Below are 115343 nucleotides of genomic sequence, written 5' to 3'. Positions count from 1 at the left end.
GAAATCCCTCGCAATGTCGGACAACCGCCGAGATGTGTCGGAGAACTCACAAGCAGACGAATTTAATTGATTACTCAAAAAATCTACAAACTAGTTAAGGAAAACCATTGCCCCAACCAAACCTACTATGCTATTCTATAAATGTGTAATCGGTTACACATGGAAATGAAATTCCTGTCTACTACTACTTGAAAACAGGTGATGAATTGAAGAAACGTATTGTCGTTGTCGGCAGTTTAAATATGGATATTATTATTTCAACAGATCGTTTACCCAAAATTGGAGAAACAATTTTAGGCAATGAAGTTAACTACCTACCCGGTGGCAAAGGCGCCAATCAAGCCGTTAGCATTGCACGCCTAGGTGGCGATGTGACGATGATTGGGGCAGTTGGCCAAGACGAATTCGGCAAAAGCCTATTAGAACAAATGGATCAAAACCAAGTGAACACCGCGTTCATCGACCAAGTCGAAGACGTCAAAACTGGTATCGCGGACATTTTTCACGTCAATCATGATAACTGTATCGTTGTTGTCCCTGGTGCCAACTTCACATTGACTCCAGAGAAAATCACTCCAGAAATGGAGCAACTAATCGCTCAATCGGACGTGTTGTTAACGCAACTCGAAATCCCTCTTGAAACGGTTCAGAAAGTTTTAGAAATCGCCAACAAACATAATGTCAAAACAATTCTGAACCCAGCACCTGCACAAACACTACCTGCAGAATTGCTGCACCTCGTCGATTATTTGACACCGAATGAAACGGAATTTGCGTTACTTGCTGAGCATACGTTCACAACAAATGACGAACTCGCAAAACTCATGGAAGAGTGGGAAGCTACGTATAACCAAACTCTAATCGTCACACTCGGCGAGCAGGGAAGTGCGTATCTAAAAGAAAGCAAACTTGTCATCACGCCCGCTGAAAAAGTGGAAGTCGTCGATACGACAGGCGCTGGAGATTCATTTAACGGAGCTCTTGCAGTCGGTATTGCGGAAGAAAAATCGCTTCCTGAAATGATCGCATTTGCAACAAAAGTCGCTGCTCGCGCCGTAACAAAATTCGGTGCGCAAGACGGTATGCCACACGTCGCTGACTTGGATTAATTCACACTAAAAGGAGACGATACGATGGAAACGATTTCTGTCCAATGGATCGAAGAACGCCTCGACGGGTATCTCCGAGACACTTATAAACACCTACACATGCACCCTGAATTGAGTAAAGAAGAAACGAATACTCAAATCTTCATTCAACAAGAATTAGATCGCATCGGCATCACACACAGAGCGATGGCGAAAACAGGAGTATGCGCGGAAATTACTGGAGCGCAGCCTGGAAAGACAATTTTAATGCGGTGTGATATCGATGCATTACCAATTGAAGAAGATACAGCACTTGACTATAGCTCGAAAAATAAAGGCGTGATGCATGCGTGTGGACACGATGCCCACACAACAATCGGTCTTGCCATTTTAACAATCCTCAAAGAGCGCAAAGACGAGTGGAACGGAACGGTTAAAATCATGTTCCAACCAACGGAAGAAGCGCAACCGGGTGGGGCGCAACCGATGATCGATGAGGGAATTCTCGAGAATCCTAAAGTCGACGCGGCGATTTGTTTACATACGAATCCATTCCTTGAGCCGGGCGTCTTCGAGATGAAACCTGGATACATGCTTGCGAACACGGATCGCGTGTACATTACGCTAATTGGTAAAGGCGGGCACGCTGCAGCACCACAACAAGGAATTGACGCAATTGCGATGGCAGGTCAATTTGTTACAGGTGTGCAAAATATCGTGTCACGTCAAACATCTCCGCTCGATAACGGGGTCATCACGTTCGGAACAATTAACGGGGGTACGACTTCAAATGTACTTTGCGGTCGCGTAGAAATCTCGGGAACAGTTCGTACCATTAAAACCGAAACTCAAGATAAAATCGCATCCCAACTTGAGGTGTTGCTCCGTTCGATCACGGAATTCTGGGGTGGATCGTATGAATACAACTACAGCAAAGGCTATCCAGCGAGCTGGAATGATCCTGAACTGACGGGTGTATTAACGAAATCGGTCACTTCAACATTTGGAGAACAGTCTGTCGTTGTTAACGAACACCCATATATGAGTGGCGACGATTTCTCGGTTGTAGCAAGTGAAGTACCGTCCGTCTTCATGTATTGGGGAACGGGTTCATCTGAAAAAGAGAACTTCCCTTGGCATAACGCAAAGTATCATGTGAATTTAGATGCGTTGAAGTATGGCGTGGCGACAGGCTTACACTGCATTACAGAATTACTAGAATCGGAAAAGGTGGGACAAGCATGAAAAAAGTGATCATTGACGTAGATACTGGAATTGACGATGCAATCGGGATTTTGCTTGCAGAAAAAAGTGGAATGGCGGACATCCTCGGCATTACGACGGTGAACGGGAATACCTCTCTTCAGCAAGCGACTATCAACACACGTAAAGTTACGACACTCCTAGGCCGCGATGACTTGAAAGTGGTCCAAGGTGCAAATCGTCCACTATTGCGCGAACCGTTCTTTGAAGTGAGTGTACACGGAAACGACGGAATCGGTGGCGCGTTAAAAGACATGGAAGTGGAAATCCGCGATGAAGGTTTTGCACCGGATTTCATCATCGAACAAGCCAAGAAATATCCAGGTGAAATCACTGTGATTTTGCTTGCACCACTGACAAACATGGCCCTTGCACTTCGTAAAGAGCCACGTCTAAAAGAATGGTTGAAAGAACTTGTCATCATGGGCGGAGCTGTCGACCATCCAGGTAATATCACAGCAACTGCAGAGTACAACATTTACATCGATCCAGAAGCTGCGAAAATCGTCTTCCACTCTGGAATTCCGATTACGTTAGTTGGACTTGATGTGACAGCGGGGACATTGCTGACGAAAAAAGACGTCGAAGCGATTCAACCAGGGCCTGCACGTGACTTCGTTGAGGAGTCTACAGTTCATTACATGAATCACTACCTTAAGAGAAACGGTAAGGAAGCGTGCTCGATGCATGACCCATTAGCGGTTGGCGTTGCGCTTGATCGTACATTAGTGAAAACTGAGAAATACTTCGTGGATGTTGAAACGAAGAGTGAACTATGTGATGGACAAACGGTTTGTGACTTCAAAAATTATTACAAAAAGGAACCGAATGTGGACGTTTGTTTAGAAGTGGATGAAGCGCGATTCATCCAAACACTTGTCGATACATTGAGTAAGTAACAGCTTATTGGAGTCTGACATTGGTTTGTCAGACTTTTTTCATTCAATTTTTCAACAGAAAGCAGGAGGTTCTATGTCGCGTTTATCCGCACCCGCCTTTTCAGTTGCTGGTGTGCAGTGGCTCTTTTTTATGGTTGTCAATACAGTGGTCGTCCCGCTTTCAATCGGTACCGCATTTGGTCTGACAGAAGCGGAAACAGCTGGACTAATCCGTACCTCATTCGTCACGATAGGTGTGATGAGTCTATTACAAGCGATGATTGGTCACCGTTATCCGCTACTCGAAGGTCATGGTGGAATTTGGTGGGGACTTGTCTTAAGCTTGTGTGCGTCTGCTCCTGCAATGGGACTCAGCTACGTAGAACTAGGCGGAAGTTTGGCAGTCGGGATGCTACTTGCAGGCGTAGTGACAATCCTTCTTGGAGCAATTGGATTTATAGAAATATTACAGAAAATATTTAATCCCGTAGTTCTAGTGATTTACTTGTTCCTGCTGTCTGTCCAGCTCATCTTGTACTTCTTTAAAGGGATGATGGGAATTGGAGAGGGTGGCGCCATCAATTTACCTGTCGCCGCTCTGTCGGTTGTAATCGTCATGGTGGTGCTTGTCATGTCGCTGAAAGGAAAGGGAAGCATCGCCAATTTTTCGATACTTTTCGGAATGCTAGGCGGATGGATCGCGTACGTGTTGCTCTTTGGGAGTGAATCCCCATCGACTAGTGGCGGTGTGATTTTTCAACTGCTACCACTTGGTGGATTAAAACTGCATGTCGGAATTGTCGTCACTGCTTTCATCGCAGGGCTCATTAACATGGCAAACTCCCTTGTCGCGATTTCGACAGTGGAGGAACTGTATGACAACAAAACGTCAACTGGTCGTTACAAAGCTTCTTATTATGTGACAGGAGCGGGTACGATTGTTGCTGGTTTGTTTGGATTAATTCCACTAGGTCCTTATTCGTCCTCTATCGGATTTTTGCAAAGTACAAAGATTCTGCAGAAAGGGCCATTCATCCTCGGAAGTATCCTGTTTGTCGTTCTCGGACTCGTGCCTGCACTCGGTGGCTTTTTCTCTACGATGCCTGCACCAATAGGGGACGCGGTATTGTTTGTCGCATACCTACAGCTATTCAGTACGGCAATAAGGAATATCCGTAAGCTCCAGATCGAAACGGTCTCGCTATATAGGCTTACAATTCCAATGTTAGTTGGCCTTAGTCTATTAAATGCGCCGCCTGAAACGTTCAGTTCGTTTCCGGTCATGCTGCAACCGCTGATCAGTAACGGCTTGCTAGTCGGTGTACTACTGTCCGTCATCATGGAATTCATAGCCCGGAACAAGAAAAAGGAGCTCTCCGTTTAATGGGGAGCTCCTTTTTCTTGTCAGTTCATTGTCGATTGTTTGGCATGGAGAGTAACTGGAAAAACCTGATCGGTCATGATGTCACTTTCTTTTCTGATCAATCCGATCAAGGAGTCCATGGCTGTTTTACCTAGTTTGTAAATAGGCTGTGCAATTGTCGAAAGCTCTGGATTCAACATCTCCAGTCCAATTCCGTCAAATCCGATCACTTTCACGTCTTGAGGTACCTTATGGTCAGTTTCTTGCAACGCTTTCAGCGCTCCAGCCGCCATTAAATCATTACTGGCAAACACTCCATCTAAATTCGGATGCAGCGCAAGTAAGTCCATCATGGCAGTGTAGCCGCCTTTTACCGTGAAATCGCTATAGCCGATTAAGCTTGGTGTGAACCAATCTGTTCCTCTGCAAGCATGCTCAAAGCCTGCGGTCCGATCACGCGAAGAAGTGATCGATAATGGGCCGCAAATGTGGGCGATCTTTGAGCATCCCTGTTCCAATAAATGCTGGACTGCCAGTTCGCCACCTTGTCGATTTTCAACGGTGAGCGAGACGATGGAATCGCTGGAGAAAACGTTATCCATGAGGACTACAGGGATGGATTGTTTCTGCAAGCCTGTTAAGTGCTCGGGCTTGATCGTATAGGAAGAAATGATGATCCCATCGACTTGCTTCTGGATGAGTGTATCAATGTATTTTTGTTCTTTAGCGGAGTCGTTATCCGTATTACATAACATGACGGTGTAACCATATTCGTTTGCCGCATCTTCAATTGAACGGGCAAGTTCAGGGAAGAAAGGATTTAGAATATCAGGAACCATCAACCCAATCGTAGCGGTTTTCATGCCTGCGAGACTTCTCGCGATATTATTCGGACGGTAGTTAAGCTTTTCAATAACTTCAGCGATAGTCTCTGCTGCTTCTTTGCTGACATAGCCATTCTTGTTTAAATAGCGAGAAACGGTTGCTACAGAAACACCTGCTAATTTGCTGACATCTTTAATTGTGGGCATCTGATTCTCTCCTATTATGTGAACGTTTACATAAATATACCAATAATTGCGAAACAGTTCAAGGTGCGTTAAATAGTATGTCACAATTTGTTATTGACGCTCCTAATGAACCTGTGGTAAATTATATGAAACCGATTACACACCGTATCACAATCCATTTATAAGAGGAGACACTAATGAATATCCTAACTGGCTTACTTGGATGCCTCGTCATCCTTTTCGTTGCTTTTTTGCTCTCAGACAACAAACGCAAAATCAATTACCGCGTTGTAGTAATTGGGGTTGCCATGCAAATCTTCTTTGGTTATCTCGTTCTGAAATCTTCCGGAGGACGAGCAGTAATTGAAAAGTTTTCTGGCGGTATCCAAAATGTTATCCATTATGGAAACGAAGGACTCGCTTTCGTATTTGGAAGTCTAGCGGATTCATCAGCGCCTACGGGGTTCATTTTCGGGATCCGAGTTGCAGCTATGGCGATTTTCGTCACTGCGCTTATCTCTCTTTTGTACCATTTTGGCATTATGCAATTCTTCGTCCGAATCGTAGGTGGAGGATTGGCGAAAATTCTAGGCACAAGTAAGCCGGAATCGCTTACCGCAGCCTCTAATATCTTCTTGGGACTTCAAGAAGCTCCGGTTATTATTAAGCCGTACATTAAAACACTAACACGTTCAGAATTGTTCGCAGTTATGGTTGGGGGACTAGCTTCGGTTGCGGGAGGAACGATGCTTGCATATGCAGCACTTGGAATCCCAATTAACTACTTGCTATCTGCAAGTTTCATGGCAGCTCCAGCAGGACTCGTGTTCGCAAAAATTTTAATACCTGAAACAGAAGTTCCTAAAAACGTAGTTGACGACGAGCCGAAAGAATTGATCGGCGAAGGCGGAGTGAAGCCGGGCGCAATCGACGCAGTCACTAAGGGTGCAGCTGAAGGTTTGAAAATGGCGGGACTTATTATCGCTATGCTCATCGCGTTCATCTCACTTCTTGCAATGGCTAACGGAATTCTTGGAGGCATCGGTGGCTGGTTCGGATATCCGAACATTTCACTTCAGCAAATCTTCGGTTACATATTCTCACCACTTGCGTTCGCAATGGGTGTTCCTTGGTCAGAAGCGTTGACTGCAGGTAACTTGCTTGGTCAAAAAGTAATTTTGAACGAGATGGTTGCGTTCACATCATTCCAACCAATGATTGAAGCGTTGTCGGATAAAACCGTCGCAATTCTCACGTTCTCTTTATGTGGTTTTGCCAACATCGGATCGCTTGGAATTCTGATCGCCAGCATGACAGCATTCGCTGAAAACCAACGTGCAGTTGTTGCGAAACTCGGCTTCAAAGCAGTAATCGCAGGTACGCTCGCAAACCTTATGAGCGGTACAATCGCTGGTATGTTTATGTAAATGAATTATGAAAAAGCACTCGCAACCGCGGGTGCTTTTTTGTGTTGAATTGTGCCTCGATGCCGATTAATTCACCCATCTTGCCGATTCAAGCAATGAACTTGCCGATACTTCGCTCGATAATGCCGATAATCCACTCCATATTGCCGATTCCGTAAAGTCGGCGTGCATAGCCCTACTAAAAGAAGCGAAGCACTACCAATTAGTTCCTTAAAGCAGTTGAATTGTTCCGCGATGCCGATTAATTCACCCATCTTTCCGATTCTTTGATCGTAAGTGCCGATTCAAGCCGTGAACTTGCCGATACTTCGCTCGATAATGCCGATAATCCACTCCATATTGCCGATTCCTAAAGCCAGCGTGCATAGCCCTACTAAAAGAAGCGAAGCACTACCAAATAGTCCCTTAAAGCAGTTGAATTGTGCCTCGATGCCGATTAATTCATCCATCTTGCCGATTCTTTCCTCGTAAGTGCCGATTCAAGCCATGACTCTGCCGATACTTCGCTCGATAATGCCGGTAATCCACTCCATATTGCCGATTCTGTAAAGCCAGCGTGCATAGCCTTACTAAAAGAAGCGAAGCGCTACCAATTAGTTCCTTAAAGCAGTTGAATTGTTCCGCGATGCCGATTAATTCACCCATCTTTCCGATTCTTTGATCGTAAGTGCCGATTCAAGCCATGACTCTGCTGATACTTGGCTCGATAATGCCGATAATCCACTCCATATTGCCGATTCCGTAAAGTCAGCGTGCACGAGCTCATCCCTCAACGCGCGAAGCGGCACCAATCAATTACTTAACTCACTTGAACTATGCCTTATGATCAAAAATGTAACTACTCTGCATAAATGAATATCAGCCTGTTGACGCAAGTGACTAAAAGGTGTAATAATACACTTAATGATTCAATTCGGAAGGAGAGCATTCAATGAATTTGGTGAGATCGTTAATTATATTGGTCCCATTGGGGATTTTAACTTTTTTTGCCGTAGGAATTGCTATGCTGCAAGGAGATTTTCATTATATCCCACTGATCATCGTCATACCGACAATATTGTTTTTGTTAGCGACGCTACTAATTTACAATTTTTTTAAAACAAAACGGAGAATTGTCCTATTTAGTATTTTGACAGGTGTGTCCCTCATTGTGTCCGCGATTTTTCCAATATTTAAAGCGTTCAATTAATCCATTCCAATAGTGGAAAAGTAATGATGCAATAATAAACTCCAACAACGATAAAAATTTCATTTTAAAGGAGGGGATTTCAGTGGCGGCTTTATTATCAGCAATGCTTCTTGTTGTACTCTTAGTTCTAACTTTTATTGCCTTCATCATTGCGATGATGAATGGAACGGCTTATCACATTCCTTTTATTATTGTATTTCCAACAGTTTTATATTTGGCCTTCTCCTTATCCTTATATAGATTCTTCAATACGCGAAAGAGGATCTTGACCTTCATCGGAATTGCCAGTATTGCGCTGGCGATTACAGGATACGTTCCACTTCGGGAAGCATACACTGAAAGCATTCCGACAGTGAACGAAGAAGTAAATCCAACGTTTTACCAGCCATTTAGAGAGGATTCTAAACTTGCTCAACTTGGAACACCTGCATCGTTGAAACTTCAAGAGTCTTTGCCGAAACTGGATGGGGAGACTTGGCTATATCCCATGTATGCAGCTTTTGTCGAAGCTGTTTATCCTGAAGGGGACTATCCTTCGTATATGAAAGATGGTCTCGTAATGGGGGATGGTGGAGGCTATTCATTTACGCATTTGATCGAAGGTAAGGCGGATATGATTTTTACTACTGCACCTATGAAATGGCACTATAACAAAGCAAAAAAAGCAGGGCTTGAACTGACAGTGACACCTATTGGCAAAGAAGCATTCGTATTTTTTGTAAATGAGAAAAATCCGGTGCAGAACATGACGACTCAGCAAATCCGAGAAATCTATGCTGGGACTACCGAAAACTGGGATGAAGTAGGTGGAAAGGACATGCCGATCATCGCATATCAGCGGAAAGAGAGCAGTAGGGGACAGAAGGCGTTAGAACAATTTATGGAAGACACACCGCTGACGAAGCCCGCGACCGAGGCCGAGTTTAGAGAGGGGTACGGAAACGTTAAGCAGCGTGCAGAGTATCGGAATTATAAAAATGCAATTGGATTTTCACACCGATTCACAACGTTAGAATTAATGGAAAAGCATAAAATCAAGCTGCTGAATATAGATGGTGTGGCACCCACAAACGACTCGATCCGCTCAGGTGAATATCCACTAGTACGTGAGTTTTATATCGTTACAGCAGGCACGGATAATCCAAAAGTACAGCAGTTCATCGACTGGATTGTATCAGAAGAAGGGCAACAGTTAATGGAGAAATCTGGCTATGTTTCGCTACAAAAAGGGAACTAAGGAACGAAACCCCATGACCCGCACAATGTCAATGTGCCTTTTGAGTATCTAGGGAAACGATTATGAACCTGTCAAAAAAGGAGTTGCTATCCAATGAAAAAGTCAACGCTCATACTCTCCCTTCTATTATTTGCAAGCACCGTATCTGTCTTGTATTTGGCCGTCGACCGCTATAGCACCCGGGCGCAATCGCCTAACTTTGAGGACCAAGTGATTTTAGGGGAAATGACCATGATGGTGCTGGGGAATAAACAGTATCAGGACATCGCATCCAAAGAAACTGTCTACGCCATCAAACAGGGAGTAAACCGATTTAATGGAGTGGACCCGACATCCATGGATAACTATGAAGTGATTGTCGTAACCAAAAAGCAATCCTATATATTTACATGTGTGGATCGAGCTTGTACGGATGTATCCAATAAAAGTTGGAATTATTCCAGATACATAGAGAATGATTCAGTATTGCCGTTAGACATAGCTGAATGAACCGTGCATCAAATTGGAAAAACGAAACTAGTAATTTTACTGATACGACTGCACAAACACCAAGTGCTTTTACAATCGGCTCGTTACATATTGTACAAACGTCAATAACAGACCGTCTTTCCCTAATAAGGAGAAAGGCGGTCTATTTCTATTTTATAAGATTCCTCTCCCTATCAGGGAGAAGGTATAATTTTCAAATTTTTTAATCATTTTGCAATGTCTTGCCACTTTTTTAAAGGGTTTGGCAATTGTCTGCATGCTATATTTGCATTGGAAAGAGAATCCAATTCTCAACCAAAATTGGGATGCGCACCCCCATGAAAAGTTCTTTCTGCAAGTAGGATTTGCCGGTTCATATTACTGATGAAGTTGCAAGCAAGCTATGTAGAGTACGGATCATATTGCAGGTGAAACCTGCGGTAAAGGAGTGATTTCAATGGATGAAACTATCGAACAAAGAAATCAGCTTGTCGTGGACAAAATTAGAGAAGGCGCACCTTTTCTAATTGATGTTGTACCCGCCAAAGAAAAAATAAAAGAGTTTAATGGAAGAAAACTATTGTTGCATGCAGGACCACCGATTGAATTTCAAGACATGACAGGTCCAATGCAAGGTGCTTGCATTGGAGCTTCTCTGTTCGAAGGCTGGGCAGAAACGGAAGCGGATGCGTTAGCGATTCTCCAAAATGGTGAAGTGGAGTTCATGCCTTGCCATCATGTGAACGCAGTCGGGCCGATGGGGGGAATCACATCAGGCAACATGCCGGTCTTTGTTGTAGAAAATCGGTCAGAATGCAATGAAGCCTACTGTACGATGAATGAAGGAATTGGAAATGTCCTACGATTTGGAGCGTATTCAAAAGAGGTCATTGATCGTCTGGAGTGGATGCGGGATGTGTTGGGTCCAACGTTAGCAAAAGCGCTACGTTCTATGGAAGGTGGCATGAATCTGAACGTATTGATTGCTAAGGCCATTACGATGGGTGACGAATTCCATATGCGGAATATGGCATCCACTCTCGTGTTCCTGAAGGAAATCAGTCCATATTTGATGGCTGTCCCAATGGATAAGGACGATCGGAAAGATGTCATTCAATTCATCGCGGATGCTGAGCAGTTCTTCTTGAATATCGTAATGGCTTCAGGAAAATCGGTCCTCGACGGTGCCCGTAAAATCGAAGAAGGAACTATTGTTACGGCAATGTGCCGGAATGGTAAAGAGTTCGGCATTCGAATTAGCGGAATGGGAGACCAATGGTTTACGGCTCCTGTCAATGTTCCAAAAGGGTTGTATTTCACTGGCTATAGCCAAGAAGATGCGAATGGCGATATTGGAGACAGCGCGATTATGGAAGCGTATGGACTTGGAGGCATGGCCATGGTGGCTTCACCAGGACTTGCACGTTTTGTCGGAGCTGGAGGGTATAAAGAAGCCCGCGAAATCAGTGATGAAATGAGTCAAATCGTTACGAGTCATAATGCAAACTTTCCAATTCCAACATGGGATTTCCAAGGAACTTGTCTAGGTGTAGACGCAAGAAAGATTGTTGAAACTGGCATTGAACCTTTGATAAACACAGGTATTGCTCACAAAAAAGCGGGTCTTCCTCAAATTGGTGCAGGTCAGGCACGTGCGCCACTCGCTTGTTTTGAAAAAGCAATCGAAGCGTATGCTGAAAAACTGAATGTCCATAGCTAAAAGAGGAGGTAGGTTAAAATGGCACAGCACTCTATGCGTGAACAGGAAGGAGTCGGTCTCAAACGTGAACCGCTCATTCCGTATTGGGTTAAATTAGTTACCGTTTTCTTTCTTGGATGGGTTGCACTCTATGCGACACGAACTGTCTTGAACCCAGTGATGGGGGATATGCAAAGTGAATTCGGCTTAACACAAGCACAACTTGGATTGATTGTCAGCGTGAACTTTATCGGTAACGTAGCTTTGCAGGTTCCTTCAGGATTAATGGGAGATAAAATCGGAAGAAAGCGTGTGCTCGTACCAGGCTTTCTGATTGGGGGCTTGTTCGCAGCAGTAGCCGGCGGAATGCCGACGTTCTTCTTATTCATGGCAGCGTGGTTCATTGTTGGAGCTGGTCAAGGTACTTATTATGGACCACAGTACGGGATTTCTTCATCAGCAATTCCGGCAAAACGAATTACACTTGGAAGTGCGATCATTAACAGTGGTATGGCATTTGGTACATCGATTGGATATTATCTTTCCAGTTATTCGGTAAGTGAATTTGGATTGAATTGGCGAGTCCCATTTTTCATCATCGCGGGGTTATCGATTGTTGTTGCAATCATGATGTACGTCGTAGTTAAACGGGATCCAAGCAGGAAAGAGCGCCAAGCTGCGGCTGCAGCTTCAGAAAATCCTGAAGACATAGGCGAGAAGATAAAGTTAAGTGTTCTGTTCAAAAACAAGAACTTACTCGTTTCCTACATTATCATTTTTGCTTCCATCTACGGATTCTTCATGCTACTAACGTGGCTCCCTTATTACTTGGAAGCGGATAGAGGTATTGTCGGAGGGAGAGTGGCGTTTGTATCTTCTATCGTTCCATGGGCAGCGATTCCAGGTTCCCTACTCCTCAGTATGTGGAGTGACAAAATCGGAAAACGTAAACCAGTTCTTCAGCTCATGCTCCCGATTGCTTTTCTGTCGGTTGCGTCCATTGTATTCTTTGAAAGTATGACAATGGTGTACATCGCACTGATTCTTTACGGTATTTTCGGTAAGATTAGTACGAATCCTATATTAGTGGCAGTCGTAGCGGACAATGCTCCGAAGCAAGCATACAGTACAGCATTCAGTGTCTATAATTTCCTAGGGATGTCTGCCTCCATTTTGGCACCCTATATCACAGGTTTTCTTGCAGACAAAACAGGCAGTCTCGCGTCTGGATTCTATCTTGCTGCGATTCTGCTAGTCGTCGGATTCATAGCTAGTTTCTTCTTGGATGAAAGCAACCGTCCGAACGTGGCGGATGAAGAGCCAGTAAAAGCTTAATCTAAAAACCCTGTCTACGCCTTCTATGAGGGGTAGACAGGGTTTCTACTTTTTGATAATTTATCTTCAAAAAGTAATTCACTAGATTATGAAATCACTGGTTCCATTTCTGCTACTTCTGAACACATACTCTTCACCAAAACCTCCAGCATTACAGGCAAGCGCACAAACGCGCTCTCAATATGAAGTCGCTCTGTTCGTTGATGGGCATCTTTACCGAATGGTCCTACATTCAATACAGGTGCATCCAACTCCGTCATTGCTTCAAATGGAATACTATAGGTCTTGCCCCATACAGGCGTGTTGTGCTCGTAAGCAGTCCACCCTGTCGCAGTCCCCGTATAGTGGACATAGCTCAAATCGCAAATCCCATTGAAGTAATGGACTTGATCGACATGAGTCCCTAACTCCGTGGCCGTCTTCTTCATGAGGTCAATGGACTTGATCACCAGAGGATCTTCTGAAGTGTTCACAGCTGGGTAATAGGGAGGTGCAAACAATAGGACAGTTGCAGGCGTTAGTTCCTGACATTCAATGAGTAGCGCATCTGTAATTTTAAAGCATTTATCCCGATCATCCAGCTCCTGATCCAGAATCGCCTTTCCGATTATCACCTCAACAGCCTCTGAACCGATCTTCGATTGCGCATACTCTAGTAATTCCTCATAACGCATCACACGAATTTCACCGACTGGCTCCGTTCCTTCACGTTCGCAAATCTTTTTATATGAATCATTACAAGCGCTCATCGCTTGATGGGCGACATCTGAAAACAGCTCCATGATTTCTGAAGCGTCGCGATCCATTAGAAATACGTTATATAGCGAAGCAGCACGATATGGTGTTTGCGTCGAATACGAAGTCTTCAAATCCTTCAATTGAAGCGAGACGGGGACGGGTGTTGTTTCTCCGTAATTCGTCTCTTTAAACAACGGATTGAATTCCATCTCCTGAGCTAAAAAAGAGGAGATATACGTTGCAGTTAATCCTTTTAAAGGCTCACCGACATGCGTTTCTTTCCCATAAAACAAGGCGGCAGGCATGATTTTACCGATAGTCCCTGAATAGATATATTCTTTAGGATCTCCGGGTTCTTGTGAAAACGTTGGCTCGCTGTTCAAGAAGAGTTTGTAGGAAAGACCATACACATCACGCATTCGGACGAGTTCTTCGACAGCTGTACGCATCCCTGCTGAATTCACTTCTTCATCAGGAACCGTCAGTAGTACTAGATTGATGGGCCACTGTTCAAGGGACGCCTTTTCAATAAGCGCCATGTGAAGGGCTAAGCCCATCTTCATGTCCATTGTACCGCGCCCGAACAAGTAGTCTCCAGATAACAAATCCTTCCGAGCATCTTCAGGAAGTTCATCTGTCAGTTGATGAAGTGTAGCCGTCAACTCTTCAGGTTGGAAGGCAAGAGGCTCCAATGCACCATATTCTTCTGTCCAAACGGTATCGAAATGACTGATCAGGACAATGGTATCTGTTGCGGTAGGATTCTTGTAAAGTGCGAGCACGGAATTTCTTCCGAGACCTGCATCGTGTAGCTTCAGATGCTCGGGATGGTGCGTGAAATATGCCAATGTCTTCAGTTTTTCTGCAACACGTGTAGAAAACGTACATTCACCAGCTGTCAGTGTGCGACTGTCCCTGCTTACGAGTTCGTTCAGTAAACTTCTCAGTGAAGCGGGTGTATTCCATTGTGAATTGCTCATTCTATAGCCTCCTGAATTATGATGTTAGTTATTCACTTCTGCAGGTTCGGGATTTAACGTGCCATCTGCGAGGTGCTTTTTCTCGAGTTTGACCTTATAGAAAATCATACAAGCAGCAAAGAATCCGATGCCGTATACCAACCCAATACGTTGTGTTGGGTCAAATGCAAGGAAAATAAGGATGATCAAACAGAACGAGATACAAGTAAGTGGAACTAATGGATAGAACTTCACTCGATACTGGAGATCTTCCAGTTTTCCACCTTGTTTCAGATAGCGTTTTCTGAATAGTAATTGGGACGTTGCAATGCCCATCCACGAAATCGTGACGGCAATTGCAGCGATAGACATTAACAAGACAAACACTGCATCCGCTTCCATAACACTTGTTAGAAGGGAGAGTAGAGAAAATGCCATCGTGAAAATCAATGCATTCAAAGGAACTCGTCGTTTAGTCAAACGCCCGAAGAGTGCAGGGGCCATTCCGTCGTTCGCCATGGACCAAAGTAAACGAGTCGATGCGTATAAACAGGAATTCCCGACAGATAAAATCGCTGTCAAAATGACAAAGTTCATAATTCCCGCTGCATAAGGTACTCCGGCAAGTTCCATCAATGTAACGAATGGACTTTGCATCAACCCGAGTTCAGCAGAAGGGAAGATTGCCGACAAGACGACAATCGATGCGATATAGAACACGACAATTCTGAACAAAATCGTCCGAATCGCTTTCGGAATATTCTTCTCGGGGTTTTCAGTTTCACCAGCAGCAATCCCGACTAATTCAGAACCCTGATAGGAGAAGATGACATTCATCATTGTAATGAAGACAATCGCAATTCCTGCAGGGAATAATCCAGATGGTGCTAGATTCGTTAAGTGTGGCGTTGGTATGCCATCCAAGGGAATCCATCCAATGATAGCGGCACCACCGATAACGATAAATGCTAATACAGCCACGACTTTGATACTTGCAAACCAAAATTCCGCTTCCGCAAAGCCTTTTGTTGTAAGTGCATTTAGTGAGAACAGTAAAACCATGAACACAGCACACCAAATCCATATTGGCGTATGTGGGAACCAGTGTTGCATCAAGATTCCTGCAGCTGTAAATTCAACACCCGCTGTTGCGGCAGACCCGACAAAGTACATCCAACCGAGTGAAAACCCGGCAGATGGACTGATGTATCGGGAAGCATATTTTTGGAAGGATCCTGTTACTGGCATATAGACAGCGAGTTCACCGAGACAGGTCATGACCATGTACAAGATCAGGCCGCCAATCAGATAACCGACAAGTGCGCCTCCTGGTCCTGCTTGGTTGATCGTATAACCCACATTTAGAAATAAACCTGTTCCGATCACGCCGCCAAGTGACAGCATCATCAAGTGGCGGCTTTTCATGGAACGATTTAGTTGAGGTTCTTCCAGGGTTTTCATTGTTCATCCTTCCTCTCGATCGAATCTCGTGTTGTGTTATTTAGAAGCGAAGTGATAGACAGCTAAGCCCGCCATCATGCTTTTGAACTTCAGACATGTCCAATTCAATCGTTTGATAGCCAGCTTCGGTAAACTTGCGATTTGTTTCCGGAAAGCCGCTTGGAATGATCACATAATCGTTCATGCGGATACAGTTCGCTGAGTACTCATCTTCTTTTCCAATGACAATCTTTTCATATGAGTCAAATGCAGGATGGTCTACGAACTCTCCAGCGACAACTAATTGGTTGTTTCCTAAGTAAGCGATTCCTGTCTTCAAATGGAAGAACTCTTTCAAAGGAATAATCGTCGCTTTGTATCCTTCAGACTCCAGGATTTCCTTAAGCTGTTTCGCACCTTCTTCGTTCGTACGTTCAGAGATTCCGATGTAAAAATGATCTTCTGCCTGTAAAACATCCCCGCCATCAAGCGTTCCAGGGGATTGGATAAAGTAAAACTTCTTGTAGAACTTTTTAGTGACAGCTTCGATTTCAACTGTTTCCGCGTTTCGAGATTCCGCACCAGGGTTTGTGATCACTGCAAAGTTTGGTGTCAATACAGCAGCATCTTCCACAAATGTTGAGTCCGGAAATTCTTCACTTTCTTCGAGCTTCGTTACAGCAACTCCACATTTCTCGAGTGCTTCCAAATATGCATCATGCTGTTTTAGTAAAAGTTCATAATCCGGCTTTCCTAAATCAGAAGTAGTGAGACCCTCCAAATAACTTTTTCCTGGCTTCTTGACGATTACATTTGTGAACATTGTATTCTCTCCTTTTCAATTACGATTATTTTTTATCCTCTAACGACTGGGCATGTCAAACAAGTGGGACCGCCAGTACCTAGTAAACTAATTTCTTGTCCTTTATAAACGTGTACAGTTGCACCGGCATCTTTCAATTGCTGAATAGTGGAAGCGTTCTCATTCGTCAGCACACAAACACGAGGAGCGATTGCCAACACATTACAGCCTAACGTGTCATATTCTTTTTTCGGTACTTCGATTAGCTGGAATCCTTTTTGGAGTAACAGCTGACGGAGGAAAACAGGCATTAAAGGTGAATGCACCACAGCTAGATCTTTGTCCACAACACTCAGGAATGACATCAGATGCAGGCATTCTTCCTCGCCTTGGTCATGTGGGAGCTGGACGACGATGAATTCATCAACCAAATCAGCTGTCATTTCTTTCAATTGGCGGATAGCCTCGTCATTAGTCCGATAGCCTCTTCCCACGAGTAAAGTTCGGTCATCAAGCCATACGATATCCCCAGCGTCCGAAACAGCGTCTCCAACAAGTTCTCCAATAATAGGAATTCCTCTTTCAGTTAGAAACTCTTTAAATACAGAAGCTTCGGGTTGACGAAGTTTTTTACCGGATTTTAAGATGAGTGCCCCAGCTGGAGTGAACTTCACTGGATCGTGTGCGTAAATTGAATCCAAGCCGACTTTGTCGCTTGAAGGAAGGTAGTCAATTTGAGTACCTTGTTGTTCTATTATATTTGTCAATTCTGAAAATTCTTTGAGTGCTTCGTCAAAGTTTGGTTCTCGTAGATAGTTGAACGTCTTCCAGTTTTCTGATAGATGTTCTTGAGACTTAAATGCATCTTTTGGATGTTTCATAATCACGTGCTTTAGTGGACTGTACATGGAACTGCTGTATCTCATCATTCCGCCTCCTGTTTTCCGTCTGATGGAAAGTGTTTCCGTTGAAAGGAAACCTTATCTGTTAATATATTCTGAGTATGGTATAATGTCAATGTATTTAGAAAATAAATTCGGATTTCAACTTACAACTAGGAAGTGAACTTATGCAGACAATCAATCGGGTCATGCAGCTTGCCAAAATTTTAGCATCTGAAAATACATCTACTGGAATTTCTATCTCGGACCTTGCTAAGGAATGTGACTTAGCATTGAGTACGCTCCATCGAATTTTGAAGTCAATGGTGAAGCAAGGGTTAGCTGAACAGGTCGCTGATACGAAACTCTATAAATTGGGACCAGTGTGGATGGAATATGGTCTGCGAGCCTACGATACGATGGATTATGTATCATCCATCCGACCAGAGTTAGATCGACTTAGTAGGGAAGTGGAAGAGAGTATCTACTTGAGTAAATGTACGGGGTTGGAAGCAATTATTATTGAGAGAATCGATAATGAAAATAACCAAATCAGAATGTATGACAAGCTTGGTCTGCGGATTCCTATGAATATAGGAGCGGCTAATAAAATCATGCTGGCGTGTATGCCGACTGCAGAATCTGAGAAAATCATTCAGCAACTTGTGCCGGAACACGAACAGGAAGCGTTCAAGGAAATGTTGCAAGGGATTAAGAAACAAGGCTATGCAATCAGTCACGGAGAGCGAACTGAAGGCACTTCGTCAATAGGAGTGGCGGTGTGTAATATTACAGGAGAAGTTGTAGGCGCTATTAGTATTGGGTGTGTGACTTTTAATCTTACGGAAGATAGGTTGCAGATGATGATCAAGGCAATTTTAGCTACGAAGGAACGAGTGGCTGAGAAGATTGGGCGGAGCAACTAACGAAATCGATCCCACAAAAAAGCAGAGAGGAAGTTGTTAAATTTCCTCTCTGCTTTTTCGGTTACACTTCTAACTATTTAGTTACTAAGGCAAGGGGAACGTCATAATAATCCTGTCGCTCTTGCTGCACAAATCCAATCCGTTCATACAACTTCAATGCGTTGTCATTCTGTGTTTCTACGTCTAACTTTATAATGTTTCCAGTAGGAAGTTCCTGTTTCACAATCCATTGCAGCGCTTTACCTCCATAGCCTTTACCTCTACATTCAGATATCACTGCGAAGCCGGAAAGATAGGATTCGTCCAGATTCCGCATGACCCTGATCTTACCAATTGGAGTTTCATCGACTTCAATAATGTATCTACATTCTCTTTCGCGGGACAATCTTTCGTTATAGTAGGATTCTGCGTCTTCTAATGAAAGGAAAAAGGCATCCGCGTCCAATGTTGTTTCAAACGCTTTATCTTCTGGTGTAGCCTCCCGCAATACGATGTTCTCAGTTTCTGCAAGCTCCTTCTGATGCCAGTGCATATGGAACTCTGAAAACGAATAGTCGCATGGTTGGTCTGACATCCATCCTTTGGCGGATTCAGAGGTTCCTGGTGCATTAAATAGCACTTTCTGGAATCCTTTATCTACAATTACTTGTTGTGCCTGGATCCAAAGATTAGAAAAATGTCCATTCCTACGTTCTTCCGGTTTCACCATGCCGCATACTTCGACTGTGGAACCGAATCCGTAAAGCGCTAAATAACCAATCAGTTCATCTTCATTCCATATAAAGAAATCTAGTGAATCTTCTTTTCTTTCCCGAAGCATTTCCCAATTCAATTTCAATTCAATTGTTTCGTACTGCTCGCATTGCTGTTGTAACTGTTGAATCCCTTTAATTTGCTTTGCTGTTAACATTTCGTACCTCCAATGATGAGTATAATTAAACCGTTTAAGTTTTCACTTTCTATGTTCTACCAAAAGTTGAGTTTTGTTGCTATGCTATATGGATTCAAAAGTATTTTATAATGAGAGAAGGAATTATCATGAAAAAAGATATGCGGTATATTTGTTACCCGTTCATGCGAGAATCCGCGTCTACGGTAGACTTTGAAATTCGAACAGACTCGCTAACCACGAGGATCGGAGAAGCGTTATCCCTGACGGAGAAGGTAGAGAAAGTTCACACGGATCTTCGCTGGTTACAACCACTCGCGTACCATTTAAATGGGTCTGTTAGAGGGAAACTAGCCATCTCCCCAGAAGACTTACAGCGTCTAAGTGACATATATGATGAGTATGTCGAAGAGCTTGAGGAATTGATCGAACAATTCGTGCTCCCGCAAGGTACCCATGCAGCTACTGTCCTTCACGTATGTCGAAGTGAAGCTAAGAAATCCGTCCGCGCTCTTCACAAAGTATCTCTAGAACGCGAAGTACCTGAAATACTATTCGATTTCGCCCAACTGATGGCAAATGTGCTATTCGTGATGGCTGTCTATACGAACAAAGCTCAAGGGTGCGATGAAATCCCGTTCGTCAGTAAATCGTATCCCAAATGGAAAAAGAAAAAGAAGCAAGCCGACACTGTGGAATCTTCTTCTGAATCTTGAGAGCAATCATGAAGTAAACATGTTATAAGAGAGGCTTATGTTATTCCATCTAAACTATCGAATTACCTTATCTGTTGCAGAGGGGTATACTACAACAGACAAGGAGGCGGGTGAAAATGGATTACATATTACTCTTTTTCACAGGTCTTATTGCAATGATGCTTGGAACTCTTGCTGGCGGAGGTGGGCTCATTTCGATGCCCGCGATGCTGTTGATGGGAATTCCGATCCATTCTGTAATCGGGGCAAATAAGATTTCCACAACGTTCAGTTCCTTAACTACATTCCTTACCGTTCTATTGAAAAAGCAGATAACTCTCCGTGAGTCGTGGTGGATTCTTCCGATTTCACTTACAGCAGGCACGTTAGGCGGTCTAACCGCGACCCATATTGCAGAAGCTACTCTTTACAAACTCGCAATCGTGTTGCTGATTGGAGCCTTTTTTACATCATTTCTTTCTAAAGCGGATTTTGCAGGAGAAGCTACTCTACAACCATCGAAAACGGGTGTGGCAGGACTTATCGGAATCGGACTATATGACGGGTTGTTCGGTCCAGGTCAAGGAACACTGCTCCTTTATTTGTTCAATCAGTTGCGAATTTCTTACATGCGATCGATTGGATTTGTGAGACTCGCTTCATTTTCAAGCGGGTTAGGTGCCGCCATTAGTTTTATCGTGATGGGGAAAATCATTTGGCCACTCGCGATAGCTCTTGTACTGGGATCCCTGTCCGGTGCTCAAATTGGTGTACGAATTGCAGAGAAGTTGAACCCGAAGTACGTTAAAATTCTGTTGCGAGTAGTAATTGTTGGATTGATCGTCCAACTAATCGTGAAAGCCATTTTAAAATGAAGATAAACGAAAGTAGCCGACTCTATTGCCGCTTTCGTTTTTTATTGTCCTAACATCATTTCCGTTGAGATTTTGTAAGTGCCTTCCAACGTTTTCTTTCAGCAACTTGTGCTTGGGCATCCGTTTTTCTATCCAAATATGCGATCTCCCGTTGCAATTTGAGATAGCTCGCGAAACGGTCTTCAGCGAGAGAGCCGTCTACTAAGGCTTGTTGAATGGCACATCCTGGCTCAGTTTTATGGCTACAATCATTGAACTTGCATGACTCTGAGAGTGCTTCAATATCTGAAAAACTACCTTCGACGCTTTCGCTATCGTTCCATAACTGGAATTCCCGCATTCCAGGTGTATCGATTAATACACCTCCAGCAGGCAACGCAATAAGTTCTCGATGTGTCGTTGTATGACGGCCTTTCGCATCGTCTTCACGGATCGTTTGGACGGTCATCGTTTGGTCTCCACAGATTGCATTGACTAACGAAGACTTCCCGACACCTGACGAGCCTAATAGTGCAGCGGTTTTACCGTCTTTAAGCAAAGCGATGACCTGATCGATTCCGTCGCCAGTTTTACTACTGACAGCGAATACTTCCGTACCGAATGCGATGTCGCGTGCTTGGTCGATAAAATCTTGTGGTTCATCACAAAGATCGGCTTTTGTTAACACGATTACAGGTGTAGCGCCCGAGTCATAGGCCGCGACTAAGTACCGTTCCAATCTTCGTATGTTGAAATCATCGTTCATGGAAGTGACGAGAAAGACGATGTCGACGTTGACCGCAATCAGTTGCTCAGTCATGGAGTCCCCCGCAGTTTTCCGTGAAAAAACAGAAGTTCTCGGGAGAATTGAATGAATGATGCCACGCTCTTCACCAGGCATATGCTCTATCGCGACCCAGTCTCCAACAGCGGGGTAATCCCGCCGGTCGATTGCATGATGAAGTAGAGATCCGGAGCAAACAGCGAGCCACTCGCCTTGTTCAGTAACAACTCGATACATATGCTTGTGTTCTAAAGTCACGCGTCCAATCGTGCAGTCGCTTGCTTTAAAGTCTTGCTGTTGTTCCTTCCAATGTGTTTGATGAAGTTCGTTCCAACCGTAATTTTGTAGTGTGTTCAAGTGAATTCCTCCTAAATGTGGGCATATAAAAAAGCATGGGGTCCGTGGATCGGACTCCATGCTTTCACGCGCATACAAGAAGAAACATGCCTATACTTAAGGCATGGCAGGTGAAAGTATGGGTCCGATCCAATTTGCAATTGTCAAGTTGAAGTTTGCCATAGTAATCACCTGCTTTCTGAAAGTTACATTTATCATAAAGGAGAAACGTTTTGAAGTCAATGAATTTTTAGAAAAATATCAAAGAGTATATGTTGCATGTTGGTAATTTTTAACTAATATCGATTCTCAACCCCTACAACCGCAATGCGTCAGCGAATTATGATACACTTAATCTCACTAGCAAACTAATAACAGTATTAGATGAGGTGACTCTATGAAGTCTTATATAGTAAACATAACAATGGTTCACGTAGAACCAGCAGTAAGGCGAAGAGTGATTATGCCTGCAGGCGCAACGTTTAATCGTCTCCATGAGATGATTCAGCAAATGACGAATTTTGAAAGTTACTTTACAGATCAACCGTATCACTTTTTTGAAGTTGAAGTGGATGGCTTGTGCATCACAGACAATCCTGTTCAACGAGAGGAACTTAAAGGCTCCAAGAGGCTTACTCCAAAACTGCCGACTCGAGTCAAAATCGATAAATACTTAGAAGAGCACAAGCAATTAATGTATACGTACGACTTTGGTGATGACTGGCGCTTTTCGATTGAGCTAGAAGAAGTTGTAGAAGATTATCACTTCGGTTTTCCGACGCTGTTGGATGGAGAAGGAACAGCACCACCTGAAGATGTCGGTGGACCTCCAGGATATGAATCATTCTTGGCAATCATGGAAGATCCGGCACATCCTGAACACGATCATATGAAACAATGGGTTTCCAATGCGAGATATGAACCTTACGATAAAGACAGGATTAATCAATCATTAAAATTCGTTAAATATAAAAAGACGGAATGGGATTGTATTAACCATCAAAATTACGCGATCATTAGTGATCCGTACCGCGAATCAGAACTTTCGGAGGAGCAAGTAGTTGCGAAACCTGAGAAATCAGTTCCGAAGAAGTCGGCAAAACATGAACTAACTACAGAGCAGCAAGAAGTTGGACAGTACATCAAAGCGATGACCCGGTTATATGGCATGGTGCAGTTTGAGCAAGTGGTCACGTTGTACAATCTACAAAATGACCATAAGATCACTGTTGGAAACTTGCAGGAACTCCTTGCTTCAAGTGAGTTGGAAACAAGCTTGCAAAAAGAAGATATTCTCTATAAAGATACGGTTTTCCTAGGTCCGAAACTTGTCGGTATCGTCCCAGAACAATTTGTAAGGGAAACAATCGAGAAACCGTATTATCAGCCGGCAAAAGAACAGTTGCTGCGTTATGCAGATCCTAGCTATTTCGATCAGACTCCGGAATTACACCATCTTGAGAAACTATTCCAGAAGGAGAACATTCCGCAAATCCAGATTGACCGGATGCTTCATACGTTCATGGTCGGATTGTCTATGTGGCATGCGAACTTCATGGAAGTTATCGGCAGGCTGATGGCGCAAGCAGGTCCGTTACCGGAAGAACAGGTGAAAAAGATTGTCCCTGTTGCCATCAATGTCTCCAATGCAGTTCGTCTTATTGAAAACAGAGGACATACCCCTCAAGAGATGTTTGAATTGGAAAGAACGGATGTAAAACCGCTTACTGAGCAAGCTGCTTCCACTGAAGTGAAGGTTGGACGCAATGAACCATGCCCATGTGGTAGCGGGAAGAAGTATAAAAAATGCTGTGGTAGATAAGCGTTCATAAAATGCCCGTGCCTCTGTTATAAAAACAGGCACGGGCATTTTACTCGTCCGCTTATTGATGGACGTAGGTATTCAATTCCTTAAGGACTTTCTCTAAAATATTGAAAAACCTATCAATTTCCCCGACTGTGTTGTAATGGACAAGGCTGATACGAAGAGCATTTCCACCAAATGGGACTGCCAAACGTTTCATGAGATTAATGGCTAAATAGTTCCCCGTCCGTGCTTCGATACCTGCATCATTCAATGCGCAACCAAGTGTGTCCGTTTCAATTCCCGCAATATTGAACGAGAACACAGGCAGTCGTTCATCAGACTGTTCAGCAGTTTTTCCGTATAAGACAACACCCTCCACTTCTGCAAGTTTAGCGAGGAAGTGATCCGTGAGTTGCTGCTCGTACAAATGAGCGAAATGCATAGCACCTGCAATTTCCTTACGTGTTGAACATGAATTCGCAAGTGGCGTTCCGTCCAATGTCAGCCCGTTGCCTTCAGCATCTTTCGTCAACTGTGTTAAGTATTCCATGGAACCGATAAATCCTTCGATGCCTTCATGGTTCTGCGATCCTACCTCAAAGAAATACGAGTCTTTCTCCAATTCTTTCTGAATACACCAACCCTCTAACCGCTCGAGTCGATCCCGATTTACATACCCGAATCCCATATGGGGACCGAAGATTTTATACGTTGAAAACGCTGCGAAATCGACGCCTGCCGCGTTTACATCCATCGTGAGGTGACTTGCAGCTTGAACGCCGTCCGCTACGACAAGTGCACCTGCTTCGTGGGCCATTTTTGTAATACGCTTCATGTCATGGATAGTTCCAGTCGCATTTGACGCCCATCCAGCCGCTATGATTTTCGGTTTCAACGCAAGTAATTCCTTATAGTGATCAAAGTCCAGATTCCCTTGTTCATCCACATGCCATAAGTGTACGTGAATGCCACGTTCTGTTAGCTCCATCCACGGGTTCACATTTGCATGGTGATCCGCTTCTGTAATGACGATATGATCGCCCTCATGCAAGTCTCTGCCTAAGTGATGAGCAAACAAATGGAAGAAGTTTGTCGCGTTTTGCCCGAAGGCGATTTCTGTATGATCCGTCGCGCCGATCAAATCTGCAGCCAGTTGACGAGCTTCGACAATCGTTTGCTGCATCTGTACGGTACGCGCAAAAATCGTTCCTTTTTGTGCATTGCGATGAATGTAATAGTCCATAACGCGGTCGATGACGAATTGAGATACTTGGGCGCCTGCTGAATTGTCGAAAAACAGGACAGGACGGCCTTTATAGGAGTTTCCTAGACTTGGAAAGTAAGTACGGGCATGTTCAAAGGTTTTCTGTAGAGCCTGCTGGTTGTTCATAAAATCATCCTTTCTTTGAAAAAAGTATAGCATGAATGAATTGTCCAACATACAAAGGGAGGTTCCTTTGACCAAGTAGGTGTTTTATAAATTAGCGAAGGTTTTGGTGCGCTGGGAGTCAACGAATCATGCAACATGTAATAATACGAGTAAATCCACCTTACCATATAATACCAGTATGCAGTTCTTTGTGAGGAAAAAAACTTCAATATCGAGTACACTTAAACTAGTAGAAATTTGATAGTAAAAAGGAGATAGGACATGGAAGGAAACAAATGGGACACCGAGTTGTTAGAAGCTGTACACCAGGGAGACCATCCCCGTATTTCACATTTGCTTGAACAAAAAGCAAATGTTGAAGTGACTGATGACATGGGTCGGACAGCGTTAATGCTTGCCGTTCAAAATAATGACACGGATGCAGTTGCCCAGTTGCTAATAGCGGGGAGTGATCCAAATCATCGAGATATCACAGAATTGACGCCGTTCATTTGCGCAGGAGCAAATGGGTTTACTGCTTCGTTACGATTGATGGCTACTTCAGGAGCGGACGTAACGAGTGTGAATCGCTTCGGTGGGACTGCTTTGTTACCAGCCGCAGAAAAAGGGTATTTGCACACTGTTGAAGCGTGTCTGGCAGTAGGTGTTCCAGTCGACCATGTGAACCACCTTGGATGGTCCGCGTTGCTGGAAGCGGTGATTTTAGGAGATGGCGGAAGGCTGTACGCAGATGTCATTCAAACATTGCATAAATCAGGAGCATCTGTTCATTTACAAGATTTCGATGGGAAATCAGCGGTGTATTACGCGGATGAACAAAAGCAGGAGCGGGTACTTGAAATACTGACAGATACGCTCGAAGATCCACAGCATCCAGCAGTTCTTGAAGCGAAGTCATATGCGGCAGAAAACAATTGGACAGCCGCTTCACAAACTGTACAAGTAGCACTTGAGTCTGATGGTGATAACTTGGATCTGTTATTTTATGCAGGGTTTTATCTAGCTGCCCAAGACCGTTTTGAAGAAGCTTTGGAACAATATAGTCGGGCGTTAGTGGTTGCTCCAGATGCTTTGGAGTTCTATTTCTACACAGCTTATTGTTACCGGTTGATGAACCAACCAGAAGATGCGCTTGTTGAGTTTGATAAAGGCGCGGCGCTCTCTTTTGAAAACGTATTTTATCTTTATCATAAATCGAACTATTTACGCGAACTCGGACGTCATGAAGAGGCGGTTGAAGTGATGGAAGAACTCGTCGAACGGCATCCGGCACGTTATGATTTCTGGTTCCATAAAGCGAACAGCTTACGCTCACTTAATCGCCACCAAGATGCAATTACAGCGATTGAACATGCAATCGAGCTACATCCAGATAATCCGCTTTATACGAAACACAAAGCACAGTCTGAACTCTTGTTAGAGCGTCAATAAATGGATGGACAGCTGCCTTGGTCTTCGGACAAGGCAGTTTTTTGCCGTTTTAAACGAAAAATTGATCAGGTTGGTGTATAGATGTGATTACGAAATGCCCACTTCTATATGAAGAACTTCCATGATAAACTGTATAAAAACTCGGAAATGGAGTACACCATACATAATGAAGAAACACGTACTGATCTATGGCGATGTATTCGTCGATTACATTGCAGAAGACGAAAGAAATTCATCATTTACTACTTTTTTAGGCGGAGCGACAGTCAATGTTGCAGCTGGCATCGCTCGACTAGGCGCACCAGTATCCTTCATCACGGTAACTGGGGACGACGAAACATCTGAATTTGTACGCATGGAGCTTGCGAAAGAAGGGGTTGACTTGACAGCCGCTATCCTTGAACCCGCCAAACGTGTGAATGGTGTATACGTACATCTAACACCAGAGCATGATCGCGTTTTTTCAAATTACCAAAACGAAACACCGGATATTCAAGTAACTGCACAAGATTTGAAGGAAGAATCATTTCAGCAAGCTTCGATTTTACACATTTGCTCAGGCACTATGTTTCATCCGACAGCTCTAGAAACGACTCGAAGAGCAGTTCTGCTTGCGAAACAAAAGGATACACTAGTCTCGTTTGATGCAAATATTCGCCCTTTACGATGGGAAAGTGAAGAAATCTGTCGTGAAACAACGACCTCTTTTTTGACGGATGCAGATCTTGTCAAACTAACGGAAGAAGAGCTGACATTCATGACGAATACGGAGACGTTGGAAGAAGGGATGTCCGAAATTGAAACGTATGGGATTCCTGTAATCTTAATTACGCGAGGTGACTTAGGCACGATTGCCATTATACAGGGCGAACAGTTTCATATTCCTTCCGTCAAAGCGGTGGCAGTTGATACAACTGGAGCCGGCGATGCATTCATGGCTGGGGTATTACGTCAAATTCATCTACATGGATACCCAGTAAATTCCTCGGAGTGGAAAGAAGTGGTTCGTTTCGGAAATCAGATGGGAGCGCTATGTGTGACGAAAACAGGCGCATTGTCCGCGATGCCTTATTATTATGAGCTTGAAAATGATATTTGAGAATAATAATTTTTATATTTAAGCCAATAAGAAATAGATTTTTACTTGGAAATAAATTATATTAAAATAACTTAAAACTTTTTTCAGACTTCTGGAAAAAGTTTTTTTATTTATTTTGACGTCAAAATACTGATGAAAAGTGGTATACTATGTCGGTTGGACATGTCGTGGATTATCTAAGTTACGTGCAATACAAAAAAGAATAAGGTGGGACTAATATGGAAAAGACAAAAAGTAAAATTCATTACGCCTGGTTGGTTCTAGTTGGGCTATGTTTAATGGTTGGGCTAGGAAAAGGAGCGCTCAATAATACAGCTGGTCTATTTATTACCCCAGTTGCCAAGGATTTAGGAGTTGGAATTGGGAACTTAACGTTGTACTTAAGTATTTCAGCTATTGTTACATTAATCTTCTTGCCAATCGGCGGAAAGATGATGGCCAAGTACGATATTAAAGCACTTCTTATTGGTGCAATTATTTTGCAAGCTGGAGCATTTGCAGCATTCGGCTTCATGAAAGCGGTATGGGGTTGGTACCTCTTCTCGATTCCGTTGGCAGTGGGTGGCGTGTTCATTACTGTTATTGCAGGACCAGTCTTAATCAATCAATGGTTTAAGAAAAGTAATGGTCTGGCGCTGGGGATCATGGGTGCTGCTGGAGGTGCAATCGGTGCGATTGCTCAACCAGTAGTTGGAAATCTTATTGCGAGTCAAGGCTGGAGCCAGACTTATATTATTGTCGGTGTCGCAGTAATGATTATTGTCATACCGGTTATTCTGCTACTCATCCGTAAATCACCAAAAGACAAAGGCTTGTTGCCTTATGGTGCAGCGGTTACTTCTAACGGTGGAGAAACAGCTGAAGACACAACTGACAAAGGAATTTCTTTTGCAATTGCGCGCAAGTCCGGCGCATTCTATTCACTAGCCGTATTTTTCTTCTTAATTACGGCAATTGCGAGTTTCTCCATTCACATCCCGACGTTTCTTGGGAACAAAGGTTATTCTGTTGGATTTTCAGGAACAGTGATGGGGGTTTCTATGATAGGAGTGTTGGTAGGAGCACTCGCGCTTGGAGTACTAAGTGATAAATTAGGCTCTAAAAACACGGCATTGCTTGCAATGATTCTAGGGATTGTGGCGATTGCAATGTTTTTATTCTTTGCTGAAAATGGAGTGATTGTTACAATTGCTGCAGGAATTTTTGGTTTTACCAGTGCATCCATTGGGACACTTGCACCAACGCTTGCTTCAACGCTCTTTGGAAGTAAAGACTATAGCCAAATTTATGCAACTGCATCATTAGGTCTTGCAGTGGCATCCATCATTGCGTTGCCTGCATACGGATATGTATTTGATTTTACAGGTACGTACACAATCGTTCTTTGGATTATCGCTGTAATGTTCGTTATTAACATCCTCGCAATTCTTTTTGCCTTCGTAAGTAAAAAGAAACTTGTCGACCAAGGTCATTGGAACTGATCAATCCAATCTATCCCCACTTCTAATTTTTAGATGTGGGGATTTTTTGCACCTATCTACAAGAAATCAAAAAGCTGCTATGACGTCTGCACAGAGACGTCATAGCAGCTTTTTTATCAGAAATGATCGGGTTGTCCGCGGAAACGGTCGGGTTGTCCGAGGAAACGATTGGGTTGTCCGGAGAAACGATCGGGTTGTCCGAGGAAACGATCGGGTTGCCCAAGGGAACGATCGGGTTGTCCGAGGAAATGATCGGGTAGCCCAAGGAAACGATCGGGTTGTCCAAGGAACCGATCGGGTAGCCCAAGGAAACGATCGGGTTGTCCAGAGAAACGATCGGGTTGTCCCGAGGAAACGATCGGGTTGCCCAAGGAACCGATCGGGTTGCCCGAGGAACCGATCGTATCAGCCCCTAGAATGGAATAGGGAGAGTCATTTCACTTTCATTAAAGTAGAAAGACAATACGTAATCTCAATTTCTTCAGCGGGAAGTGGCTTACTGAACAAGTAGCCTTGACCGAATTGACATCCGCACTGTGCGAGAAGTGTCGATTGGTCAACTTCCTCAATTCCTTCAGCAATGAGTTCCATATCAAGATTACGTCCCATATCGATAATCGTCTGTACAATGGACTGCATTGGTGCATGGGTCAGCATCTCCATCGTAAAGGACCGGTCAATCTTCAAATAGTCGATTGGTAAAAATCCAAGCTTACTCAAGGACGAATAGCCGGTTCCGAAGTCGTCAATTGCTAATTTTATGCCAAGCGTACGAATTTCCTCGATGACCCGGACCGACTCTGTATCATTCAACATCATGGATTCTGTAATTTCTAGGATAAGCAGATGAGCTGGGAATTGAGTGATTTCCAGGACGTCCTTCACGAAACTAGGAAATTTTGGATCCCTGAACTGTCGAATGGAAACGTTCACTGCAAGACCTAAGTTATCGTTGGCACTGTGCCACTCTTTCACTTGTCGGCATGCTGATTCCAATACCCATGTACCAATATCGTTGATCAAGCCTGACCGTTCCGCAACGGGTATGAACTCTCCAGGTGGCACGAGTCCTAATTCGGGGTGCTTCCATCGTACAAGTGCCTCAAAGCTTTTAAGACGTCCTGTCGTAAGATTGATGACAGGTTGATAATGGATGAGTAACTGATCGGTTTCCAATGCATTCCGGAGATCATTTTCAAGCATCAGTTGCTTCTGATCATCATTTTCGGCAGATTGGGAAAATACTTTATATGTGTTTCCGCCTAGCTCTTTGGCGCGATACATTGCCCGATCGGCATTTTTTAATAGTGTCACGGAATCTGAACCGTGCTCGGGAAGATGGCTAATACCGATACTTGCAGATGTATAAAGTAACGTGTTGTTAACTTCAAATGGTTCTTTAAATGCATCCAGTATATGTTCGGTAATTTCAACCGCTCGTGAGTTTGGCAGTTCAGACAAAATAACGAATTCATCGCCTCCGTGGCGAAAAACTTGAGCTCCCATTGGAATCGATTGCCTCAGTCGCATACTAACCAGTTTAATGAACTTGTCGCCTGATAAATGTCCCATTGTATCATTGATGGACTTGAAACGATCAAGATCTATAAAAAGGATAGCGAGCTCAGAGCGCTCTGCTGTCATTTTGTCGAGTACGCGAAATAATCTATAACGATTTTGAAGACCTGTTAGAAAGTCATGATTGGCATTGTAGTCCAATTCGATGTTGGTTAACGTCAGTTTCTGCTGAATTTCTTTATTCGCTACAAGTTGGTTTTGTAGAATGAAAGCAGTTTCATCCGTTTTTCGGAAAAAGTATATGAAAATCGGTGTGGAAAAGAGGAGCATAATTCCGGTTCCCAAAAGGTTATACCAGATTTTGTTTTCGAACTCCAAGTGATATAACCGAATAAGCGATTCCTCGGCAATAACAGGAAGAAGAACTACGAAAGTGAGGATTAAAAAAAGTCGCTTATATTTGTATTTTTGCATTGCTAGCTCCATAGTAGATCGCCATCCTAAGTAATGTGTGATAAATAGAAGTAAATGGTAAAGAAACCATCTGAAGGATATACGTCATTTATCGACAAAGTTTTGGCGGTTTGAATAGGTTTAATGGCATATGTATTGAAGTTATAAGACCTATTTAATGAGAGTGCTAACTTCAATATATTTAACAATTTTGGATAGTGTAGAGAATGTTCGCATACAGTATGCTATAATTATTTTGAAAATTTAATTTTATTTAAGATTTTGATGTAAAAGGTTTATTATAAGATCCGGTTTGTCGGTGAAAATACCATTTACTCCTAGTGCAATGAGAGTGGATGCTTGCTCTGATTTATTGACAGTGAAAGGGTGTATGGCTAACCCGGACTGATGCACGGTTTCTACAAGCTGTTCTGTAACGACCTCTGCGTTCACTCCTATACCAGAGGCGTATCGCGAGACTTGTTTCAGTCTTGCAGGTGACAAATCCGCTTTTTTCTTAAATGAATATAGTTGAATCAGAGGAGTGTTGGGACTCAATTCATGTACTTTTTTTAAGCTATCACTGCTGAAAGATTGGATGATAACTTTCGGAAGCGGATCATCTCGATCTAGCAGGTGATGACCGTTCAACTGTTCAAAAAGTTGCTGTTCAATGCCCGGATAACGATCGGGAGACTTGATTTCAATGTAGTAATTGGTTTGGTCTCCGAATTCACGCAGTACTTGCTCAAGAGAAGGCACTCGAAGACTGGAGAATTTATGAGATGCGAATTCATTATCCGGTCGGTTGAATTCATCTGCAGGTTTGAAAGCGCTTAACGTATCGGTGGTGATCTCATCAATCTCCAATTCACTGCCATTCAATTCAATTGAATCGTTGTGAAGGACGACGAGTTTACCGTCTTTCGTCCGATGGAGATCGAGTTCAATATAATGTGCACCCATTTCAATCGCAAGCTCATACGAAGGAAATGTGTGAGCAGGCGCATAGGCAGAGGCTCCGCGGTGCGCAATTACAAGAAACGGTTCTGCTGGTAGAGAAACAGGTTGTTGGTAAGTGGAAGAGCAGCCGGAAAGGAAGAGAAGGAGAATAGTGCCAACCTTTAGTAGCTTCAAGAGAGTGACCTCCGATCCTTTTGAAATGTAAACCTCGTGTAAAGATGATGTTAACTTATGTAAATAGTACGAAAACTTGTTACTGGAAATGATACCATGACCTTGATAAGAGCGACAGGTCAAAAGGAAGTTGACTACCCGAAAGGATGGATTGGATGAAGAAAGTCGAACTGATTGACGTGTCAAAGTCTTATGACAAACAAGTCGATGTGATTTCGAATATCGACGTAACGATCGAACCCGGAGAGTTTTTTGTCTTAGTCGGTCCTTCTGGGTGTGGCAAGAGTACGATGCTGCGGATGATAGCGGGACTGGAAGAGATTACAGGTGGGATAATTGAAATCGGCGGGAAACGTGCAAATCATTTGTCTCCGGACAAGCGTGATCTCTCGATGGTGTTTCAAAATTATGCTTTGTATCCACATCTGACAGTGCAACAGAATATAACGTTTGGACTCGATGTGAAGAAGGTGAAAAAAGCCGTTCAAGCAGAAAGAGCAAACGAAGTTGCGGAAATGCTTGGATTATCCGACTTTTTGAAACGTAAGCCGCGTGAACTTTCAGGTGGCCAGAGACAGCGAGTTGCTCTCGCACGTGCGATTGTAAGCGAAGCACCGATCTGTTTGATGGATGAGCCGCTTTCCAACCTGGATGCGAAATTACGTGCTCACATGAGGACGGAGATCCGTAGAATTCAGCGTAAGCTTGGTATTACGATGATATACGTAACCCACGACCAAGTGGAAGCAATGACAATGGGTGATCGGATTATGATCCTTCACGAAGGGAAGATCCAGCAAGTCGGAAAGCCAATCGATATTTATAATTACCCTGCGAATCCGTTCGTGGCGACATTTATCGGTTCACCGCCTATGAATATTAGTCCTGCCAGGGCGGTACCGACTAAGTCTGGTATTTTCATTGAAGATACAATCCATGTTCCGATGAATGAGGAACAGGTCGCTGCGAGTTCCGCGAGATCGTTGCTTGCAGGGATACGTCCAGAGCATATAAAGCCAATTGTGACTGGGACTGAGAGTGGAAATCGGATTCAGGTAGAGGTGACGAATGTCGAAATCCTTGGCAACGAAACCGTATTTTCATTCCAAGTCGGACAGCGTGAATGGATGGCGAAATGGAGTGGTCAATGGGATATTGCGATTGGTGATCAGGTTCCGATTCTGTTAGGTTCTGAATACTTCTGTGTATTTGATGAAGAGACAGGAGAGCTGATTCGTAAACCAGAGGGTCTTGAGCACCTCTCGATTGCGAAAGAGGTGATCATATGACGACGGTTCGTGCTCCTGGTGTTTGGAAACGTTCTGCAAACTTACGTGTTGGATTTTTATATCTATTGCCGTCTATCATTTTATTTGCGGTATTTCTCTTTTATCCTATGATTCGGACGATTTACTTAAGTTTTTTTCTGACCGATCAAAATGGGAATGCAGCGGTCAATGTGGGGTTTGAAAACTACAGCTACTTACTCACATCTCCTGCTTTTTTGAATAGTATGAAGGCAACTGGGTTATTTGTCCTGTATACGGTACCTGTAGGAATTATTCTCGCATTATTTTTTGCATTACTTGCAAATGAAAAGCTAAAAGGAATTGGCTTTTTTAGGACGATGTATTCGTCAACAATGGGAATATCCGTTGCTGCATCCTCAGTCATTTGGTTGTTTTTGTTTCATCCGAGTGTCGGTGTTTTCAATCGGATATTGCTTGTTCTCGATCTTCCGCAGATCCAGTGGTTACTGGATCCAGAATGGGCGCTTATATCGATTGCGATTTCAACGATTTGGATGAATACAGGGTTCTCGTTTCTGATTCTTCTCGGTGGATTACAGAACATTGACGAGCATCTGTACGAGAGCTCCCGCATTGATGGGGCTGGGTATTTTTACAGACTCCGGCGTATTACAATTCCTATGCTATCACCTACGTTATTTTTCATCATCACCATTTCGCTGATTAATGCATTTCAAACTTTTGGCCAGATTGATATTTTGACCAAAGGAGGACCTTCTCAATCAACAAATTTAATTGTGTACTCGATTTATCGGGAAGCATTCATCAATTATCAATTTGGAACGGCAAGTGCGCAGGCGGTTATTCTTTTCGTCATCATTCTGGTGGTCACCCTCCTTCAATTTAAGCTTCTCGAAAGGAAGGTGCATTATCAGTGAGAGACTCGACGCTTAAGAAAGTTTGGATTTACTTTCTATTGACTGTCACATCTTTTCTAGTGTTCTTCCCTGTGTTGTATGCTTTTATGATTTCGTTTATGAGTGGACCGGAAATTCTGCAAGGTCGATTTTTTCCAGAAGCCTTTAATTTCGATAACTATGCGAAGGTTTTTGATAGGCTTCCGTTACTTAAATACTTGTTGAATAGTTTCATTGTTTCACTAACTGTCATGATTGGGCAGCTCGCAGTTTGCAGTTTGGCCGCCTATGCATTTGTTTTCATTCCATTTAAAGGAAGAGAATTCGTGTTCTTCTTATTCATCTCCACGATGATGATTCCGTGGGAAGCGACGATGATTCCGAACTTCTTTACGATTCAAAAGATTGACTGGCTGAATACGTATCAAGGAATGTCGTTGCCATTTTTCGCACTCGCATTTGGAACGTTCTTGTTGCGCCAACATTTCAAAACGATTCCGAAAGAGTTGCAGGAAGCTTCCCAAATTGCTGGACTCAGTCGCTTTGCGTTCTTTTGGAAAGTGATATTGCCGGTTTCCAAAACAAGCCTTGTCACACTTGGGGCATATGGATTCCTCACGACATGGAATATGTACTTGTGGCCATTGCTGATCACGACGAATAGTTCGGTGAGGACAGTCCAAATCGGATTAAAACAGTTGCAGTCTCAAGAGATGTCAACCGATTGGGGGGTGGTCATGGCTGGTGTCATCGTCGTCATCATTCCAACGTTGTTGCTGTTGTTCATCGGACAAAAGCAACTTCAGAAAGGCTTGTCGCAGGGGGCTTTGAAGTGATTGGTGTATAAATGAATTTTTAACTTCAAATATTCTCCGTTGATTGGAGCTGAAGACGGCGACTCCTGCGGAATCAGCGAAGATCGAAGACCCCGCAGAAGCGTAGCGCCGAGGAGGCTGAGATCGAGCCCGCGGAAAGCGTCCGTCTGAAGCGTAAATCAACACCGTTCATTAGCCCATATAATAATAGAATGAAAACTTTGAGAGATGGGGTGTAGAGGAAGATGAGAAAAACTGTGAAGCTCATGCTATTATTTTTAACGGTACTCAGTCTGGCAGTCCTTGCAGCGTGTACGAATAGTGACTCCAGCACGAACGATGAAGGGACTAAGGAAGAAGGCACGAAAGGTGAAGCTACGAAGACAGAAGACGACAAAGTGTCAATCGAGTTTTGGCACGCCATGTCCGGAACCGGGCAAACGTCGTTGGATGAAATCGTTGCGAACTTCAACGAGTCTCAAGATAAATACGAAGTGAAAGCTGAATTCCAGGGGACGTATGAAGAGTCGCTGACCAAACTACGTAGTGTCGGCGGAACGAAAGACGCTCCAGCGATCACACAAGTTTTTGAAATCGGTACAAAGTATATGATCGACAGCGGCTATATTGAGCCAATCCAGAAGTTTATCGATAAAAATGATTTTAACGCTGACGAGCTCGAGCAAAACATCTTGAACTACTACAAAGTGGATGACGAGTTGTACTCTATGCCTTTTAACTCTTCCACGCCAGTTATGATTTATAACAAAGATGCATTCAAAGAAGCTGGACTCGATCCTGAAAAAGCTCCTGAAACATTCGCAGAGGTCATCAATTCCGCTGAAAAGTTAACAAAAGGGGAGATGTACGGGTTCTCCATGCTGACGTATGGCTGGTTCTTCGAGCAATTACTCGCAACACAAGGTGGCGACTATGTGAATGAAAACAATGGGCGCACAGGTGATGCAACAGAAGCTGCGTTTAATAGTGACGAAGGACGCCTCGTGTTCCGCACACTCGATACAATGAACAAAGCGAAAACGTTCGGTAATTTCGGAACAAATTGGGATGATATCCGTGCAGCATTTGCGTCAGAAAAAGTAGCAATGTATTTGGATTCATCCGCAGGTGTTGCTGGAGCAATCGACACTGCGCCATTTGAAGTCGGTGTTGCATATATCCCGCATGCGGACGAAGTGAAGCGCAATGGCGTTGTAATCGGCGGGGCATCACTTTGGATGTCAAAAGGAATTGCTGAAGAGGAGCAAGAAGCTGCTTGGGAATTCATGCAATACTTAACGACACCTGAAGTTCAGGCAAAGTGGCATTTGGATACTGGCTACTTTGCGATTAACCCGAAAGCATATGAAGAAGAAAGTGTGAAAGAGAAATGGGCTGAGTTCCCTCAATATAAAGTGACTGTGGACCAGTTACAAGATACGGTACCAGGCTATGCAACCCAAGGTGCGCTCATTTCCGTGTTCCCGGAGTCACGTCAACAAATTGTGACGGCACTTGAAGATATGTATCAAGGAAAAGATCCGGCTGAAGCATTGGAACAAGCGGCTGAAGGAACGAATCGTGCGATTGAAGTTGCAAATAAAACGAAAAAATAAGAGGGAAGGCGCTCCACTACAGTGGGGCGTTTTTTCATGTGCTGGAAAGGATTAAGGGAGGATATGTAGAAGATACTGGGAATTGAGTGTGGAAGAGGTGGCGGTGTGTGAATGGAAGAAAAGCTAAGCGTAACAAGAAGAAAGAAGAGAGCGGCTGCTTGTCAGATTTGTTTTTTGTCGTGCCTGATATAGTGTTTGCGCCGATTCAATGGCTATTTCGTGGAGTTATCGCGTTTTTTAGGAATGTTTGGTGACGGCTAGTTCACTGTGAGAGGGAATCGGCAACATGGAGGCTGTTATCGACAGTTTGCCGTTAGGAATCGGAACTAAGGTGTCGTGAATCGGCAATAAGGGAAAATTAATCGGCAACGAGACACAATTCAACATCGTTAAGGGATTAATTGGTAGCGCTCCGCGCGTTTTGGGAAAGGCTATCTCGCTGCGAGCCGTGCATTCTGCGTTCTCCGACATTTCTCGGGGATTGCCCGACACTCCGATTGATTTCACGGACACTGGGAGACTTTCTCCATCCCCCCAACTGATTTCTCCGACACTTAGCAGAGTTTCTCGATAACGAGACACAATTCAAGTGCCTTAAAGGATTAATTGGAAGCTCTCCGCGCATTTGGGAAAGGGCTAGTTCGCTGTGAGCCGTGCATTCTGCGCTATCCGACATTTTTCGGGGATTGCCCGACACTCCAATCGATTCCTCTTACACTGGGAGACTTTCCCCATCCCCCCAACTGATTTCTCCGACACTTAGCAGAGTTTCTCGATAACGAGACACAATTCAAGTGCTTGAAGGGATTAATTGGTAGCGCTCCGCACGTTTAGGGAAGGGCTATCTCGCTATAAAATGCAGAAGTTTGCACAAAAAAACCGCTTGCATCATGGATATGGCATGATGCAAACGACGATTCAAATTTTCTATTAGCCTAAAACTCTCAACTCGCGTGGGAAGGTAGAGAGTACTTCCACTTCGCCGTCTTCGTTGATATAGACAGTATCTTCGATGCGGACGCCGCCTTCACCTGGGATGTAGATGCCGGGCTCGATTGTGAACACGAGTCCGGGCTCTGCGATTTCTTCGTTGTTCATATGAATGGAAGGTTCTTCGTGCACTTCAATACCGAGACCATGGCCAACTCGATTGTTGAAATACTCACCGAAACCAGCTTCTTGAATGACGTTGCGTGCAGCGATATCGAACGTTTTCAATGGATTTCCTGCTTGGACGGCATGGATTCCTGCCTGGTTCGATGCAAGTACTGTATCGTAAATGAGTCGTTGGCGATCGGATGCCTCTCCGATAATGAATGTACGTGTCGTATCCGACATATAGCCGTCTTTTGCTACTCCGAAGTCAATCAGCAAATAATCACCGACTTGCAGTTTGCGCTCGCCAGGTTCGCCGTGTGGCAACGCCGCTTTTTCACCGGATAGGACAATTGATGAGAAAGAGGGACCGTCCGCTCCGAATTTGCGCATTAAGTACTCAAGTTCAGCTGTCAGTTCGGATTCAGTCATGCCGACTTTTACGAGCTTGATGCCTTCTTCAAGAACACGCTCGATAATTTCAATCGGTTTCTTCAATGCGGCGATTTCTTCACGTGTTTTACGTTTACGCAGCTTGTTGATGAAAGCCTGAACGTCCACCACTTTGGCTGCAGGGAATGCAGTACTAAATTCGTTATAACGGAAAAAGCTAAACGCTTTCGCTTCAATGCCGACGTTTCCTGAAAGATCACCGACAGTAGAACGAATGACATCGAATGGAAGTTGTTCATCGGAAATTGAGACAATTGTTCCGATATCGGAGCTTTCTGCAGCTGCATCCTTGTCGAGTGCAGGAGTGAAGAGAATCGTTTTCCCTTTAGATGCTTCTATGAAGAGGCCTAAAAATCGCTCGTGTGGGTCTGAGTTGAATCCTGTGAAATAGAATACGTTGGCGGGATCCGTTACGAGCACCGCAGTAAGTGATTGGTCTTGAAGATGAGTGCGTAGCGCTTGACGCCGTTTTTCGTACATGTCAGTCATGATGAATTCCTCCTGGATATGCAGTATATAGCTTTATTATGACGTAGTTAATAGAAGAACAACAGGGATTTGCATAGTGAATCCACAAAAAAAAACCGGCTACCATGAGCCGGTTTCGAATGTTAACTAAAGATATTCATTGTCGTAATAATGATTGGCATCGATACGACGTCAATCAGGAACGCACCAACAATTGGTACGATTAAATACGCTGTTCGAGATGGGCCGTAACGTGCGGTTACAGCGGCCATATTCGCCATCGCATTTGGTGTAGCACCAAGTCCATGTCCTGCAAATCCTGCACACATTACAGCGGCATCGTAGTTTTTGCCAAGGATGCGGAACAGAACAAAAATCGCAAATAATACGAGGAATAGAACTTGTACAAAGACGATTACGAGTAGTGGAAGTGCTAGACCTGCAACTTCCCAAAGCTTAATGCTCATAAGTGCCATGGATAAGAATATACCTAGAGCGACATCCCCGATGAGAGTGATGCTGCGCATGTGCACGATATTGCCGTTAATGCGATCGACAACGTTACGAATTACGACAGCGACAAACATTGCACCGACATAATTAGGTAAGACGATGGCGTTTTCCATAAAGGTACTTGTTACTTTCGTAAACACATCACCTAACAATGAACCACCAGCCATAGAAGCGACGATGAGGAACGCTTGCATCGTGAAGTTGTCGACATTGATGGCCGGGTCATGTGCTTCAGCAACAAATTCGTAAGATTCTTCTACTTCAGTCGACTTTAAGTCGTGTTTTTTGATCAAATATTTAACGAGCGGTCCTCCGACCAATCCACCTGCAACCAATCCGAATGTTGCAGCTGCAATTCCTATAGAAAACGCGGAGTCGATGCCCATCGCTTCCACAGTCGTTCCGTAAGCTGTAGCACCACCATGTCCGCCCTCCATGGAAACAGCTCCTGCCATCATCCCGATTAGAGGATGAATGTCGAACAAGTATGACATGGACACACCAATCACATTTTGCATGATTGCAAGGAATGCGCACGCGGCCCAATAGATGAGGAGTAATTTACCACCAAGTTTAATGAGTGCAAAGCTTGCGCCAAGTCCCACGGTTGCGAAGAAGGTGAGCATGAATAAGTTTTGAAGCGATGTATCGAGAGTGAAGCTCACAAGTCCTGTTGCTTTTAAAATTGTTGCAAGAATGGCGAATAGCAAGCCTCCTACAACGGGTGCAGGAATACAAAATTTCTGCAAAATCTTGGTATTACGGACGAGGGTCGTGCCGAGTAAAAACAGTGCCATTGCGAGGAATAGCGTTGTTACCTGATTCAATTCAATCGTCATTCTGTGTACCTCCAAGCAGTGAGACAATCGCTTCATTCGTTAAGTAAGCACCGAGTTTAACCGTACGGCCGTTCTCATCGAGGGAAGGATTGATTTCTGAGATGTCAAATGAAAGCGTTTTCTGTGCAGACGCAACAATACGAATGAGTTCTCGTACTTGCTTCGGAGAAAGTCCGAATGGCGAAGGCGCACTGACGCCGGGTGCTACAGCAGCGTCCAATACATCCGAACAAAGTGTAAGCATAATGTAATCTTGAGTAGCGATAAATTGATGGAGCTGAGTATAGATGTGTTCAACAGGCGTCTCTTCTAATTGACGTTCTGTTATATAGTGAACGCCAAGACGTTCCGCTTCGTCAAATAATAATTGTGTATTACCGAATTCTTGTATACCTAAGACGAAATATGAGGTGGCATCATCGGTGTCGAGCATTTGTTTAAACATTGTCCCTGAAGAAGTTTGTTTGTCATAACTGCGCAAATCGAAATGGGCATCAATGTTAATAACACCAACTTTTGCATCAGGTCCTACAAATGTTCTTACACCTAAATAATGTCCGAAAGCGGTTTCATGGCCGCCCCCAAGAACGACAGGCTTTCTGTTATCAGTTAAGCACTGGCGGACAGTTTGACCGAGTTCACGTTGCGCGTCTTCTAGTTTACCATCTTTGCAAAAAACGGTTCCTAAGTCAACAATTTGATGTGATTCTGGTTGTCGCCAAGGAAGTTTTGCAAGTTCACGGCGAAGTGAATCAGGGCCAGCAGCAGCTCCGGTACGGCCGTTATTTCGTCGAACTCCTTCGTCAGATGAAAACCCGATCAGTGCACAAGTAGGACTGGTAGCGCTTTCTTTCGGAGAGTTCAGCTGCATCACTTGATGAAGACGAAATGCTGCACGCTTGGTAACATCGTCGATTCGGCCGCTCCAGACTTCTGGATTCGTTGCGTTGATCATAGGGATCACCCTTTCAAAGTTAAGTGCAATACGCTTCATTATACGAGCTGTCATTTATTATTTCAAATATCTATAATTCATTTACTTATGCTTTTAGGTTATAATAGATCGAAAGAAGGAGATGAGGACAATGGACATCAAACAGCTTCGTTACCTTGTAGCTGTCGTTAAAGAAGGTGGTTTTTCAGGAGCTGCCGCTAAGCTACATTTGTCCCAACCATCCCTCAGTAAAGCGATCAGGACGCTTGAAGAACAAATTGGCTTTCAGTTATTGGAACGGACAACGAAGCGGGTGGATTTGACGGAATCGGGTCGAGTGTTTTACGAGCGTGCCCTTCACATCTTATCTGAAATGGATATTTTTGAAAAAGAAGTGAACGAAGTGAAAGTGGCAGGTAGCGGAGAAGTTAGACTAGGCATGATTGAATCTGTAAAGAACTGGATCCCTAATGTGTTGGGGTGGTATAGGGAGGAATATCCTGACATGCATGTCGTTCTCAAAGAAGTCCTAGGACGCAATGATATTGAGAAGGCATTACGTGATTATGCAGTACATATTTGTTTGACGAATGAGTTTATCGATGAACCTGATATTGTAACCGCGCCTTTGTATAATGAAAAATTAGTTCTCGTCTTGAATGCAACGCACCCTCTAACGAATCGAGACAATGTTGACTTGAAACATCTTGCAGATGAGCCGTTTATCATCACGAGTAGAGGATTTCAAACACGCGTGAACATTAATGAAGCGTTTAAAGAAGCGGGCGTAAGCATGGATAGTTGCTACGACGCGGATCGCTTCGAAACCATTTTGACATTAGTGGAGGCAGGGATAGGAGTTTCTATTATTCCTAGGAATTACCTCGGGAAAGTCGTGCCGGAAAATTTGGCCATTCGAGAACTCGATAGCCCGAGTCTTGAAAGGACAGTGTATTTAGCTTATGTGAAAAACCGCTATCGTCCACCTGCAATTGAAGCATTATTGCAAAGAATGCTAGCGAATGTATAATCCAATCTGGAAAAAGAGTAACCTTCCGAGTTGAAAGGTTGCTTTTTTAGTTTTCAACGAAAATGGAATCTGGATATAAATGTTTTGGAACTGGGTAAAAAGTGTCACTAACACTATTATTATGGAAAGAAAAAGCCTTAAAGACGAACGATTGGTGATTATAAATAATTATTGTTCATAAAAATGCTTGTGATTGAATAACAATCTATGTATACTGACGAAGTGATAAAAGTGAATATAATCTCGTATATGCTCAGTAATACGGTCTGAGCGTCTCTACCAGGTTCCCATTGAAAGAACCGGACTACGAGTTGAAGAATAGTGTGCAAGCATTGTGGTTCTTTGTGTTCTTTAGCATGAAGAAATCGTGAAGTCTGCACACACCCTTTGACTTTCGTAGGTCCGGTTTGCAACTACTTGTTGCATGCCGGACTTTTTTATTGCATGCGTATGCAATGACTAGAGATACAAGAGACACAAGAGTTATTACGTTCAGACAACTAAGTCTGAACGATAATTAGGAGGTTTGCAGATGAATGCAAAAGGGATAACAGAGAAACTATTTAAGCTGAAGGAATTCGGCACGACGCCTCAAACAGAAATGGCAGCGGGGTTAACGGTTTTCATGACGATGCTGTATGTTCTGATTGTCGTACCAGGCATGTTGGATAACGCGGGATTGCCGAAAGGCCCTGCAACAGTAGCGGTCATTTTGATGACTGGTATCGTCACAATCATTATGGGACTTTATAGTAACCGTCCGTTTGCGCTCGCACCGGGTCTCGGTTCCGTTGCTTTTCTATCGGTGACACTTGTCCTGTCAGAAGGAATTCCATGGCAAACCGGGATGGGGATGGTGTTCATCTCTGGGATTCTGTTTGTTCTGTTTACTGTTTTGGGACTTAGAAAACTGATTGTACGGCTCATGCCGCCAGCTATCAAACTCTCTATAGGCGCAGGTGTTGGGTTGTTCATCGCCTTGATCGGATTCCGTAGTGCCGGGTTAGTAGTAGCAAGTGAAAAATCGAACTCCCTTCAACTAGGGGATTTGAGTTCCCCAAATGCAATTCTCGCACTCGTCGGATTTTTCATCATGGCAGTGTTGCTTGCTCGTAAAGTACGTGGACACTTACTGATTGGAATCGTTTTGGTCACAATCATCGGAATTCCGATGGGCATTACTAAGCTACCGACATCAGTATTTTCATTACCTGAAAGTATTGCACCAGTTGCATTCAAACTGGATATTATGGATGCTTTGAAGTTGGAGTATTTCCCGTTCTTACTGGCGTTTTTCATTCCTGACTTTTTCTCAAGCCTTGGTACGATGTTAGGTGTCGGTAGTAAAGGGAATATGTTGGACAAAAATGGGGACTTGCCGAATATCGATAAGCCTTTTCTCGTGGATGCAGGCGGGACTGCACTTGGATCGCTATTTTCCGTTCCCGTGATGACGACGTATGTAGAATCTGCGGCAGGTGTGGAAGCTGGTGGTCGAACGGGACTAACCGCGGTCACGACTGGACTCTTATTTTTGCTAACGATTTTCATCACACCCCTGATTATGATTATTCCGACCGAGGCAACTGCGCCTGCATTGATATTAGTAGGATTGACGATGCTATCTGCTGTACGTAACATTAACTTTGAAGACGTGACGGAATCACTTCCAGCGTTCATGACGATTGTCATTACGATTTTCACATTTAACTTTGGTAACGGAATCGCAGCAGGGATCATCATTTACGTCATTGTTAAGGCACTTTCTGGTCGTCATAAAGAGATTCACCCTGGGCTTTATGTGCTCGTTGTACCGCTCGTTTTATATTTCATTACAATTGCAGACTAACTATAGATAGGAGATAGATTTTATGTATACCCGCAAACAAATTACAGCTGCTGCACGTGGAGATGTCCGGATGGATACGGTAATCGAAGGGGTTCAACTCGTCAACGTATTTACGGCTGAAATCTATCAGGCCGATATCGGAATTAAAGAAAATCGATTCAGCGCGATTGCCCGATACGAAAATGGACAACCAGACTTCAAACTTGAAGGGGAGGTAGTCATCGATGGTCGTGGAAAGTACGCGATTCCGGGATTGATTGACTGCCACGTCCATATCGAGAGCACGATGGTGACACCAGATATGTTTGCCCGGGCATTGATACAACGGGGGACGACTGTTGCTGTGATCGACCCGCATGAGATCGGAAATGTACTCGGGGCTGAAGGTGTTCAGTATATGGTGGAAGCGAGTCGAGGACTTCCAGTTCAAATCTTGACGACGATTCCTTCATGTGTTCCTGCTGTACCAGGCGTGGAAACAGCGGGTGCTGAATTTGGACCAGCTGAAGTGGCGGAGTTGCTGAAATTACCCGATGTTGTCGGAATCGCAGAAATCATGGATTACATAGGGGTTATCCAGCAGAATGATCGAATGGCCGGGATTGTACAAACCGGACTCGATGCAGGCGTATTAAATGAAGGCCACTTGCCACGTGCTGGTGGACGTGATCTTGCGGCGTATTTAGCGGCTGGTGTGAATTCCGATCATGAAAGTCGTACAGTCGAGGAAATCGTAGAGAAATTGCGTGCGGGGATGCTCATTTACATTCGTGAATCGAGTGTCAGCCAGTTTGCAGATATCGCTGCACAAGCATGGCAACAGCTGCCATATGCATCAAATATCGCGATGTGTACAGACGATGTGGAACCAAATGATATGTTGCATAATGGTCAGTTAAACCGTGTCGTTCGTCGTTGTATCGAAGAAGGAATTCCAGCGCCACTTGCTATACGTTTTGCCACGTTACATGGGGCGCAACGATTCGGATTACATGATCGTGGAGCCATTGCACCGGGCTACATCGCTGACTTCTCATTAATAGAATCACTCGAATCCATGAAAGTGGAAGACGTTTGGTCAGATGGTAGGATGGTTGTGAAATCGGGCGAGCTTCTTGAAACGATCGAAAGCGCGGTTCCTCCATTGACAAAGAATACCGTTAAGCTCCCAGAACTAAATGCTTCTGATTTTGTTCTCAAAGCACCGATTGAAAACGGGAAAGTCACTGTGACAACAATGGAAATGACGAAGATCGGGACAACAGCGCGCGGAACAGTGGAATTAGATGTTAAAGATGGTGTGATTTCTGAGTTACCTGAAGGATATCTATTCGCGTCAGTTACGGGGCGTCATGGACAGAATCGTAAGCCATTCGTTGGTGTTCTGAAAAATGCAGGTCTTCGTGAAGGCGCATACGCAACGACTGTCGCACACGATAGCCATAATCTTGTATCCGTCGGTACAAACGCAACTGATATGTACGCTGCATCACAAGCACTTGAAGCAACAGGTGGCGGATTGTGTTTGATCAAAGATGGAATCGTGCAAGCACAAGTGGATCTACCAATCGCAGGACTGATGGCAGCTGAACCTATCGAACAGCTCGGTCCGAAAGTTGAAAAGTTCAACGAAGTTGCACGCTCAATGGGCGTTCAAGTCGGCAGAAGATCGCCGTCCATGGCCCTCTCATCACTGACACTTACAGTTATCCCAGAAATCCGTATCACAGATATCGGATTGGTCGATGTTCACACACAACAGATGATTCCTTTGTTTGCAGAATAATTATGAGGTTGTCCTATTAGTAACATAGAAGCTAATTATCTAGAAGCTCCGTTGATTGAAGTGGAAGACTACGACTCCAGCGGAACAATCGAAGAACGAAAACCGCCAATACACCAATAGGAAAATTAAAAGAAACCGTGCATGAACGCCATGCACGGTTTTTCCATATAACTAAATAGAAGCTTCATGCATTACTTGTAATCTTAAGAAAGTCTTCATGAATTCCCTAGTTATTTCAAAAGAAAGATTTGTCATACTAAGGATGTTCATCTTCCAAAAGAATGGGTAAAACATAGTATACAAGAGAAGCGAGAGGAGGGGGATCGATGAGGAAGGGGATACTGACCTTCTTTGCAGTTCCAATACTGATTTATAGTTTGTACACATATGCAGCAACGCTACTTATACGTATAACGAGTATTGGAATACAGAAAAAGGTGCGTAACGGTACAGGAATCGCACTTACATTCGACGATGGTCCAAATCCGCTTTATACACCGAAATTGCTCGATTTGTTAGCACACTATAATATCAAAGCTGTATTTTTCGTTGTAGGGAAGCATGCCGAAAATTATCCAGAAATCATAAAAAGAATGTGTGCAGAAGGACACTCTATCGGCATCCACCATTACGAACACGTTTCAACTTGGCGACTCACTCCTAAACAAACCCATCAGCAAATAAAGCGTACAGCCAAAGTGATTAAAGAGATCACGGGGAGCGAACCTACTTTTTATCGTCCTCCTTGGGGACGTTTCAATCTAGCGACCTTGCCTGTCTCACGCCAATTCTTCACGATCATGTGGACTCACATTGTAGGAGATTGGAAGATTCGAACATGCGATGAAGAACTGTCTGATAGATTGCGTGCCATCCCAGCGGATGGATCGATTGTGGTGCTGCATGATGATGGAAGCAACCCAGGAGCGGATGACGAAGCCCCTGCACACATGCTTCACGTGTTGGAATCTTATATTCAGGAAGCCAATGAAAAAGGAACCCGATTCATCTCACCGGAGGAGCTGATGAAGAATGGACAGGAGCATATTCATGTCCATTGATGCGCTGACAGACTATCTACTTCAGTATGGGAGCATCGTCATTTTCATTCTCTTGTTCTTTGGGATTGTGGGAATTCCTTCACCTGAAGAATCGTTGATCTTTTTGATCGGTGTTTTAATTGCACAACATCAACTCCAACTGTTTCCTTCTTTAATCGCTGCGATATTAGGCGCATTGACTGGCATGTTGACCGCTTACGCAGGAGGTCGATTCATTGGATATCCACTGTTGCACAAAGTCGGGAAATTTATCGGCCTAACGAAAGAACGCTGGGAGAAAGCGGAGCAATCGTTTAAACGGAGACGTAAACGCACAGTTTTGTTTGGGTTTTACATGCCGGGCATTCGGCAGATCAGTCCATACTTTGCAGGATTGACAGCAATGCCTTTCTATCAGTTCATCGGGCTGGCTGTCTTTGGAACAATTCTTTGGGTGATGCCTTTTCTGATTGCAGGATATGTACTCGGCCGTTCGTTCCATGTCAATCCAAGTTACGCTTCCCTCGTAGGTGTGTTTTTCTTAGTGGTGATGATCGGCTGGTTTCTCTTTAAAAATGTCAAGTCGAAGAAAATAGTGAAAAACTGAAAAACGTGTACATTGGAGGTGCAAAAGATGAAGAAAATCTTGTTTTTCCCCCATTTACAAATGCAATCAGGACATCATCAGGCAGCGGAAGCACTGATGGATTTAGTTCAGCAACGCTATCCTGACGCTGAAGTGAAGAAAATCGACTTATTGTCAGAAACAAATAAATTGCTAGAAAGAGTCATTACAACAGGCTATCTGCAATGGATTAAACGTGCACCTCGTCTGTATAGCAAGACATATAAAAAACTCTATTTCAGCCAAGAGCCGCTGGACGAACAGTATATTTGGCATCAACCGCTGTTTTTGCATAAATTGAAAAAAATGTTGAAAGAGGAGCAGCCAGACCTCATTTTCTGTACACACAGTCTGCCCTCTTGCATGCTCAGTAAATTGAAAATATCCGGCCAATGCGACGTACCGGTCGTGAATGTCTATACAGACTTTTTCGTCCATGACTACTGGGGGCATCGTGGAATCGATGCACATTTCCTGCCTACTTTGGAATCGAAGGAGCAGTTATCGAAGGATCCCAACGTACCTGGACAGCTGATTGTCACGGGAATTCCAGTTCACCGGGAAATCAGGCGCCCTGACAGCAAAACGTCCTTGCAAATACCTCACCTCAAACCTGTGATTCTTCTAGCAGGTGGAAACAGTGGATTGGGATGTCCATCCCAAATGCTTGAAGAACTGGAGCAAGTGGATGATTTTCAATTTGTTGTGCTATGCGGCCATAATGAGAGATTATATCGGAAAATCGAATCTTGGAACCTCTCGCATATCCAACCGTTATCGTACGTAACTTCCAGAGAAGAGATGAATGATCTCTACGAAGCTGCAGACGCCCTTGTCACAAAACCGGGTGGGGTCACAGTCAGCGAAGCGCTCCGCAAAAAAATCCCGATGTTTATCCACTCCGCATTACCTGGTCAGGAAGAAATGAACTTAGAAACGCTGATTCCAAAAGGATTGGTCACACAGCTCAAGCCTGGTACTCCGCTAGTTGATCAGCTGCGTGAAACGTTGTCAGACAAAAAACGAATGGAATGTTGGAAATTTGCGATGGATGCATATTCAGACGAATTGGCTATTCAAACTGACGAACAGTTCGTCAGTATCATCGAAGAGTTGCTTGCTCCGATAGGTGAAAAAGTCCAAGGTAAAGCGCCATCCTTAAAGCGTCGATCGGTATCGGTGACGTGAAAACAAGTGCTCCAACAAGTTACGGATTCGAACTCATAATACATCGATTTTTAGCCTGCACAAAGCATTGCAGGCTTTTTTGTTGTTCTTGGTAGTTGATTTGAAGCATAGAGGTGGATGAGAATTCCCTTTTTTGAGTACCAGAACTAAAGGGAAGAGACAATTAGCAAGCTGAAATATCGGAAAAATGAAAAGATATGTATTTTAACTTTAAAAAAATGTCGTTTGGCAAATATGATGAAGACAACGAAGTAAGCGGTTACAAAAATAATAAATACACAGAAAAGTCGAAAGGTGTCGAAAAAACTATTTACATATAAAAATATCGGTGATATATTGAATATCTCGCATCTTAAGAATTGCGAAATACTAGATAAATCACAAAAGGGGATGAGCCGAATGCTTTCGAATCCACTCATAGCTACTGTACTAGTACTCTCATTAATTGCGCTCGGCGAATGGCTCTCGATTATTTCAAGAGCACGGATTCCGATGCTTCTGACAGCGATGGTCGGTTTCTTAGTTCTTTCTTGGACTGGAATATTCCCGAAAGATATTTTAGAAGTCTCCCAATTCGCTGCACTCGGTGCTATTTTAATCGGACCGGCGATTGTACATATGGGAACGATGATTCCATTTTCACTTGTGAAGTCGCAGTACAAGGCGGTCATTATTGCCCTTGGCGGTGTACTTGTCTCAGGAATCTTAATTTTACTCATCGTTCCATTAATTTTTGATTATCCTACAGCGGTTGCAGGGGTGGGGCCAGTCAGTGGTGGTATCATTGCCCTTCTTGTAACTTCAGAGAAATTGAAAGAACTCGGATTGACGTCAATTGTCATCATTCCTGCGTTAGTCGTTGCGTTTCAAGGTGTTGTCGGAATGCCGCTTGCAATGCATTTCATGAAGAAATATGCAGGAGTCATACAAGGTCAAATTGACGACGGTTCATTTGTTTCAATGACGGGTGATTCTTTGGAGGAAGAAGAGGCAGAAGTTGTCCAGAAGAAGAAAAGCCCTCTACGCACGAGTGCTGTTCTTAAATTATTCTTCGTTTTTGCTGGCGCAGGAATCGGAGTAGCGCTTGGTACGGTGACACCTATCCACTACACACTTTGGTGCTTATTGATTGGTATTATTGGCTTGAGATTAGGTGTATTTGAATCGAGCGAATTGGAACGTGCGAATTCATTCACGATTACAATGATTGGAATCATCTTTGTCGTCATCGGTTCTATGGCAGGCGTTACACCAGGTCAGGTGATTGAGAACTTACCAGCTATTATTACTATCCTTGCAATAGGAAGTATCGGGATTTCAATTGGTGGATATCTCACCGCAAAACTTGTCAAATGGCATCCTTACAAAGGAATGCCTGTCGCTCTTACAGCGTTGTTCGGGTTCCCTGGAGACTACATCCTCTGTGAAGAAGTGAGTCGGAGTTGTGCACGTGACGAGAAAGAAGAAAAAGTGATTTTCAATGAATTGCTAGCTCCAATGGTTATCGGTGGGTTTACGACGGTAACTGTTGCATCCGTAGTCATTGCGGGAATTTTGATCAAAACATTATAAAATGGAGGGTTTTTCATGACACAAACAATTATTAATAATGGACTACTTATTGATGGAACAGGTGCAGAACCAACAAAAGGTAAAATTGTTGTCGTTTCCGGAAATCGAATTGACTACGTTGGGGACGAAGCAGGATATACACCAACTGGGAATGAGACCAAAATTGATGCGCAAGGTGGTGCAATCGTTCCAGGATTCATCGACACGCATGTGCATATGATGATGGAGTACTCACCAGTCGCAGAGCGTCTCGCTACACCATTTTCGTTCATGTATTACCAAGCGGCAGAGTACTTGAAAACTACATTGCATGCGGGCGTTACATCCGTTCGCGATGCACTTGGTACGGATCTTGGAGTGAAAAAGGCAGTGGAAGATGGTTTGATTTCAGGGCCGCGAATGCAATTGAGTATTAACGCATTGACGACAACAGGTGGTCACGGAGATGGGTATACGGTTTCTGGGAATACAGTGGACTTGCTCGCTTCAGAATATCCGGGCATGCCGAACGGGATGTGTGATGGTGTTGAAGAGGTACGTAAGAAAACGCGTGAAATGCTTCGTGCAGGAGCTGAAGTCATTAAAGTCCATGCGACAGGCGGAGTGTTGAGTGCGACGGATCATCCTGAATTCACTCAATTTTCATTGGAAGAGCTGAAAGTTATTGTGGAAGAAGGGAAGTTTCGCAAAAACATCCGCGTCATGGCCCATGCACAAGGGGCAGAAGGAATCAAGAACGCAGTACGTGCAGGGATTCACTCGATTGAGCATGGGATTTTCATTGACGATGAAGCCATTGACCTTATGATCGAAAATGGAACGTATCTGGTGCCAACATTGCTAGCTCCTGTTGCAGTACTTGAAACGGCGGATGCAACCGGAATGCCTGCAAGTGCGGTGCAAAAGTCGAAAGAAGTTATTGATCATCACGTCGAGAGCTTCACGAAAGCGTACAAAGCCGGAGTGAAAATCGCGATGGGGACTGACGCTGGTGTATTCAAACACGGTACGAACTTGCGTGAACTTGAACTCATGTGTAACGCAGGGATGACGCCGATGGATGCAATTGTAGCATCTACGAAAACTGCAGCGGAATGTCTTGGTTGGGAAGAGAACGTCGGCACGATTGAAACTGGCAAGCTCGCAGATATTGTCATTGTTAAAGGCAATCCATTAGAAGATATTAAGTCGTTGGCGAATCATGATACGATTCAAGTTGTTATTAAAGACGGTAAGATAGAAAAAGATATTCGTTAATTTCTATATGTGAAAAGGCTATCCCAGGAGGTCAATGACTCTTCAGGATAGCCTTTTTAGCATTTCATGAATCAGAAATGAAAGGGTATTGATTTACGTTTCAGGTGGACGCGCGCCTACAGGACGTAGGTCATGCAACCGTTGTGGCAGGAAGCCGCAAACTTAGGTTGTTTCCAATAGTATTCCCTCCGGAGACGCCACCTTTTGCTTCAATCAACGTGACTTCTTAATCTATAGTTTTGAAATTCCCTTCAACACAATTCATCTAGATGAATTGTGTTGTCAAAAGAATAGGTTGTCACATGGATCAGTTTCTACTGACAATCTGGACAGTCTTTATCAACCAGTCACGCACTAGGTATTGGATGAGTCGTATCAACTTCAGTAATACGTTCAGAACTGATCAATACCTTGCTCAGTTTATCCCGATCCACTTCGTACCCAATTCCATCTCCGGAAGGAACTTGAATGATACCGTGATTCATTACAATTTCCGGTGTCACGATGTCTTCTTTCCAATAATGTGCTGATGGCGCTGTGTCACCGGGAATCGTGAAGTTTTTTAACGTAGTTAGCTGGATGTTGTGCGCACGTCCAATCCCTGTTTCTAGCATTCCTCCACACCAAACGGGAATGTCATGTTCCATACATAAATCATGAATACGTTTTGCTTCATATAAGCCACCGACGCGTCCAATCTTAATGTTAATGATTTTACAGCTGCCTAATTCAATCGCCTTACGCGCATCGTCAAGTGAGTGAACGCTCTCGTCTAAACAGACAGGAGTTGTGAGTTCTTTTTGTAAGATCCGGTGATCCACAATGTCGTCATGGCTTAGAGGTTGTTCAATCATCATAAGGTTCAGGGAGTCCAACTCTTTTAAGTGGTCGATATCTTTAAGTGTATAAGCTGAGTTTGCATCCGCCATCAAAGGGATAGTTGGGAATGCATCGCGAACAGCTTTTAGATATGCTATGTCTGCTCCAGGCTTAATCTTCACTTTAATTTTTTTAAAACCTTCATCAACAAACTCTCGGACCTTTTCAACCAATTTAGCAGGAGTGTCTTGAATACCGATGCTCTTACCCACTGCAATTTCTGTTTGTGATCCACCGAGTAACTTTGCAATGGATGTATGATTTTTCTTAGCGAATACATCCCAAATTGCAGTCTCAATCGCCGCTTTTGCAATATTATTTCTTCTAACAAACGACAGCATATCGTGTACTTCGTTAGGATGAGAAATCTCTTTCTTCAACATACGAGGGATAAGAAATTCTTTCAACATGTAAACGGTTGTTGCGGTAGTCTCTTCATTATAATAAGGCTCGTTACTTGTAACGGTTTCTCCCCAGCCGGAAACCCCTGTATCATCTACTACTTCGACTAGGCAAACATCTTTTTGCTCCATTGTTCCAAAACTCGTTGTAAATGGGGCAATTAGCGATACCTTCGTATGGTGGAGAATTACCTCTTTAATATGGATAGATTGCATCATTCAACGCCTCCTTCAGCGTGTAGTTTGACAATGGTCGTCAAGATGTCAATGCCGTTGTACATCGCATCTCTATCAAATGTCATATTTGGGTGATGGAGACCGGGCGATAAATTACAACCTAGCCCGATCATTGTTGCCTTTAAATGCGGCTTTTTGATGGTGTAAAAGTGGAAATCGTCTCCACCTGGTGTAAGAATGGGCTCTACAGTATTTTCCTTACCAAGGCTCATTTCAATTGCACGCTGTGCGATTTTTTGTGCATCAGCATCTACGCAAGCTGCTGCAATTCCATGCTCATTAGTGATTTTCACACTAGATTCAAACAGCTCATTTGCAGAGTCGATCACTGCGTATACTTTCTTTTGTAACTCTTCCATCAGCTCGTTCGTTTGAGCTCGAATGTCTATTGCCAATGAGGCGTTACCGGGAATGATATTGGTATTTAGTCCTCCCGCTTGGAAACGAGTGACTTTTGCTGAATGTGGAATTGTAGGATCTAGATAGATCGTATGAATGGCGTTCACTAAGTACGTTCCTACCTCTATCGAATTCGAATTCAAATGTGGACGTGCTCCGTGTGCATCATCCCCGCGCACCTCCAATTCAATAGAACCGGTCGCGCCATGAATAATAGCTGAGGCTGCCTTACCGTTTTCTGTTTCTTGGAAAGGACGCAAATGGATCCCGTAATAATAATCTACGTCATCCACGACACCGTGTTCGACAAGTTTCAACGCTCCGGCGCCGACTTCTTCAGCAGGCTGGAATATGAAGCGGACGCCCATATTTTCAAGTAACTCAGGAGTGTCTTTCAGTCTCCAGAGTACCCCTAGAACCATGGTCATATGGGCGTCATGACCACATGAATGATTCGCCTGAAGCTTTCCATCGACTTCTTGCCATAGAGCATCCATGTCCGCTCTTAAAGCGATGATTAGATTCCCTTTGTCAAAACTCCCAATATCCCCAATAACTCCTGTGCAATCCTCGAAGACACGAACCTTGCAGCCAGCTTCTTCTAGCTTTTGTTTAACAAATTCTGTCGTTTTAATCTCTTTCCAGCTCAATTCAGGATTAGCATGTAAGTGAGCGAATGTTTCGGATACTTTCTCTTTGCTGAATGAGGTCATTTTAAAACTCCTTTTCAATTTTTATCAGTGTCTTCATTGATGAAATAATTGCTCGTCGGGTTTACAAAACTAAGCTTTCCATTTTTCTTGGCAATATGAAGAAGGATGCTGTTCAAAAATGAAAACGTCACAGGTCCCTTTTCCAAAATCGATTTCTGGGAAATCGGTATGACAAGGGTATAATCTGCAAACTCATTGGCCGGACTCACGAGCGAATCCGTAATGATAATAACGGTGTTCTCTCGCTCTTTCGCTTCTTTTGCTAGTCGGATTGAACCAAGCGCATACCGATAGAATGAAAAAAGTACGACGCAGTTCTCTTTACCGGAAGTAGAAATACCAATTTCAGTCTCCGGATGATAGAGCGATGTATTGCCCAGTAAACTATTGAGTAAAAAAGAGAACCAATGGGCATAGGCATAAGATTGGTAATAACCAACTATTTTCACAGAAGCAGAAGCGGATAAATGGTCTACAACTGCTTCCGTGGTCTTCCAATCTAATTGGTTTGCGATTTGAGCAATATTTTTACTATCGCTTTCCATCACTCCTGAATAAGGATCGGAAACGGCGTGGGGTTCGACTCCACTTGGTGGCGTGAGCGACAGAAGACTTCTCTGGATTTCGGTCTGTAGTGTTCCAAAACCAGGATAGCCAATTGATTTTGCGAACCGGATAATCATCGTTTCACTAACGTCAATTAAACTTGCAATCTTTTTTGCTGGATGTGTTGCAAACATAATTGGGTTAATTAATAAAGCTTCAGCGACCTTTTTTAAGCCTGAGGTTAAATCTGGATACGCCGCCTTTGTTTTTTCTTTAAAGTCCATGAACTCTCCAACTTTCGAATGAATCTTATAAATTATTATTGTCAAAATGAATTATAAGCTTTACTATAGTGTTAGTCAACGAAATGTTACGACAATTCAGAAAGGGGTGTTTTGATGGAGAAAGAAAAGCGGAAAAGAAAGATAGGCATTCCAGATGCATACGTAATTCTCTTTTTAATACTGGCACTTATGGCTGTTTTGACGTATATCATTCCAGCAGGGGAGTTTCAACGGGAGGAAGTTGATGGAGTTACAGTTGTCGTTCCGGATGGATACGAACAGGTTGCCAGCACACCGGCCAGTCTCATTGATGTATTTCTTGCGATACAGGAAGGAATGATCAGTTCTGCGCCACTAATCTTTTTAGTGTTAATCATTGGCGGCTCGTTTGCAGTTATTGAATCGACAGGCGCGATTGACGCCATGATTTTAAAAACGATTGAGAAGACGAAGAACAAAGAGCTTGTCTTGATCACAATTGTAATGGTTCTGTTTTCTATTTTCGGAACTTTAGGAATTATCGTAAATGCCGTTATTGCGTTCATCCCTATTGGAATCATTTTAGCGAGGTCGATGAAGTTAGATGCTGTAGTGGGTGTCTCAATTATTTACTTGGGAGCATACGCAGGATTTAATACGGCATTTCTAGATCCACTGACAACAGGGACTGCACAACAAATTGCTCAGTTGCCCTTATTCTCAGGAATCGGATATCGTATTATTATTTATATCGTCATTCTATTAACGACAATACTGTATGTCTCTTGGTATGTGAAAAAGATTAAAAAAGATCCTTCGAAAAGTGTATTGGGCTCAAACCCATTTCCGAAAATTGAAGAACGTGATGAGTTAAATAAAGAAGTCGAAATTACAGGCACTCATAAGTTAGTACTTATCTGGCTGGTCTTAGGTATCGCTACCTATGTATTCGGCGTATTTAAATTCGAGTGGTCACTAAATGAAATGGCAGCTATTTTCTTAATCATTGCTGTCGGAACTGCAATCATTGCAAAATTAACACCAAATCGATTAGTTTTAGAGTTCTTCGAGGGTGCGAAAGGATTAGTCTATGGTGCCATGATTATTGGTATGGCTCGTTCAATCGTTGTTGTTCTTGAAAAAGGGAACATTCTGGACACCATCGTTAATGGAATGGCGCACGTAATGACTCCATTTACAAGTGTCAGCGGTGCTGTGGTCATGTTCATAGCAAACGAATTGTTTAATATTCTCGTTTCATCAGGAAGTGGTCAGGCAGTTATCGTCATGCCAATCATGACTCCGCTCGCCGACTTGATGGAAATTCCTCGTCAAGTAGCAGTTCAGGCATACAAAATGGGAGACGGGTTTACAAACGTCATCACACCAACTTCAGGGATTCTTATGGCAAACTTAGCGATCGCAGGAATCTCATGGACGAAATGGGTGCGCTTCGTTTTCCCACTGTTACTGATTTGGACTGTCCTGGGAATTATCTTCCTTATTATAGGCGTACTGATTAATTGGGGTCCGATGTAACCTGGAAGCAGAATCCCCTTGACGGTAGTTCGTTTCAATTACTAACTTGATACACAAAACTCGGAATAGGCTGTCTCAAAATGTTGTTCCATGAACTTTTGAGACAGCTCTATTTTTTTCACTTTATTTATTGAAAGGGGAAATTTAAAGGTCTACCTTTCTTGAAAAAATAGTAGGATGGATGAATAGTTCTACTTTTTCTTTTCTGATAATCATTTTTTAACAAATTATATGTCGTGTATTGACGAATCTTGAAATACTATTTACTATATAGTCAGTCTATTATTTGTATTCAATATATTAAAGGGGGAGAGGCAAGTGAGTTTGCACGCATTCACAAAAGACTATTTAAAGCAGCATGCTACTTATTTTGAACAAGTCAGCGAATACATTTTTTATCATCCTGAAACACGTTTTGAGGAATATGAATCAGCCAAGTACTTGGCTGAGCAATGTGAGCGGCAAGGATTCATAGTGGAACGCGGTGTTGGCGGAATTGAAACCGCATTCACAGCGACTTTTGGACAAGGGCATCCAGTCATTGGATTTCTGGGAGAATTCGATGCGTTGCCGGAGCTAAGTCAGGAACCGAGCTCTGTCGAAGAAAAACGCTGGGAGCGTCATATTGGTCATGGTTGCGGACATAATCTACTCGGAACCGGTGCATTTGCGGCAGCATGTGCAGCGAAAGCATATTTAGAAGAGCATAAGCTTCCAGGCACTGTGAAATTTTTCGGTTGTCCTGGGGAAGAAGGGGGTTCCGGCAAGACGTTCATGGCGCGTGAGGGAGTATTTGACGGAACTGATCTTGCACTCACTTGGCACCCATCACCAACAAACAGCATTATGAGTTTGAGCACACTTGCAAACATTCAAGTGTTTTACCGTTTCAAAGGTGTACCATCACATGCCGCGAACTCACCGCATTTAGGTCGTAGTGCACTGGATGCTGTTGAACTCATGAATACGGGTGTTCAATATTTGCGAGAGCATATGCCGGACCAGGCACGCATTCACTATGCCATTACGAATACAGGTGGATTTGCACCAAACGTCGTTCAAGCGAATGCGGAAGTGTTGTACTTAGTTCGTGATGTCAATACAGAACGTGTCATGGATTTGTTTGAGCGAGTGAACAAAATTGCAGAAGGAGCAGCCCTTATGACGGAAACTAAAGTAACCGTTGAAGTGGATAAAGCCTGCTCGAACTACATTCCGAACCGGGCACTTGAAGAGATTTTGTATGAAAGCTTACAAGAAATCGGAATTGAGCCGCCGACGGATGATGAAAAAGAGTATGCAAAAGGAATCTTTGAATCGCTATCAAAGCCAGAGCAGAAAGATTACCTTGGCGTGATGAAAGGGTTTGGCTATGTAGGGGATGGTTCTGAATTCCTAGGGAAATACGTCTCGGATTGCATTGCACCTTATGAAATTACAACTGAAATTTTGACGGCGTCTACAGACGTATCGGATGTTAGCTGGATTTTGCCGACCGCACAATTGTCGACTTCTACATCAGCCCTAGGAACACCGTTGCATACGTGGCAGATGACGAGCCAAGGGTTATCGTCAAATGCACATAAAGGAATGCTGCGAGCAGGGGCATCCATGGCACTCACAGCACTCAAAATTTTTGAAAACACAGATTTACTGGCGCCGATTCGAGATGAGTTTGTCGAGTTTGCCAAAGAAAATCCATACACATGTCCGATACCTGAAGGCGTTCAGCCTTCACCGCTCGGTAGCTGAAAAGAATAGGGGGAATGAGAGTGGAAACAGCAAAGAAGGGGTTTTTTAACAAAGCATTGAACGGCATCGAACGAGTGGGGAACCGTTTACCGGATCCGTTTATTCTATTCGTAGGCATGGCCGTAGCGGTCATGATTGCATCGTTCATCTTCAGTCTGTTTGACGCATCGGTGAAGCACCCAGGTACAGGAGAAACATTGCCGATCAACAACTTACTCTCGGGTGAAGGATTAAAGTACATTCTAGAATCCATGATTACGAACTTTACAGGCTTTGCACCACTTGGTATCGTGCTTGCGATGATGCTAGGGATTGGTCTTACTGAAAAAGTTGGCTTGTTCGATTATGCTATAAAGAAATCGATTATGAAGTCGCCCCCTTGGTTGCTTACATATGCGGTCGCATTCGTAGGGATTATGGGGAACATTGCGTCAGACGCAGCGATGCTTCTTGTTCCACCGCTTGCTGCAATGATTTTCTACAAAGTAGGACGTCACCCACTCGCAGGTCTAGCAGTTGGTTATGCTTCAGCGGGTGCTGGATTTACGGCGAACCTATTCATCGTTGGAACGGACGCTTTGCTTTCTGGTATTTCAACAGAAGCTGCGAAGATTGTAGATGACTCAATAATCGTAACTCCAGTTGATAACTGGTATTTCAATATTGTTTCTGTATTCATGCTTACATTGCTTGCAGGATTTATCACATCTAAATTCATAGAGCCGCGTTTAGGAAAATACAAAGGCGATGCTGTTGAATTGGAAGTGGAAGAAGAAGATCCACGGTCAGGAAAAGCCTTACGCAACGCAGTAATTGCAGGACTCTTATATGTTGCAATCCTTGTAGTAGGAATCTTTTGGCCAAACAGTCCGCTTCGAGGCGAAGGTGGCACAATGATTCCATCGCCGTTCATCTCAGGGATTGTTCCAATTATTCTATTCCTATTTTTAGTAGTAGGGATTACATTCGGAATATCGGTTGGGAAGATTAAGAGCGGAAAAGATATCGCGGGTTATATGGCTGAGTCTATGAAAGACATGTCAGGCTATATCGTGCTGATCTTCGCGATTTCACAATTCATTGCCTACTTCGGATGGTCAAACATTGGAACATGGATCGCAGTAAACGGAGCGATGTTCTTAGAATCTATCAACTTTACTGGAATGGGTCTCATTATTGGCTACATTATTTTCACGGCACTTATGAACTTCCTCATTACCTCCGGATCTGCAAAGTGGGCATTGGAAGCACCGATTTTCGTCCCACTGTTCATGCAACTCGGTTATCACCCAGCATTTACACAAGTCGCATATCGGGTTGCCGATTCATCGACAAACATCATTACTCCGCTATTACCTTACATGGTTGTCGTTCTGACATTCATGCAGAAATACGATAAAAAAGCAGGAATCGGAACGCTCATTTCTCTAATGCTTCCATTCTCAATTTGTTTCTTGATTGCTTGGATTTTGCTCATTCTGTTATTCTTCTATGCAGGCATTCCATTCGGACCAGGCGTTACACCATTTTTGAAGTAACCGTTAGGAGGGAGCATTATGGTTGTAAAGTTACACGAACAACTAACAGAATGGCGACGCGATTTGCACCGTCATCCTGAGCAAGGTTTTTTGGAAATGCGGACGGCTTCCATAGTTGCAGCGGAAGTGACGCGTCTCGGATTTGATGTCCGACTCGGAAAAGATGTAATGGTTGAAGATGAAATATTAGGTAAACCTTCAGATGAACAGATTGCAGCTCATGTACAGTGGGCTGCTGAAAATGGAGCAGTCGAAGAGTTCTTGCCTTATTTTGAAGAAGGATTTACAGGTGTTGTCGCGGAATGGGATTCAGGACGTCCAGGGCCTGTCACTGTGTTTCGTGTTGATATGGATGCGTTACCGATAGTTGAATCTACAGATGATGAACACGTTCCTGGCAAACTTGGTTTCCGCTCCATCGCAGAAGGCTCCATGCATGCGTGTGGACATGATGCACATACGACAATAGGACTTGGGCTTGCGACACTGGTAGCGGAAGATCCGGAAAGCGTTAACGGAACAATTCGCATTGTATTCCAACCGGCTGAAGAAGGGGCTCGCGGTGCGAAATCGATGACAGAAGCAGGTGTGGTCGATGATGCGGATTTCTTCATTGCAATCCACATCGGCACAGGTGTTCCGCACGGTGAGTTTGTTTCAGCGGCGAACGGATTTATGGCGTCTACGAAAATGGATGTGACTTTCAAAGGACGTGCATCTCACGCAGGAGCGCAGCCGGAAGAAGGGAAGAACGCGTTACTCGCAGCTGCCAGCGCAACGTTGAATTTGCACGCGATTTCTCGTCACTCAGGAGGAACGTCTCGTGTGAATGTTGGTGAACTCAAAGGTGGCGGTGGACGTAACGTCATTGCAGATACGGCATCTATGAAATTAGAGACTCGCGGTGAAACTTCCGCTGTGAATGACTTCATTCGCAGTCAAGCAGAAAACGTACTGCGTGGTGCGGCTGTCATGTATGACGTGGAGTGTTCAATCGACATCGTCGGTGAGGCTATCAGTTGCAAATGCTCAGAAGGTCTGGCCGCAATGGTCGGTGCAGTAGCAAATGAGACGATGGGTATTACGAAAGTGCACAATGCTGATAATGCATCTGCAGGTTCTGAGGACGCGACCTACTTTATGGAAAGCGTGAAAAAGAATCACGGCCAGGCGACGTACTGTATTTTTGGTACAGAGCTCGCAGCGGGTCATCACAACGAACGCTTTGACATTAAGGAAGATACATTGCCAGTGGCAGTCGATGTATTGTATCGGACTGTACTTGCTTTGAATGGTAGAGAATAGAATAACAGATCCCCGGTCGGGCCGTTTATGAAACGGTCAGGATGGGGATTTTTTGATGCGGAGATAGGTCATCTTTAAACAAGCGGAGCGCTACCAATAAATCCCTTTGGGCGTTTGAATTGTGTCTGGTTATCGAGAAACTGAGCTAGGTGTCGGAGAAATGGCCAGAGGTGATCGGGAACTTCACCCAAGTGTCGGAGAAAGCAGGGGGGTGTCGGACAATGACCCACAACTGTCGGAGAACCTGGAAGGAGCCTTGCAGCGAGATAGATCGCCTACGAAACTACACATCTGTATTCACTTTCTAGCATGTTGTGGCATTCTTCGAGTACACTGAAAATACACTTATAGAAACAATCGGTTCAGGAGGTGGGGCAAATGGACTTTTGGATGGAAGCAGAAATGATCATGAAGTTGAGCATATCTGCAGTACTTGGGTTAATAATTGGATTGGAACGGGAACTGAAAAGTAAACCGCTAGGATTAAAAACGAGTCTTGTTATTAGCATCGTAAGTTGCTTGTTGACGATTGTTTCCATTGAATCGGCGTACACGTTTCCGGATAGTATGAGCGGAGTCAAAATTCAGATGGATCCTCTCCGTTTAGCTGCACAAATTGTATCGGGTATCGGTTTCTTGGGTGCTGGTGTAATTTTACGCCGTGGGAATGAGAGAATCTCTGGGCTAACAACAGCTGCTATGATTTGGGGAGCGGCTGGAATTGGGATTGCAGTAGGTGCAGGTTTTTACATGGAAGCCATTTTCGGCGTGTTATTACTCATCCTGAGTGTCGAACTGATCCCATACATTATTATTAAATACGGACCAAAACGGTTGCGTTACCAGGAACTTACATTCCGAATCAAAGTGAACGAACAGTCGAGTATCGAAACGGTGATGCTGGAATTACAACGTCAACGATTTAAAATCTTTCAATCCCGTATTAAAGATCTTGATGAGGAAGATATGCATTTGTTGGAGATCAAAGCAAGAGTGTCTGCCAAAAGGACCCTTCCAGAAATCTATAATTTAATTAAACAAATTGAATTCGTTCACACAGTTGAAGTCATGACCTAGTAAATGCAGGACTTTGCACAACGGAACGCGTACAGTAAGGAGAGAATCTATTAATACGGTCTAGAAAAAGGAGACGATTTGCTCATGAAGCCATTTTCGCACACGAATCGAACTCATATTTTACAACAACTTACGAACGCGCATTACGATGTCATCGTCGTTGGCGGCGGTATTACTGGAACCGGAATTGCGTTGGATGCCGCATCGCGTGGGCTAAAAACGCTACTTATAGAAATGCAAGACTTTGCGGCGGGAACTTCAAGCCGGTCAACGAAATTGGTTCATGGCGGCCTTCGCTACTTAAAACAATTGGAAGTGAAGCTGGTTGCGGATGTTGGGAAAGAGCGTGCAATTGTCTATGAAAATGCACCTCACGTGACCCATCCGGAATGGATGCTACTACCTTTTTATAAAAGCGGAACGTTCGGCAAACGATCGACGTCATTTGGTCTTCAAGTGTACGATTTTCTAGCAGGCGTGAAAAAGTCTGAACGCAGAAAAATGCTAACGAAAGAAGAAGTGCTCACACATGAACCACTGCTGAATGAGGAAGGATTAATTGGTGGTGGCGAATATGTGGAATATCGGACAGATGATGCCCGATTAACGATAGAGGTCGCAAAAAAAGCCTATGAGCAAGGGGCAGATTTGATTAATTACACAAAAGTTACTGGGTTTTTGTATGATAAACAAGGGAAAGTGAATGGCGTCAAGTTGGTCGATCAGCTCACGGACGAATCGTCCAATGCGCACGGCACAATTGTCGTGAATGCGGGAGGACCGTGGGTGGAACAAGTGATGGATCTTGACGAAAAAGTGGAAGGGAACAAATTGCTGTTGACGAAAGGCGTCCATTTAGTATTCGATCGTTCCGTATTGCCACTCCATCAGCCCATTTACTTTGACACGCCAGACGGTCGAATGATCTTTGCAATTCCGCGCAATGGGAAAACGTATGTCGGCACTACAGACACAGTCTATGAAGCTGATCTGAAAAACCCTAAAATGACTAATGAAGATAAAGAATACTTATTACGCGCAATCACTACAATGTTTCCGAAGGCGTTTGTCGGAATGAATGATGTCGAGTCTACATGGGCAGGCGTGCGTCCGCTCATCCAAGAAGAAGGAAAAGGAACATCAGAAATTTCCCGGAAAGACGAAGTGTGGGAATCATCCACAGGCTTGTTAACCATCGCGGGTGGCAAGTTGACTGGATATAGGAAAATGGCGGAAGAAATCACCGATATTATAAGCAAGAAATTGAAGGTTCAAGGCGTCAAAGTAGGTCCTTGCGTGACGAAAAATTTGCGTCTATCAGGCGGCGAGTTCAATAGATCCAGAGACTACCGAGCATATGTGGAAGATCGTGCCAAAGAACTGACGAAACTCGGTTTATCTTTCCAGGATGGCCTCAATATCGCATCCATGTATGGTACAAATACAAACCAAGTCGCACAACTCGTGAGTCGTGTAAATCCATCTAGTCAACTTCCACTCGCTATCCAACTGACATTGCTCTATGCAATTGAGTATGAAATGGCGATAACACCAGTAGATTACTTCATGCGCAGAACAGGTGCCATATTCTTTGATATTCACTGGGTCGAGAAATGGAAAAAGGATGTCATTTCTTATATGAAGGAAGTTCTTGATTGGTCAAGTGAACAAACAAACCAGTACAGTGAAGAACTCGAAGCAAGGCTAGCAGACGCGAAGGGGTAAGTTTACTAGCTAGTCTTTTAGGGGAAATTAAGGACAGGCTTTAAGTAGAGGAGGAAGTAACTATGAGCACATATGTTAAAGAAACTACTAAAACACGAAACGAAGCGATACAAGCGATTGAAGCGTCCTTGCAAGAAGCAAAATTTGGGGTGCTTTGGAACTTTGACTTGAGTGCGAAACTGGAGGAGAAAGGGGTTCAGCCGCCAGCGCCGTATACAGTTCTTGAAGTGTGCAAACCTTCTATCGCAGCAAATGTATTGAATGAGAATTTGCTAGCAGGAGCCTTCTTACCATGTAAGATTGTCGTGTTTGAAGAAGATGAAGCTGTTAAGATTGCCATGCCTTTGCCTACGAAACTGATGGAAGGCTTTGGTGACGAACGTATACTTACCACTGCAAAAGAAGTTGAGCAACAACTGATCACGTGCATCAATCAAGCCGCTGAATAATGCCCGTAGCATCCTAAACGCCTCCTTAGATGGAGGCGTTTTTTGCTGTGTTAGAGGGAGAAGGAGCTAGTCAACCTGCATGAGTGTTTGTGAAAGTTGTAGATTGCTCATATATCTTGAAAAGTGCTCATAAAGTTGAGATCCCGCTCATAAACCACGGAAAGTGCTCATAAAGTTGAGAATCCGCTCATAAATCACGGAAAGTGCTCATAAAGCTGAGATTTCGCTCATAAAACATGGAAAGTGCTCATAAAGTTGAGTTTCTGCTCATAAATCATGGGAAGTGATCATAAAGTAGAAATTCTGCTCATAAATCATGGAAAGTGATCATAAAGCTGAGATTCCGCTCATAAATCACGGAAAGTGATCATAAACTTGCCCTCCCAAGAGCATGAAGGGCATCTAATTTCCCAAACAGGCAAAACACGTTCTTTGACAATCAAAGATACACTGTGTAATATACGGTGTAGGGTATATAATCCCGCGTATATTTTTTGACCATAATTATACCCCTACGGGTAATTGGAAGGGCGGAAGATAGCAATGAAAGAAATAACACCACAAGAAGTACAACAGCTACTAGCTGATAAGCAACCTATTCATTTGATTGATGTGCGAGAAACCGATGAAGTTGAAAGTGGCAGGATTCCTGGAATTACACACATTCCGCTTGGTCTTCTTGAATTCAAACTACAAGACTTGGATAAAGCAACAAACTACATTATGGTATGTCGCTCAGGTGGACGCAGTGGTCGCGCCGTGCAACTTCTTGAAGATCACGGTTACCAAGCAACGAACATGATAGGTGGAATGATGGCTTGGGACGGTTCTACTGAATAAATACATTTGCATTTACAGATGAAAAAGGAGGCGATCGTATGATTGAAACTGCTCATACCCTAGATGCAAAAGGGCTTGCATGCCCGATGCCAATCGTGCGCACGCGAAAAGCAATCCAGGGTTTGTCACCGGGGGACGTACTGGAAGTATTAGCGACTGACAAAGGTTCTACAGCTGATATAAAAGCGTGGGCCACGAGTTCAGGTCATGCCTATCTAGGAACTGAAATAGAAGGAAATGTGCTGCATCACTTCTTGAAAAAAGATAGTGCTCTGATTGAAGTGAAAGAAGAAATTCCTGTAATGGATTTGGAGTCTTTTGTGAGAAAAGTGGAAGAAGACAGATCACTCACAATCGTTGATGTGCGGGAAGAGCAGGAATACCAAGAAGAGCATATTCCAGATGCACTTCATATTCCATTAAGTGAAATCGAATCACGAATGCATGAATTGAACAAAAGCGAAGACATATACCTCATCTGTCAAACAGGCAGAAGAAGTGGAATCGCAGGAATACAACTAGCAGAAAACGGATTCAAAAACCTATACAACGTCGTGCCTGGCATGACCGAGTGGACAAAACAAACAAAAAAGGGGAACTGAAATCATGACTACACGTACAGCAATTATCGCAGCAAATGGAGAACTTTTTGACGCATACAAAGTATTCAATATCGCTACTGCAGCGGCTGCAAGCGAACACGAGGTAACAATCTTCTTCACGTTTGAAGGGTTGAACTTGATCCACAAACAAGCATCAGCCAACCTTCCACTACCTGAAGGGAAAGAGCATTTTGCAGAAGGATTTAAAAATGCAAATGTACCAGCCATTCCAGAACTGATTGCGATGTCGCAAGAGCTTGGTGTGAAATTCATTGCGTGCCAAATGACAATGGACGTTATGGGATTGGAAGTTGACGCATTTGTAGACGGTATCGAAGTTGGCGGCGCAGTAACATTCCTGGAGTTTGCGAAAGAAGCAGACGTGACACTAACGTTTTAACTAGTGAATTAATCATAGAAAGGGGTAGCAATCATGGCAGTTCGTATTATGAAACCAGTAGAAGTTGCACGATACAGTATCGACAAAAAGCCTCTCTTCATCCTAGATGTGCGTAATGAAGATGCGTTTACAGATTGGAAAATTGAAGGGGAATCTATTGAGTACTTGAATATTCCATACTTCGATTTATTGGATGGTGTCGATAAAATCAAAGGAGAATTACCAGCGGACCGTGATATTCTGGTCGTCTGTGCTAAAGAAGGATCCTCACAAATGATAGCGGAAATGCTCTCTGATGAGGGGATGGACGTTGCATATCTCGAAGGCGGCATGAAAGCTTGGAGTGAATACTTGGAGCCTGTGAAATTGGGCACGTTGAAAAGTGGTGGAGAACTCTATCAATTTGTCCGTCTAGGCAAAGGGTGTCTCTCTTATATGGTGATTGACGCGGGTAAAGCGGCAGTCATCGACGCAACACGCATGACGGATGTGTTCCTCGACTTCGCGAAAGAAAAGGGCGCAACGATTGAGCACGTATTCGACACGCATTTGCACGCGGATCACATTTCTGGTGGACGTGTCATTGCCGAAGTAACAGGTGCGACCTATTACTTGCCGAGTCAGGATGCGGAGGAAGTCGTCTTTGACTATCACAAACTAGCAGATGGGCTTCGCGTCACTGTAGGCAAAACTTCAGTAGAAGCGGTATTCTCACCTGGTCATACGAGCGGATCGACGTCGTTTGTCGTGGATAAGGCTTACTTACTCACTGGGGATATTTTGTTCATCGATTCGATCGGACGCCCTGATCTTGCAGGGATGGCGGATGATTGGGTAGGAGATTTACGAACAACACTCTACAGTCGCTATGAACAGTTATCTGAGGACCTCATCGTGCTACCAGCGCACTTCATGGAGATGAAAGAAGTGAATGCAGACGGCAGCGTTGCTAAGCAACTAAGTACATTATTTTCAGAAAACCACGGCTTGCAAGTTGAGGATGAAAACGAATTCCGTGTTCTTGTAACTGAAAACTTGCCCCCACAGCCAAATGCCTATCAGGAAATCCGAAAAACCAATATGGGAGTGCTCACTCCAGACGCTGAAACACAGCGAGAGATGGAAATTGGACCGAATCGTTGTGCCGTTCGATAACTAAGGAGGAATTTTATAATGAAAGCAGATCACTTTTTAGACGCAACGGGGCTATCTTGCCCGATGCCAATTGTAAAAACACGCAATGCGATGAAAGAAGTCAACTCAGGAGAAATCCTTGAAGTGAAGACGACAGACAAAGGTGCGAAAGCTGATTTGACCGCTTGGACAAAGTCAGGTGGACATGAATTGCTGGAGCAAACAGAGTCAGACAATGTCTATACATTCTTCATTAAAAAAGGATAAGTTTGAAAAGAGAAGGGGGATATGTGTGCCCCCTTCTTTTTCTTGAAAGAAGGTATTAGAGATGAGTGTTAGTTTCATTGTCGTTTTATTTCTAATCGGGTTTGTCGGTTCGTTTTTATCCGGAATGGCAGGTATCGGCGGCGCCATCGTCAAATATCCGATGCTCCTATACATCCCACCGTTATTCGGATTAACCGCGTTAACTGCCCATGAAGTGAGTGGAATCAGTGCAGTAGAAATCTTCTTTGCTACGATTGCGGGAGTTTGGGCATATCGTGGAACAGGACTACTGCACAAGACGCTCATCCTTTATATGGGTGGAGCGGTTCTAGTTGGGAGTTTCATCGGAGGGCTAGGTTCGAGTTTGCTATCTGAGCAAGCGGTTAATATGGTGTACGGTGTGCTTGCAGTGGTGGCGGCAGTTCTGTTATTCATTCCAAGGAAAAAGGTTGAGGAGCGACCAGCGAGTGAAGTGACGTTCAATAAGTGGCTTGCGGCTGGACTGGCTTTTGTCGTCGGAATAGCATCAGGAGTTGTTGGAGCGGGGGGAGCGTTTGTGCTCGTTCCAATCATGTTAACGGTACTCGCAATACCGACCCGAATAACAATTGCCTCTTCTCTTGCAATCACATTCATTTCCTCAATTGGTTCTGCGACAGGTAAAATCGCAACGGGGCAAGTATTATGGGGACCGGCGATTGTCTTGATTGTCGCGGCGCTCATTGCTGCACCACTCGGCGCGAAATTCGGACAAAAAGTGAATCCAAACGTGCTGAAATGGATTCTTGCGGTGCTGATTTTAGCGACTGCCATCAATATATGGAGCGATTTGTTATAACTGATTCGGTCATCGGTGTATGATAAGATACGACTTGTATTGTTTTTCAACCGGAGGCTCTTATGACAAATCGCAACAAAGGAATTTTATTACTATTAGCGTCGGCACTCGGATTTTCACTTATGACCGCATTCGTGAAGTTATCGGGGGATGTCCCGACGATGCAGAAAACGATTTTCCGCAATGGCGTATCAATGTTCATTGCATTTTTCTTCGTTATTCATTACAAAGAAAGACTGTTCGGCAAGCGTGAAAACCAACGTCTGTTGTTATTGCGGTCTTCACTCGGTGCGATCGGCATTGTGTTATATTTCTACGCGATTGACCATCTTGTACTCGCAGATGCAGATATGCTGAACAAAATGAGCCCATTCTTTACGATTGTGTTTGCGGCGATATTTTTGAAAGAGCATGTAAAACCATTTCAGTTGTATAGCATTTTAATCGCGTTTCTCGGGACGTTGTTCATCATCAAACCATCGTTTTCACTCGATGTTGTTCCGTATGCAGCTGGTGTTTTATCCGCAGTCTTTGCAGGTGGTGCATACACCGTATTACGAGCACTTGGTGGGCGTGAGCAGTTTTACACCGTCGTGTTTTACTTCTCGACATTCACGACCGTTGTGCTATTGCCGTTCGTGATTTTCACCTATCAACCCATGTCGCTGCAACAAACCGTGTATTTACTAGCAGCAGGAGTGTTCGCCACAGTTGGTCAATTCGGGATTACACTTGCGTACAAATACGCACCGGCAAAAGAGATTTCAGTGTTCAACTATTTCACGGTCGTGTTCTCTGCAATCCTCGGATTTGTGTTACTTGGACAAATTCCGGATGTCTATAGCTTCATTGGCTATTTCATTATATTCGGCGCGTCATTTTACATGTTTTTACGCAATCGAGGCGGGGAAGAAGTGCCTGCAGAATTGACAAAGAAAAAATAGTTTTGTTATGAATAAAACCCTCTTTCTCACGAGTTTTCGTGGGGAAGAGGGTTTTTGCGTTATTTGAATAGTTGAGTCGCATCAGGTCCGAACGTGTCTTTGAGCAACTTCTGTTTGCGTGTTTGAATCTGCAGTGCAAGTTCGTCAGCCTGTCGTTGCAATTCCGCAATCTCTTGCAGTTCTTTTTGCAACGCTTTTTTAGAAAGTAAATCGCCTTGGTCGAAGTAATCGATCTCCTGCTGTACACGTGCAAACGTTTGATGACGCTTCATGGCTCCTGCAGAGCTATGTGGTTCTTCCTTTATAACCTGTTCCTTTTGTGCAGTAAATCGTTCAATCGTACCCACTTGGATCACTCCTCTAAAATTTGCCAAACAAAAAACTCTTCCCCCGAACAGAGAAGAGTTGCTTAAGCGCAAATTCTCCTCATCGGCCAGGTTTCCCTGTTGGCAGCAGCACCTTGCGTGAGCAGGTTGCTGAGACGTCATCGGGCCAAGTCCCTCGGTCTCTCTGGATAAGAAAAGAGTCGTCCATTTAGTTAAAGCAAGTGTAGCATATCGCGGTGGGCAGGGCAATATGCCATTCGGTTGGAGGAATCGGAAAGATGGGGACGGTTATCGGAAGTTTGGTAGTAGTTATCGGCAACATCCTGGCAACAATCGGCATTATCCAGCAAAGAATCGGTAACATCGCAGAATTAATCGGAATCGAGACACAACTCATGTAGTTTTAGGGATTAATTGGTAGCGCTTCGCTTGTTTAGGGAGGGGCTGCTTCACTGTAGGTATTGTCGCACGCGTTGTCTGACAGTTAGTCGTGATTGTCCGACACATAGAGATATATCTCCGACACCCGAGCCAACTTCTCAATCACACCACATGATTTGTCCGACACATGGCGAAGTTTCTCGATAACGAGACACAATTCAACTGCCATAAGGGGTTAATTGGTAGCGCTTCGCTTGTTTAAGGCTGGGCAATCCCGCTGTTTGGAAGAATCGGCAAGAATGGGTCGGTTATCGGCAGTTTGGTGTTAGTTATCGACAACACCTAGGCAACAATCGGCATTATCTAGCAAAGAATCGGTAACATCGCAGAATTAATCGGAATCGAGACACAATTGAGCCAAGGGAAATCCCTATTTCAGTGGTAGGAGCGTTGTCTGGGGATTCGGGTAGGCGTATGCTTGAGTAAGAAGTCATTAGCACGTTTGCAGTGACACATGATCTCAAAAAAAGTGGATTTGCCAACTACAAAGGAGGCGCTCGTATGAGCCAGATGACAGCAGTGAACGTAATCCGTATCGAAAAAGGAAAAGGAGCCGAAGTTGCAGAACGCTTCGCGATACCTAAATCCGTCCATACATTTCCTGGATTTGTTCGGATGGAAGTGTGGATGAAAGAAAATACTGAAGATCATGATGAGATCCATGTTTGCACGACTTGGGAAGACGAAAAATACTTCACAGAGTGGCGCGAAAAGCGTGCAATCGAAAAGGCGAAGATTCGAGCTGAACAAGAAAAGAACCAAACTGGTACACCACCGCATAATCCGATTCTTGGTACTGAATTATCTACGTACGTCACAATGGTTCAACATTTACCAGCAAAATAAAAATAGATTCAAAAAGCTTTGCCACGTGCAAAGTTTTTTTTATGGAAAAGTAAAAGTAGCTATTGATAAATATGATACAATGTATAAATTCCAATATATTAGAATATTTATAAGGGAGGATTCTATGAAAGTTTTCGACTTACATTCAGATTTGTTTACGGACATCGCCTTCCGAAGAGCACGTGGGGAGACGAACGTTTTTGACAGAATCCATTATCCAGCACTGAAAAAAGGGGGTGTAAGTTCAATCATATGTGTGTTTTGGACGGAACCTATTTTTTCTCATCAACCACTAGAGCGTTTTCATGATCTTATCAAGTTCGTTGAGGCAGACTTACTAGAGTCAAAGCACGCGGTTGTTCAGCCTATCGATGGTATTCAGGAAGAGACTATTTCAGATGGGAAAGTTAAGGTTTATCTAGGTATAGAGGGTTTATCCTCCTTAGATCAGTGGATTACCAAGTCAGAAAATGAAACGATCGACACCACTTTCGCATTCATGAAAGAAAAAAATATTCAACACATCATCATGGCTTGGAACGAACAAAACGCTTTCGCGAGCGGGACGGGAGCATCTTCTATCGATGGAGAGCGCGGCGTAACTACACTAGGGCTAGACTTGCTAGCTAAGTCAGAGAAGTCAGGATTCATCATCGATGTCTCTCATTTGGATGAGACTAGTTTCTGGGATGTCATCCACAACACAACCTCTCCCATTATCGCTTCGCACAGTAACGCCCGAGCTGTATGCAATCATGAACGGAATTTAACCGATGCTCAAATACGTGTCGTCTCCGAACGCAATGGGTTAATCGGATTGAATGCTTATGGAGAATTTGTCGATGAACGACATCCAACCGTTGACCGATTTATTGATCACATCGACCATATTGTATCCATTGCAGGCATCGATCATGTTGCATTTGGATTCGACTTTCTTGATTACTTAAGTGATCATCCGCTAGGCGGAGGTATGGATGTATTAACGGAAGGGCTAGAGGATGTCACGAAAGTTCCAGCATTACTGGAACAGATGAAACACCGTGGGTATTCTCAAGAGGAAATAGAAGAAATCAGTTACAAAAATGCAGAGGGGTTCATGACCAATCTGATATCAGAAAGAAGGCGTACATAATGACGAATACATGGATTCAGCCTGACGACACGCTCACACTATGGGGAATCATTGTCGTCGTGGCATCTCTCAGTATCTATTTAGAACAACGTTTCAGTTGGGCCTCCAAGATTTCGGGAGCAATCATTGCGCTAGTGGGCGCTATTTTTCTATCAAATACTGGCATCATACCTACTGAATCTCCAGTATACGACGCAGTGTGGGGTGTCATTATCCCGCTAGCGATTCCGCTTCTGCTTTTCCATGTCAACATTAAGAAAATATGGACCGAGAGTGGCAAGTTGCTGGCGTTATTCCTGTTGAGCTCTATTGGAACTGTCGCTGGAACAATCATTAGCTTCTTTCTATTGAAAGATCACATCCCTTATCTAGATAAAATCGGTGGGATGATCAGCGCGTCTTACGTTGGAGGTGGTGTGAACTTTGCGGCAATGGCAGGAAAGTTTGAAGCACCTGGGGATCTCGTTTCAGCAACAGTCGTCGCAGATAATTTGATGATGGCTGTCTACTTTGTCATCTTGATGCTAATTCCGACAATCGGATTCTTTAGAAAACGTTATTCTACACCACATATCGATCAAGTGGAAAACGGAGTTACGCAAGAAGATGGGAAGACGTTAGCGGAAAGTTTCTGGAAGAGAAAAGACATATCGTTAAAAGATATCGCAATGGCGATTGGTACAGCTTTCTTCCTTGTTATCGTATCTTTCAAACTAGCAGAGTTTATTGGGGGGCTAATTCCTTCTGGTGAGAAAGTTTCAGGAATTATGAACTTGGCACATTCGATTTTTGGCGATAAATACCTTGTATTGACTACGGTGACGTTTATTGTATTAGCATTGTTTCCATCTTATTTTGAAAAGATCAATGGGAGCCAAGAGTTCGGGACATTTTTGATTTATTTATTCTTTGTGGTAATTGGGATACCGGCATCGATTCCATTAATCGTACAAAATGCACCATTGCTTCTCGTTTTCGTATTCATCATTGTCATGGTCAATATGGTCGTTTCGTTGACGGCAGGAAAACTGTTGAATGCTAATTTGGAAGATACACTTTTAGCGAGTAATGCTAACATTGGTGGGCCAACGACTGCCGCTGCATTAGCAATCGCAAAAGGATGGAAAGACTTGATTGGCCCAATATTGGTCGTTGGGACCCTTGGCTATATTATCGGAAATTACATCGGTACGGTGCTAGGACTTTGGTTTTCAACATTAATTTGAGCATGAAAAGGTAAAATAGAATTTTAGAAGTATGAGTGCATTAACTGAAACTTTCATTACATCTTTTCGTAAATTAAAGAGTAGATACGAAAAGGAAGTGAACGACTTGCAAAAGCTACCCCAACATGTAGAAACTCACAAAACAAGGATTAATCGAGTTTTTGACCTCATTGCCATCGGGCTCTTTATCGCAGTTATCTTCTATACCCTTTTTCAATGGAATCAGCTACCTGAGCAGGTTCCAATCCACTTTAACGCATTAGGGGAAGTAGATAACTATGGATCGAAATGGGTCTTGTTGCTAGTACCGATGATTAGTGTGGGACTGTTTGCGTTGCTTGAATTTTTGGAACGTCATCCAGAGTGGCATAACTATCCCAGGCGTTTAAATGAAATGAATGCGCCGCGTTTTTATCAATCTAGCCGGGAACTCTTAAACCGAGTGAAAAACCTCTCACTTCTTTTAATGGCTTATACCCAGTGGGAAATCGTTCGCGTCGGACTTGGTGATTCAAACGCGATGAGTCAATGGGGTTTCGGCAGCATACTTGCGCTAATGTTTATCGTAATCTATATAGGTGTGGTTCAACAGAGGAAGATAAAATGAAAAGAAGCATCCTCCAGACTAGTGGAGGATGCTTCTTTTACTGTTGGGGCTTCAATTGTCGTCTAGGACGAATTATATAAATATAGATTTGATAGACACCGAATAACAAGGTGAGTGCCAAAACGGGAGCTAGAATATTTTGTGGTTCGACGATGAAATAAGCACAAGCTAGGGCAATTACGTATATAAGGTATCCAATGGAAAAGAGTTTCTTACTCGTCAATACAATCCCTCCCCCGCGTTTAAATAATTTATCGTTCGCAAGCGATGCCGTCTTTGTCTCGATCTAACTTTGTATGGGAGTTATAAATTGCTGCGTTGACAGTCGGTGTATATTTCGTCTTTCCACCTTTGTTACGTACAGTAGCATTCTTCGCCACTCCGCCTTTGTACGTCTGATTCAGCATTGTACAATTTTTGAATTTAGTGGGTGCAGCATCAGCAGGTTGTGCAGGGATTGTTGCGACTCCGAGTGCTAATACTGTAGCGGTCAGAACAGCTCCAATTTTTTTCATCATAAGCGCTCCATTCAATTGTTGAATTTTAAGATAATCATACAACATTTCCAGTTGGATGGAAAGACAAATTATTGAATAGATTGATGAATTATACATGGGTTTCGATTAATTTACTCATGTGGCCGATTCATCATGCATTTTGGTCGATTGTACTTGTCAACTGGCTGATAATAGGCTTGCTCTGGCGGATTCGACACCTGCATAGTGGATTTCCATCCCTAAACGCGCGAAGCGCCACCAATAAATCTCTTAAAGCCATTGAATTGTGTCCCGATATCGAGAAACTCCGCTAAGTGACGGAGAAATGAGCCCGTGTGATGGAGAAACTTCGTCCATTGTCGAAGAAAACTCTCTACATGTCTGACAAACCTTAAGAACTGTCGGAGAACGGAAAAAGGGTAGCTGACAGAGAGGTAGCCCATCCCTAAATGCGCGAAGCGCCACTAATTAATCTCTTAAAGCCATTGAATTGTGTCCTGATATCGAGAAACTCCGCTAAGTGTCGGAGAAATGAGCATATGTGATGGAGAAACTTCGGCCAGTGTCGAAGAACACTCCCTACATGTCTGACAAACCTTAAGAACTGTCGGAGACCGGAAAAAGGGTAGCTGACAGAGAGGTAGCCCATCCCTAATCGCGCGAAGCACCACCAATTAATCACCACACTTCCAGCAATATTAGAAACTTGCGAATGAACATTGTCAAAGGACTATCACTTCGGTCATAATGGAAAGAATAGAGTAGGAGGCAATCAGAATGTTAGGACAAATTAGGAGTCAATTGAATCGATTTTCAAAAACAGAGCTAAGAATTGCGGAGTATATACTGAATCATGCGGAACTGATCCCAACGATGACTACGAGAGAATTGGCTGCAAAGACTGACGTCAGTGAAGCCTCTGTTGTTCGGTTCACCAAGTCAGTGGGGATCGGTAGTTTCAAAGCGTTCAAGATTTTATTGGCACAAGAGCTTGCAACTACGGAAGAATACATAACTGACTTTTCAATCACACAGAAAAAAGATTCTCCATATGAATTGTTTCAAAAGGTAGTACATGTGAATCGTGGAGCAATCGACTTGTTACTTGCTTCAATTGAAAAGAAAGAACTCGAAAAGGCTGTGAAAGCATTTCAATCGGCGCACCGGATATTGTTTTACGGAGTTGGTGGCTCAGCGATTGCAGCGATGGATGCTCAATTCAAGTTTGCTAAACTCGGGTACCAAGTGGAGTATCATGCGGATTTCCATTATATGCTCTCGGTTATCCCTTTTTTAAGCGAAAACGATGTGTTTGTCGCAATCAGTATGTCTGGTGAAACAAAGGATGTCGTTGAACTCGCAAGGTTTGCGAAAAAACAAGGAGCTACTCTAATTACCATTACAAACTTGAACAAATCTCCTTTGTCGAAGGAATCTGATATTCAACTCGCAACACCGAATGTTGAGAAGGATTTTCGCGTTGGAAGTATTACGTCTCGCATGACTCAACTTACAGTAATCGATAGCTTGTATATTAGTTTAGTAAACCAAATGGGCGAGTCCATTATAGATCGGTATCAGAATGCTCGGGAACAGGCGGTGAAATTAAGAAGATAATGAGTTTTGCATAAAATGAAATTACATTTCATATAATTCAACTAAACTATTGACTTGTAATTTCCTTAAAGCGTACAATGAAGCCAATGAGACGTTGAAAGGAGTGGGCGCATGCTTGAGAAGTTAGGCACGGAACAACGCAATGCACATACGATGTCATTAGATACGATGAGTGTTGCAGATGTGTTGAAAGCAATGAATAAAGAGGATGGATCCGCGATTGAGGTGATTCATGCACAGTTGCCGACGATTGAAAAAACGGTCAAGGCAGTTATAGATTCGTTTCAAAAGGGTGGAAGACTGATTTATATCGGTGCTGGAACAAGTGGACGTCTTGGTATTTTGGATGCTGTTGAATGTGTGCCGACGTTTGGGGTATCACCTGACATGGTAGTCGGTTTAATAGCCGGGGGATTGAAAGCGTTCACAAAGGCTGTGGAAGGTGCAGAAGATGATCCAGAGCTCGGAATCCAAGATTTGAAGGATATCCAGCTGAACGAAACGGATACTGTCATCGGTATCGCAGCAAGCGGTAGAACACCTTACGTCATTGGCGCACTGGACTATGCACGTAAGACTGCCGCTCATACAATTAGTATTAGTTGTAATGAAGGCGCTGAAATGAGTAGTCATGCTGACATTGCAATCGAACTTGCAACAGGTCCTGAAGTGTTGACGGGTTCAACACGACTGAAAGCAGGAAGCGCACAGAAAATGGTGCTGAATATGATTTCAACTGCTGCGATGATTGGGATCGGAAAAGCGTACGAAAACTTGATGATCGATGTGCAAGCGACGAACTTGAAACTTCAAGAACGCTCGAAACGCATTATTATGGAAGCAACTGGGGTGGATCTACATACTGCAACGTCTTTCTATGAAGCTTCTGGCAAGCACGTGAAAACAGCGACCGTCATGATCCTACTCGATTGCTCGAAAGAACAGGCACAAGAACGGATTGAAGCAACAGGTGGATTTGTTCGAAAAGCTACACAGCAAGCATAAAGGGTTTTGATAAATCATTCACTAGTAAGAAGAGAGAGGGAGGGTTCAGGATGAGAAAAGAGCAACAAATGGCGACGGGCATACTGGAACACGTTGGCGGCAAAGATAATATTCGTAAAATCGCCCACTGTATGACGCGGCTTCGTCTAACACTGAAGGACGATAGTAAAGCAGACATTGCCGCATTAAAAAAAGTTGAAGGTGTCATGGGGGTTGTCGTCGATGAAACATTACAAGTCGTCATTGGACCAGGAACTGTAAATCGGGTTGCGGATGAAATGAGCCAGTTGACGGGTCTTGGCATCGGCGAAGAGTCTGAGCCGGAGTACGACAGTCTGACATTTGAAGAACGCGCTGCGATTGACAATGAACGCAGAAAAGAGAAAAACCGTACACCGTTTAAAAGTTTCCTAAGACGTATTGGTAACATTTTTATCCCACTGATCCCAGGACTTGTCGCTTCAGGGATTATCAATGGAGCTGCAAACTTTGCGAAAAACGCGGGTGTAGATCCGACCCAGACATGGATGCAAATTTTACTACTTCTCGGATCGAGTGTCTTCACGTACTTAGCGGTGATTGTTGGTTGGAACACTGCGAAAGAATTTGGTGGAACACCTGTACTAGGTGCAATCGCCGGAATGTTCTTATTCAATCCATTCCTTGCAGAGATTACGATTTATGGTGAACCTTTAGTTGTCGGACGAGGTGGTTTATTCGGAGTCATCTTTGCAGCATTCCTCATGACGTTTGTCGAAAAGAATGTGCGCAAAGTTATGCCTGCAGCGGTTGATATCATCTTTACTCCACTCGTTACCGTACTCACTGTCGGTTTCTTCTCACTCTATGCAATTGTACCGGTTGCGGGTCTGCTGGCGGACGGGATTACAAAAGGTTTGATCGCCGTTCTGGACGTAGGTGGAGTTGTCGCGGGTGCTGTCCTTGCAGGATTCTTCCTTCCGCTCGTTATGGTCGGATTGCATCACGGACTCACACCAATCCACTTGGAATTGATCAACACGTATGGAAATACGGCACTGCTGACAGTTCTCGCAATGGCTGGAGCTGGTCAGGTAGGTGCAGCAATGGCAATCTTCGTGAAAACGAAAAACCGTCGTCTCCGTAACATCATCAAGGGCGCATTGCCTGTTGGTTTCCTCGGGATTGGAGAACCATTGTTATACGGGGTTACGTTACCACTAGGTCGTCCGTTCATCACCGCTTGTATGGGTGGAGCACTTGGTGGTGCATTCCAAGCAGTGATGCACACAGCAGCGACAGGAATCGGTGTATCAGGGATTTCACTCATTCCACTAATCGATGACGGCAAGTACTTGTACTACTTCCTTGGGTTGCTCATCGCATATGGTGGCGGATTCCTATTCACGTACCTATTTGGGTTTAAAGAAGAAATGGCACGCGATATTTAACAAAAACAGCATTCATCTCCATTAGCTATAATGGGGATGAGTGCCTTACTTTTTTATACGAGAAAAGGATGGTGAACGAGATGCTTGGCATGTCTGTCTATTTAGGAACAGTAAGCTTTGCGGAACACGAACAGCGTATACGAGAAATGAGTGCTGCTGGGTTCCAGTCTATTTTTACGTCACTTCATATTCCGGAAAATGATGCATCTGCCTACAAGGATGAGGTTCAACAACTTGGCAAATTAGCACGAGAACTAGGGATGGAGCTGATGGTGGATGTGAGTCCAAGTGCGCTCGATAGTCTTGGATTCACATTGGAACAAGCAGAAGGATTACTAGAATGGGGCATCAGCGGATTACGTTTGGATTATGGGATTTCTCCAAAAGTAATTGCTGAGTTGTCGCAAGTGATGCGCGTTGCGTTGAACGCCAGCACAGTGACACACGAAGAACTGAGTGAGATGAAAGCTGCAGGACTTCGACTTGAAGCGACCGAAGCGTGGCATAATTTTTATCCACGACCGGAAACGGCACTTGGTCTCGAAGATTTCATCAAACGAAACAACTGGCTACATGAGGAAGGTGTGCGGGTCATGGCTTTTGCACCAGGTGATGGACAACTTCGAGGGCCGTTGTTTGAAACGTTGCCGACACTCGAAAAACACCGTCATGCATCTCCACTTACATCAAGTTTAGAACTGATGAATGATGCACATGTCGATAAAGTGCTCATTGGAGATCCAGGATTAAGTGAGGCGAGCTTAACGCAATTTGAAGCATATCAAAAAAACATCATTCGTCTCCGTGCAAAGGCAGCAGAACAAGCAGATGACCAAGCACTTGAAACAGCTGCGACCCTTCATACGAACCGTCCAGACAGTGCGCGCGACGTCATTCGGTCCAGCGAATCCCGTCCAGCGGCTATGAAATCAGGCAGTCCCGTTCCTGCGCAGTATTGCGCATCGCGACCTGCAGGAACGATTACCGTCGATAATGATCGCTATTTACGCTATCAAGGTGAGCTTCAAGTGACAAAAACAGATTTGGCTGCTGACGAGCGCGTGAACGTCCTCGGACAAGTTGTCGAAGAAGACGTAGCTTTACTGAATCATATCGGTGGCAATCAGCAATTTGAAATAGTTTGGGTTTAAAAACACCTCCTCTGACGATGTGCAGAGGAGGTGTTTTTAGTTAGCTTAAAACATCTGAATCAGTAAAAATTAGTGCAATGTGGAACTATTATTCAATTTAATGAGTCTATAAGCGTCGGACTATGTTACTATAAGAGGAAATAAGTTTTTAGTTTTTATCCCCACTGCTATCTAGTGTGATTACGGAGGAAATGCGAATGACAGACGAATTGTTGACTCCCATGCGTGAAAAGGCTTTAAAGTTACGGGTGGAAGGTCGTTATAAAGAGTTAATTGAGCATTGTGATGTATTACTAGAAAATGGATTGAAACAACGAGATCATAAAGCGGTACTGTGTGCGCATATCCATCATGCCTCCGCTTTCTATAGCATCGGTGCGATTGAAGAGGCGTTTTTAAGTGTCGACGCACATCTACAATATTGTTCCCAATTTGGTGATGAAAACGAACAACTGAACGGCATCAATATCCTTGTCATTTTGTACGATTATAATAGAGAATACGAAAAAGCAAAAGGCGCATTAATGCGAGGCATTGAATTGGGAACGCGTCTTAAGCATTGGAACATGGTTAGTAATGCCTACAGTAATTATAGCCATATTTGTGCGAGTGAGAAGGATTATGAAGGTGCTCTTGAAAATGGTCTGATCGGGCTTGAAATGGCAGAAAGGTACGTGCCTGACAGTCCGATCCTCAAATTCCGAGTGATGTTGAACATTGCCAATGCTTATGTGGGGCTTGGCGATACAGGTCATGCGGGACCGATGATTGAACAGATGTTGGCAGACCCTATCTTATCCACACATAAGCGAGAAAAAGCGCAGTGCTACGATTTGTATGGTCGTTATTTAGTGGAGAACAAAGAGTTCTCAAGTGCTCTGGAATCGTTTGATATTGCCAAAAATGAAGCGTCGGAGATTAAAAATCTTCTATTGTTGAGGGAGATTCAAGAAAGACGCTGTGATTTATGTGAAATTCTAGATGATCGACAACTAGGATTTGTCGTGCAGCAAGAATATATTAAGGTGTTAAAGACGTTACAAGAACAGGAATTAGCGATGACTGCGCTGAAATTGGAAGTGAAGCATAATGTTGCTTCCATTGAACGTAATGCAAAAATAGATTATCTGACTAGATTATTCAATCGCAGACACTTAGAAGAAGTAGCATCAAATTGGTTGGCACAAGCAGCTGAAGCGGGCAGTTCTGTTTCCTGTATTGCACTCGATCTCGATAATTTTAAGTCGATCAACGATACATATGGTCATTTAGCTGGCGATGAAGCGTTGCGCGAGATTTGTACTATATGCCAAAGTGTATTATGGAAATCGGACTCAACGGAGTTATTAGCACGATATGGGGGAGATGAACTGGTCTTCATCTTAAACGGGGATTCTTTGGATAACGCGAAGGAACGAGTCAACCAACTTCTAGCTGAAATCCAGGAACTGAGGATTACTTTCAATGAAAAGCCCATACCTGTCACTGTGAGTATCGGCATGGCAGACAATGCGAATGGTGCGTACTCAAAGTTTGCAGATGTATTTTACCGTGCGGACCAAGCATTATATCAGTCAAAAGCGAATGGGAAAAATCAGGTATCTGCATTTGAAAGCTCTACGATGCAGTAATGTTGAATGAGCGAGCACCTTCTATCATGAAGGTGCTCTTTGCGTTCTAAAGGGGAAGAGAAGTGGGCATTGCACTTGCAGGGTATCAAAAAAACGCCTCGCCATTAGGGCGAAGCGTCCAGAATCATTGGTTTTCAAGCTCCATCTTTTTCAAATGGATCTTTGAAATCTTTCCTGCTGCCGTCATTGGAAATTGGTCAAGGAATTCGAGTTCGCGCACTTTAGAGTAGTGGACGACACGTTCGTTCGTGTACGTCATCAGCTCTTCAACACTAATCGTGCTCCCTGGTTTGACGATCACAAACGCTTTTGGAATCTCACCGACACTTTCTACTGGCTTTCCGATGACGATCGCATTTTGTACCGCAGGATGAGAGACGATTACTTCTTCAATTCGACTCGGATAGACGTTGTATCCATTGTAGATGAGCATTTCTTTTTTTCGATCGACAATCGCAAGATATCCGTCTTCATCCATGATCCCGATATCACCTGTGTGCAGCCAGCCATCCCGAAGAGTTGCGGCCGTTTCTTCCGGCTTGTTGAAATAGCCCTTCATAACTTGTGGACCGCGGATACAAATTTCACCACTTTCACCGTAATGAAGAGACTCTTCACTCAGCCCATCAAGTGAGACGATTTTAATCTCGGTATTACACGTAGGCAAGCCGACAGTACCGATTTTGTGAATTCCGCCAGTTAGGCATACGCTACCTGCAACTGAAGCAGTCGCTTCCGTAAGACCATATCCTTCACCAACCCGTGCATTCGGGAACATCTCTTTCAGTAGTGCCAACTCTTTTTGAGAAAGAGGTGCAGCTCCTGAGCTAATGTTCCGTATCGTGGAGAAATCATAGGAATCGATCCCTGGTAGGTTCAGCAACACATTCCACATCGCCGGCGCTCCATTAATGGAAGAGACTTTATACTTCTCGATTAGTTCCAGGAATTGTGTCGGGATGAAGCGGTCAGGTAAAAGTGTCGTAACCCCTAGGGACATTGGAGAAACTATCATTCCAATCCCACCTGTAATGTGGAACAAGGGGGACGGGCTTAACCGAATCTCTTCACCAAGGGGGATCAAATACTTTTCCTTGTAGACTTCAGAATCTTGCTCAACCGCTACAAATAGAAGTGCACCGTCGTCATCGACTACAGGCAATGCGCCTGCCGTCCAAGCAGCTATTTGGGTTATGTTGCTAACTAGATTTGCGTGGGTGATCATGACTCCTTTTGGACTGCCAGTTGTTCCGCCCGTATACGCGATATGGACTAAATCTTCTTGTGGGTCTATGCCAGGATCGAATTCTTCATCAGACGAAGAACGTTTGAGCGCGGCAAAGCTGTGCCATCCTTCGTGCATGGATACATCCACAGGGGTCTCGTTCGTATAGATCTCAGAGTCACCTGTCATAATGACATGCTGAACACCTGTATCTGTAAGGACTTCCGCAATAGAACTAGCAACCGATTCATGCGTCACAACAACTTTTGTTTCAGAATCATTCAGCTGATACGTTAAATCGCCTACGGGTAAATACGGATTAAGAGGAGAGTAAGCAGCCCCAGATAAAATAATGCCATAGTAAGCCGCTACGTATTGCGGACAGGTAGGTAAGTGAGTCGATACCGTCATTCCGCGCCCAATGCCGAGTTCGCGCAAGGAGTTCGCAAAACGTTTCGCTTCTGTGTAAATATGGTTGTACGTAATCGGTGTATCGCGATAAATATAGGCATTTTTAGCGCCGTATTGTTTCACACTACCTTTTAATATGGCACCTGCCGTGACGTTCGGAATATCCAGTGTTTCTGGCAAATCTTGATCGTAGTTTTCTCTATTCGAAAGTTTAACGTTCATTTGACCACCGCCTTCTCGAGATATGACCTAATCCATGCATCGTTCGAAGTTTGTAGAGTCTCGGCAGATATTAAAACCAACCGAGACGCTAGATTACAATTCAATTACACATGCTTTTTCTCGAGAATAGTCCTCGATTGAGTCAGTTCCGAATCCACTGCTCTTTACACCACCAAATGGGAGATCCACTCCAACTCGCGCATATGTGTTTACCCATACATTTCCTGCTTCAAGTGATGCAACCATACGATGTGCGCGACTTAGATCCTTCGTCCAAACACCTGCAGCTAGTCCGAACTCTGTTCCGTTGGCTAGCGCAATCGCTTCTTCTTCCGTGTCGAACGGAATCATAACTGAAACAGGCCCGAAAATTTCTTCCTGACAAACTCTTAATGTATTGGACTCTGTTTTAAGAAGAGTTGGTTCGATCCAATAGCCGTCTGCCAAGTCGCTTCGGTCTGGAATGAGTTCAGATCCACCAGAGCGTCCACCGTAAACGAGTTCTGCGCCTTCGTCCAACCCAAGCTGGATATAAGAACGTATACTTTCGTACTGAGATTTATTTGCGATAGGGCCAGTAGTTGTCGCTGGATCCATCGTAGGTCCAAACTGTTTCAACTCTGGATTTTGAAGATAATTTTTAATCCCGTCAGCTACCTGATCAATAATCGACCGGTGCACGAGCAGGCGGGAGCTTCCGACACAAAGTTGACCTGAGTTTCCTGTGAAAATACTGTAAGAACTGATTGCTTCGACCGCTTTTTCTATATTGGCATCTTCAAATAGGATATTGGCAGATTTTCCACCAAGCTCAAGAATCATAGGCTTTGGCTTTCCAGCCGTTGCTCTAGCGATTGAGGTAGCAGTGCCCCCTGAACCTGTTAAACTCACTTTATCAACAGCAGGGTGTTCGACGAGTGTGTCTCCGATTTCAGAGCCAGGGCCACAAATGACGTTGAGAACGCCTTCAGGGAAAACATCCTTTAACAAGTTAGCTAGGTGAAGAGAAGAGACCGCTGATTGTTCGGAAGGTTTGATGACAACTGTGTTCCCCGCAGCAAGTGCATAAGCCGCTTTAATTGAAAATGTAAACAGAGGTGCGTTCCACGGTGTAATGCCAACTACGACACCATAAGGTTCACGTAATGTGTACCCAAGACTTGTTGGACTCATAGGAACGGTTTGACCTCGATTTGCTTCTGAAGCTTTACCCGCTGCATCTAGCCAAACTTGCTGCAAGACAGGAATCAGTCCGTATGAAGTTTCCCGAATCACCCATCCGTTGTCTTGAGTTTCAAGTCCAGCAAGTTCTCCACCATTCGATGCAATGATTTCAGCAGCGTCACGCAAACACGCAGCACGTTCACCAGCAGATAATGCTTTCCACGCAGGAAATGCTTTCTGTGCCGCTTCGATTGCCGTTACTGCGTCTTCCTTGGAGCTTTTCGGAACTCGTGCCCATGCTTTACCGGTAGAAGGGTCAATACTATCTGTAAGTGCACCCCCAGTTGCTGCACGCAATTCTCCACCAATCAAGTTCTGATACTCTTTCAAGTCTGTTGACACTGCCATATTCATTCTCCTCCTTATTTAGCCGCCCTTTTTTCTTGTGTATCTTCAAAAACTATTGGAGAGCACCAATGAATTTTGGAATGTGCTCATAAATTGTGATATTTGCTCATAACCCGCGGAATATGCTCATAAATTACGATTTGCGCTCATAAACCCAAGAAAGTGATCATAAACTCCAGAAAGTGCTCATAAGCCGCAATAAGTGATCATAACCGTTGAAATGTGCTCATAAACACATCAACCATGAGCCCTATCCAGCCATTCACATGCTATAAATTCAAGAAACCGGTACGGCATCACGTTTGGCGGGAGTTGAATGCCATTCGAGTGATTGTGCGGTTGCTCTACGAGAGTCGCGCACAGAACCGAAATAGTTTTCATAATAGCGTGCGCGCTTCAAATACAGCTGCACGTCGAGTTCTTCAGTGAAGCCGATGCCACCATGGATCTGAATCGAATCTGCTGCTGCTTTGATAAACGCCTTGGAAATGAACGACCGAGCGCTATGGACGGCAGCTGCTTTATCCGTAGCATTCGTTTCCACTGCCCAAGCTGCATAGTAGGAGAGGGAACGTGCTGTCTCTAAATCCAGTTTCATGTTGACGATTCCGTGCTTGATCGCTTGGAAACGCCCAATCGGCTGATTGAACTGCACACGAATCTTCGCGTATTCTGCCGTCATTTTGACAAGCTCATCCATTCCACCAACCATGCTGGAGCATAGAGCTGCATTGAAATGTAACAAACCTTCTTTCAACATTTCAGCGGCATGACCCGGTTCACCAAGCAACTCACCGGGCGCTTGGTTTAACGTGATTTCTGCGAGTTGTTGGGTTTCATCAAGGACAGAAAGCATACGGGATGATGCAACATCACTCGCTTTAACGAGGAATAACGACTTACCTTCAGCAGTTTGTGCACCTGTAATGAATGTATCAGGATCGCCTATAACAGGGACAAGAGTTTTAGTACCTGTCAGTGCATAGCCACTTTCTGTTTTTCCTGCAATACAGCTGAACGAGTTCGGGAACAAACTGCCGTCACGCTCATACCAAGCGATGGAGACAGAACTTTCTCCTGAAGCAACGCTAGGAAGGCGGGCTGCCTTTTGTGCAGGCGTTCCGAACGACTCGAGTAAAGGAACTGCGAGTGCAAGTGTTTCAAGTTGAAGTCCAGGTAACAAGACTCGTCCGGTTTCTTCGAAAACTGGCACGAGATCGAGTGCGCCAAGACCTAGACCATCCACTTCTTCAGAAACGGGAATGGCGGTTACGCCCATCTCAGCAAGCCCAGATGTAGCATTAGCAACAACATCCAAATTGCCACTAATGACGGAACGTGCGAATGCCGTTCGGTCAAGATCATTCATATATTTACGAATCGCTGTACGAAACAGCTCTTGTTCTTCGCTTAATGCAAAATCCATAGTAGTCACCTCACCTTTTCCGTTATCGTCCTAAGTCTTTCGGGAGTCCGAGAATGCGTTCACCGATTGTGTTGCGCTGAACTTCGCTCGTCCCTCCGCCAATCGTTGCTCCGAATGATGCGAGATACTGGCCTTGCATCTCCGCGCTGAAGACAGAATCATCATTCATTAACACGCCAGCATGACCTTGAATTGTCATTGCGAAGTCGAAGAGTTCTTTCGTCAACTCACTAACAAGTAATTTATCGAGCGAACTTTCAGGACCTGGACGACCATTTTTGAGTGTGTGTGTGATATTCCGATAATAATTCAGCTTGGCGCCATTAATGCGAGCATACAAATCGGCAAGTCCGTCTTCAACGAAAGGGTCCTCGATAAGAAGACAGCCGTTCACACGGACGGTTTTCGCCATTTCAATGACACTGTCAAATTGCTGTTCAAGCGTAAACACTTGCGCCGCAATACCGGAACGTTCGTGAAGCATGAGCGCAATGAGGACAGCCCAACCTTTGCCTTCTTCGCCGACAATATCCTCGTCCGTCGCTATAGCATCTGTCAAATAGACTTCATTGAATTCCTGATGCCCATCCATTTGAACGATTGGACGCGTTTCAACGCCTTCTTGGTCCATATCGAGAAGGAATACGGTAATGCCTTCGTGTTTCTTTTCCGATTGACTCGTTTTCGTTAGTAGGAAACAACGATCTGCTAGATGTGCAAAACTCGTCCAAACCTTTTGTCCGTTAATGACCCATTTGCCATCTTTTTTCACGGCAGTAGTCTGGAGGGCGGTAAGGTCGGATCCTGCACCCGGCTCAGAATACCCTTGACTCCACACCTGTTCACCTGTCAGGATTTTCTCGATGAATTCCTCTTTTTGCGCATCCGTTCCCATTTGCATGAGCGTCGGTGCGACCATATGAATTCCGATATAGTTCACAAGGGGAGGGGACTGGACGCGAACCATTTCTTGGTGATAAATGATTTCTTCCATAAGCGTCGCATCACGCCCGCCGTATTCTTTGGGCCAAGAAATCGCCGCCCAACCACCTTCATATAACGTCCGCTGCCAATCGCGCAGGAATTTCGAGTAGTGTTCATTGTCTTCAGGAAGCTTCCGATCGCCTTGCAACCAACCTTTCGGCAAATTCACCTCAAGCCAGCCACGCAGTTCCCCGCGAAACTTCTCCTCTTTTTTCGTAAATGTAAAGTCCATTGAGACACACCCTTTCTCTTAACTGAGATAATAAACAGTGTTGATTTGCGCTGCAGACGGACGCTTTCCGCGGGCTCGATCTCAGCCTCCTCAGTCGCTAGCGCTCCTTGCGGGGTCTTCGATCTTCGCTGATTCCGCAGGAGTCGCCGTCTTCCGCTCCAATCAACGGATCTCCTATAACAAGTAGATTATTTTAATAATGATAGAGGCTATTAAAGAATCATTACCCCCGAGCCAGCACCCACTGCGGCAACGCGCGGTCATCCGTAACATCAACCCACGTCATCTTCAGCGGTATCCCAATCTCGACATCCGCCGGATCACACTCAATAATATTCGCCATAATCTTCACATCAGGCGCCGCGTCCAACGCAGCCACCGTGATCACAGTCGGCAAATCATGTTGGAACCCCGGCAAAAACGGTCGGTACGAAACGATATAGGAATACACCGTCGCCGTAATATCCGAACCAAGCAGCTCCCACTCCATCTCCGGACTTCCACAAGTCGGACAAGCCGGGCCAGGAGGGTGAATGTATGTGCTACATGCTGAGCACTTTTGTAGTTTAAGTTCATGTCGATCCGCAGCGTCCCAATACTCGTGATTATCTGGGGTCTTCAACGGAATCGGCTTTTCATATGCAGTCTGTTTAGTCATCAAGACGCCTCCTTTAATTTCGTAAAATCATCGCACCTGCAATATCAGGACCGGCCCATCCAGTAGCGATCCCGAGCTCACAATCCTTCACTTGGCGTTCCGTCCCTTTATAGTCATGTCGTAATTGACGGACCAGTTCCAATACGTTGTTCATACCGTGAGTGTAACCCTCTGAAAGCATGCCGCCCGCAGTGTTGGAAGGGAGACTTCCTCCCATTTTTAAGTTACCGGCCGCAACGAAATCACCGACTTCACCACGTTTAGCGAACCCATACGATTCAAGCTGTCGCAGCACGACCCAACTAAAGCAATCGTAGATAGAAGCAACTTGAATATCTTCCGGTTTCACACCAGCTGACTTGTACAGATCCGCTGCTGCGTGATCTGCCGCAACTTCATCGACTTGCGTCCAATAATGAACGTGGGAATGTGTCGTCCGAGGTGCCATGCCAGCAATGAAAACCGGCTTCGATTTGCAGTTTTTCGCATTCGATGCAGACGTCACGATGATTGCATTCGCTTCATCCAACTCCACACAACAGTCATGGATATTAAATGGCATACTGATATCAGGCGTTGCGAGATACGTTTCCATATCGAGTGGTTTTCCATTCAAAAATGCATTCGGATTTCGCTGTGCATGCTCATAGAAACTAATACACACATGTCCTAAGTGCTCTTTCGTAATTCCCGTTTCATGCATATGGCGATTCGCAAACATTCCGAACCATTGTGAGGGACTTGCGGAACCATACGGCATGATGAAACTACCACCTGGCAGCATTTCCTGAAGCATGTTCGGATCATAACCTCGTCCCACTTGTACACCCGAACTTCCATTCATCGAGCGATAAATGAGGACGGTTTCTAACATGCCTGCTTCAATTAACGCAACCGCATCTGCAATCAGCAGTTCCGTACTGCTGCCACCACCACTTACGTCTTTTACATATTTCGGATGACATCCAAGGTACGTTGCGAGTTCGTGTGAAGGGCATGAATCGCCGCCAGTTGAATAGTTCATAATCCCATCGAGATCTTTTGCATCTAACCCTGCATCTGCGAGTGCATTACGTGCTGCAGTGAGTGCCATATGAAGGGGAGTCGTCCCGGATTTACGGGAGCGCTGGTTTTCGCCGACACCGACGATTGCGCATTGATTTGAATAAGTTGCCATGTGTGCTACCTCCTTAGTCAGTCGTTATCGATTTTACAAGTAAGCGTTGCAGATCCAGTTCCAACCCGTTCACCAGGTGCTTTTTCTGCAATCAATTCAAGTTCAGCTACACGATTACCATTGATTTCAGTGAGTTGCTTCACAACACCACTGCACGTAATCGCGTCACCAGGCTTCGTCATCGCGCCGAAACGCATACTGAAGTTGCTGATGACAGCTTTCGTTCCAGCTAGTTCTTGTACGTATTGTCCAAGGAATCCCATAATGAGCATGCCGTGGGCAATGACACCATCCATGCCGATGCTTTTTGCAAAGTCATCATCTGTATGAAGAGGATTTAAATCCCCCGATGCCCCAGCGTATTGAACCAGTTGTTCGCGTGTTACGGGTGGTTTTGTGAGTGATGGGAGCTCCCTATCCACGTGTAGTTCAGAAAATGGTATATTTGTAATCGCTTTCATTTTATTCGGCCCCCTTTTTTGCGGGTCTATAGATAATCGTGTTCCGCGATACTGCGGCTAGAACACCATCTTCAGTTTTAATTTCCGTATCGAGAACGAGGAATTGCATCGTTCCACTTTTCCCAACACGATCGTACACGTCTGTAACAGCCATCGTGCATTCAAGGCGATCTCCAATTCGGACTGGCTGATGGTAGATGAATTCCTGTTCACCGTGAAGCATCCGTTTGAAATCTAGCTTCAGTGGAAACTCCGCGTTGCTGCTAAGTGCAACTAAAAAAGTGGGTGGCACAGTCACGTCTTCATAAGCAGTGTCAGCCGCGTAGGTTTCATCAAAATAGAGGAGATTCTCATCACCAATTGCTTGCGCAAAGCGGGTAACACGCTCTCGATCGACTTCAGCAATATACGGTTTGCTTGCAATCCCAATCATGCTTTTATCTAAATCCATGAGGCACCTCCAAAATAGTCATGTTAAAATTCCGCCTACTTAAAATAGTATGTTAATTTTGTTGACAGTACAATGTATGAATCTCTATAGTTAACAGTAGATAATTAGAGATTGTTCCATAGAGAGAAGGGGAGCACTATGTCATTACCTGTTGAAACTTTAATAGAACGGATTGGAATCACTTCTCCCTATTCAATTTGGGTTGCCAAGGATGACCTGCAACAAGTCTATGCACTCGTCAACCCGAATGGAATGATTCCCCCAAAAACTACGCAAGGGAAGCCTATTGAAGTTATACAAGATGAAGGAAGAAGTGTTGTGCAGTTCACCTATTCACAAGATTATCGGGTCATCTTATTAATAGATGGAGTATTTAATTTGGACGAAATCGAACTTGAAATGCTCTTCGACTTTTTGCACAAAGGGTATTCCGAGTATTCGGATGAAACCGGACGTGCAAAGCTAGCGCGCATTGTTGACAGCATTCGCTATACGACCGCGTCACTCGACTTGGAAGACGTATTTTCAAACATAATGACGCATACGCTCGACGTCATTACGAATGCCGATTATGGAACGCTTTGGTTGTTGGATGAAACACGAGGGAAAATTATCTGTAAGGCATCGGAAGGGTATCGATTTGAAGAGATTCAACAGATGGAATTCGACTTAGGGGAAGGCCCAGTTGGTTATGCATTCGAAGTTGGAAGTCCTATTCTAATTACGGATCCAAGAGATTTGGAGTATGAGAAAGTCAAACGAATCTCTCTCGAGAACAGGCAACGTTGGGGAAGAAGAGTCGAGGATATAACAAATATAAGATCTGTGATTGCCTATCCAATCGGAGTGGATGGCCGAATTGAATGTGTCATGTATCTAGGGCAGATAAATTCAGAACAACTCCTGACTGAACGTGATTTGTGGCTGTTGCAAATCTTTACGACCCAGGTTGGAATCGCAATTCGCAATGCAAAACAGTTCGCCAACATTCGTGAACTGAACGAAAAGTTAGTGCAGCGGGACGCCATTCACGCAACGCTAACCGAGTTGTCGGTCCGAAATATGGGAACGGAGAAAATGATTGATGAGTTAAGTAAGATGGCGGGGCAACCATTGGTGTTTGCGGATTTGTTAGTCAACGAAATGATCCCATCATCTGCAAATTTACCTTCAGGCGTAACTTATAAAGATTTGCTAGAGAAGATTAAGCTAGAAGGGATAGCAAAAACAATTATACTTACTGGATCAGGTGACATCGTTTTGTATCCGATTCGATCGGGATCTGTTGTACTCGGCTGTCTGATTTCTACATCCTCACAAAAGTTAGAGCGAATTGGCGAGTTAGCAATTGAACAAGGAAGTGTGCTGCTCGCACTCGAACGTGTCCAAAAGCAGAACGTGTTAGCGTTCTATTATAAAACTCAGCGTGAACTGTTTGATGAATTATTGCACGCAACGAATCCAGAAATTTTGAATAAAAAAATGGAAGCGCTCGGTATTAGGAATATGGATGGATTTGCGGTTGCGATGCTCCAAGTAACTGGATGCTCGGACCCACAGGAGCTAGAAGCCCACATATTCAGATTGATTGCAGAACTGCGTTCAACAGCAAGTGGACTCATTCAGACGATATTCGGATGGCAAAACAAAGTGATTTTAGTAGCAGGAGTGACAGGATTATCACAATTGTCATTTATTGAGAAGAAGCTAGAGGATTTAATATTCCAACGAACAAAGGTAGGATCAGACTATGTGCTTCACGGTGGAATTGGTTCACTCGTTCGTGAAATGAGCCAAATCGAGCAAACGTATAGGGAAGCAGAAATTGCACTGACCAATCCGCTTGCAGGACAGCGGAATCATCAGCTCGTACGCTATAGCGAAATTGGAATTAGCCGATTGTTCACGAGCCGCAATACGGAAGAGGTGAGTAAGTTTCTGACAGATATTTTTGATCCACTACGTGATGCCGATCGGTCAGATGGAACGCTGGAACAGACACTCCTTGCTTACTTTGCAAGTAATCGTTCAGCGGGCGAAGCGGCTAACAAGTTACACATACACATCAATACGTTGTACCAACGGTTAAAAAAGATAGAAGAAACATTAGATCTCTCGTTGAAGAATACGGACGACGCCCTCCAGTTGCAACTTGCTTGCTACTTAAGGCAACGAGCTTGATCCAAAAAAATGCCGCCAAAATCGAATGACTCGATCTGGCGGTATTTTCAATTAGAGCATCGTATCGTCATCTGAACGACGTCGAGCGGCATCCCGTTGCTCTGTGAAATCAGGTTCCTCGCCAAATTCTGTTCCGTAATTCGGATTTGAGAACCGAGAGTGCTCCACATCAGGATCGGTTGCATCATTTGTTTCAAACAATATCCCGAGACTGACGATTCCACTGATCCCGACCAATGTGTAAACAATTCTGGACAAAATAGAAGCCTGTCCGCCGAACAAGGTAGCAACTAAGTCGAATTGGAATAATCCAATAAGACCCCAATTTAACGCTCCGATTATGACGAGAACGAGTGCAATTCGCGTAACGATTCGCATGTTTTCAACTCCTTTTCTAATTAGGACTACATTTTCTAGTTGTAGAAAATCATCCATCCTTAGCTTTTGTCAAAAGTTGTTTTTCATACATCCATAAATATTAAAAAGCGACCAAAAGAAGGTCGCTGAAAAAGTTCATGGCGTTATCGATTTAATCGCTCGTTATTAAATAAAAATTGCTCAAAGTAAAGCTCGTTCTTAGTTTGGGCAGAATGACTAAGTAACGTGTGCAACCGGCCATTTTGTTGATGAATGATATGTAAAGAGGCTGCTACTATTACTCTAATGCCTGTTGAAAACGTTAGTTCAGTCGTCTTTTTGTCGATTTCCCTAGTTGTGAAGAAATGATTAAAAATCCAGCAGCACGTTTCATGTTTAGAGGAGCTGGTCGGAAAAACTCCGACACCTTCAGAGAGAATGAATGGGGGTTTTTGCTTGAACTTCAACACTTCAAAAGCCGCTTGTTTTTGTATTCGTTTAGTCGTTCGGTTATGCAAGCAGGCTAAGTTGAGAAGTTCCACAGGTGATTTTTTTGAAGTGTATGTTCCATGCAGTGTTACAATTTTGGATCGACTTCCATAATCATCTTTGTGCGCCATTAGTGCTAAAGCTTGGCTATCAAGCAAATAGCTTTCACAATTCATTCCGAATCATCTCCTATAACTGTTTAATAGTTCCATTATACGACAAATTATGAAGATGGAATAGAGTGAAAATATAATTAATTATCGACAAAGTTCGACAAGTTAGTGGGGCGTTGGATGTAGTTGATAAGTACACGACGAGAGGCTTACACATCATCTCAAAGCCCAACATGATTTTAATACTGTAGGATGGGGTTTCTTGGGAAAATTAATGATTCTACACAAAATGAACAGTTCTGTAAGTGTACTTCTAAAGTTCAAATAAATATTATAGGCTGTCGACTGAAATTTAGTCTCTATTTGAGATTTTTAAATGACTTCATAAAGTTTAACATGATTTCCATGAGGCAAACATATTAACTTTAAAGGTAGGTAGACTTTGTGGATAAAACTTGTTTTGTCAATGAATTGTAGGAGAAATGAGTGAAAAAGGATGTGACACAGTATGGCATTCGACTACGATCTCGACTATAAAAACCTAGATCTCCGCAAACATCCTGAACTTTATAAAGTAGGCAAAGGGGAGCAAGGCGTATTGCTTGTGGAACCTTATAAGAGTGAGATATTGCCGTTTTGGCGTTTTAAAACGCCTGAAATCGCTCAAGAATCTGCGGATAAAATCTATGAACTGTTTGAAGAGTATCGAAAGAATGATGATTTTGTCGGTATGGATATGGCGCGAAAGTTTATCCAAATGGGGTACACGCGATCTCGCCGGTACACGAATTACAAGGGTGGAAGAAAATATAATGAAGATGGATCTGTGAAACAACGTCAAATTGATGAAGAGAAAGCGGAGTCTGCAGCGATTTTTAAAGAACGATGGGATGAAATTCGTGAAGATGATGATTACTTGAAGCGCAAGAAAGCCCATCAGAAAGAGTATGGGTGAAGCAGGGAGATTCTTTGCTTAGAACGGTGTATAAATTCTGAAACACCATGCATAAGATAGGCATGTTCAAAATGAATTGTAAACGTTTTCAAAAAACTCTTTACATATTTCTGTTGAACCTGTATAGTTTCGAATAGTTATAATATTATAACCTAATAGACAGAGGTGGGATGAATGAAAATTGATAAAACGGTCACGACACCTTTATATTCACAAGTAGAGGTTACTTTGGAAGAAAAGATTCTTTCAGGTCAATGGGAAGAAGGTTATCAAATCCCGACAGAAACCGAGTTGGCTAAATCTCTTGAAGTGAGTAACATCACGATTAAGCGCGCCATTATGAACCTAGTAGATAAAGGAATGCTTATTCGCCAGCGAGGTCGCGGAACGTTTGTAACGGGTCAGCAAACAGAAAAGAACATCCATAAGTCTGAGTTCATTAAAATGGATGAACAAGTGAGCAGCGCCCACGATTTACTTTCAAGCGGAAGTCATGGAGTTTATCCGAATATCGCCAAGATGTTAGGGAAGACCGTGGATGCTGAATTTGTTTATTTAGAACGTGTCGGTTATGAGGAAGGTGAGAAGGTTTCTTTGGAATATACGTATATTCCGCAAGAGATTTGGCCAGAAAATGAGCCAGTTATTAACAAAGATGCATTCATATACGATGTCTTGAAAAAGACTTGTGGTATCACTCTTAAACGATCTAAAAACTACTTTTCTGGTGCAGTTGCAAATGACAAGGAAGTAAAATTACTAGGGGTTCGTCCGAATACCCCTCTATTTGTATGGGAACGAATTACGTTTTCAGAGAATGGCAGCGGTGTTGAATACTCTAAATTCGTGATGAAACAGGATAAAGAGAAGTATTATTTGGAACTAGAACTCACGTAACCAGTAGAAACTGTGCATTGCATAGTTTTCTATGTTATATAAAGTTATAACATTATAATTTATTGTTTCTTAGAACGTTTGTCTTCAATTGACTAAATAATTAATTAATAAGAAGGGGATGGTGGGGAAATGGAAAAGGGGAAGAAGAAGTGGAAGGTGAAACCGCCTACAACTACAGCGCTGCTAATGTTCATGATTGTACTTGTGGCACTGTTGACGTACATCATTCCTGCAGGTCAATTTGATAGGGTGATGGATGAAAAGACTGGGCGGGAATTGATAGTTGCAGACAGTTTCAGCTATACAGAGCAAACACCAGTTGGGATTGGGGGAATGCTTTCATCTGTATTTGGAGGGATTGTCGGCGCAGCTGAAATTATCGCATTTGTGCTAATTGTTGGGGGTGTTTTTGGAGTCATTGTAAAAAGTGGAGCCATTAACGCCGCACTGGCAAGACTAATCCATCGGTTAAAAGGAAGAGAATCAATATTCATCATCATTGCGATGACGGCTTTTGCAATTGGCGGAGCGACATTCGGAATGGCAGAAGAGACGCTGCCGTTTGTTGCGATTGTACTTGCTGCGACAATCGCGATGGGGTATGACCGGATCATCGCAGTTTCCATCGTTGTTGTCGGCGTTTATGCAGGATATTCAGCGGGTCCTTTAAATCCGTTCAATGTCGGAATTGCCCAAGGAATTGCAGAGCTTCCGCTATTCTCAGGAATCGGATTACGCTCAGTGATGATGGTTGGCGGGCTGATTATCGCGATTCATCACACATTGAGATACGCAAAAAAGGTGAAATTGAATCCAAAGAACAGTTTGCTGAAGAATGAAAAAGAAATTGAGACAGATGCTGCGTTATTGGAAAATTTGACGATGACAAAGCAACATAAGTGGATTATGTCGGTTCTCGGTTTATCTTTAGTAGCACTCGTATTTGGTGTTTTAAAATATGGCTGGTACTTAGGTGAAATCTCTGCGCTTATGCTTCTTATGGGTATTATCGTTGGGATGATTGCGTTCAAAGGCAGCTTTAATCAGTTCACGGATGAATTCATGAAAGGTGCCGCGGAGATGACAGCTGCTGCATTAATTATCGGCCTTTCACGAGCAATTCTCGTAGTCATGGAAGAAGGCCAGATCATTGACACGCTAGTGTACGCAATATCTGTTCCACTCGGCAGTCTTCACAGTGTGTTTGCGGCGTGGGGCATGTACATTTCTCAAGGATTAATCAACTTCATTATCCCATCGTCTACAGGGCAAGCGGCAGTTGTCATGCCAATTATGTCCTCAATCAGTGATGTCATCGGCATTAATCGTCAAATTGCTGTTCAAGCGTTTCAATCTGGGGATGGCTATTGGAACATGATTACACCAACGCACCCCGTACTGATGGCTGCACTTGGAATTGCCGCTGTCCCATTCGGAAAGTGGGTACGCTTTGCAGGACCACTCGTTCTAAAATGGACAATTTGGACGATGATTATCTTAGCGGTAGGGGTGTGGATTGACTGGGGACCATTCTAATGCAATCAAACATTATAACATTATAAACAAATAGATAAACCATACAACTAGGAGTGATGACAGATGGGTAAAATGCTGAAATGGACGATTATTGGTGGAGGAAATGGCGGACAGACGACAGCTGGACATTTAGGAATGATGGGGTTTGACGTCACGATTTACGATATTTTTGAAAAAACGATAAATGCAATCAAAGAACAAGGTGGCGTTCACCTTCAAGATGCTTTAACGGGATTCGGTAAAGTCGCTTGTGCAACAACGAGTATGGAAGAGGCGCTGAAAGACGCAGACATCGTATTTGTGACGGTACCTGCAACAGCCCATACATCGGTCGCAAAATCATGCGCCCCGTATTTGAAGGATGGTCAAATTGTCATCTTGAATCCTGCCGCGTCATTTGGATCACTAGTTTTCCGGAAAACGCTGGATGATGAAGGGTGCAAAGCTGATGTGACATTAGGGGAGACCAACACATTGCTATACGGCTGCCGTATTATTAAGCCGGGCACAACGCAAGTATTTGGATTAAAAAATCGTATTTTAACCGCTGCGTTGCCCGCGACAGAAACGGATAGAGTCGTAGAGACACTTCAAGCTGCATTCCCACAATTTGAAGCATGTGATAGTATCCTTGTTACGAGTTTTGATAATACAAATCCTATCTTGCATCCAGCAACCACGTTGTTTAATACAGGGATCATCGAATCTGATCAGGATTGGAGATTCTATGTGGATGGGTTTACGCCGAGCATCGGACGTTATGTGGAGAAGATGGATGAAGAACGGATTGCAATTGGCAGAGTATTTGGGTTGGAGCTGCTATCGTGCTTGCAGCAGATGGAAGTTGAGTATGATGTATTTAAAGATACATTGGCCGAATCAGTTAGTAGTAATTCGGTATATCAAGATATTGGCGGGCAGAAGACGTTGGAAACCCGATATTTAACAGAAGATATTCCAATGGGATTGGTTCCATTTATTGAGCTTGGAAAGATGGTAAACCTTCCGACAATCCATATGGAAACCGCTGCAACTATGGGGCAGTTGCTGTTGGGGCGTAGCTTGATGGAAGGTGCACGGACACTCGAAAACTTAGGGGTAGAAGGACTGTCGGTGGATGAATTCCTGGAATTTGTTCAAACTGGACGTAAGTGATCGGAGAATTGTTGAGATTTATTAGCGTTTGAAACTTTTTAGGATAGGTTATCTAGATATCTTTTTAGGGAATATTACATTTAACAAATAACCCTAAAAGGAGGAAACCTAATGCACACGTTTAACAAAGCGATGCTTATCTATAATGAGCATGCTGGGAATGAAGACGTGGAGGCGAAACTTGCAGCAGTTGTACCAGTACTTGGGCGAGCGGTGAAAGAGCTGACGATTAGTAAACCCGATAATCCGGAAGAAACCCGCCGTCTATGTGAAACTTCAGGTGACATGGAATTGATTGTCATCATGGGCGGCGATGGGACGGTTCATCAATGTATAGACGCTATTTCGAAACTAGACGTGCGTCCGCTGCTTGCGATATTACCGGGAGGGACGTCGAATGATTTTACGCGAACGTTGGGCATTCCTCAAAACTTGAGAGATGCTGCTGAAGCCCTGCTCGCTGGGGAAATCCGTGCAATCGATGTAGGAAGAGAAGGAGATCAGCATTTCATTAACTTTTGGGGAATCGGACTCGTTGCAGACACGTCTGAAAATGTCGATGACGGACAAAAGAAAAGCTTCGGACCCCTAAGTTATATGGCAAGTACGATACGAACGATGCGTGAAGCGGAAAGTTTTCCGTATCATATTGTTTCTGATGGAATCGACATAGAAGGTGAGGCCATTGCTATTTTTGTGTTGAATGGTAGCTCACTCGCGACGACTCCAATTCCAATAGAAGCAATCAGCCCATCTGATGGCAAACTGGATGTTCTCGTAGTCAAAAATTCTAATTTAGCGACGCTTCGCGAGTTGATGTCGTTAAGGAAGCCAGAAACGGATACAGCACAACTCAATACACTGGAGTATTTGCAGGTGAGTGAGTTGCAGATAGATGCTCCGAGTCAGCGGAGAGTGGATATGGACGGGGAGCTATACGATTTTCAATCAGGACGTATTCAATTACTTCCAGGTCATTTGAGGATGTTGGTACCCACTATAAAGTGAATTATTTTAGCGCTTCGTCTTTCGCGACGGGGCGTTTTTACGTTGTCGATCAAAGCAGCCGTATTCTGAATCAATTGCAAGGGTTTGTCCATCACATAACCTAATTTCACAATCATACAGCTGCATTTCTCCGACACATCACGAAGTTTCCCGATAACGAGATACAAATCAACTGCGTTAAGGAATTAATTGGTAGCGCTGCGCTTGTTGTGTAGGCTATTTCGCTGGGTAAACAATCCCTGTGACACTAGAGAACGTTTCTCGATCAGATAAATGGTTATCTCCGACACCTGGAGCGATTTCTCGATCACATAGTGCCCTTTACCAATCAAATCCCTGCATTTCTCCGACACATCACAAAGTTTCTCGATCACGACCCACAATTCAACAGCATTAAAGGATTAATTGGTAGCGCTACGCTGATTTAAGAACACAAAAAACGCACCCAACTCACTAGGTGCGCTTCCAAAACTCTCACTTAAACACTTGTGCAGCCTTCACGGCTTTTTGCCAGCCCTCATACAATTCATCGCGCTCTTCCTCATCCATCGACGGCTCAAACTCACGATCTAGCTGCCAGCGATCCGCAATCTGCGAGCAATCTTTCCAAAATCCGACCGCAAGACCCGCTAAATAAGCAGCCCCAAGAGCGGTTGTTTCATTAATAGAAGGACGTTCAACGGGTACGCCTAATAAATCCGCTTGAAATTGCATTAAGAAGTTGTTCGCGACAGCACCGCCGTCCACTCGCATAGATTTTAATGAAATACCTGAATCGGCTTCCATCGCGTCCAATACGTCTTTTGTCTGATAGGCGAGAGATTCGAGCGTTGCCCGGATGAAGTGCTCTTTCTCCGTCCCGCGTGTCAATCCGAATACAGCCCCGCGGACATCGCTGTCCCAATGGGGTGTACCGAGCCCGACAAACGCTGGGACCACGTATACGCCATCGGAAGAAGTGACTCGCTCTGCATAGGCCTCGCTTTGTTCGGAACTGCGCAACATTCGCAGTCCGTCGCGCAGCCATTGAATCGCTGAACCAGCTACAAAAATACTTCCTTCCAACGCATACTCAACTTTTCCGTCAAGTCCCCAAGCGATCGTCGTCAATAGACCGTTTTCGGATTGCACCGCTTCTTCACCCGTGTTCATCAACATGAAACAACCAGTGCCATACGTACTTTTCACCATACCTTTTTCAAAACAAGCTTGTCCGAAAAGTGCAGCTTGCTGATCTCCGGCAATTCCTGCAATTGGAACCGCACGACCGAAAAACTTACTCGGTTCAGTATGCGCATACACTTCCGAGGAGGGTCGGACTTCCGGAAGCATCGCGGCAGGGACATCCAAAATATCTAGCAATTCTTCATCCCACTGCAAATCATGAATGTTATACATAAGTGTACGGGATGCGTTTGAGTAATCGGTAATGTGCGCCTCACCACCCGACAATTTCCACACAAGCCAAGTGTCAATCGTACCAAATAACAAGTCCCCACGTTCCGCCTTCTCCCGAGCGCCTTCCACATGATCGAGAATCCACTTCACTTTCGTACCGGAGAAATAAGGGTCAATAAGAAGTCCTGTCTTCTTGCGAATCAAATCTGCATGACCGGCCTCTTTTAACTCTTCACAAATACTAGATGTTTGGCGGGACTGCCAGACAATCGCGTTGTAAATCGGTTTACCCGTCGCTTTATCCCAAACGACCGTCGTCTCGCGTTGGTTCGTAATGCCAATACCTGCGATTTGATCGGGAGACAGGTTCTTCTCGGATAATACACCAGCAATCACGGACAAAATTGAACTCCAAATTTCGGTGGCATTATGCTCAACCCATCCATTTTGTGGGAAAAATTGCTTAAATTCCTGTTGCGCTGTGAACACAGCTTCCCCTTGTTCATTGAACAAGATAGCCCGTGAACTGGTTGTTCCTTGGTCGAGTGCAAGCATGTACGTCTCTTTCATACAACTTCCTCCCAGCGTAAATTGCCTCCGTCAAGGAAGCGTTTTCTTCAGTTTATCATAATACGAGCAGAGTCAAGTGTTCTTCGGAAGGTAAATTAAAACCCCTTGCCTACAAAGCAGGCAAGGGGAGAGGGAAGTACGATTAGAACTTATCACGACGATTGCGATCGGTATTAGTGAGATCGCCTTTTAAGTTCACATCACTCGTTTCACCTACACGATTCACTTCAACTTCTTCACGTTTCACAGTTTCATCGATATGCTCAGTATCTGTAACTCTTTTTTTGTTGATGACAATTTCTTCAGTGACCACAGGCTTTTTCTTCACTTCAATCTGTTCTTCCGTAACGGGGACGCGAATTGTTTCATCATCGAACGCATTAGCAGTACGGAAATCCTCTTCTCCTGTCTGATCATCCAGTACTCCATCGACCGGTCTACGTTCAATTGTAATCTCTTCGTGTTCAACAGGGATGTCCACTTTTTTGCGATCTTCCACAACATTTTTGTCGACAGTAACTTCGCCTTTGCGGACTTGCTGTTTGTCTACGCTGAGACGTTCTTCGTGAACTTTCATCGTTTCAGGGACTTCTTCGATACTGCGGTTGAACTTACCTTCACTACGAACGCGGTCCGTATCCACCGTCTTCAGTTGTGCGTCTGCTGTATGATCATAATTGCCATGCAACGAACCAGGCTCGCGGTTGGCTTCTTGACCACTTGTCATGTTAAGTGGTTCTGTAGAAGCACTTGCCTGCAAGTTCGCATCGTTTGCTGAATCGTTCGAAGCGTATCGAGCGTTATTTTCCCGGCGATATGTATCTACTTCACCTTCATCTACATAAAGCAACATTGCGCCATCATGGATCTCACGTGTGTAACGGTCTTTTTCTGCTTCACTCAAACCTGTATCACTCAATAGATTATAAATATGGTCTTCACCGGATATGAAGTTCATGAACTTGTCCATCCAAGAGCCCTCCGGCGTTTTCACCTCGGCATCGGTCCGGCTGCGAAGCATATGCAGATCATGGTCATCTTTTGCGATTACGTAAATATTATCGTCTGAAACTCCGGTCGCTTTTAACTCCTGCACCTTTGTGATGAGTTCTGTTTCTGTCTGGAATGTCCCAACAAATCTTTTTTCAATATTCATGTCTAAGTTCCTCCTCAAATTTTGTGGTCAATCTCATATATTATTTTCGGTCTTGGATAATAGTTACCCGGCGTTACATTTCTGAAAACCTATTTAAAGACTAAAACAAAAAACGTCATCATCTTGTAATCTTGCTGTCACACGAACTAGTGTATGTTTCTTACGTATTACCGCTATGGTATGAAGGGGGATGTAATGGGGGGATTATACAAAAAATAGGATTCAGATTAGGCAGGAGTCCTTTGGTTTGGTACACTATTCTCTAATATAATCCATGATTTAATATCTGGTTAGGAAGTGGGATAATGGAAAACTTAGCATTAATCAGCGTAGTCGCAGTACTCGCACTCGGAATCTTTTCCCAGTGGCTCGCCTGGAGGATTCAGTGGCCATCAATTGTTATCATGTCGATCGCAGGATTGCTTATTGGTCCAGTTTTAGGATTGATCAATCCGGAAGCTGCCCTCGGTGATTTATATGGACCACTCATTTCACTTGCGGTTGCCGTTATTCTTTTTGAAGGTAGTTCGAATCTCGATATTCGTGAAATTAAAGGAATCTCTAAATCCGTTACACGTATTGTTACGATCGGTGCGTTTCTCGCATGGATTCTCGGATCCCTTGCGGCGCACTATTTTGCTGGACTGCAATGGGAAATTGCCTTCATTATAGGAGGGTTATTTGTAGTAACTGGTCCTACAGTGATCATCCCGCTGCTTAGGAGTGCGAAATTGAAATCTCGGACAGCGGCTGTATTGAAATGGGAAGGGATTATCGTCGATCCTGCGGGGCCGCTTCTTGCGCTGTTTGCATATGAAGTCATTAAAGTGTTGAGCAATGAACATTTGACGATGAGTAATTTGCTAAATTTCTTTGGAGGCGCGGGTCTTGCGATTCTCCTAGGACTTGGAGTGGGGCTTCTCATCACGGTTATGGCGTCAAAAGGACAGTTTCCTGAGTACTTGAAATCACCGATTGTACTTGCCTTGGTCTTAGTCTGCTTCATGCTTGCAGAAGTAATCATGCACGAAACTGGCATGCTCGCAGTCACCGTGATGGGTCTGACGATTGGTCGTTCTAAGCAATATGTCTCATCAATCGGAAACCTTGGGCATTTTGTTGAAAATGTCTCTGTCATGTTAACTTCTACGGTGTTCATCCTCTTAACGGCGTCTTTGCCGAGAGATACGATTGCTCAAATGTTTACACTACCGATTCTGGCATTCGTGTTAGTGACGTTGTTTGTCGTCCGTCCGTTGTCGATTTGGATTTCAACGATCGGTACGGAACTTGATCGGAATGAGAAGATATTAATCGGTTGGATTGCGCCACGCGGTATCGTGGCACTTACTGTTGCCGGATACTTTTCGAGCATTCTAGTCAATGATGGATATGAAGAAGCGAGTCTTCTTACAGCTTTGACGTTTGCGCTTGTCATTATAACCGTATGTGCACATGGCTTCACAATCGGCCCGCTTGCGAAGAAGCTACATTTAGCAAGTAATGAACCACCTGGAATCCTGATTATTGGAGCAAGTAACTTTTCAGCATCACTCGGTGAGGAATTGAAAAGATTGGGGATTCCCGCACTGATCATGGATCCTTCTAGAGGGCGCTTGAACTTAGCAGCCGCAAAAGGTGTTCAGACGTTCGAAGGGCAGATTTTATCGGAACAAGCGAGATTTTCGGTCGACCTAACACCCTATAGTACGATTTTGTCGATGACAGGAGACGCGTCGTATAACGCGCTTATTTCCCAATCGTTTGCACCTGAATTCGGCTTTAACAATACGTTTTCATTGCCAGTTGCAGTAAATCATCAGATGAATGAATCGGAGCTGCCGACTTCATTGAAAGCCCATTTACTCTTCAGGGAAGACGCGACATTTGCGGAACTCAACCGGAAAATTAATACAACATATGAAATCGGGGAGATCGCCACCAACGAGATTGAAAATGTCGATAACTGGTTGGATGAATTGCCAGAGCAAATCACTCCGCTTTTCATTAAGAAAGAGAATGAATCAATTGTATTCGTTACGTTGCGTAAAAAAGTCAATTTAGAAGAAGGCGACGTTCTTATCGTCATGAGACCTAAAAATGAGAAAAAGGAGCCTTCCGCTTAAGCGGGAGCTCCTTTTTACTTTAAACAATGTTGGTAACTTCGTGCGCTTGGCTTTCCAACTCAGCGGCAGACGAGGCAAGGTGGAAAAATGCATCCATCGCAACTTCTACTTCTTTTTTACATTCGTCGATGTTGGCCTGTGCTCTCGCAGTTCCAGTGGAAATCAAGGTAACTTCCTTTGTGATTGCTTCTATGCCGTCGCGCACTTCTACAATGGAAGCCTCCACATTGGAAGATAGTTTTCGAACTTCTTTAGCAACAACGTCAAACCCACGGCCATGCTCACCAGCACGTGCAGCTTCAATAGCAGCATTCAATGCGAGTAAATTCGTCTGTGAGGCAATCGCGCGGATCGTTTTGACGATGCCTTGAATATTTTCAGAATGCTTTTGAAGTATCTCTAAGTTACTCGTGTTGTTGGTAGAGACATCAGCTAACTCACCAATTCGCTTCAGCAATTCTTCGTTTCTATTTCTTCCTTCGTCTGCCTGTTCAGTGAGGGATTGCGCCATTTGATTAAGTTCCGCAACGACGCCCAAGGCAGTATCTTGACGCTTCGTTACATCTGTCGCTACTTTTGTTACGCCGAGAACAGTCCTCTTGTCTTCACTGAAGACGGGCATATAGGTCGCTTCAAGCCACACTGTCGAACCATCTTTGGCTTTCCGCTTAATTTTTCCAGAAGAAGCGACTCCTTTGTGTAAGTTTTTCCACATGGCTCCGTATGAAGGGCTGTTCACAAGTTCCGGGAAGCATAACCTTTCATGAGGCATGCCAATCATTTCTTCGGGACGATACCCAACAGCAGATGCAAAATTCTTGTTTACATAAGCGACGCGTTTGTCGATTCCAAATCGAATAATCGCAAGGTTTTCTTCTAAAGCGCTTACAACGAGTTTGTCGGAAACAGATTCAGATGCTGATACGTTCAATTATTTTCCTCCTAGGACTTCTGTAATGAATTGTTATCCATTATACACATTGTATATCATTTGTACTAGATAAAATGACTATAAGACATAGAAAAGACAATTTCCCAAAAGGAAAATGAATTAATAGAACTAGATTTCTAGGAGTAATATTATCTTCAGATAATGATTAGACGTCGAAAATTGATTATGGATAATCTGGGCTAGGTCAAAAGAAATGAACTTGACTTTTCTTCTATACCCGATAAAGATAAATCAAAACTGCTAACTTATAGAAGTGTTTTTAGAACAAAGAAACAGAGGCTAAGTGGAAGCCTCTGTTTAAATTGGATCTACGAAAAGGTGTTGTTAGTAGTCTCGTTTATTCAACTGTTCATCAAATATATCACCTTGTACAGGTTCATTCTCTCTACGTTCTTTACTGGAGAGAAGTGAATCTCGTTCAAGTTCTTCGGCAACTCTACCCGGGCTACCATTCACAGCGTCTTGAAACTCTTGGCGACGCTGTTCCTGTTCAGGATCACGTCCCAGTTCACCAGCAAAATCAGTCGTTTCTAATCCGTTGGAAATCGTATCGTCTGCTGCTACGCTGAATTCAGAACGCTCGATTGGACGCTTGTGTACTGGTGTCACTCGTTCTTGTGTATGTTGAGGTGTTGTATCGCCGAATGCTGGCTGTTCAGGCACACGCGTGACGCCGTCACCTGGAGGTGCGACCCATGTGTTTGCACCAAGATTTGGATCCCCCACATTCTCTCCGATACCGAATTGTTTTCCTACCTCTTGATGCTGTCCAGGCATGTCGCTCGTTTCATCCAAGTATAGCAACATGCTGCCATTGTTAACGTCTTGGTAAAATCCTGCCTTCTCATCTTCAGTAAATCCAAGGTCATCCATCATACTACGAACGCGATCTTCACCTGTCATGAAATCCATGAATTTATCCAGCCAAGATTCATGAGTCGTTTGAATCTCGGCATCTGTTCGACTTTGCAACATTTTGACATTATCTTCACTTTTAGCAATAACAAAAATTTGATGGTCTACATAGCCTTCTGTTTTTAACTCTTCTACCTTAGCTAATAGTTCTGGTTCTGTATGAAACATCCCGATGAATCGTTTGCCTTGCTCCATTTTTAAACGCCTCCTGTTGAGTGTGTTTGCTAGTATTCTAATGATTCGTTGTTAGTGTTTGAATACCCGTGCTATAGGCCACGGAAACCTTAAAAATACTAAGCGAGGGCAAACGTCATCTATTTGTAATCGAGTTGACATCTAACATGGAATATTAAATGAAGGGTTATTAAATGAAAGAAAACAAAAACAGAGACGCAATCGCATCTCTGTTACGTGTGCTCCAATTAGTATGCACCATACAATTTCTTTTCAAAGTCTTTCAACGAATGATTAGGAGATATTCCTTGGCGATTTAGTTCGTACCGATTGTCACCGAGTTTTACGTTTCCGGTATTCGTTGTAAATGCCATCCGAATGCCTGCAGATGAAATGGCTTTTTTACTCGTTTCACTAAATTGACCGAACGGGTACGCTAGATATCGAATGTTTGGATCTAGCATGTCAAAAGCTTTCGAAACTTGGGAACGACCGAGAGCGATATCAGCTTTAATTTCTTCAGATGTTGAAGTCGTCAAGAAAGGTTCACGTGTACCAGGTCTGCGAAGATGTAATCCGTGAGTATGGTGTTGGAACGAAAACACATCTACGGTTTCACGAATCTCTTTCAGTCCTACATATTGAAACGCTTGGTCATCCCATGGTTGAGCCTGTTGCTTTATGCGGGATGTAATGAGAAATGATGTTGCTGTGAACCCTTTTTCCGCTAAGGAAGGATATGCATACTTTTGAAGCGAAAGTAGACCATCGTCAAAAGTGATTAATACGGTTTTATCCGTCAGATTTTTACGAAGCATAAGCCAATTATCCAAATCTTCAGGACCGATAGTTTTCCAACCATTCTTTTTTAAGTAATCCATTTGTTGTTGAAACGGAGCCAAGTCAATTACCATGTTATTGTTTGCAAAAGGTGTAGCTGTGCGATTTTCAACGATTTGATGATACATAAGTACAGGGATTCCTCGATCCGCAGTTACGAGCGTTTTGGGAATGAATCCCCGTACGCCACCGAGATTCACTTGTACATGGGTTTTTGTTTCCGCAATAACCGGGAGACGGTGTCCAGGGTTAATATACCCGACTCGATGCCCTCCACGAAGTGCACTTGCTACGGAGACGCGACTTTGGGTAATCACGGTTTTCCGTCCCTTAGGAAAAGGTTTTTCCTTCGTAGGGGAAGCAGGTTTGACAATATGGATGGGAATCGCCAATTTATCATTCCCGAATGACAAATAAGCGTATTTTTCATCCTGCGCAACCATCTCATAAGGAACACCTTTCATGAAAGTTGCTGTACCAATTAACTGATCCCCATCAATTGTATAACCGCCCGTAGACTTTGACAAAGTGACCATTGAACTTTGAGTAGCTGCTTGCGCGCTCGGTTGTGACACTGCGACTAGAAAACAGACCAACAGACCAGCCCATAAAACAGACCAGCATTTCTTTTTGAACACATGCAACATTCCTTTGCTTTTTAGTAATGAACTAGTTCTAATTCTTTAGTCGATTATAACATAATGGAATCAACAATTTGGATAGAATTAGAAAAAGTAGTAAAAAAGTCAACCATTTGATGCATACGTACAAATTGGGTGTTGCTTATATAATCAGAACATTTATAATAGTTAAAACAAATACGATTAATTAAGGGGGAATAACATTGCTTACATTTGTATCAGCTATCGTTTTGTTATTCGCAGGATATTTCGCGTATTCGAAAGTAGTAGAAAAGGTATTTGTTGTCGATGATGCCCGTAAAACGCCAGCTTATACGAAATCAGATGGGATGGATTATGTGCCAATGAGTTGGTGGAGAGGATGGCTCATTCAACTCTTAAATATTGCAGGGCTCGGCCCGATTTTTGGTGCGATTGCAGGTGCGCTCTACGGTCCTGTAGCATTTATATGGATTGTCTTAGGAAGTATCTTTGCAGGTGGTGTCCACGATTATTTTTCAGGAATGCTATCACTGAAGCATGGGGGTGCACAATTCCCAAAACTAGTCGGGGAATATTTAGGTAGCACAGTTCGGAAAGTTACCAGTGTAGTGTCGATTGTTTTAATGGTCCTAGTTGCTGCGGCGTTTACAGCAGGGCCGGCGCAACTTATCTCTTCCATAACTCCGATCACGTTTACAATGGCATTAGTACTCGTATTTGGATACTTTACATTGGCTGCTATTCTACCTATTAATAAAATCATCGGTCGTATTTATCCGATTTTCGGAGCAATCTTAATCGTCATGGCAGTAGCGATTGCAGGGGCATTACTATTTGGAACTGCTAAAATCCCAAACTTAACTTTTACAAATATGCATCCGGGTGAACTTCCAATTTGGCCACTCCTAATGGTGACAATTTCATGTGGAGCCATTTCAGGTTTCCACTCAACTCAAAGTCCGATTGTTTCCAGAACAATGAAGAAAGAATCAGAAGGACGTAAAGTTTTCTACGGGGCGATGATTGGAGAAGGTGTTATCGCTTTGATATGGGCGGCTGCAGGAATGACGTTTTTCGGTGGAACAGATGGTCTTCAAGCTGCACTAGCTGCTGGTGGTCCTGCGGGAGCTGTAAATGAAATATCGGGCACTCTCTTAGGGACTTTTGGTGGGATTTTAGCAATACTAGGGGTCATTATCTTACCGATTACTACAGGAGATACAGCCTTACGTTCTGCACGTATGATGCTGACGGAAGCTACCTCTCCTTGGATTAATCCTGATAAACGGTGGGTAGTACTCTTAGCAACTGTAGTTCTTGGGGCCCCCATGTTTTACTTATCGATGATTGACTACTCTTTTTTATGGCGTTACGTAGGGGGAACCAATCAGTTTGTCGCGGCAATCATGTTGTGGACTGCAACGTCCTATCTTCTACGTGAAGGACGGGCGCATTATATTGCTGGAATTCCCGCTTTGTTCATGAGCGGTGTTGTCGCAACTTATTGGTTGTATGCTCCTGAAGGATTGCAGTTAAGCTATGGGGTCTCCGTAACAATCGGTTTAGTCGTAGTTGGGGGACTAGCTATTTTCTATGGGATGAAGATTGTTCAGTCCCGAAAAGAAAGCGTAAAACAAGTAGTCCCTAAAACTACCTATTAAGGAAGGTGCGAAACATGCACCTTCTTTTTCTTGTACCGGACAGCTCAGCTCGAGTGGAATACTTCATGTTGGATAGACTCACGTTGGCATTATGGACATCATGATTACGTTACGTTACTGATTGGAAGAAGTCATTCCACATATATTCATCCATCCGCGTATGAAGGATGGGACGTATTTAACTTTTCTGTCGCCAACAGCACTGTACGGGAAGTGCTAAGGTGAAAAACCGTAATAAGAGTAGATAAAAAATCAGTACGCAAATGTGAACAAACTAGTACATAAAAACTTCTTGATTTGGTTGGGAAATAGACACAGAAAAACAGTAACGATGAAAGTATTTTCATGTTAAACTAATCATCGTTCTTTACCAATCAAAGGGATTGCAGTCACTCGAGACTGCATACCACATAAAAGGAGATTTTATAAATGGGAAGAGTTGCTCAGAAAGTCGCATTGGTTACAGGTGGAGCATCAGGAATCGGTCTTGCATCTGCACAGTTACTTGCTAAAGAAGGCGCTAAAGTTGTTATCGGTGATTTCAACATTGAAGGTGCCAAAGCGGCTGCTGAAGAAATCAAAGCTAACGGCGGAGAAGCATCGGCAATCTTCTTGGATGCTACAAAAGAAGAATCTATTAAAGAAGCGGTTGAGTTCACAGTGAACACGTATGGTTCACTAACTGTTATGTTCAATAACGTCGGAGGAACGAATCTTAAAAAAGACTTGGACGTTGTTAACCTTGACTTGGATGAGTGGGATCGTTTGATGAACATGAACTTGAAGAGTGTATTGATTGGCGCGCGTTTCGCAATTCCACACATGCAAAAAGCGGGTGGAGGTTCTATCATTAACACAGCTTCAACTGCTGCAGTGGCTGGAGACGCAATCCGTTCAGCATACGGCGCTTCTAAGACAGCTGTAACTGGTTTGACTCGTTACATTGCAACTCAATACGGAAAAGACAAGATCCGTTGTAACGCAATCGCACCAGGCCTTATCTTAACACCTGCTGCTAAGGATAACTTGCCTGCAGAAGTACGCGAAATCTTCATGAAGTATAATGCGCTTCCATACCACGGTGAGCCAGAAGATATCGGAAATACAGTTCTGTTCTTGGCATCAGATGACTCTAAATTCATGACTGGCCAATTGCTTGTAGTTGACGGTGGTCACTACATGACAAGCCCTACAATTTCTGACGTTAATGCGTATGCAGCTAGCTTCCAAAAATAAGTTTGAGTGAACGAACTCCTTCTTTGCCAATTTAGAATGGCAAAGAAGGAGTTTTTTTGTTGGATAGCAGGTGCAAACATAGGATTAGCGGAATTGAATACAGGGAACAAATCCATAAGAATACGGTTTAGCAGAGGAGGAGGAGGAGAATGAAAAAAACAGGACGCTATATCGGGAACGTTTTGCTCCTTGCAGGTGTTTGTCTGCTCGTCTGGCAATTTGTTGGAACAAAACAGACCGGAGAGATACGGAAACAACAGTTGGATGCGTTCGCTAACCTGAAAGCAGAAGCGGAGACTGAAGTACAGCCTCAAAAAACGGATAATCAGGAATTGCTGAAGAAGAATGACGAAGCGGCGGCGACACCAAAAGTGCAAGAGAAGGAAATCGGCGACCTGGTCGGTGTTCTTTCCATACCGGAAATTGATATTCATGCGCCGGTGTCATACGGTGCGACGCCCAACATTCTAGACCATGGATTCGGTGCGATTCCAAGTAGATTTGAACCGGGAATCCCTGGCGGAAGCTATGCGATTGCCGGGCACCAATCCCATGTGTTCGGACAATTTTTCAACCGATTGGATGAACTTCAAAAAGGCAGCCAATTTGAGTTTGAAACGGTGAACGAAACGCAAAAATATGAAATTTATGAGACACGCATCGTCTTCCCGGAAGAAGTGGAAGCGATTGCGGAAGAACCGGGAATTGCAAAACTATCCCTTGTCACCTGTTATCCTCACAACAGTAACAAACATCGGCTAGTCGTCATGGCAAAGCGTGTAGATAATTGAAATAAAATCAAGACAAAAAAACAGGCGGAGCGTACGCCTGCTTTTTGTCTTGATTAGTTATCAACAACATTGCTGATCTGGTAGTACCCTTCCGCATCCAGAATAATGGTATACGTCTTTGTTTTTTCAATGTAATTCTCTTCACCGGCACTATCTGAAACCGAATAGGAAAGGTCCAATGTAACGAATGCTAGGTCTGCTTGGATAGCAATATCTGTTATGTCAGTTGAGTAGAACTGATAGATCCTACCGTCCGAAGCCACTTCCTGTATGAATGTTTGGAACTCTCTTGTAGTTGGCGCACCTGGTAGCAAATAACTCATAAGAAAAGTAGAATCGCCCGCTTGTATGGACATTTCATATTCTTCCCGGAATGAAGTCATGAAATCTATTAAGTTTTCTTCATAAAATCCACCTTCGTAAGATGAATCTTCTTCATATCCATCGTCTTCACTTTCTTCGTATTCATAGAAATCTGTATATTCATCATCGTAAGTGATATCCGTTTCATAGTCATGACTAGCTGTGTAGGTATCATACACACCGAACAATGAGGCTATGGTGGTTTCGCTCATTGGAGAAGCTGCCCAACGGTCTACGAAACTTATTACGCTATGCATCGGGATAGAGAAGCCGAACAAATTATTCTCTTTATACAGCAATGAATTAATGCCAATAACTTTACCTGTCTTCGCATCCAGCAAAGGTCCACCACTGCTGCCCTGGTCGATCTGAGCATCGATTTGATAAATCTTTTCATAGAGAAATCCCAGTTCCATATCCCGGTTAAGACCAGTCAAATATCCGACTGAAGCCGAGTTCTCAAAACCTTGCGGGCTTCCGAGTGCAATCACTTCTGTGCCAATCGGTGTTTCTTCGCTTTCCATCGCAAGAGGATCTAGAGTGCTGAATGCTTCTGCCCTAATGAGTGCCACGTCATAACGATCCGAAATGCCAATGACTTTTCCAGCTACATCTTTTCCATCGGAGTTCCGGACGACGACATCGGTGAATCCCGCTACCACGTGAGCGTTCGTTACAATGAGTCCGCCTTTCTTGTATAGGAAGCCCGAGCCGAGTCCGTCGCGCGTGAATATCGTAAATACACGTGGCAGAGATTCTTTGATGACCTCTGTCTTTTCTTTATCAGGTTTCACAGTCTTTGTCTTAATTTGTTGCGAGGAGATTGGCTTTAATGGCTTCTCTTTTTCGACAATGACTTCTTTAATAGGTGGAGGTGAGGCATCATCTGACAGATGTAACAGCTTTCCATAATTCCAATCTACAACATAACCGATTCCAGCGATTGAGCCGAGCAAGACAATCATGGAACTAAGAGCAACTGGTAACATCCAACTGTTTGGTTTTTTTGATTTGAGTGGCTTCCCACAATTTGAACAGAACTTCGAACCTTCATCATTTTGCGTTCCACAATGCGGACAAAACATAAATCATCCCTCCTGATCTATGAAAAAATTGTTAATTATATAGTATCATAGGTTTAGTTTTAATGAACTATATAATTTAAGTTTCCATTTTATTTTTTTATAGTTAAATTGGCAGGTGAAATGATGTATGACGAAAAGTCCGAGTAGTACAAAATTATTTCTATTATATGTATCAGCATAGGGACACATTTTCATGTGAATGTAATGGAAATGATAGGTTTAGCAGATATACAGCTGGGTAAGAGCGAGAGTAACGGGATTCTTACTATTTGAAATCCTTTACGACGAAGACGAGGGAGGTGAATACGTGCGCAACTTCATAGTAGTCTTATGTACTAGTCTTTTTCTGATTGCAATGCCAAGTGTTGGCTATGCAAATGAAACACCGCAGGATCAGCCTGAGGACAAACCAAAGAGAGGTCTTGTTGGAGGGCAATTAAATCAAGTGAAAAACACTGTGGATAAAACAGTAATATCTACAGGGGAGCTTGTAGATGAAACGGTTAAATTCACAGGGAATACTGTCGAACGTACAGTGGATTTAACGACTGAAACAGTCAACACAGTTGTTGATCCAAAGCAGAAGAAACCGGTGAAAGCGGTCGTTGAAAATACGACGAATTTTGTCGGGGAAACTGTAGAAAAGACAGTACCGGTTTTGGAACAGACGACCAAAACCGTGCAAACTGTTACTAAAGAAACTGTAAAAGTGACGAAACCACTTCCGAAAGTGCCTGTCGTGACTCCTGTTGTTGATAAAACAACAGAAACTGTCGATAAAGCAACGGCGCAAGTGAAGAAAACGGTCGATGAAACGGCAGGAACTGTGGCAGAAACCGTTTCGAAGCCTCTTCAAAAGCAACCGGTGACAAACACACCTCCTGCAAGCGGGGAAAAGCCTAATCAGGATTTATCCAAAGACCCTTCAGGAGAACAAATGGAACAGCCGAGTCGCCCGAGCGTGACTGAAAGCCGCGTGAGGAACAATTTCCTGTAGCAGAAGAGAACCAAACTGAAATACCTGATGGGACCCGGCCATCACAAGAAAAACTGCCAGAGCAGAAGCTAGAAGCGGATAACGAGAACAAATCTCCCGCTAACGACAATGTCAAAGTGGATTCTGCTATCTCGAAAGAACCTGAAGTAAGCACAGAGATTAAACAAGTCAATACTCATTCAACGCAAGGTGTAAAACCGATTGAAGAAAAGTTTACGATGGAGCGGAAAGCGTTGCAAGAAGGCAAGCAACTAAAGGTATCTTCAAAGAAGAGTGAGTCGACGAAGACCACTTCAAACTATGCGTACCCTCTGAAACCATCTGGCAAAAATTCTTGGATGTCCAATGTTCAACTGATAACGGGATCATCTTCAATTAGTGTGCCTGCACCATCGATTTCTTCAGGTATGAGTGGAATAGGTGCAGTCGTCTCGGATGGTTGGTTGATGAAAGCGGAGATTACTCGACAGAAATGGTATTTGGAAGACATTATAGGAACGCTTCAATGGAGCCAAGCACCACCAGGACAACCACCCCAATCCACTCCTTTTTTATACGTGATTTAAAAAACGATAAAAAAGGAGAGAGATTAATATGAAAACGAATTGGATGAAATACGTTGGAATGACGGCTTTGGCTGGTGCTGTAATAGTGTCAATGCCTGCTGCTGGTTTTGCGGATGAAGGAGAACAACATACAGGTCAACAGAAAGAGGAAAAGTCATTGCTCAATATTCAATTGGAGGATCTTCCGATTGCGGGTGACGTGTCTGTTGAGTTGCCAAATCAAACCAAGACAGAAGAAAACTCATTGGCAAAGATCCAAGTAAACGATGGGATTTTGGACAATGTACAAGGCGATGTTGCTCCTGTTACGAAAACGCAAAACGAAGAAACGAGTTGGGAAAAGCGTACTGTTGCCACTGTAAAAGTGGACACTGCGTTAACGGAATCGGTGCAAGCAGATGTTGCAGCTAAGAAAAACAGCCAGGATGAAACTAGCAGTGAGTCAAGTGCTGCACTCGTAACTGTTGAAGCGGAAGAGTTACCTGTAGTTGGCGAAACGACTGCTAATATTATCTCAAAAGACGTCAGTCAAAAAGACGGCGAAACGACAGTTGACAACGGGGTGGTCCAAGCGGATCTCAAAGAATCTGAACTTCTTGGTGATACACATGTTGGGGTTATTGAAAACCAAGCAGAAATAGATGAAGATGGATCTGCTCAACTGGATCAATCGCTAGTAGAAGTAACTGTCGATGACGCTCCAATTCTAGAAGACGCGCATGTGGGTATGGTAGATAACCACATGAAGGAAACGAAAGACGGTTCATTCAATAAAGACGGAGGCGTAGTAGACGCA

At 43.8% G+C, this 115343-nt stretch carries 106 protein-coding genes and 2 riboswitches; of the genes, 67 read left to right on the top strand and 39 right to left on the bottom strand.

Annotated features, from left to right (window positions below; genetic code table 11):
• Positions 1-206: 206 nt before the first annotated feature.
• From rbsK to RL70_RS05650, 4 genes are all read left to right on the top strand, one after another.
• Positions 207-1109: a ribokinase gene (gene rbsK / locus RL70_RS05665; RefSeq protein WP_082003337.1), complete on the top strand. Its 903-nt coding sequence runs from the start codon at positions 207-209 to the stop codon at positions 1107-1109.
• A gap of 24 nt (positions 1110-1133) precedes the next feature.
• Positions 1134-2333, top strand: coding sequence for a M20 family metallopeptidase (locus RL70_RS05660; RefSeq protein ID WP_039042450.1), 1200 nt, complete (start codon positions 1134-1136; stop codon positions 2331-2333).
• Entirely contained in the window at positions 2330-3250 is a 921-nt protein-coding gene (locus RL70_RS05655; protein WP_039042449.1) for a nucleoside hydrolase, read from the top strand. The genes RL70_RS05660 and RL70_RS05655 overlap by 4 nt, the downstream gene beginning before the upstream one ends.
• A gap of 73 nt (positions 3251-3323) precedes the next feature.
• Complete coding sequence (locus RL70_RS05650; protein WP_039042448.1) at positions 3324-4613, top strand: uracil/xanthine transporter; 1290 nt, start codon at positions 3324-3326, stop codon at positions 4611-4613.
• 20 nt (positions 4614-4633) lie between these two features.
• Here RL70_RS05650 and RL70_RS05645 read toward each other — a convergent pair whose 3' ends face one another.
• Positions 4634-5623, bottom strand: coding sequence for a LacI family DNA-binding transcriptional regulator (locus RL70_RS05645; protein WP_039042447.1), 990 nt, complete (start codon positions 5621-5623; stop codon positions 4634-4636).
• Between the two features lie 176 nt (positions 5624-5799).
• Here RL70_RS05645 and RL70_RS05640 point away from each other — a divergent pair, with 176 nt between their 5' ends.
• Positions 5800-7029, top strand: a complete 1230-nt coding sequence (locus RL70_RS05640; protein WP_039042446.1) for a NupC/NupG family nucleoside CNT transporter — start codon at positions 5800-5802, stop codon at positions 7027-7029.
• A 71-nt stretch (positions 7030-7100) separates the two neighbouring features.
• On the opposite strand, the gene RL70_RS17785 is transcribed toward RL70_RS05640, so the two are convergent.
• The 4 genes from RL70_RS17785 to RL70_RS18280 are packed head-to-tail and all read right to left on the bottom strand — an operon-like array spanning position 7101 to position 7787.
• Positions 7101-7283, bottom strand: coding sequence for a hypothetical protein (locus tag RL70_RS17785; RefSeq protein ID WP_156137912.1), 183 nt, complete (start codon positions 7281-7283; stop codon positions 7101-7103).
• A 30-nt stretch (positions 7284-7313) separates the two neighbouring features.
• Positions 7314-7478: a hypothetical protein gene (locus RL70_RS17780; RefSeq protein ID WP_156137911.1), complete on the bottom strand. Its 165-nt coding sequence runs from the start codon at positions 7476-7478 to the stop codon at positions 7314-7316.
• Complete coding sequence (locus RL70_RS17775; RefSeq protein ID WP_156137910.1) at positions 7471-7674, bottom strand: hypothetical protein; 204 nt, start codon at positions 7672-7674, stop codon at positions 7471-7473. The genes RL70_RS17780 and RL70_RS17775 overlap by 8 nt, the downstream gene beginning before the upstream one ends.
• Positions 7662-7787, bottom strand: coding sequence for a hypothetical protein (locus tag RL70_RS18280; protein WP_255352961.1), 126 nt, complete (start codon positions 7785-7787; stop codon positions 7662-7664). Before RL70_RS18280 ends, RL70_RS17775 begins: the two co-directional genes overlap by 13 nt.
• A 513-nt stretch (positions 7788-8300) precedes the next feature.
• Here RL70_RS18280 and RL70_RS05630 point away from each other — a divergent pair.
• The 4 genes from RL70_RS05630 (at position 8301) to RL70_RS05615 (ending at position 12957) form a co-directional block, all read left to right on the top strand.
• Entirely contained in the window at positions 8301-9455 is a 1155-nt protein-coding gene (locus RL70_RS05630; protein WP_052245795.1) for a substrate-binding domain-containing protein, read from the top strand.
• A 93-nt stretch (positions 9456-9548) separates the two neighbouring features.
• Positions 9549-9944, top strand: a complete 396-nt coding sequence (locus RL70_RS05625; protein ID WP_039042443.1) for a hypothetical protein — start codon at positions 9549-9551, stop codon at positions 9942-9944.
• Positions 9945-10380: 436 nt separating this feature from the next.
• Positions 10381-11643: a DUF1116 domain-containing protein gene (locus RL70_RS05620; protein ID WP_039042442.1), complete on the top strand. Its 1263-nt coding sequence runs from the start codon at positions 10381-10383 to the stop codon at positions 11641-11643.
• A gap of 18 nt (positions 11644-11661) precedes the next feature.
• A complete protein-coding gene (locus RL70_RS05615) occupies positions 11662-12957 on the top strand; it encodes an MFS transporter (RefSeq protein WP_231567239.1) in 1296 nt (431 codons plus the stop codon).
• Between the two features lie 86 nt (positions 12958-13043).
• On the opposite strand, the gene RL70_RS05610 is transcribed toward RL70_RS05615, so the two are convergent.
• From RL70_RS05610 to RL70_RS05595, 4 genes are read right to left on the bottom strand one after another with little or no spacing between them, the layout of a single operon-like run.
• Entirely contained in the window at positions 13044-14675 is a 1632-nt protein-coding gene (locus tag RL70_RS05610; protein WP_039042441.1) for a M20/M25/M40 family metallo-hydrolase, read from the bottom strand.
• 24 nt (positions 14676-14699) lie between these two features.
• Positions 14700-16115, bottom strand: a complete 1416-nt coding sequence (locus RL70_RS05605) for an amino acid permease (RefSeq protein ID WP_039042440.1) — start codon at positions 16113-16115, stop codon at positions 14700-14702.
• Between the two features lie 40 nt (positions 16116-16155).
• Positions 16156-16917 carry a dimethylarginine dimethylaminohydrolase family protein gene (locus tag RL70_RS05600; RefSeq protein ID WP_039042439.1) on the bottom strand — a complete coding sequence of 254 codons (762 nt, stop codon included), beginning with the start codon at positions 16915-16917 and terminating at the stop codon, positions 16156-16158.
• Between the two features lie 32 nt (positions 16918-16949).
• Positions 16950-17822 carry a dimethylarginine dimethylaminohydrolase family protein gene (locus RL70_RS05595; protein WP_082003328.1) on the bottom strand — a complete coding sequence of 291 codons (873 nt, stop codon included), beginning with the start codon at positions 17820-17822 and terminating at the stop codon, positions 16950-16952.
• A gap of 143 nt (positions 17823-17965) precedes the next feature.
• On the opposite strand from RL70_RS05595, the gene RL70_RS05590 reads away from it, so the two are divergent.
• Positions 17966-18703, top strand: coding sequence for an IclR family transcriptional regulator (locus RL70_RS05590; RefSeq protein WP_039042437.1), 738 nt, complete (start codon positions 17966-17968; stop codon positions 18701-18703).
• A 73-nt stretch (positions 18704-18776) separates the two neighbouring features.
• Here the strand turns inward: RL70_RS05590 and RL70_RS05585 are convergent, their stop codons facing one another.
• Positions 18777-19613, bottom strand: a complete 837-nt coding sequence (locus RL70_RS05585; protein WP_039042436.1) for a GNAT family N-acetyltransferase — start codon at positions 19611-19613, stop codon at positions 18777-18779.
• 128 nt (positions 19614-19741) lie between these two features.
• Here RL70_RS05585 and RL70_RS05580 point away from each other — a divergent pair, with 128 nt between their 5' ends.
• On the top strand, positions 19742-20308 hold the full coding sequence (locus RL70_RS05580; RefSeq protein WP_039042435.1) for a hypothetical protein: 567 nt from the start codon (positions 19742-19744) through the stop codon (positions 20306-20308).
• Between the two features lie 116 nt (positions 20309-20424).
• A complete protein-coding gene (locus tag RL70_RS05575; protein ID WP_039042434.1) occupies positions 20425-21162 on the top strand; it encodes a sulfite exporter TauE/SafE family protein in 738 nt (245 codons plus the stop codon).
• 55 nt (positions 21163-21217) lie between these two features.
• Here the strand turns inward: RL70_RS05575 and rsgA are convergent, their stop codons facing one another.
• Positions 21218-22282 carry a ribosome small subunit-dependent GTPase A gene (gene rsgA, locus RL70_RS05570; RefSeq protein ID WP_231567238.1) on the bottom strand — a complete coding sequence of 355 codons (1065 nt, stop codon included), beginning with the start codon at positions 22280-22282 and terminating at the stop codon, positions 21218-21220.
• Between the two features lie 376 nt (positions 22283-22658).
• On the opposite strand from rsgA, the gene RL70_RS17225 reads away from it, so the two are divergent.
• Complete coding sequence (locus RL70_RS17225) at positions 22659-24083, top strand: plasmid pRiA4b ORF-3 family protein (protein ID WP_082003336.1); 1425 nt, start codon at positions 22659-22661, stop codon at positions 24081-24083.
• Between the two features lie 61 nt (positions 24084-24144).
• Here RL70_RS17225 and RL70_RS05560 read toward each other — a convergent pair whose 3' ends face one another.
• On the bottom strand, positions 24145-25458 hold the full coding sequence (locus tag RL70_RS05560; protein ID WP_197054079.1) for an aminotransferase class V-fold PLP-dependent enzyme: 1314 nt from the start codon (positions 25456-25458) through the stop codon (positions 24145-24147).
• Between the two features lie 261 nt (positions 25459-25719).
• Here RL70_RS05560 and RL70_RS05555 point away from each other — a divergent pair, with 261 nt between their 5' ends.
• The 4 genes from RL70_RS05555 (at position 25720) to RL70_RS18355 (ending at position 29980) form a co-directional block, all read left to right on the top strand.
• Positions 25720-26889: an ankyrin repeat domain-containing protein gene (locus tag RL70_RS05555; RefSeq protein WP_039042432.1), complete on the top strand. Its 1170-nt coding sequence runs from the start codon at positions 25720-25722 to the stop codon at positions 26887-26889.
• 166 nt (positions 26890-27055) lie between these two features.
• A complete protein-coding gene (locus RL70_RS05550) occupies positions 27056-27988 on the top strand; it encodes a carbohydrate kinase family protein (protein ID WP_039042431.1) in 933 nt (310 codons plus the stop codon).
• Between the two features lie 218 nt (positions 27989-28206).
• Entirely contained in the window at positions 28207-29469 is a 1263-nt protein-coding gene (locus RL70_RS05545; protein ID WP_039042430.1) for an MFS transporter, read from the top strand.
• A gap of 79 nt (positions 29470-29548) precedes the next feature.
• Positions 29549-29980, top strand: a complete 432-nt coding sequence (locus tag RL70_RS18355) for a hypothetical protein (RefSeq protein WP_369795199.1) — start codon at positions 29549-29551, stop codon at positions 29978-29980.
• Here the strand turns inward: RL70_RS18355 and RL70_RS05540 are convergent.
• Together RL70_RS05540 and RL70_RS05535 are read right to left on the bottom strand one after the other, a co-directional pair.
• Positions 29902-31461: a bifunctional diguanylate cyclase/phosphodiesterase gene (locus RL70_RS05540; protein WP_197054078.1), complete on the bottom strand. Its 1560-nt coding sequence runs from the start codon at positions 31459-31461 to the stop codon at positions 29902-29904. The two genes, RL70_RS18355 and RL70_RS05540, sit on opposite strands and share 79 nt — an antisense overlap.
• Positions 31462-31710: 249 nt before the next feature.
• Positions 31711-32577 carry a glycerophosphodiester phosphodiesterase family protein gene (locus RL70_RS05535; protein WP_039042429.1) on the bottom strand — a complete coding sequence of 289 codons (867 nt, stop codon included), beginning with the start codon at positions 32575-32577 and terminating at the stop codon, positions 31711-31713.
• A gap of 155 nt (positions 32578-32732) precedes the next feature.
• Here RL70_RS05535 and RL70_RS05530 point away from each other — a divergent pair, with 155 nt between their 5' ends.
• From RL70_RS05530 to RL70_RS17770, 5 genes are all read left to right on the top strand, one after another.
• On the top strand, positions 32733-33866 hold the full coding sequence (locus RL70_RS05530) for an ABC transporter ATP-binding protein (RefSeq protein WP_039042428.1): 1134 nt from the start codon (positions 32733-32735) through the stop codon (positions 33864-33866).
• Complete coding sequence (locus tag RL70_RS05525; RefSeq protein WP_039042427.1) at positions 33863-34765, top strand: carbohydrate ABC transporter permease; 903 nt, start codon at positions 33863-33865, stop codon at positions 34763-34765. Before RL70_RS05530 ends, RL70_RS05525 begins: the two co-directional genes overlap by 4 nt.
• Before the next feature lie 26 nt (positions 34766-34791).
• A complete protein-coding gene (locus RL70_RS05520; RefSeq protein ID WP_369795198.1) occupies positions 34792-35580 on the top strand; it encodes a carbohydrate ABC transporter permease in 789 nt (262 codons plus the stop codon).
• 224 nt (positions 35581-35804) lie between these two features.
• Complete coding sequence (locus tag RL70_RS05515) at positions 35805-37175, top strand: ABC transporter substrate-binding protein (RefSeq protein ID WP_039042425.1); 1371 nt, start codon at positions 35805-35807, stop codon at positions 37173-37175.
• Between the two features lie 107 nt (positions 37176-37282).
• Complete coding sequence (locus RL70_RS17770; RefSeq protein WP_156137909.1) at positions 37283-37429, top strand: hypothetical protein; 147 nt, start codon at positions 37283-37285, stop codon at positions 37427-37429.
• Between the two features lie 676 nt (positions 37430-38105).
• Here the strand turns inward: RL70_RS17770 and RL70_RS05510 are convergent.
• The 3 genes from RL70_RS05510 to hutG all read right to left on the bottom strand — a co-directional run bounded on the left by RL70_RS05510 (position 38106) and on the right by hutG (position 41498).
• On the bottom strand, positions 38106-39212 hold the full coding sequence (locus RL70_RS05510; protein ID WP_039042424.1) for a Xaa-Pro peptidase family protein: 1107 nt from the start codon (positions 39210-39212) through the stop codon (positions 38106-38108).
• A 122-nt stretch (positions 39213-39334) separates the two neighbouring features.
• Complete coding sequence (gene gltS / locus RL70_RS05505; RefSeq protein ID WP_039042423.1) at positions 39335-40543, bottom strand: sodium/glutamate symporter; 1209 nt, start codon at positions 40541-40543, stop codon at positions 39335-39337.
• Entirely contained in the window at positions 40533-41498 is a 966-nt protein-coding gene (gene hutG / locus RL70_RS05500; RefSeq protein WP_039042422.1) for a formimidoylglutamase, read from the bottom strand. The genes gltS and hutG overlap by 11 nt, the downstream gene beginning before the upstream one ends.
• A 130-nt stretch (positions 41499-41628) precedes the next feature.
• Here hutG and RL70_RS05495 point away from each other — a divergent pair, with 130 nt between their 5' ends.
• The 8 genes from RL70_RS05495 (at position 41629) to RL70_RS05460 (ending at position 51824) form a co-directional block, all read left to right on the top strand.
• On the top strand, positions 41629-42507 hold the full coding sequence (locus RL70_RS05495) for a LysR family transcriptional regulator (RefSeq protein WP_039042421.1): 879 nt from the start codon (positions 41629-41631) through the stop codon (positions 42505-42507).
• 223 nt (positions 42508-42730) lie between these two features.
• Positions 42731-42834: riboswitch (purine riboswitch) on the top strand.
• Positions 42835-43039: 205 nt separating this feature from the next.
• On the top strand, positions 43040-44356 hold the full coding sequence (locus RL70_RS05490; protein ID WP_039042420.1) for an NCS2 family permease: 1317 nt from the start codon (positions 43040-43042) through the stop codon (positions 44354-44356).
• A 22-nt stretch (positions 44357-44378) separates the two neighbouring features.
• Positions 44379-46142: an adenine deaminase gene (locus RL70_RS05485; RefSeq protein ID WP_039042419.1), complete on the top strand. Its 1764-nt coding sequence runs from the start codon at positions 44379-44381 to the stop codon at positions 46140-46142.
• A 326-nt stretch (positions 46143-46468) separates the two neighbouring features.
• A complete protein-coding gene (locus RL70_RS05480) occupies positions 46469-47203 on the top strand; it encodes a polysaccharide deacetylase family protein (RefSeq protein ID WP_082003325.1) in 735 nt (244 codons plus the stop codon).
• The gene (locus RL70_RS05475) at positions 47193-47789 is read left to right on the top strand and encodes a DedA family protein (RefSeq protein WP_039042418.1); all 597 of its coding nucleotides are present in this window, start codon (positions 47193-47195) and stop codon (positions 47787-47789) included. The genes RL70_RS05480 and RL70_RS05475 overlap by 11 nt, the downstream gene beginning before the upstream one ends.
• Before the next feature lie 27 nt (positions 47790-47816).
• On the top strand, positions 47817-48995 hold the full coding sequence (locus RL70_RS05470) for a hypothetical protein (RefSeq protein WP_039042417.1): 1179 nt from the start codon (positions 47817-47819) through the stop codon (positions 48993-48995).
• A gap of 399 nt (positions 48996-49394) precedes the next feature.
• Positions 49395-50567, top strand: a complete 1173-nt coding sequence (locus tag RL70_RS05465) for a hypothetical protein (RefSeq protein ID WP_039042416.1) — start codon at positions 49395-49397, stop codon at positions 50565-50567.
• A 15-nt stretch (positions 50568-50582) separates the two neighbouring features.
• Entirely contained in the window at positions 50583-51824 is a 1242-nt protein-coding gene (locus RL70_RS05460) for an amidohydrolase family protein (RefSeq protein WP_039042415.1), read from the top strand.
• Between the two features lie 347 nt (positions 51825-52171).
• On the opposite strand, the gene menC is transcribed toward RL70_RS05460, so the two are convergent.
• From menC to RL70_RS05445, 3 genes are read right to left on the bottom strand one after another with little or no spacing between them, the layout of a single operon-like run.
• Entirely contained in the window at positions 52172-53320 is a 1149-nt protein-coding gene (menC, locus tag RL70_RS05455; protein ID WP_197054084.1) for an o-succinylbenzoate synthase, read from the bottom strand.
• Positions 53320-54453 carry a M20 peptidase aminoacylase family protein gene (locus tag RL70_RS05450; RefSeq protein ID WP_039042414.1) on the bottom strand — a complete coding sequence of 378 codons (1134 nt, stop codon included), beginning with the start codon at positions 54451-54453 and terminating at the stop codon, positions 53320-53322. The genes menC and RL70_RS05450 overlap by 1 nt, the downstream gene beginning before the upstream one ends.
• A gap of 14 nt (positions 54454-54467) precedes the next feature.
• Entirely contained in the window at positions 54468-55283 is an 816-nt protein-coding gene (locus tag RL70_RS05445; protein WP_039042413.1) for a MurR/RpiR family transcriptional regulator, read from the bottom strand.
• Between the two features lie 114 nt (positions 55284-55397).
• Here RL70_RS05445 and RL70_RS05440 point away from each other — a divergent pair, with 114 nt between their 5' ends.
• The 14 genes from RL70_RS05440 (at position 55398) to RL70_RS05375 (ending at position 69672) form a co-directional block, all read left to right on the top strand.
• A complete protein-coding gene (locus tag RL70_RS05440; RefSeq protein WP_039042412.1) occupies positions 55398-56801 on the top strand; it encodes a YfcC family protein in 1404 nt (467 codons plus the stop codon).
• Positions 56802-57125: 324 nt separating this feature from the next.
• On the top strand, positions 57126-58553 hold the full coding sequence (locus RL70_RS05435) for a M20 family metallopeptidase (protein ID WP_082003335.1): 1428 nt from the start codon (positions 57126-57128) through the stop codon (positions 58551-58553).
• Between the two features lie 14 nt (positions 58554-58567).
• The gene (locus tag RL70_RS05430) at positions 58568-60091 is read left to right on the top strand and encodes an AbgT family transporter (RefSeq protein WP_052245792.1); all 1524 of its coding nucleotides are present in this window, start codon (positions 58568-58570) and stop codon (positions 60089-60091) included.
• Between the two features lie 18 nt (positions 60092-60109).
• Positions 60110-61396, top strand: a complete 1287-nt coding sequence (locus RL70_RS05425; RefSeq protein ID WP_039042409.1) for an amidohydrolase — start codon at positions 60110-60112, stop codon at positions 61394-61396.
• A gap of 390 nt (positions 61397-61786) precedes the next feature.
• The gene (locus tag RL70_RS05420; protein ID WP_039042511.1) at positions 61787-62473 is read left to right on the top strand and encodes an MgtC/SapB family protein; all 687 of its coding nucleotides are present in this window, start codon (positions 61787-61789) and stop codon (positions 62471-62473) included.
• 84 nt (positions 62474-62557) lie between these two features.
• Complete coding sequence (locus RL70_RS05415; protein WP_039042408.1) at positions 62558-64198, top strand: glycerol-3-phosphate dehydrogenase/oxidase; 1641 nt, start codon at positions 62558-62560, stop codon at positions 64196-64198.
• Between the two features lie 62 nt (positions 64199-64260).
• The gene (locus tag RL70_RS05410; RefSeq protein WP_039042407.1) at positions 64261-64647 is read left to right on the top strand and encodes a DUF302 domain-containing protein; all 387 of its coding nucleotides are present in this window, start codon (positions 64261-64263) and stop codon (positions 64645-64647) included.
• Between the two features lie 543 nt (positions 64648-65190).
• On the top strand, positions 65191-65487 hold the full coding sequence (locus RL70_RS05405; RefSeq protein WP_039042406.1) for a rhodanese-like domain-containing protein: 297 nt from the start codon (positions 65191-65193) through the stop codon (positions 65485-65487).
• Positions 65488-65525: 38 nt separating this feature from the next.
• Positions 65526-66089, top strand: a complete 564-nt coding sequence (locus tag RL70_RS05400; RefSeq protein ID WP_039042405.1) for a sulfurtransferase TusA family protein — start codon at positions 65526-65528, stop codon at positions 66087-66089.
• Positions 66090-66093: 4 nt separating this feature from the next.
• Positions 66094-66489, top strand: coding sequence for a DsrE/DsrF/DrsH-like family protein (locus RL70_RS05395; RefSeq protein ID WP_039042404.1), 396 nt, complete (start codon positions 66094-66096; stop codon positions 66487-66489).
• A 33-nt stretch (positions 66490-66522) separates the two neighbouring features.
• Entirely contained in the window at positions 66523-67644 is a 1122-nt protein-coding gene (locus RL70_RS05390; RefSeq protein ID WP_039042403.1) for an MBL fold metallo-hydrolase, read from the top strand.
• An 18-nt stretch (positions 67645-67662) separates the two neighbouring features.
• Complete coding sequence (locus RL70_RS05385; RefSeq protein ID WP_039042402.1) at positions 67663-67890, top strand: sulfurtransferase TusA family protein; 228 nt, start codon at positions 67663-67665, stop codon at positions 67888-67890.
• 61 nt (positions 67891-67951) lie between these two features.
• Positions 67952-68728 (top strand): sulfite exporter TauE/SafE family protein, encoded by a 777-nt coding sequence (locus RL70_RS05380; RefSeq protein WP_039042401.1) that lies wholly within the window; start codon positions 67952-67954, stop codon positions 68726-68728.
• Positions 68729-68790: 62 nt separating this feature from the next.
• Positions 68791-69672 (top strand): DMT family transporter, encoded by an 882-nt coding sequence (locus RL70_RS05375; protein WP_039042400.1) that lies wholly within the window; start codon positions 68791-68793, stop codon positions 69670-69672.
• A gap of 59 nt (positions 69673-69731) precedes the next feature.
• Here the strand turns inward: RL70_RS05375 and RL70_RS05370 are convergent, their stop codons facing one another.
• Complete coding sequence (locus RL70_RS05370; protein WP_039042399.1) at positions 69732-70019, bottom strand: hypothetical protein; 288 nt, start codon at positions 70017-70019, stop codon at positions 69732-69734.
• 76 nt (positions 70020-70095) lie between these two features.
• A riboswitch (SAM riboswitch) is annotated at positions 70096-70193 on the bottom strand.
• A gap of 83 nt (positions 70194-70276) precedes the next feature.
• On the opposite strand from RL70_RS05370, the gene RL70_RS18270 reads away from it, so the two are divergent.
• The 5 genes from RL70_RS18270 (at position 70277) to RL70_RS05350 (ending at position 74253) form a co-directional block, all read left to right on the top strand.
• Positions 70277-70399, top strand: a complete 123-nt coding sequence (locus RL70_RS18270; protein ID WP_255352959.1) for a hypothetical protein — start codon at positions 70277-70279, stop codon at positions 70397-70399.
• Positions 70400-70940: 541 nt separating this feature from the next.
• Positions 70941-71285, top strand: a complete 345-nt coding sequence (locus RL70_RS05365) for an antibiotic biosynthesis monooxygenase (RefSeq protein WP_039042398.1) — start codon at positions 70941-70943, stop codon at positions 71283-71285.
• A gap of 124 nt (positions 71286-71409) precedes the next feature.
• On the top strand, positions 71410-72420 hold the full coding sequence (locus tag RL70_RS05360; protein WP_039042397.1) for a dipeptidase: 1011 nt from the start codon (positions 71410-71412) through the stop codon (positions 72418-72420).
• On the top strand, positions 72420-73646 hold the full coding sequence (locus RL70_RS05355; protein ID WP_039042396.1) for a DUF819 domain-containing protein: 1227 nt from the start codon (positions 72420-72422) through the stop codon (positions 73644-73646). The genes RL70_RS05360 and RL70_RS05355 overlap by 1 nt, the downstream gene beginning before the upstream one ends.
• A gap of 106 nt (positions 73647-73752) precedes the next feature.
• Complete coding sequence (locus tag RL70_RS05350; RefSeq protein ID WP_039042395.1) at positions 73753-74253, top strand: DUF1648 domain-containing protein; 501 nt, start codon at positions 73753-73755, stop codon at positions 74251-74253.
• A 37-nt stretch (positions 74254-74290) separates the two neighbouring features.
• Here RL70_RS05350 and RL70_RS05345 read toward each other — a convergent pair whose 3' ends face one another.
• Together RL70_RS05345 and RL70_RS05340 are read right to left on the bottom strand one after the other, a co-directional pair.
• Positions 74291-74476: a hypothetical protein gene (locus tag RL70_RS05345; RefSeq protein WP_039042394.1), complete on the bottom strand. Its 186-nt coding sequence runs from the start codon at positions 74474-74476 to the stop codon at positions 74291-74293.
• A gap of 28 nt (positions 74477-74504) precedes the next feature.
• A complete protein-coding gene (locus RL70_RS05340; protein ID WP_039042393.1) occupies positions 74505-74768 on the bottom strand; it encodes an excalibur calcium-binding domain-containing protein in 264 nt (87 codons plus the stop codon).
• 759 nt (positions 74769-75527) lie between these two features.
• Here RL70_RS05340 and RL70_RS05335 point away from each other — a divergent pair.
• From RL70_RS05335 to RL70_RS05315, 5 genes are all read left to right on the top strand, one after another.
• Positions 75528-76367: a MurR/RpiR family transcriptional regulator gene (locus RL70_RS05335; RefSeq protein ID WP_039042392.1), complete on the top strand. Its 840-nt coding sequence runs from the start codon at positions 75528-75530 to the stop codon at positions 76365-76367.
• Positions 76368-76478: 111 nt separating this feature from the next.
• Positions 76479-77372, top strand: coding sequence for an N-acetylmuramic acid 6-phosphate etherase (murQ, locus tag RL70_RS05330; protein ID WP_039042391.1), 894 nt, complete (start codon positions 76479-76481; stop codon positions 77370-77372).
• 50 nt (positions 77373-77422) lie between these two features.
• Positions 77423-78802, top strand: a complete 1380-nt coding sequence (locus RL70_RS05325; RefSeq protein ID WP_039042390.1) for a PTS transporter subunit EIIC — start codon at positions 77423-77425, stop codon at positions 78800-78802.
• 68 nt (positions 78803-78870) lie between these two features.
• Positions 78871-79953, top strand: a complete 1083-nt coding sequence (locus tag RL70_RS05320; RefSeq protein WP_231567237.1) for a DUF871 domain-containing protein — start codon at positions 78871-78873, stop codon at positions 79951-79953.
• A gap of 197 nt (positions 79954-80150) precedes the next feature.
• Entirely contained in the window at positions 80151-81584 is a 1434-nt protein-coding gene (locus RL70_RS05315) for a GGDEF domain-containing protein (RefSeq protein ID WP_039042388.1), read from the top strand.
• Between the two features lie 124 nt (positions 81585-81708).
• Here RL70_RS05315 and RL70_RS05310 read toward each other — a convergent pair whose 3' ends face one another.
• From RL70_RS05310 to RL70_RS05275, 8 genes are all read right to left on the bottom strand, one after another.
• Positions 81709-83442 carry an AMP-binding protein gene (locus tag RL70_RS05310; RefSeq protein ID WP_039042387.1) on the bottom strand — a complete coding sequence of 578 codons (1734 nt, stop codon included), beginning with the start codon at positions 83440-83442 and terminating at the stop codon, positions 81709-81711.
• A gap of 93 nt (positions 83443-83535) precedes the next feature.
• Positions 83536-85014: an aldehyde dehydrogenase gene (locus RL70_RS05305; RefSeq protein WP_039042386.1), complete on the bottom strand. Its 1479-nt coding sequence runs from the start codon at positions 85012-85014 to the stop codon at positions 83536-83538.
• Between the two features lie 277 nt (positions 85015-85291).
• The gene (locus RL70_RS05300; protein WP_082003320.1) at positions 85292-86440 is read right to left on the bottom strand and encodes an acyl-CoA dehydrogenase family protein; all 1149 of its coding nucleotides are present in this window, start codon (positions 86438-86440) and stop codon (positions 85292-85294) included.
• A gap of 22 nt (positions 86441-86462) precedes the next feature.
• A complete protein-coding gene (locus tag RL70_RS05295; protein WP_039042385.1) occupies positions 86463-87656 on the bottom strand; it encodes an acyl-CoA dehydrogenase family protein in 1194 nt (397 codons plus the stop codon).
• Between the two features lie 223 nt (positions 87657-87879).
• Positions 87880-88314, bottom strand: a complete 435-nt coding sequence (locus RL70_RS05290) for a Zn-ribbon domain-containing OB-fold protein (RefSeq protein ID WP_039042384.1) — start codon at positions 88312-88314, stop codon at positions 87880-87882.
• Between the two features lie 13 nt (positions 88315-88327).
• On the bottom strand, positions 88328-89491 hold the full coding sequence (locus RL70_RS05285) for a thiolase (RefSeq protein WP_039042383.1): 1164 nt from the start codon (positions 89489-89491) through the stop codon (positions 88328-88330).
• 17 nt (positions 89492-89508) lie between these two features.
• A complete protein-coding gene (locus tag RL70_RS05280) occupies positions 89509-89952 on the bottom strand; it encodes a MaoC/PaaZ C-terminal domain-containing protein (RefSeq protein WP_052245791.1) in 444 nt (147 codons plus the stop codon).
• 1 nt (position 89953) lies between these two features.
• Positions 89954-90403, bottom strand: coding sequence for a MaoC family dehydratase N-terminal domain-containing protein (locus tag RL70_RS05275; RefSeq protein WP_039042382.1), 450 nt, complete (start codon positions 90401-90403; stop codon positions 89954-89956).
• A 138-nt stretch (positions 90404-90541) separates the two neighbouring features.
• Here RL70_RS05275 and RL70_RS05270 point away from each other — a divergent pair, with 138 nt between their 5' ends.
• Positions 90542-92584, top strand: a complete 2043-nt coding sequence (locus RL70_RS05270; protein ID WP_039042381.1) for a helix-turn-helix domain-containing protein — start codon at positions 90542-90544, stop codon at positions 92582-92584.
• Positions 92585-92635: 51 nt separating this feature from the next.
• Here RL70_RS05270 and RL70_RS05265 read toward each other — a convergent pair whose 3' ends face one another.
• Together RL70_RS05265 and RL70_RS05260 are read right to left on the bottom strand one after the other, a co-directional pair.
• Positions 92636-92962: a DUF378 domain-containing protein gene (locus tag RL70_RS05265; protein ID WP_039042380.1), complete on the bottom strand. Its 327-nt coding sequence runs from the start codon at positions 92960-92962 to the stop codon at positions 92636-92638.
• Positions 92963-93105: 143 nt separating this feature from the next.
• Complete coding sequence (locus RL70_RS05260) at positions 93106-93606, bottom strand: competence protein ComK (RefSeq protein ID WP_039042379.1); 501 nt, start codon at positions 93604-93606, stop codon at positions 93106-93108.
• Between the two features lie 445 nt (positions 93607-94051).
• Between RL70_RS05260 and RL70_RS05255 the strand changes: the two genes are divergently transcribed.
• The 5 genes from RL70_RS05255 (at position 94052) to RL70_RS05235 (ending at position 99094) form a co-directional block, all read left to right on the top strand.
• A complete protein-coding gene (locus RL70_RS05255; RefSeq protein ID WP_039042378.1) occupies positions 94052-94498 on the top strand; it encodes a DUF4385 domain-containing protein in 447 nt (148 codons plus the stop codon).
• A gap of 174 nt (positions 94499-94672) precedes the next feature.
• Positions 94673-95395 carry a GntR family transcriptional regulator gene (locus tag RL70_RS05250; protein WP_039042377.1) on the top strand — a complete coding sequence of 241 codons (723 nt, stop codon included), beginning with the start codon at positions 94673-94675 and terminating at the stop codon, positions 95393-95395.
• A gap of 129 nt (positions 95396-95524) precedes the next feature.
• Positions 95525-96931, top strand: a complete 1407-nt coding sequence (locus RL70_RS05245) for a YfcC family protein (protein ID WP_039042376.1) — start codon at positions 95525-95527, stop codon at positions 96929-96931.
• A gap of 63 nt (positions 96932-96994) precedes the next feature.
• Positions 96995-98086 carry an NAD/NADP-dependent octopine/nopaline dehydrogenase family protein gene (locus RL70_RS05240; RefSeq protein WP_039042375.1) on the top strand — a complete coding sequence of 364 codons (1092 nt, stop codon included), beginning with the start codon at positions 96995-96997 and terminating at the stop codon, positions 98084-98086.
• Positions 98087-98197: 111 nt separating this feature from the next.
• On the top strand, positions 98198-99094 hold the full coding sequence (locus tag RL70_RS05235; protein ID WP_039042374.1) for a diacylglycerol kinase family protein: 897 nt from the start codon (positions 98198-98200) through the stop codon (positions 99092-99094).
• Positions 99095-99568: 474 nt separating this feature from the next.
• Here RL70_RS05235 and glpK read toward each other — a convergent pair whose 3' ends face one another.
• Positions 99569-101062: a glycerol kinase GlpK gene (gene glpK, locus RL70_RS05230; protein ID WP_039042373.1), complete on the bottom strand. Its 1494-nt coding sequence runs from the start codon at positions 101060-101062 to the stop codon at positions 99569-99571.
• Between the two features lie 142 nt (positions 101063-101204).
• Positions 101205-102218 (bottom strand): YsnF/AvaK domain-containing protein, encoded by a 1014-nt coding sequence (locus RL70_RS05225; protein WP_039042372.1) that lies wholly within the window; start codon positions 102216-102218, stop codon positions 101205-101207.
• Positions 102219-102523: 305 nt separating this feature from the next.
• Between RL70_RS05225 and RL70_RS05220 the strand changes: the two genes are divergently transcribed.
• Entirely contained in the window at positions 102524-104344 is a 1821-nt protein-coding gene (locus RL70_RS05220) for a cation:proton antiporter (protein WP_369795193.1), read from the top strand.
• A gap of 19 nt (positions 104345-104363) precedes the next feature.
• Here RL70_RS05220 and RL70_RS18320 read toward each other — a convergent pair whose 3' ends face one another.
• The 3 genes from RL70_RS18320 to RL70_RS05205 all read right to left on the bottom strand — a co-directional run bounded on the left by RL70_RS18320 (position 104364) and on the right by RL70_RS05205 (position 107863).
• A complete protein-coding gene (locus RL70_RS18320; RefSeq protein WP_039042371.1) occupies positions 104364-105275 on the bottom strand; it encodes a PAS domain-containing methyl-accepting chemotaxis protein in 912 nt (303 codons plus the stop codon).
• A gap of 345 nt (positions 105276-105620) precedes the next feature.
• Entirely contained in the window at positions 105621-106406 is a 786-nt protein-coding gene (locus RL70_RS05210) for a general stress protein (protein ID WP_039042370.1), read from the bottom strand.
• Between the two features lie 227 nt (positions 106407-106633).
• Positions 106634-107863, bottom strand: coding sequence for a polysaccharide deacetylase family protein (locus RL70_RS05205; RefSeq protein WP_039042369.1), 1230 nt, complete (start codon positions 107861-107863; stop codon positions 106634-106636).
• A 206-nt stretch (positions 107864-108069) separates the two neighbouring features.
• On the opposite strand from RL70_RS05205, the gene RL70_RS05200 reads away from it, so the two are divergent.
• The 3 genes from RL70_RS05200 (at position 108070) to RL70_RS05190 (ending at position 111536) form a co-directional block, all read left to right on the top strand.
• The gene (locus RL70_RS05200; protein ID WP_039042368.1) at positions 108070-109509 is read left to right on the top strand and encodes a carbon starvation protein A; all 1440 of its coding nucleotides are present in this window, start codon (positions 108070-108072) and stop codon (positions 109507-109509) included.
• A gap of 429 nt (positions 109510-109938) precedes the next feature.
• Positions 109939-110745 (top strand): SDR family NAD(P)-dependent oxidoreductase, encoded by an 807-nt coding sequence (locus tag RL70_RS05195; RefSeq protein ID WP_039042367.1) that lies wholly within the window; start codon positions 109939-109941, stop codon positions 110743-110745.
• A gap of 149 nt (positions 110746-110894) precedes the next feature.
• Positions 110895-111536: a class D sortase gene (locus tag RL70_RS05190; protein WP_039042366.1), complete on the top strand. Its 642-nt coding sequence runs from the start codon at positions 110895-110897 to the stop codon at positions 111534-111536.
• Between the two features lie 53 nt (positions 111537-111589).
• Here the strand turns inward: RL70_RS05190 and RL70_RS05185 are convergent, their stop codons facing one another.
• Complete coding sequence (locus tag RL70_RS05185) at positions 111590-112984, bottom strand: trypsin-like peptidase domain-containing protein (protein ID WP_039042365.1); 1395 nt, start codon at positions 112982-112984, stop codon at positions 111590-111592.
• A gap of 307 nt (positions 112985-113291) precedes the next feature.
• Between RL70_RS05185 and RL70_RS05180 the strand changes: the two genes are divergently transcribed.
• From RL70_RS05180 to RL70_RS05170, 3 genes are all read left to right on the top strand, one after another.
• Positions 113292-113981, top strand: a complete 690-nt coding sequence (locus RL70_RS05180) for a hypothetical protein (RefSeq protein WP_039042364.1) — start codon at positions 113292-113294, stop codon at positions 113979-113981.
• Positions 113982-114097: 116 nt separating this feature from the next.
• Complete coding sequence (locus RL70_RS05175) at positions 114098-114547, top strand: hypothetical protein (RefSeq protein ID WP_039042363.1); 450 nt, start codon at positions 114098-114100, stop codon at positions 114545-114547.
• 28 nt (positions 114548-114575) lie between these two features.
• Positions 114576-115343: hypothetical protein (locus RL70_RS05170; protein ID WP_039042362.1), on the top strand; the 768-nt coding region annotated here is incomplete at its 3' end.

This window comes from Sporosarcina sp. ZBG7A, assembly GCF_000813425.1.
GTDB lineage: Bacteria > Bacillota > Bacilli > Bacillales_A > Planococcaceae > Sporosarcina.
The sequence above is the reverse complement of the archived record's forward strand: the minus strand, read 5'-3'. Positions and strand labels throughout refer to the sequence as shown.

Bases quoted from the DNA above. Each gene is read 5' to 3' on its own strand.
- RL70_RS17785 (WP_156137912.1), bottom strand. From the start codon at position 7,283: ATGGGTGAATTAATCGGCATCGCGGAACAATTCAACTGCTTTAAGGAA.
- RL70_RS05555 (WP_039042432.1), top strand. From the start codon at position 25,720: ATGGAAGGAAACAAATGGGACACCGAGTTGTTAGAAGCTGTACACCAG.
- RL70_RS05305 (WP_039042386.1), bottom strand. From the start codon at position 85,014: ATGGCAGTGTCAACAGACTTGAAAGAGTATCAGAACTTGATTGGTGGA.
- RL70_RS05220 (WP_369795193.1), top strand. From the start codon at position 102,524: ATGGAAAACTTAGCATTAATCAGCGTAGTCGCAGTACTCGCACTCGGA.
- RL70_RS05625 (WP_039042443.1), top strand. From the start codon at position 9,549: ATGAAAAAGTCAACGCTCATACTCTCCCTTCTATTATTTGCAAGCACC.
- glpK (WP_039042373.1), bottom strand. From the start codon at position 101,062: ATGAAAGAGACGTACATGCTTGCACTCGACCAAGGAACAACCAGTTCA.
- RL70_RS05315 (WP_039042388.1), top strand. From the start codon at position 80,151: ATGACAGACGAATTGTTGACTCCCATGCGTGAAAAGGCTTTAAAGTTA.
- RL70_RS05285 (WP_039042383.1), bottom strand. From the start codon at position 89,491: ATGGCAACTTATTCAAATCAATGCGCAATCGTCGGTGTCGGCGAAAAC.
- RL70_RS05280 (WP_052245791.1), bottom strand. From the start codon at position 89,952: ATGAAAGCGATTACAAATATACCATTTTCTGAACTACACGTGGATAGG.
- RL70_RS05490 (WP_039042420.1), top strand. From the start codon at position 43,040: ATGAATGCAAAAGGGATAACAGAGAAACTATTTAAGCTGAAGGAATTC.
- RL70_RS05450 (WP_039042414.1), bottom strand. From the start codon at position 54,453: ATGACCTCATTCAGCAAAGAGAAAGTATCCGAAACATTCGCTCACTTA.
- RL70_RS05440 (WP_039042412.1), top strand. From the start codon at position 55,398: ATGGAGAAAGAAAAGCGGAAAAGAAAGATAGGCATTCCAGATGCATAC.
- hutG (WP_039042422.1), bottom strand. From the start codon at position 41,498: ATGATCAACGCAACGAATCCAGAAGTCTGGAGCGGCCGAATCGACGAT.
- RL70_RS05445 (WP_039042413.1), bottom strand. From the start codon at position 55,283: ATGGACTTTAAAGAAAAAACAAAGGCGGCGTATCCAGATTTAACCTCA.
- RL70_RS05620 (WP_039042442.1), top strand. From the start codon at position 10,381: ATGGATGAAACTATCGAACAAAGAAATCAGCTTGTCGTGGACAAAATT.
- RL70_RS05310 (WP_039042387.1), bottom strand. From the start codon at position 83,442: ATGAACGTTAAACTTTCGAATAGAGAAAACTACGATCAAGATTTGCCA.
- RL70_RS05640 (WP_039042446.1), top strand. From the start codon at position 5,800: ATGAATATCCTAACTGGCTTACTTGGATGCCTCGTCATCCTTTTCGTT.
- RL70_RS05380 (WP_039042401.1), top strand. From the start codon at position 67,952: ATGAGTGTTAGTTTCATTGTCGTTTTATTTCTAATCGGGTTTGTCGGT.
- RL70_RS05530 (WP_039042428.1), top strand. From the start codon at position 32,733: ATGAAGAAAGTCGAACTGATTGACGTGTCAAAGTCTTATGACAAACAA.
- RL70_RS05460 (WP_039042415.1), top strand. From the start codon at position 50,583: ATGACACAAACAATTATTAATAATGGACTACTTATTGATGGAACAGGT.
- RL70_RS05510 (WP_039042424.1), bottom strand. From the start codon at position 39,212: ATGACTGACATGTACGAAAAACGGCGTCAAGCGCTACGCACTCATCTT.
- RL70_RS05295 (WP_039042385.1), bottom strand. From the start codon at position 87,656: ATGGACTTTACATTTACGAAAAAAGAGGAGAAGTTTCGCGGGGAACTG.
- gltS (WP_039042423.1), bottom strand. From the start codon at position 40,543: ATGACGATTGAATTGAATCAGGTAACAACGCTATTCCTCGCAATGGCA.
- RL70_RS05410 (WP_039042407.1), top strand. From the start codon at position 64,261: ATGAGCACATATGTTAAAGAAACTACTAAAACACGAAACGAAGCGATA.
- RL70_RS05290 (WP_039042384.1), bottom strand. From the start codon at position 88,314: ATGACTAAACAGACTGCATATGAAAAGCCGATTCCGTTGAAGACCCCA.
- RL70_RS05240 (WP_039042375.1), top strand. From the start codon at position 96,995: ATGGGTAAAATGCTGAAATGGACGATTATTGGTGGAGGAAATGGCGGA.
- RL70_RS05335 (WP_039042392.1), top strand. From the start codon at position 75,528: ATGTTAGGACAAATTAGGAGTCAATTGAATCGATTTTCAAAAACAGAG.
- RL70_RS05235 (WP_039042374.1), top strand. From the start codon at position 98,198: ATGCACACGTTTAACAAAGCGATGCTTATCTATAATGAGCATGCTGGG.
- RL70_RS05390 (WP_039042403.1), top strand. From the start codon at position 66,523: ATGGCAGTTCGTATTATGAAACCAGTAGAAGTTGCACGATACAGTATC.
- RL70_RS05195 (WP_039042367.1), top strand. From the start codon at position 109,939: ATGGGAAGAGTTGCTCAGAAAGTCGCATTGGTTACAGGTGGAGCATCA.
- RL70_RS05425 (WP_039042409.1), top strand. From the start codon at position 60,110: ATGGTTGTAAAGTTACACGAACAACTAACAGAATGGCGACGCGATTTG.
- RL70_RS05650 (WP_039042448.1), top strand. From the start codon at position 3,324: ATGTCGCGTTTATCCGCACCCGCCTTTTCAGTTGCTGGTGTGCAGTGG.
- RL70_RS05355 (WP_039042396.1), top strand. From the start codon at position 72,420: ATGACGAATACATGGATTCAGCCTGACGACACGCTCACACTATGGGGA.
- RL70_RS05660 (WP_039042450.1), top strand. From the start codon at position 1,134: ATGGAAACGATTTCTGTCCAATGGATCGAAGAACGCCTCGACGGGTAT.
- RL70_RS05615 (WP_231567239.1), top strand. From the start codon at position 11,662: ATGGCACAGCACTCTATGCGTGAACAGGAAGGAGTCGGTCTCAAACGT.
- RL70_RS05250 (WP_039042377.1), top strand. From the start codon at position 94,673: ATGAAAATTGATAAAACGGTCACGACACCTTTATATTCACAAGTAGAG.
- RL70_RS05475 (WP_039042418.1), top strand. From the start codon at position 47,193: ATGTCCATTGATGCGCTGACAGACTATCTACTTCAGTATGGGAGCATC.
- RL70_RS05610 (WP_039042441.1), bottom strand. From the start codon at position 14,675: ATGAGCAATTCACAATGGAATACACCCGCTTCACTGAGAAGTTTACTG.
- RL70_RS05275 (WP_039042382.1), bottom strand. From the start codon at position 90,403: ATGGATTTAGATAAAAGCATGATTGGGATTGCAAGCAAACCGTATATT.
- RL70_RS05300 (WP_082003320.1), bottom strand. From the start codon at position 86,440: ATGGATTTTGCATTAAGCGAAGAACAAGAGCTGTTTCGTACAGCGATT.
- RL70_RS18270 (WP_255352959.1), top strand. From the start codon at position 70,277: ATGGGGACGGTTATCGGAAGTTTGGTAGTAGTTATCGGCAACATCCTG.
- RL70_RS05210 (WP_039042370.1), bottom strand. From the start codon at position 106,406: ATGGAGCAAGGCAAACGATTCATCGGGATGTTTCATACAGAACCAGAA.
- RL70_RS05255 (WP_039042378.1), top strand. From the start codon at position 94,052: ATGGCATTCGACTACGATCTCGACTATAAAAACCTAGATCTCCGCAAA.
- RL70_RS05385 (WP_039042402.1), top strand. From the start codon at position 67,663: ATGAAAGCAGATCACTTTTTAGACGCAACGGGGCTATCTTGCCCGATG.
- RL70_RS05470 (WP_039042417.1), top strand. From the start codon at position 47,817: ATGAAGAAAATCTTGTTTTTCCCCCATTTACAAATGCAATCAGGACAT.
- RL70_RS05605 (WP_039042440.1), bottom strand. From the start codon at position 16,115: ATGAAAACCCTGGAAGAACCTCAACTAAATCGTTCCATGAAAAGCCGC.
- RL70_RS05580 (WP_039042435.1), top strand. From the start codon at position 19,742: ATGAAAAAAGATATGCGGTATATTTGTTACCCGTTCATGCGAGAATCC.
- RL70_RS05320 (WP_231567237.1), top strand. From the start codon at position 78,871: ATGGTGAACGAGATGCTTGGCATGTCTGTCTATTTAGGAACAGTAAGC.
- RL70_RS05595 (WP_082003328.1), bottom strand. From the start codon at position 17,822: ATGAGATACAGCAGTTCCATGTACAGTCCACTAAAGCACGTGATTATG.
- RL70_RS05585 (WP_039042436.1), bottom strand. From the start codon at position 19,613: ATGTTAACAGCAAAGCAAATTAAAGGGATTCAACAGTTACAACAGCAA.
- RL70_RS05655 (WP_039042449.1), top strand. From the start codon at position 2,330: ATGAAAAAAGTGATCATTGACGTAGATACTGGAATTGACGATGCAATC.
- RL70_RS05270 (WP_039042381.1), top strand. From the start codon at position 90,542: ATGTCATTACCTGTTGAAACTTTAATAGAACGGATTGGAATCACTTCT.
- RL70_RS05600 (WP_039042439.1), bottom strand. From the start codon at position 16,917: ATGTTCACAAATGTAATCGTCAAGAAGCCAGGAAAAAGTTATTTGGAG.
- RL70_RS05360 (WP_039042397.1), top strand. From the start codon at position 71,410: ATGAAAGTTTTCGACTTACATTCAGATTTGTTTACGGACATCGCCTTC.
- RL70_RS05190 (WP_039042366.1), top strand. From the start codon at position 110,895: ATGAAAAAAACAGGACGCTATATCGGGAACGTTTTGCTCCTTGCAGGT.
- RL70_RS05550 (WP_039042431.1), top strand. From the start codon at position 27,056: ATGAAGAAACACGTACTGATCTATGGCGATGTATTCGTCGATTACATT.
- RL70_RS05430 (WP_052245792.1), top strand. From the start codon at position 58,568: ATGAGAGTGGAAACAGCAAAGAAGGGGTTTTTTAACAAAGCATTGAAC.
- RL70_RS18355 (WP_369795199.1), top strand. From the start codon at position 29,549: ATGACGTCTGCACAGAGACGTCATAGCAGCTTTTTTATCAGAAATGAT.
- RL70_RS05495 (WP_039042421.1), top strand. From the start codon at position 41,629: ATGGACATCAAACAGCTTCGTTACCTTGTAGCTGTCGTTAAAGAAGGT.
- RL70_RS05395 (WP_039042404.1), top strand. From the start codon at position 66,094: ATGACTACACGTACAGCAATTATCGCAGCAAATGGAGAACTTTTTGAC.
- RL70_RS05365 (WP_039042398.1), top strand. From the start codon at position 70,941: ATGAGCCAGATGACAGCAGTGAACGTAATCCGTATCGAAAAAGGAAAA.
- RL70_RS05465 (WP_039042416.1), top strand. From the start codon at position 49,395: ATGCTTTCGAATCCACTCATAGCTACTGTACTAGTACTCTCATTAATT.
- RL70_RS05325 (WP_039042390.1), top strand. From the start codon at position 77,423: ATGAGAAAAGAGCAACAAATGGCGACGGGCATACTGGAACACGTTGGC.
- RL70_RS05515 (WP_039042425.1), top strand. From the start codon at position 35,805: ATGAGAAAAACTGTGAAGCTCATGCTATTATTTTTAACGGTACTCAGT.
- RL70_RS05525 (WP_039042427.1), top strand. From the start codon at position 33,863: ATGACGACGGTTCGTGCTCCTGGTGTTTGGAAACGTTCTGCAAACTTA.
- RL70_RS05645 (WP_039042447.1), bottom strand. From the start codon at position 5,623: ATGCCCACAATTAAAGATGTCAGCAAATTAGCAGGTGTTTCTGTAGCA.
- RL70_RS05480 (WP_082003325.1), top strand. From the start codon at position 46,469: ATGAGGAAGGGGATACTGACCTTCTTTGCAGTTCCAATACTGATTTAT.
- menC (WP_197054084.1), bottom strand. From the start codon at position 53,320: ATGCAATCTATCCATATTAAAGAGGTAATTCTCCACCATACGAAGGTA.
- RL70_RS05560 (WP_197054079.1), bottom strand. From the start codon at position 25,458: ATGAACAACCAGCAGGCTCTACAGAAAACCTTTGAACATGCCCGTACT.
- RL70_RS17775 (WP_156137910.1), bottom strand. From the start codon at position 7,674: ATGGGTGAATTAATCGGCATCGCGGAACAATTCAACTGCTTTAAGGAA.
- RL70_RS05590 (WP_039042437.1), top strand. From the start codon at position 17,966: ATGCAGACAATCAATCGGGTCATGCAGCTTGCCAAAATTTTAGCATCT.
- RL70_RS17225 (WP_082003336.1), top strand. From the start codon at position 22,659: ATGAAGTCTTATATAGTAAACATAACAATGGTTCACGTAGAACCAGCA.
- murQ (WP_039042391.1), top strand. From the start codon at position 76,479: ATGCTTGAGAAGTTAGGCACGGAACAACGCAATGCACATACGATGTCA.
- RL70_RS05540 (WP_197054078.1), bottom strand. From the start codon at position 31,461: ATGCAAAAATACAAATATAAGCGACTTTTTTTAATCCTCACTTTCGTA.
- RL70_RS05340 (WP_039042393.1), bottom strand. From the start codon at position 74,768: ATGAAAAAAATTGGAGCTGTTCTGACCGCTACAGTATTAGCACTCGGA.
- RL70_RS05265 (WP_039042380.1), bottom strand. From the start codon at position 92,962: ATGCGAATCGTTACGCGAATTGCACTCGTTCTCGTCATAATCGGAGCG.
- RL70_RS05245 (WP_039042376.1), top strand. From the start codon at position 95,525: ATGGAAAAGGGGAAGAAGAAGTGGAAGGTGAAACCGCCTACAACTACA.
- RL70_RS05405 (WP_039042406.1), top strand. From the start codon at position 65,191: ATGAAAGAAATAACACCACAAGAAGTACAACAGCTACTAGCTGATAAG.
- RL70_RS05185 (WP_039042365.1), bottom strand. From the start codon at position 112,984: ATGTTTTGTCCGCATTGTGGAACGCAAAATGATGAAGGTTCGAAGTTC.
- RL70_RS05545 (WP_039042430.1), top strand. From the start codon at position 28,207: ATGGAAAAGACAAAAAGTAAAATTCATTACGCCTGGTTGGTTCTAGTT.
- RL70_RS05575 (WP_039042434.1), top strand. From the start codon at position 20,425: ATGGATTACATATTACTCTTTTTCACAGGTCTTATTGCAATGATGCTT.
- RL70_RS05400 (WP_039042405.1), top strand. From the start codon at position 65,526: ATGATTGAAACTGCTCATACCCTAGATGCAAAAGGGCTTGCATGCCCG.
- RL70_RS05415 (WP_039042408.1), top strand. From the start codon at position 62,558: ATGAAGCCATTTTCGCACACGAATCGAACTCATATTTTACAACAACTT.
- RL70_RS05485 (WP_039042419.1), top strand. From the start codon at position 44,379: ATGTATACCCGCAAACAAATTACAGCTGCTGCACGTGGAGATGTCCGG.
- RL70_RS05420 (WP_039042511.1), top strand. From the start codon at position 61,787: ATGGAAGCAGAAATGATCATGAAGTTGAGCATATCTGCAGTACTTGGG.
- RL70_RS05260 (WP_039042379.1), bottom strand. From the start codon at position 93,606: ATGAATTGTGAAAGCTATTTGCTTGATAGCCAAGCTTTAGCACTAATG.
- RL70_RS17780 (WP_156137911.1), bottom strand. From the start codon at position 7,478: ATGGATGAATTAATCGGCATCGAGGCACAATTCAACTGCTTTAAGGGA.
- RL70_RS05225 (WP_039042372.1), bottom strand. From the start codon at position 102,218: ATGAATATTGAAAAAAGATTTGTTGGGACATTCCAGACAGAAACAGAA.
- RL70_RS05375 (WP_039042400.1), top strand. From the start codon at position 68,791: ATGACAAATCGCAACAAAGGAATTTTATTACTATTAGCGTCGGCACTC.